The sequence below is a fragment of the Candidatus Saccharimonas sp. genome, assembly GCA_015256915.3.
Classification (GTDB): domain Bacteria; phylum Patescibacteriota; class Saccharimonadia; order Saccharimonadales; family Saccharimonadaceae; genus Nanogingivalis.
Genome location: CP076101.2, coordinates 57,672 through 173,014 on the forward strand (window position 1 = coordinate 57,672; position 115,343 = coordinate 173,014).

Here is a 115,343-nt window from a genome sequence, read left to right on the forward strand (position 1 = left end):
ACGGCGGTTTCAAGCGGTAAAATGCCCGACGCGCTAGCTTTTTTGCGCCCAGAAAAAACTTTCGAAAATTCTGTAGATTCTTTGCGTGATTTTATTATTGCTTTAAATAAAGAAAAAGCCGATCATCTTCGTTATAAGCTTGTTGGTGATCATGTGAAAATTTTTATTACGCCATATCGCTCAATTATTTCTGAAAAAGACCTCGAATTTGAACAGGGTGATTTTAACATTGATTTTGTGCTAGCTTTAAATGTTGAAAGTCAAGATCGACTCGATGGCGCTTTAGCGGCGCACGGGCGAATTTTTCATGATGCTTCAGTTGCAATTTTAACCATTGGTGAAAACCAAACGAATCTTAACGGAATCCACTGGTATGCCGAAAACGCCAGCTCTTTGAGTGAAATTTCTGTTCAAATTATTGAATCCCTTGGAAAGAAAAATCTTACTCAACCAGTCGCAACTGCTCTTTTGACTGGAATTGTTGCTGAAACTGATCGCTTTTCAAATGCAAAAGCTACGGCTGAAGCTATGAGCCTTGCAGCAAAACTTATTTCATCTGGCGCCGACCAGCAACTTGTGGTTTCAAAAATCCGTGAAGCTGAAGAAAAAGCGGGTGAATTTGCTGTGCAAAAAAATGCTAAAATGGAAGAAGCTTTAGAAGAAATTTCGAACGAAAAAGAAAAATCGAGCGAAAAATCTTCTTCAAAGAAAGAGCAAAAGCGTAATGGTGCATTTGTGATTGCACATGAAGAAGCTAAAAATGAAGCAGAAAAAGCTAATCTTGAAAATTCACAAAATCAAGCCGAAGACGAACTTGAAGAATCTTTAAATAAACTAAAAAATATTAATAAACCAGAAAATGCCTTTGCTGAGCTTGAAGAAGTTGAAGCTCCTGAGCAAAATCAAGAACTTGCGCAAGAAAATTCGAACGAAGATATTTTCGAAAATCCAAGCGAAAATCTTGAAAATACACAAGTTCAAAATGAAAATTTAGCTGAAGAAAATTCAGCAAAAAATATATCAGAAAGCCAAGAAACTTTGGCTGAACAAAATATTTCAATCCCAGCTCCCGAAAACACTCAGCCACAAACTTTCGAAACTATTGAACCTCAAACTGCTCAACCAGAAGTTGCGCCAGCTTTCGAACAACGAAATCCAGCTGAAACTTCTGCCTCTTCAGAATTTAATCAGACTGAAAATACGCAAGGCTTGGTTGAGGCGCCAGTTCAAAATTATGCACCAGAAATTCCAGTGCCAAGTGTGCCTTTTGAAAATCCAAATGCATTTATTGCAGAAACTCCAGTTCAGGAGCAAGTTTTTGAGCCAGCTCGCCAAGTTGATATTTCAATCCCAGCTCCTGAAAACACTCAACCACAAACTTTCGAAACTATTGAACCTCAAACTGCTCAACCAGAAGTTGCGCCAGTTTTCGAACAACAAAATTCAGCCGAAACTTCTGCCACTCAAGAGATTCAAACTCAAAATATTCAGCCAGTGAAAAATCAGGGCGATGAATATTATCACCCAACCGAAAATGCTCAAATTGCAAGTGGTTTGATGGGTGCTCAGCCTTATGAGCCAAGTGGAATTTCTCGTGAAGAAAACTCTGTAGCAACTTCAAATCCACAAAATAATGATTATGTTTTAAGCCATGGTAAAGTTCAAAATGCGATTTATGAAGAGCCACAGGCGAATGAGAATTTTATTCCTGAAACTCAGCCTTATGCTCAAGCTACACCAATCCAGCCGCTTTCAAATTTTGAATCAAGTAATCCGATTTCGAATGAACAATATGCGCAGACTTTACCGCAAAATAATTTTGAGAATCAGCAAACTTACTTGACTGAAAATCCTGCGCAAAATTCGAATGATTTTGCAATGCCAATGCCACCAGCTATGCCAGATTTTAGCTCAATGCCAATGCCGCCAGAAGTTCCAGCTTTTGATTTTATTCCAAATCCAGCGGAACAGCCTGCAATGGGCACTGAAAGTAGCAAAAATAAAGTGATGACCGACCAAATTTACCCTAATGATCCTTCACAATTCAGAATTCCAGGAATGTAAAATGGTATTTTTCGAAAATGAAAGTGGGCGAATCTTAATTGATAAGCCCGCTGGAATTACTAGCTTTGGCGTGGTCGCTAGAATCCGCCGCGTTCTTAAAGATGAATTTGGTAAAAAAGTTAAAGTTGGCCATACTGGCACGCTTGATCCTTTTGCAACGGGGCTTTTAGTTTTACTTTACGGCAAGGAAACTAAAAATGCAATGAGCCTTACTAAGCTTGATAAAGTTTATGAGGCGGAATTTACACTTGGGCAAATTTCCAGCACAGGCGATCCTGAAGGTGAGATTTCGAAATGTGAGAATTTTGAAATTCCAACTTTTGAACATATTGAAAAAGAAATTAAAACTAACTTTTTAGGCAAAATTGAACAAACTCCACCAGCTTTTAGTGCAATCAAAATTGATGGTAAGCGTGCTTATGATTTGGCGCGAAAGGGCGAGGATTTTGAAATTCCTAAACGCACGGTTAAAGTTTTTAATTTCGAAATTTTAAGTTATGATTTTCCAAAACTAAAAGTTCGCACACATGTTTCAAGTGGAACTTACATTCGTTCGCTGGCAGAAGATTTAGGTAAGAATTTGGGTTGTGGTGCGTTTTGTTCGCAACTTCGGCGCACAAAAATTGCTGATTTCAACATTTCGAAAGCTAAAAAGCTTGAAGATTTTGGAATTTTAGATTAGTTTTTTGCTTATCCTGCCAAAAAATGATATAATTTAAATAATGAAAAACGCAAAAATTCTTTGGATTGATTTAGAAATGACTGGTCTTGAACCTAAAAAAGACCGAATTTTAGAAGTTGCCGCGATTGCAACAGATTGGGATTTTAATGAAATTGCCACTTTCGAAAGTGCCGTAAAAGTTGAAAATGAAATTCTCGAAAGCCGAATGGTTGGCGATTTTTGGGATACTTTTAGCGAAACGCGCGATGCTTTAAAAATGCAAAATTCTCATGCTACTAAAAATTCACAAGAAGTTGAAGCGGACTTAATTAAATTTGTAGAAGAAAACTTTGCTGAAGAAATTTTGAAAGCCGAGAAAATTCTTTTGGGTGGAAATTCAATTCACCAAGATCGCCGATTTATTCGTGCAGAATGGAAAAGACTTGAAAAAATGTTGCATTATCGAATGCTGGATGTTTCGGCGTGGAAAGTTGTGATGAGTGCTAAATTTAAACGTGTTTTTGCTAAGCCTGAAAATCACCGTGCGTTAGATGATATTCGTGGCTCGATTGAAGAATTGAAATTTTATTTAAAAAAGGTGAAAAAGTAATGGATCAGAGTGAAATTAAAGATTTTTTGCTGAATTTTGATGCGGCAGAAGTTCGGAAAGATGAAGAAAATAAACTTGAAATTTTCGAAGTTAATTTTGATAAATTAGAAAAAATTTGGCAAGAAAAAATGGCTGGCGATCTTGGCGATTTTGAACGTGAAACTGGTGAAAAGATTCTTTCGAAAATTACAGAAGGTGAAGAGCCGAAAGCAATTTTTGCAATCATTCACGATGGTTCAAAACCTTTAAAAGTTGAAATGAAAACAGGCACGCAGCTTGCTAGGATTTTACGTGAAAAAGAAAGTGTAGTACCTTCGAAGTTGATGAGTGAGCGTGAGTGGAATTTGATTATTGGCCAAGGACAAGTTTCGGCTGAAGAATTGCGAGATTTGCTTCGCTTGAGTTATCGCTTGGTTTGCGAGTAAAATGTATTTTGTAGTTTATCTTTTAGATAGGAATAGCCTTGCAAAAAGCGGGGTTTTTCTTTGCGAAAAAAACTTTTTTGTGATATAATCATAAGTAATATGAAACCGAATGAAGATTGGAATCAGGGCGGCCAAAATCAAAATTTTGGTACACCAAATAATTATCCTCAAAATCCTTATCCGCCACAACAAAATTACGGTGGTTTTTCGAATAATTTTGCTCAAAATGGTCAATTCCCAAGCAATCAATTCCCGAATGAACAATTTTCGAATGGACAAAATCCACAGCAACAATTTGGCGGCCAAAATCAAAATTTTGGCGCACAACAGAATTTTCCGCAATATCCAAATAATTACCAAAATCAACAACAATTTCCAGCTCCGCCGAATCAAACTGTTCAAAATCTGCAAGCTGCTCCAAATTTAATGCCAGATCAAAATTATTCGCAAGATACTACAACTGAGAACCCTTACACAGTTGAGTATCTCAATAAGATTGCACCTAAAAAAGCCGCTCCGTTTTGGACTAAGGGCAAAATTTTAGGTACTTCAGTGTTATTGATCTCGTTATTTTTCTCAATTTTTATTATTGTAACTAGCAATAAAGGCGACGATAATACTCAGGCAGTAGTTCGTGCTTATTATAATATTTCGAAATTAAAGGAAACTGCAAAATCTTTTCAAAATAAGATTAAAAGTTCAGACTTAGCGGCCGTGAACGCAGGAATTAACACTTCACTTACTTCGAATGAACAGGATTTGAAAGAATTTATGAAGAGCCGAAAGATCGAAGTTCCTCGTGGAGATTCAAAAAAGAATTCGCAAGCGATAAAACAAACTGATGCGATTTTTGATAAGTTTATTGCGACGCTAGATGACGCTTTCTTGAACGCTACGATTGATGAAGTTTATTCCCGTGAAATGGCATATCAGTTAATTCGTGTAAAAGATTTAATTACACGACGTAAAAAAGCTTCGCCTTCTTCGCAAAGATCAGTGTATGAAAAAATTGAAAAAAATCTTGCAGAATCTTCAAAACAGCTTGAAAATTACCACAAAGCAAAATAATTTCCTGAAACGCAGCCCAATTTTTTAATTGATGAGGGCTGCTTTTTATGTTAAAATATAGACATGAATGATGCCAGAGACGAAATTAAAGCAAGAATAAGCATTGAAGATTTGGCTGGCGAATATCTTGAGCTCAAGCGAACTGGGCGTAATTTTAAAGCACTTAGCCCCTGGACAAATGAACGAACTCCAAGTTTTATAATTAGCCCCGATAAACAAATTTGGCACGATTTTTCATCTGGAAAAGGCGGTGACATCTTTGGTTTTATTATGGAAGTTGAAGGAATGAATTTCCGCGAGGCCTTGGAATTTCTGGCACGAAAAGCTGGCGTTGAAATTGAAACTTTTGATTCGAAGCGTTCAAGAGAAATTTCTGAAAAAAAAGAACGACTTCGAAAAATTTTGCAAATTAGTGCAAATTTTTATCAGCATATGTTGGTTCGTAATAAAGAAGCTTTGAATTATGTTTTTAAAAATCGCAAACTTTCGAAAGAAATTGTGCAAGAGTTCAAAATTGGTTTTGCTCCAAATACTCAAAAAATGCTCACGAATTTTTTGCTAAAAAAAGGTTTTGCGATGAGCGATATTCGTGATGCTGGGTTGTTAAACCGATTTGGCGGCGATATTTTTCGAAATCGAATGGTGATTGCTTTGCAGGATTCTGGTGGGTCGCCAGTTGGTTTTACCGGTCGAATTATTAAAGATGAGCCAAATGCGCCAAAATATTTAAACACGCCTCAAACTTTGCTTTATGATAAATCCTCAAACATTTTTGGCCTTTCGCAAGCAAAAAATGAAATTCGAAAAGCTGGTTTTGTGGTTGTGGTTGAAGGAAATATGGATGTAATTTCGAGCCATCAAGCTGGTGTGAAAAATGTGGTTGCAACAGCTGGTACGGCAATGACAGTTCATCATTTGAAGGCTCTTGGTAGGTTTTCGAATGATGTTCGCCTTTGCTTCGATAGTGATCAGGCTGGAATTAGCGCTACCGAGCGAGCGATTTCATTGGGCCAGCAAGCTGGCGTGGAACTTTCGATTATTACCTTAAACCAATCGGCGGGTGAAGCTAAAGACCCAGATGAATTAATTCAAAAAGATTTGGAACTTTGGAAGGATTCAATTTCGAAACCACAACCAGCGATAGAATGGATTTTTGACCAATATGAAAAACGGCTAAATATTGCAACCGCCGTAGGGAAAAAGGAGTTTTCCACAATAGCACTAAAACTTGTGGAAAACTTAAATGACCCTGTGGAAAAAGATTTTTATATTGAACAAATTTCGAAAAGAATTGGCATTTCGAAAACAACATTACTCGGAAAATTTGACGAAAAGCCCAGGCCGGTTAAGCCGAAAAGGCGAATAAAAATTGAAAAAACTGATGAGAAGTTTGTTGATGAGTACATTTATGAAGATGATTTGCTAGCTCTTGCGATTAAAGAACAGAAGCTCGCCGAAATGTTGAGTGAGTTGCAAGATAATATTTTGCACGATAAACAGCGAAATCAAATTCTGCAAATTTTGAAATCAAATAATCTCGATCTCTTGAAAAACTTCGATGATTATGTTAAAATACTTCTATTAAAGGCTGACGAACGACTCGGAAATATAAAAGGCAGTGCCACCGACGAAATGAAGCGTTTGATTCATAAAATTAAAACCCAAAATTTACAAGAACGAAAAATAAATCTTCAAGAGCAACTCGAAGAGGCTGAAATTCAAGGTGATGAAAATTTGAAAATGAAGATTTTGATAGAAATTATGCAATTAAATAAGGAGCTGAATAGTGGTAAAAGGTAAGAGTAAAAAAGAACTACCAGAAGAAATTCTAAATGAAGACGGCATTGTGGATGCAACTCTTTCGCTTGATGATTTCGAACCAGATTTTGATGACCTTGCGGTTGAAGATGAAGAAGACATCACTGAAGAAGATTTATTGAACGGTGCTTATAACGATGATATAACAGATGATAGCGTTCGAATGTATCTTCGTGAAATTGGTAAGATTCCGCTCCTTTCACTCGAAAAAGAGACCGAGCTTGCTGAAAAAGCAATGCAGGGCGATCAACGTGCAAAAGATAAAATGGCTGAAGCAAATATGCGTTTGGTTGTTTCAATTGCGAAAAGATATTCTGGCCGTGGTTTGGAGCTACTTGACTTAATTCAAGAAGGGAACACGGGGCTTCTTCGTGCGGTCGATAAATTCGACCCAAGTAAAGGTTTTAAATTCTCAACTTATGCAACTTGGTGGATTCGGCAGGCAATTACACGCGCAATTGCCGACCAAGCTCGGACTATTCGAATTCCTGTTCATATGGTTGAAACGATTAATAAACTTATGCGAACTTCTCGCCGATTAACGCAAGAGCTAAATCGTGAGCCAACCAACCAAGAACTCGCTAAAGAAATGGATATGGATGTTGAAAAAATTGAATACATCCAAAAAATTAAGCAAGATATTACTTCTTTAGATGCTGGAATTGGTCGTGATGGCGAGGAAGGCGAAGAATCAACACTTGGTGATTTTATCGAAGATGAAGATACTGCTAGCCCAGAAGAATCCGCAACGGTTCAACTTTTGAAAGAACAAGTTCGTGAAATTCTTTCAACGCTTTCTGATCGTGAGCGGAAAATTCTTGAAATGCGTTTTGGTTTAAATGGTACAAAAAGTCATACGCTTGAAGAAGTTGGTCTTGAATTCGCAGTGACTCGCGAGCGGATTCGCCAGATTGAAGCTAAAGCTTTAATGAAGCTTAAAAAGCATAAAGATTCGAAAAAGCTTCATGAATATTTGGACTAAACATGGTGGGGAAAGGTTAAGATGAAAGAAAAAATTATACGAATTGCACCAATTTTATTGATTATTGCGATTGCAATTCTTTCAATTATTACAGTTGTAACAATTGTTAATGCATTTATGAATGGTGGAAATGGCTCAGATCAAGCCCAACAGGCAAACAATGAAACTTCGAAAGAAGATAATTCGCCTTCAAGTAAAGAATTGTTAAGTGCTGACCAGAATCGCAGCGTTAAAATGGTGGTCCGTGGGCCTATTGTTGCACAAGAGAATTTTCGTTCTTACACGGTTGAGGTTTCACCAAAATTTCGAAAACTCACAACTTACAAAGGTTATCTTGGTGAAGTAATTAAAGAGGTTAAGCTTGATAATAATGCCGAATCTTATACGCAATTCGTAAATGCTTTAAATAAAGCGAATATGATGAAAGGAACTCCTTTTAGCGGTGAGGCAGATGATTTAGCTGGCGTTTGTGCTACTGGCCATCTTTATGATTTCTCGATGCTAAAAGATGATAAAACTGAAAAACACCTCTGGACTTCAACTTGCTCAGGCTCAAAAGGTTCACTTATTGCAAATACAAGACAATTGCAAAATTTGTTCATTGCGCAAGTTCCTGGACATGAGCAAATAGTTCGCGATCTTGGGATAAATGAAATTAAACGCTAAAGTTTTGATTTTTGATTGCTTCGGGGTGCTGGTTTCTCGCCAGCCTTCTTCGGAGCATCTTTTTGAGTATATTTGGCAAAAGGATCAAAATTTGTTGAATTTTATTCGAAAAAATAAAGTTAAAGGTTCAAAAATTGGCGTTTTATCTAATGTCGCACAATATCAATTTAATCAGCTTTTTTCGAAAGAGGAGCAGAAGGAGCTCTTTGATTTCTTGGTGCTCTCAGGTGGGGTTGGTTTTTCGAAGCCTTCAAAAGAGATTTTTGAAATTGCAATTGATAAAAGTGAGGCTTGTTTAAATGAAATTTATTTTTTTGATGATTCTTGGCAAAATGTTGAAGCTGCTAAGAAACTTGGAATAAACGCATTTTTATATCAAAATTGGAATGAATTTTCGAAAGAATTTAAGGAGGAATAATGCCAGAATTACCAGAAGTTGAAACAGTTGTAAGAGGCTTGAATCGACTAATTTTAAAAAAGAAAATTGCGAAAGTTAAACACGATTGGCCTAAAAGTTTTCCGAATGCTGAAAGAGATGTTCAGGATTTTATGATTGGTGCTGAAATTTCGAATGTTCGCCGCAGTGGAAAAGCTATAATTATTGAACTAGAGAATGGTTGGTCGCTTGTAACGCACCTTCGAATGACAGGGCAAATGGTTTATCGTGGCGAAGAAAACTGGGGCGCAGGTCATCCAAATGAGGATTTTTTGAATGATCTTCCAAATAAATCAACAAGAGTTGAGATTGATTTTGAAGATGAAACTAAATTATTTTTTAATGACCAGCGAAAATTTGGCTATATGAAATTATTACCAATACCAGAAATTGAAAATTTGCCATTTTTTCAAAAGCTTGGTCCTGAACCTCTTGAAGATAATTTTACGGTTGAAATTTTAAAAAATCGTCTTTCGAAAAAACAAAATAGTATGATAAAGCCTGCGATTTTGGAGCAGAGTGTTATTGCTGGTGTTGGAAATATTTATGCTGATGAGGCCTTGTGGCGAGCAAAAATTCACCCTGAAACTAGAGTTAAAGATTTTTCGAACGAAGATTTTGTGAATTTGCATGAGTCGATTCGTTTTGTGATGAATGAATCAATTAAAAGAGGTGGCTCAACCGACCGAAATTATGTCAATGCAGATGGCTCGCGCGGAAATTATTTAAATTATGCCGCCGTTTATCATAAAGATGGCGAGCCTTGTAAGCGCTGTGGAACAGAAATCTCAAAAATTCGTGTTGGTGGTAGAGGAACACATTTTTGCACAAATTGCCAAAAAATTAAAGGTAATGAAAACTGATGATTGGTGGAAAAACAACAATTCTATATGGTGATAACTCTTATGAACGCACTGCTCAACTCGCTAAAATGAAGATTGATGCTGAAAAATCTGGTTTTGAAATTCAGAAAAGTAACTCCGATGAGCTTTCGAAGAGTGATTTTGTAAATTTAATTTGTGGCGTTAGCTTGTTATCTGAAAAACGTTTTGTTTATATCCGAAATTTAAGCGAAAATTCAGAAATTTGGCAGAATTTAGCTGAAATTTTACCAAGAATTTCAACCGATGTTCATCTTTGCTTGGTTGAAGATAAAATTGATAAGCGATCGGTTGTTTATAAGGCCATTTCAAAAATTGTTGAATTATATGAATTTAAGAATTTAACCGCAAGAGATTCGAAAAATTTGGCAGAGTTTGCACGACTTTTTGCAAAAAAACAAGGTTTGTCGCTTGATAATAAAACGGCGAATTTTTTGATTTCTTGGGTTGGTATTGATGAATGGCGAATACGTGATGCAATCGAAAAAATAGCGTTAATTGGTGAGGCTAGTGAACAAAATATTCGTGAATTTGTTCCGCAGAATATTGAGAGTAACGCATTTGCAATTATTGAAATGATGTTTTTGGGCGATATTTTGAAGTTGCAAGAAGAGTTTTCGAAATTAAAAATTACAGATAGCGAAGATGGAGCTTTTCGCTTTTTAGGAATGATTTCAACACAAATTTTTAATTTAGTAGCCTTAAAAATCGGTAAAAATATTGGGAAAACTACGGCAGAAATTGCTAAAGAAATCGGTGCGAATACTTGGGCTTTAGGAAAAATGGAGAATTTTGTACAAAATCTGAGCGAAAGCCAACTTGCTGAGATTGTTTCAAAATTTGCGCAGGTAGATGAAATTATTAAAACTGAAAGTGTTGATCCTTGGAATTTAGTTGAGTCAACAATTCTTGAAATTGCTAGCAAATTAAAGAGCCAAAAATAGTTTTCGAAAAAACATTTTTATGATATAATATAAATTGATTATGGCTAAAAAACAAGTAAAATCAACAAAAGGTAAATCTAAAAAAGTTTCAGCTCCAAAACAAAGTGTTTTGCCGGCTGGTTTTTGGGCACAGGTTGGTGCAGTTATTTTGATTGCTTTTTCGCTTTTTCTTGTTTTAAGCTGGTTTGGCGCTGGTGGTTCAGCATTGGTTGCAATTCATAAAGCACTTCTTGGGCTTATGGGCTGGGCAACTTTCTTTTTGCCAGCAGTTCTAATTTTTATTGCTGTTGAAATCTTTCGTGACGAGCAAAATAGATTTCCAATTTTAAACACTTTTGGGTTAATTCTAATTTTAATTTGGCTAAGTGGATTTTTTGGTCTATTTAAAACTTCAGCTGGTGTTCATTATGGAGGTTGGAGCGGAGAAGTTTCGAATAAAATTATGCTAGCAATGGTTAATTCAATGGTGGCAGCAATTATTTATCTTTTGTTAATTTCAATTACGCTTCTTTCGATTTTACGAGTTTCACCAATCGTTGTTATTAAAAAGATTGGCGAAATGCTTAAAACTAGCGATTTTGCAAATGAATCTAAAAATGCCAAAGTTTTTGAAAAAGCTAAAGAATCGATGTTGCTGAAAAAAGTTAATGATTCTGCTGAAGAAAAACCAGAAATTAAGCTAAATGCTGGCGTTGCAGTATTAGATAAAAAATCGCAAGAAAAAGATGAACCAAAAGAGAAAAAAGGTTTGATGCGAATTTCAAAGAAGCTGGAAAAGGTTTCGAAAGGAGAAAATACTGGGCATATTTTTGATGATTCAAAATGGAAAGCACCAGATTTTAGTTTGCTTGAGCAATCACAAGCTCCTGCTGATGCTGGTGATGTTGAGCAAAATGCACGCACAATTAAGAATACTTTGAGTGAATTTAATATTGAAGTTGAAATGGAAGCCGCAAATATTGGTCCAAGAGTAACTCAATATACTTTAGTTCCGCAAAGTGGCGTTAAGTTAAGCAGAATTGAAAATCTTAGTGATAATATCGCTCTAAATTTGGCAGCTGAAGCGATTCGTGTTGAAGCTCCGATTCCAGGAAAGCGTGCAGTTGGTATTGAAATTCCAAATTTGAAGTCGGCCGATGTGCGGCTTTACAGTGTTTTAGATTCGAAGGAGTGGAAAAACTCACACGACCCACTAACTTTCGCAATAGGTAAAGATATATCTGGTCATCCTGTTGTTGGAAATTTGGCAAAAATGCCACATCTTTTGATTGCTGGTCAAACTGGTTCAGGAAAATCTGTAATGATGAATGCACTTTTAACGAGTTTGCTTTATCGCCATTCACCAAGCGAATTGAAGTTAATTATGGTTGATCCAAAAGTTGTAGAAATGACCGCGTATGAAGATATTCCACACCTTTTAACACCAATTATTAATGATTCCGAAAAAGCGCTCTCAGCTCTTCGCTGGGCAGTGAATGAAATGGAGCGGCGCTATCGTGTTTTAGCTGATGAAAAAATTAAAGAAATTAAGAGCTATAATAAGCATGTAATTTCGAAAAACGAAAAAATCAAGAAGAATACACCAGAAGGGGAAGAGCCAAAACTTCTTGAGCCTTTGCCGTATATCGTAATTGTGGTTGATGAGCTTGCTGACTTAATGATGGCGGCTTCAAAAGATGTTGAAGCTATGATTGTGCGAATTGCTCAAAAAGCACGCGCAGTTGGAATTCATCTTGTTCTTGCAACTCAAAAACCAGTTGTTAGCGTTGTGACGGGCTTGATTAAAGGTAATGTTCCGAGTCGAATTGCTTTTAAGGTTGCGGCAAATGGTGATTCTCGAACAATTCTTGATCGTGGTGGTGCTGAAAAACTCCTTGGTTATGGTGATATGCTTTTCTATATGAATGGAGCTTCTAATTTGAAGCGTGTTCAGGGAGCTTGGGTAACCGATGAGGAGGTCTTGCGGGTAACTAATTTTATCCGTTCGCAAGGTCCGCCGCAATATAATGATGAAGTTATTTCGCAACCAGTTCAGACGCCAAGCTCAATGGGTGGTCTTGTGATGAATGGCGGTAGCTCTTCTGTTGATGAAACTTTCGAAACGGCTGTAAAAATTGTAATTGAAGCACGAAAAGCTTCAACTAGCTATTTGCAACGTAGGCTTGGAATTGGTTATAGTCGTGCTGCAAAATTAATCGATGATATGGAAGATAAAGGAATTGTTGGTCCGCCAAACGGTTCAAAGCCTCGCGAGGTTTTAGTTTCGAGCTATGAAGAAATCGGTGAATAATTTGCCGATTTTTTTATTTTCTAATAATATTTTGATAGACTCTTAAAGTTAAATAAATATTGGAGTTTTATTGATTTTTTTCTCTAAAGATGATATAATTTAAAAGAATATTAGCTCAGCTTATTTGAAAGGATAGGCTTTAACCAAAGGAGTAAAAATGAAGGATTACGAACTTACAGTTCTTGTTCATCCAGACTTCGAAAGTGATCTTGAAAAAGTGCTTGATAAGGTTCGAAGTTTGATTACTGCTAACGGCGGTGAAATTGCAAAAGAAGACAACTGGGGTAAGAAAAAACTTGCTTACGCTATTAAAGGTCAGGATTTTGCAATTTATGCTGCAATGGATGTTAAACTTCCAGCTGCTGCACCCCTAAAAATCAGTAATACTTTGAACATTACCGACGAAGTTTTGCGATATTTGCTTGTTAAAGCAGAAGCACGACCAGTTGTAGAATCAGAAGAAAAATAATTTAAGAATAGGATAGAAGATAGTTATGGCTTTTAACAAAGTAATTTTGATGGGAAACTTAACTGCAGACCCAGAACTTCGAACAACTCCAAACGGCCAAAATCTTGCAAGTTTCACTCTTGCTATTAACCGAACTTGGAATAGTACTAACGGTGAGCGCCAAGAAGAAACCAGCTTCATTAACTGTACTGCTTGGGGTAAAACTGGCGAAACGATTTCGAAATATGTATCGAAAGGTCGCCAACTACTTGTGAGCGGTCGTTTGCAGCAACGAACTTGGCAAGATAAAGATACTGGCAAAAATCGAAGTGCGATTGATGTTGTGGTTGAAGAATTTAGCTTTGTGAGTGATGGAAATCGCAGTGGAAGCGCGCCTTCAGTACAAAAAAATGAAGAGCCAACTATCAGCGATGACTTTTCGGACGAGCCAATCGACCTATCCGATATTCCATTCTAATTTAATTAAGGAGTAAAATGGCTAAACGATTTAAACGAGAAATCCCAGCGTATTTTGATTACCGAGATGTTAAAACTTTGCAAAAATTTGTTAACATTTATGGTCAAATTGAGCCAGCTACAAAAACTGGTTTGAGCGCTAAACAACAACGACAATTGACAGTTGCTATCAAACGAGCTCGTCATTTGGCGTTGCTAGCATTCGTAACAAATGCTTAATTGATTTTTGAATCTTCCTTGCTCAAAACCGGGTAGGGAAGATTTATTTTTTAAAATAATTTAAGGAGGAAAATGTATCAGCCAACTGATTTAAAAAAAGGTGTAGTTTTTCAGCTTGATGGTCAGCCATATCGAGTGGTTGAATATAACCAAAAAGTTGTTGGTCGCGGTGGAAGCATTGTAAGTTTAAAAATTAAGAACCTTATTACAGGAGCTTTATTACCAAAAACTTTTAAGGGCCAAGATAAAGTTGAACCGGCAGAGGTTTCGAATAAAAAAGTTCAATATCTCTATAATGACGGTAAAGATTTTCATTTTATGGATCCAGAGACTTTTGAACAATTTCAGCTTTCGAAGGAAATTATTGATGAAGCTGCTGGATATTTAAAAGAAGCAGAAGAATTGAATTTGCAATTTTTTGATGGTAAGGTTATCAATGTTGAGTTACCAAAAAATGTTTGGTTGAAAGTTGTTTATACTGAAAATGTGGTAAAGGGTGATACAACTTCAAGCGTTTTGAAAGATGCTGAACTTGAAACTGGAATTACAGTTAAAGTACCTGCCTTTATTAAGGAAAATGATGTTATTTCTGTCGATACTTCAACTGGTGAATATCGAGAACGCCAAAAATAATTAATGTTATTATTAAGAAATAAGCTGAGATTTTAATAATCAGCTTATTTTTATTGTATAAAAAAATTGAACAATAAGCCTGTATATATTTTTAAGATGAAATGTGGTATAATATACAATGTGAAAACTAGACTAGACATTTTATTAACTCAAAAAAAGATAGTTGATAGCCGTTCTCAGGCTGAGAGCTATATTAAACTGGGTAAAGTTTTTGTTGATGGCATAAAAAGGACTAAGCCTGGATTTTTTACTAATATTGATTCGGAGATAAAGCTTCTTCAAGAGGTTCAATATGTTTCAAGAGCAGGTCTCAAGCTTGAAAGTGTTGCAAAAATAATGAAAATCAATTTTAAAGATAAAGTTGTCTTAGATGTTGGTTCAAGTACTGGTGGATTTACGGATTACTCATTGAGAAATGGTGCAAAAAAAGTTATTGCTATCGATGTTGGTACAAACCAGCTTCATCCAAAGTTAAGATTGAATAAAAAAGTTGAACTTCATGAAAAAACAGATATAAGAGATTTTAACACGAGTCAAAAAATTGATTTAGTTGTTATTGATGTTAGTTTTATATCTATAAAAGAAATTTTGCCAAGTGTTACAAAATTATCTAATAACGATACACTAATAATTGCAATGGTTAAGCCGCAATTTGAAGCAGGTAGAAATGGAACTACTAACGGCATCGTTAAAAATAATTCATATCGAAGAAGAATACTTCAAGAATTCGAAAATTGGTGTCGTATAAATAATTTATACATAAAAGATAAACGAGATAGTGGAGTAAAAGGCTCTAAAGGTAATCAAGAGAGATTTTATATTCTGAAAGTATTGAATAAATAATTTATACAAAATAAAAAACCACAAAACGTTGTATGTGGTTTTTTATTATCTTAAACGTTAAACCTAAATTCAACAACATCATTTGGTGACATAATATATTCTTTGCCTTCAGTTCGAATTTTTCCACGATTCTTTGCTTCAAGCTCACTTCCAGCTTCAATTAAATCGTTAAAGTCGATAACTTGTGCAGCAATAAAACCTCTTTCGAAATCTGTATGAATTACTCCTGCAGCTTGTGGGGCTGTCCATCCTTTCTTGATCGTCCAGGCATGAACTTCTTTTGGCCCTGCTGTCATATAACTTTGTAGCCCAAGTGTGTCATAGGCAGCATGAACCATCTGATTTAAGCCAGTTTCTTGAACTCCGTAGCTTTCGAGTAAATCTTTTGAATCTTCCTCACTTAAACCTTTTAGCTCTTCCTCTAACTTAGCGCATACAAATATTGACTTTGCAGGAAGAACTATTTTTGAAAGTTCTTCTTTTTTAGCTCCATCGGTTAAAGTATTTTCATCAACATTGAATGCATAAATTACGGGTTTTGCGGTTAGTAAATGTAAATCTTGGATTGCTTCGTAATCTAAATCTTCTATTGAAGAGAGAAGAACTCCGGCCTGAAGTTGTTCAACTAATTTGTTCAAGTATTCAGCTTGTTTTCGAAGAGCTGGTTTTGCCTTTGCTTCTTTTTGGAGTTTGGGCAAGCGGTTTTCGATAGTTTGAATATCTGCTAAAATTAACTCAGTATTAATAACCTCAATGTCATTTTTTGGATTGACTTCGTTCGAAACATGAACAATATCATTGTTCACGAAAGCTCGAACAATATGAACAATTGCGTCACATTGGCGAATATTTGCGAGAAATTTATTACCTAAACCTTCACCTTTCGAAGCTCCTGAAACTAGCCCGGCAATATCAACAAAAGTTACTGTTGCTGGAATAATTTTTTGTGATCCGTAAATTTCAGCTAATTTATTTAAGCGTGAATCTGGTACTGGCACAATTCCAGTATTTGGCTCAATTGTTGCAAAAGGGTAATTTGCTGCTAAAATATCATTATTAGTTAGTGCGTTAAATAGTGTTGATTTGCCGACATTTGGTAGTCCAACAATTCCAATTGATAAACTCATAAAATCTCCTTTTAGTATCTTTTTATTTTAACATAAAAGTTTGTAAAATAAAAATAAAAAAGCTTGATTTTTCAATTACGTTTATGTTAAAATATAGGCATGATTAATATTAAAGGTGTGGGCGATTTCTTCTCGTTAGATATTGGAACAAATGCGATTCGTGCTGTCCAGCTTTCGAAAGCTGGAGAGAATTCTTGGAATTTGGTTGGCCTCGGTTATACACCAGTCGACCCTCAATTGGTTTTGAGTAATTCGGATGAAAGCCGTCGTCGTTTGGGGGAAATTATCTCAACAATGATCGGACAGAGCGATATTAAAACAAAAAATGTAGCGATTAGTCTTACGTCCCAGAAGACATTCACGACAATTTTCGAAGTACCAAAACAGGATATGAGAGAATTACAAAAAAACATAAAATATCAAGTTGATCAGTATATTCCAATGGCGGTTGATGACGCTCAAGTCGACTGGGCTCTTCTTGGAGAATCTCCTTCTAACCCTGATTCATTGGAGATTTTACTTGCAAGTACAGCTAAAACTTATAGTGAAGAAAAGATGGAATTTATTGAAGGTCTAGGCTTGAATGTAGTTGCGAGCGAACCTGATTCTTTAGCAATGACTCGTGCTTTATTTATGCCTAACCAATCCGATCAGGCTCAGCTAATTATTGATATGGGTGAGCTTTCTACTGATTTATCTATTGTATATCAAGGTGTTCCAAGGCTTGTTCGTACAATTCCTACTGGAATATCAAGCTTGGTGAAATCTGCTACTCAAAATTTGAATATTAAAGAAGATCAAGCTCGACAATTTATTATGAAATTCGGCTTAGCCCAAGATAAACTAGAGGGTCAGGTTTTTAGAGCTATCGAAATGACTCTTGAGAATTTCGTTCAAGAAATTGCTAAATCAATAAAATTTTTAGGAACAAAATACCAAAATGCTCAAGTTGGGGTAATTTCACTTTCAGGATTTTCTGGAATTATTCCACAAATGCCAGAATATGTTTCTTCGAAAACTGGAATTCAGTCTTATTCCGCAAATCCTTTCCAAAATATTAATGTTCCTGCGAAATATCAGCAGCAGATTGCAGGTGTTGGAAATGAATTTGCGGTCGCTGTCGGTTTAGCTGAAAGGAGTAACAAATAATGATTGAAATTAACCTTTTGCCAGATGTTAAACGCGATCTTATTAAAGCTCAGCAACTTCGAAATATAGTTACTTTCGTATCTATAATTATTGGTGGTGTGATGCTTGCTGGAGTGGTTTTATTGTTCTTAACAACTCAAGGTCAGCAATTTGTTATGGGCTTAAAAACCAATGATATCTCAAACAAATTTGCTGAGATGCAAAAAATTAAAGATGGGGAAACAGCGGCTACTCTTCGAAATCAGCTTAATGCAATTCAAAAAATTAGAAATGCTTCGCCAGATACCTCACGATTGATCGGAACAATTCTACCGGCAATTCAGACTACCGGTGAAAACGCTGTTCAGTTTTCTTCAGTGAATTACGACCCTGAAACTCGAATCGTTTCAATTGAAGGTCAAGCAAGTAATGGTTTTCCAGCCCTTGAAGCTTTTATTAAAACAATTAAATATTCACAAATTATCTATGATGGTGAAGGCTCTCAATGTAAGGCTAGTGAAGTCGAAAAAGATGCTAATATCTGTATGCTTGCTGATGAAGGGTCAGTTGTTCGAAATGAAAGTTCGCTTGGAGCTAATGAACAAGGCCAAAATGTTTTGCGTTTCACTGTTAGCTTTAAATTGAACGAAGCAGCTTTGAAATTTTCTTCGAAAAACTTTGCGGTAAAAGCTCTTGGTCGAAAGAATGTAACAGACTCAACTATTCAGGTTCCTGCTGGAATTTTTACTCAAAATTCAAAAAAAGATTCTGAAAAGGAGAATAAATAATGGGTGAAAATAAAGAAGTAGCTTTTTTGAAGCGAAATGCCATTAATAAGGCTAACCAAACAATGTTTTTGGCGGTTGCGGGCGCTGCTTTAATTGCTGGCGCATCTGTTGTTGGAATGATTTATCTTTTTAGGATTTTTACATTTAATTCTAAAGTTCTTGGTGAACAAGATAAAAGTATTTCAACAATTCAAAAAAATATCCAAAATATTGAAGATTTAAAGAGTAAGTTAAGTTCATTAGAAACCGATCCGAATCTTAATGAGCGAAAATTGAAATCTAATGCCGAAGATGGTGGTTTGCGCGTTATTGCTGATGCCTTGCCTGATAGCGAGAATGCTGCCGCTCTTGCAGCTAGCCTTGAAAAGAATATTTTTTCTGAAGGCGTAACTCTTGATTCTTTTAGTATTGACTCTGCTGATTCTGCAAACAAAAGTCTTTCAGGTTCAAGCTCAGCGTCAAATTCTTCTAGTTCATCAGTAACTAGCGGTGTTCAAGATTCAAATAAAATTCCAGAAGGTGTGAAAGATATTCAATTTTCAGCAACAATTTCTGCAGGTTTTCAGGGTGAAGGCTCAAATTCAGCGCGAGTCGCTAAATCTCAAGATGAAGCACTTAATAATCTAATTAATACTGTTCGAAAGATGGAAAGATCAATTCGATCAATAAATATTACGAGTTTTAAATTCGAGCGTTCACTTAACCGATTTAGTCTTAACTTTTCTGCGAAATCCTACTATTATCCTAAATATACAATGAAGCTTGAAAGTAAGAAAGTTAAAGCAGACGAAACTGCAAAGCCAGCAACTTCTACAACTGGAACTGGTAAAACTCAAAACTCAAGCACTACGGGAGGATCGAAATAATGAAAAAAACTGATATTGCGATGATTGTTTTGATTGCGGGCTTTAGCGTTTTGATTTCATATTTAGTTATTAACTCTTTGGCTCAGGGTGGATTTTCTGAGCAAACTTATGATGTTAAAATTACTGAACCAATTTCGAACGAATATGTAAAACCAAGTAGTGAAATTTTTAATAAGGATGCTATCAATCCAACGGTTCAAGTTAATATTGGACAATAAATATTAAATAATTCAAAAAGGAATGTAATGACATTATTAACCAATGATATTCAGGATAGACTTGCGAAAATCCTTGTTGAAGAGGGTCTTATTCAAGAATCAAAAATTGAGTTGGCTATAAAAGAGGCTGGTTTAAATAATCAGTCTCTAATGTCGTATATGATTGAGCATAAGTTTCTTGATAATGAAATTCTTATTCACGCAACAGCTCATGTTTCGGGGATTCCCTATGTTAATCTTGAAAATACTACCATTCCGCAAGAGACTCTTGATTTAATTTCAGTTGATATTGCTGAACGAAATATGGCGGTTCCAATTGCTGAAGTTCAGGGGCGAATTGCTGTTGCAATGCTTGATGCAACAAACATTCAAGCTGTTGATTATCTTTCTAGTCTAATTCAGCGCCCTCTAAAAGTATTTATGGCGAGCCAAAAATCAATTAGGCATATTTTAGACCAATATAAAACTGATCTTTCCGGTGTTGATGCTCTGGCTGAAAATGTTGATGCGCAAACTCAGGCGGAAGCAGAATCGAAACGGCAGGTTCAAACAATTGTGCAGGACTCACCGATTTCGAAAGCTTTGAATACAATTTTAGAATATGCTGTTCGCGCAAAAGCATCCGATATCCATATTGAACCACTTGAAAAATCTTTGAAAATTCGCTGTCGAATAGATGGTGTTCTTCGAGAAATTATGAATTTGCCAAAGAGTATTGAGCCGGCTTTAATTTCACGTATTAAGATTCTCTCAAGCTTAAAGATCGATGAGCACCGCGTACCGCAAGATGGTCAGTTTGCTGTTGCTGTTGGAGATAAAGAAGTTGACCTTCGTATCGCTATTTCGCCAGTTGTTTGGGGTGAGCAAGTCGTGATTCGTTTGCTTGATAAAACGGGTAATTCTTTTAATCTTGAAGAAATGGGATACGCCGGGCGAGCTCTTCGAACAATTCGAAAGGGAATTGCTGCTCCAAATGGAATGGTTTTAACATCTGGTCCAACTGGTTCTGGTAAATCAACATCGCTTTACGCATTGATTAAAGAGATTAAAGATGATTCGGTGAATATTATTACTCTCGAAGACCCTGTTGAATATAAGATGGATGGCGTAAATCAGATTCAAGTTAATGCTGAGGTTGGATTAACTTTTGCAGCGGGATTGCGTTCTATTTTGCGTCTTGACCCTGATATTGTGATGGTTGGAGAAATTCGTGATGGTGAAACAGCCAACCTCGCCGTTCAGGCCGCATTAACTGGACACTTAGTATTTTCAACACTTCACACCAACTCTGCTGCCGGAATTTTGCCTCGCTTGATTGATATGGGGATTGAACCTTTCTTGATCGCTTCAACAGTGAATACAATTATTGGTCAGCGTCTTGTTCGAAGGGTTGCGGCCAAGCGAAATACTTATCAATCTTCACCACTTGAAACGCAAAGTATTATCGATACTGTAGGTCATTTGCTGCCAAAAACACCAGATGAAGTAGAAAGAGTTTCAGCTGACTTAGGCTATAAAAATCTACCTCTTGCAAACCAGAAGTCTTACACTCTTGTGAAAGGTCGTGATACACCGCAAACGCCAGGAGGATACAAAGGGCGTGCAGGTTTGTATGAAGTTATGGAGGTAACCGAAGAAATTCAACAGCTTATCATTAAGCATGCAACTTCACACGAGGTTCAGAAGGTAGCAATGGCGCAAGGAATGATTACAATGCGTCAAGATGGATATCTTAAAGCTTTAACAGGAATTACAACATTAGAAGAAGTTAATAGGGTTGCGTCTGATAGCGCATAAAACGGGAGGAATATGAATCAAAATCTAAGAATAGAAATTTTACTTGAAGAAATCGTTCGAAAAAATGCAAGCGATCTTCATCTGCAAGTTGGTTTGCCGCCGATGATGCGGCTTGATGGCGTTTTGGCGCCATTCCCAGGATACAATCCATTGAATGCCGAAGAAGTTGAGCATCTTGTTTTTGCAATCCTTGATGATGATCAGCAAAAAATTCTAATTAAAGATAAAGAATTCGACTTCTCATTTGCCTTTGGTGATTTGGGCCGTTTTCGTGTTAATGCTTTTCATGAACGCGGTAATTTAGCAGCTTCACTTCGTTTAATTCCAAATCAAATCAAAACTATTACTGAGCTTGGAATGCCGCCAGTAATTCAGTCTTTTGCCGATTTTCCGCGTGGTTTAGTTTTAGTTACGGGGCCAACTGGTTCAGGAAAATCTACAACTCTTGCCGCTTTGATTGATAAAATTAACAGCGAAAAAGCTCAGCATATCATTACAATTGAAGATCCAATTGAGTTTACGCATAAATCAAAACGCTCAGCGATTGTTCAGCGAGAGGTTCATTATGACACCTACTCATTTTCTGCGGCTCTTCGAAGTTCGCTTCGTCAAGATCCAGATGTTGTTTTAATTGGTGAGATGCGTGATCTTGAAACAATCTCGGCTGCAATTACAATTGCTGAAACTGGGCACTTAGTGTTTGCAACGCTTCACACAAACTCTGCAGCGCAATCAATCGACCGTATGATTGATGTTTTTCCGCCACACCAACAACCTCAAGTTCGTTCGCAACTTGCTAATATTCTGCAAGGAATTTGTGCTCAACGACTTATTCCTGCAATTGGCGGTGGGCGAGTTGTTGCAGCCGAAGTTATGGTTGCCAACCCTGCAATTCGAAATATTATTCGTGAAGGAAAAACTCATCAGCTTGATACTGTTATTCAAACTGGATCCGACCAAGGGATGCAGACAATGGACAGAACGCTTGTTAAATTAGTACAATCTGGTGTGGTAACTTATGACGATGCACGCGAATTTGCGGTTGATTTAGTTGAATTTGAAAGGTTGATGAGAGGCTAATATGAAAAAATTTTCTTATAAAGTAAAAGATCGTGTTACTGGTAAAATCATTAAAGGCGAAATTTCAGCAGATAGTCAGCGTGCGGCTGGAAAAGCTCTTATTGATCAAGGCTATATTTTGCAAGATGATATTTATGAAGTCGGCCAAGAAAACGCTTTGGCGAGGTTTATGAACCGAATCACAACTAAGGATAAAATCGTCTTCACTCGTCAGTTCGCTACTTTGATTGGTGCAGGTTTACCTCTTGCGCAGGCTCTTCGAACAGTTTCTGAGCAAACTGAAAATAAAAAAATGCGTTCAGTTGTTGATGATATTTTAGCTTCAGTTGAAAGTGGCTCAATCTTGAAAGATGCTTTTTCGAAATTTCCAGATGTTTTTGATAAAGTTTATCTTGCTTTGATTGCTGCTGGTGAAATGTCGGGAACACTTGATGAATCGCTTCGCCGTGTTGCAACTCAGCAGGAAAAAGACGCGGCAATGATGAGTAAGATTCGTGGAGCTTTAACTTACCCAGTAATTGTGCTTGTGGTTATTGGTCTCGTGATGACGTTTATGATGGTGCAGGTTGTTCCTCAAGTTAAACAGCTCTATAAAGATATGCACCAAGAATTGCCATTTGCAACACAAATTCTTATTGGAATATCAGACTTTATAATCAACTTTTGGTGGCTTGTTTTGGTCGGAATAGGTGTTGCTGGTTATTTCTTCCGCCAATATCTTAAGACAGGGTCAGGGATTAAATTTGCGGCAAACTTCAAGCTTAACGTGCCACTTTTTAGCCCGCTATTTCGAAAGCTTTATATGGCGCGATTTGCAAGAACTGGTCAGCTTTTGCTTTCAACTGGTGTGGCACTACTTGATATGCTCAATATTTGTGGTGATGCAATGAATAATATTATTGTGAAAAAAAGTATTGATGAAGCCGGAAAACTCGTTCAAAGCGGTAAAAGTCTTTCAGAATCTTTAAAGGGTAAAGATTATATTTTGGATATGGTGCCACAAATGATTAACATTGGTGAGCAATCTGGTAAAATTGATGAAATGCTTGGCAAAACCGCACAGGTTTATGAAGATGAACTTGATGAGCAAATTAAAGCTATTTCAACCTTGATTGAGCCAATCTTGATGGTTGTGATGGCATTGATGGCGGGTGGCTTGATTGGTGCAATTTTATTCCCAATTTACTCGCTAGTTACAAAAGTCTAATTTTTCGAAAGGAAGAGAGAGTGGAGAATTTTCTATTAAGTTTAATTTGTGGTGTAATCGGTGCCGTTTTGGGTAGTTTTTCGGTTGCCCAAGTTTGGCGAGTGCGCGCAAAACAACTTCAAGAAGAGAGAGAGTCTGGTAAAAAAGTTGATTCTACTGAATGGAAAAAACTCCGCTCTTTGGTTTCGGTTAAAACAAAAAAAGACCGCTCGCATTGTTTGAACTGTAATTATCAACTAAAATGGTTTGATTTAATTCCGATTATCTCTTGGCTTTCACTTGGCGGAAAATGTCGTAAATGCTGTTCAAGAATCGGCTCGCTTGAATTTTTCTCTGAAATTTTAATGTTTGCACTTTTTGTAATTATTTTCTTGATTTTTAACCCAATTTCGAATGGCACAGTTTTAGTTTTGCCAGCAATTAGACTTTTCATTTTATTAATTTCTCTGGTTCCGCTTGCAATTATGCTTATTTATGATGCTAAGTGGTCACTTTTACCAACCAAACTTCTATATATTTTCAATATTTTAGCATTTATTTATTGGGCAACTGGATTTTTGACGGTTTCTGGTGGATTTAATTTGAGATCCATTTTTTACTTAGTAATTTCAATGATGTTCTTCCCGTTGATCTATTTTGTACTTGCAAAAATTTCGAAAGAGCAATGGGTTGGTGGTGGTGACTGGATTTTGGCGGTTGGCTTGATTTTTCTTTTACCAAATCACCCAGTCTTTGCGATTTTTCTACTTTTCCTTTCAAATGTTGTGGGCTTGGTTTTTGCAGTTTTTCAATCTATCTTGCATTTTCGAAAAGTTAAACGTGGAACACAAATTCCATTTGGCCCAGCAATGATTTTAGCAGCTTTAATTTTGTTAGCTTTTCAACAGCAAATTTTGGTATTTTTTGTCAATTTAATAATGTAAAAATAAAAAGCTTATGGTATAATAGGAGAAAATATGGAAAACTTTATGATGAAAAAAGCTTTTACAATTATTGAAGTAATACTTGTTTTGGGTATCTCTGGCTTGATGTTGGCGACTATGCTTGTTGGATGGAATGCCAGTATTGAAAAACAGCGCTATAATGATTCGGTGAATACTTTTAAGTCAGATATTCAAGGTGTGTTTTCGGATGTAGAAAATCAAACTAACGATAAGGGTTCTACAAAAATTAAATGTGACACGTCTGGCGCAAATATAAGTATTTTAAAAGATAATAGCGGCAATTTAACGGGGTCAAGCAATTGTGTTATACTTGGAAAGTATATTTCTTTATATAATGGAAATGTTATTCCTGGGAATGAAAATGCAACTCTTGGACAAGAGCGATTTAGGGTTTTTGATGTTATAGGAAAAGATATAGATATATCAAAGGATTGTCGGGCAATAGATGAGAATGGCAAATTTCATGGTGATTTAAGAGAATGTAGAAACAGCATAGAGGCTTTACGTGCAACAAAGTTTGTTCTTGATGGTGGTAAGAATAGTGTAAAAGGCCCAAAGGATATAGAGTTGCAATGGCGCGGAACATATAAAAATGTTACAGATAATAGGATAACTAGTGCTAGTGGGATACGGGCATTCAGCTATAAAAGTGCAGTTACCTCAATAACGAGTGGCGATAGTAAGTGGCATGGTTTAGATACGATCACTGGTGTTTTAATATTAAGGTCTCCTATTGATAATTCAATAATTTCTTTCGGTACTTCAGCAATGATAGAACATGGCTCTCTTGATAATGATGGCCTTATAGCCGCTTTTAGAGATATAAATGTGAATAGTGATTTTGTTATTAAAAATGGAAAAACAGTTAATGTTTGCGTTCGACCTTCTAACGACGGAGTACAGTGGTATGCTGGCGGTTTCAATTTCTTCGGCGATAGAAATAAAGTTGTAAAAATTGGACCTTCGGCTTCTGCCGTTGAAATCGCGCCTCTTGACGGTCCTAAGGGCTCTTCTTGTGGAGGCGATAGAAAGGGTGATGCAAGATTTGGTGATGTAATAATTGATGGAAAGAATTTATAATGAAATTTCGAAAAGGTGATACATTAATTGAAGTGCTTCTTGCTATTGCTGTTTTTGCAACTGTAATGATGATTGGGTTGACCGCAATGAATAATGGAATGTCGCGTGCACTAGCAAGTTTGCAGCTTACTATGGCGCGAAATGCTATGGATACTCAAGCGGAAGCTTTGCGTTTTGCTAATGCGGCGTTTATTTCTGAATATCGTGCAGATAGTTCAGAAGTTTCAAGTCCTGCGGCAGAATTATGGAAAAATAGCTTAACGAAAGACGCTCAAGGCTCAGCAACCCCGCTTGGGGAGTGTAGTCGAGGTTCAAGTGCTTTTGTTATCTCAACAAGAGATATGGTGACGAATCGTGGTTATCATAATGAAAAAATAGTTAATGCAATAACTTATCCACGAATTGCTTATGGTGATGATAAAGATAATAATGCGAACTGGCTACGTGATGATCTTCCTTATAGAAGTGCGCAAGGTATTTGGGTTGAGAAAGTCCATGCTCCAAATACGAAATATTATGATTTTCATATTCGTGCATGTTGGTCTGCGCCAGGAACTAACGTAAAAACAACTCTTGGAACGATTGTGAGGTTATATGACCCAAGGAGCTAAAAAAGGTTTTACGATTATGGAATTAATGCTAGCAATGGGCGTGATTGCATTTTTGCTCGTTGGTGTTGCTGGCTTAATTATTCAAATGACGAATACAATTACTCGTGGTACAACTTATAAAGATTTAAACACTGCTGCTCGTACAATTAATACAGATTTTACTAAGACTTTTAATTCTTCGCCAATGCTTGATGATTGGAATGGCGGTGTTGATGGTAAATTTTATAAATCTACTGGTGCGGCTGGCGCATTTTGTACTGGAACCGTGAGCTACTTGTGGAATATAGGAGATGGAAGACGGATAGTTTTCGATGATATTAGTGCCGTTAAATTAGTAAAAGTTCGCGATACTGCTAGATCTTATTGCGCTGATGGTGCCGAAAATACAATTTGGCGAAGGGTGCCTCGTGACAACAATGTTACAGAAATCCTAACTGGCGGTGAAATTGATCTTCGACTACACGGAATTAATTTTTCAACCTCGCCTAATTTAAAAAATAGTGCATCAAACCAAATGATCGTTAATATTTCTTATATTTTAGGAACACCGAACAACGGTGATATAGATGTAAGCACGTATAATTGTGAAGGGAATATTAAAAGTAATTATTGTGCAGTTAATAGATTCGATTTAACTGTTCGAACTCTTGGCAGATAAAAAGTGGCTTTCGAAAGCCACTTTTATTCTGTTTCGCTGTGAAATTTCTCGTGAATTTCTTTTAAATGTTGGTCAGTGATATGTGTATAGATTTGTGTTGTTGCAATACTGGCGTGGCCAAGCATTCCTTGCACTGAGCGCAAATCCGCACCATTTACGAGTAAATCTGTTGCAAAAGAATGTCGCATTGTGTGGGGTGAAACGTGTTTTGTAATTCCGGCAAGTTTTGCGTATTTTTCAACCATTCTTTGCACCGAACGTGGTGTAATTCGCCGATAATTTCCATCAGTTGAAGGTTTCTTGTATCGCCGCGAATAATTTAAAAATAATGGTTGCAAGTTGTCATTTCGAGCGTCTAAATAATTTTCGATATGCTCTGCGGCTTTTTTCGAAATAAAAATTGGTCGGTCTTTGTTTCCTTTTCCGCGAACGGTAAATTCACGCCGCTTTGTATTAATGCTTCCACGGTTTAAATTTACAAGCTCAGAAACACGCAAACCGCTTGAAAAGAGTAATTCCACAATTGCGCGGTCTCGTAAATCACTTTCGGTTTCATTTGGAATCTCAGCAATTAAACGCTCGATTTCTTCATAATGCAAAAAATTAACTTGTGGCTTTACAATTTTTGGTAGCTCAATTTTTGAAGGTTCCAAGCTTTTAATGTCGCGCCGAGCAAGATAAGTTAAAAATCTTCGAAGGGCAATTAAGTGATAAGCTTGTGTAGCTCGCCCTAAATCTTTGCCGAATTCATTTTCGTAACGATTAAGCCATAAACGATATTTTCGAACTAATTCTGAGGTAATTTCTTTTGCTGGAATATCGCCCGCAAATTCAACAAATCGCTCCAAATAAAGTCGATAATTCTCGGCCGTCTTTTTCGAACGACCGCCTTCAACTTCAAGCGATTCAATAAAATCTTCAATTCCTTCGGAAATATACATAATCTTATTATAGCATTTTTTTATGAAAAATAGTATAATTTATAAAGAAGTCTAATAAGGAGTTTTATGTCGAAAGAATTAGTTCAGCGAACATTAATTTTATTTAAACCAGACGCTGTTCAACGTGGAATTGTGGGAGAAATTTTAACGCGTTTCGAAAGGGTTGGTTTGAAAATAATCGGCACAAAAATGATTTTCCCAAGCAAAGAACATTATCATAAGCACTATGAAGGAATTGGTAAAATGGTCACACGGCGCGGTGAAAAAGCTTTTGACATGGCGTTGGAATTTATGACTCAAGGGCCTGTAATTGCAATGGTTTTTGAAGGCGTGGAGGCGGTTGAATTGGTGCGAAAACTTGTTGGTGGAACTGAACCAAAAACGGCGCTTCCTGGTACGATTCGCGGTGATTATTCGCACATGAGTTTTGGCTATGCAGATGAGCATAATGTTGGGATTCCGAATCTAATTCATGCTTCAGGTAGCATTGAAGAAGCAAAGCAAGAAATTTCACACTGGTTTTCAGATTTTGAAATTTATAACTATACTTCACCTCGCGAAAAATTTACGCGTTAAAATCTCGCTATTTTTTTAAAAATCTGGTAAAATAGAGTAGTGAGCCTCGGTAGCTCAATTGGATAGAGCAGTTCCGTCCTAAGGAAAAGGTTATAGGTTCGATTCCTATCCGGGGTACCACTAAATTTATTTATGAAAGAACAAATTTTTAAAGGTCAAAGAGAAGGCGAAGAATTTCTCTTTATGTTTCGAAAGCATATCATTGCAATGCGAAAGGGTTTTTACCTTTTTTTGGGCGTTTTTGCGATTTCTTGTTTGCCAACATTTTTTATGCTAACATCAGATAGTCTAATGGATGCGCTCTGGATTGCTTTTGGTGGATTTATTGTTGGTTTAATTTTATTTTTTTATCAATTCATGCTTTGGTATTATTCTCTTTATATTGTTTCGAATGAGCGGATTCGCCAGATTACACAAAAAGGCTTTTTTGGGCGAAAAATGATGGACTTACCGCTTTCGAAAATTCAAAGTGTTAATTTTGAAATCCCAGGTTTTTTTGGTGAAATTTTCCATTTTGGAACAATCAATATTTTTACAATTGTGGGTGATTTAGAAATTAAAAATGTTGAACATCCAGAAGAGATTTATAATAAAATTCAAGATGCGATTTCGAAAGTTGAAATGGAGGGAGAAAATGAAGAATATTAGAGAGAAAGCTAAAAAAATTAGAGATAAGGTTTCAAAAAAACCTGAATCTCACGAAAGCCAGATTGCAAAAATTACAAATACGACACTTGAAGAACAGCGTCGTGAGATTTTAAATAAGGGTAAAAAATTTAAATATCCTGTGCAGTATAGCAAAAATCGTTTAGTGATTAACGCCTTAATTATTGCTGGTGTAATACTGATTACGGGTGCGAGCTTGCTTTGGTATCAGCTTTATCAAGCTCAAAATACCAGTGAGTTTGTTTATCGTTTTACGACTATATTTCCATTTCCAGTTGCAAAAGTTGATGGTGAGAAAGCACTTTATAGTGATTATTTAATGGAATATCGGGCAAATATGCAAATTGCAAATGCCAAAAAAGATGAAATTGAAGGAGCGAATAATATAAGCGCACTTTCAACTCTAAATAAATCAAAAGCAATGAAAAATGCAATCGCAAATGCTTATGCCCAAAAGAAGGCTCGTGAACTTGGAATTTCAGTTTCAGATAAAGAAATTAGCGAAGCTTTTGATGCACAGCGAAAAATACAAAATACCGAGCTTACTGAAAGCGCTTTATATAAGATTGCGGCTGATAATTATAGTCTTTCGCCAAGTGAATATCGCCGAATGTTCATTGAGTTGCCACTACTTCGCCGAAAAGTGACTGCACAAATTGACAAAACGGCTGAAAGCCTTAAAAATGATGTTTCAAAATATTTAAGTGAAAATGCAAATAATTTTTCGAAGGCTGTTGAACATTTTGGCGATAAAATTGAATACGCAAAACCCGGAAAAGTTCGAAAAACTAACATTGATGGTGGTCGTTCTAAAATTGCGGCAGGATTAAAAGTTGGTGAAGTTTCGGAACCATTTATTTCAAACTCGGGTGATGGCTATTACATAGTTAAATTGATTGAAAAAACTGATAATGAAGTTAGTTATGAATCGATAAAAATTAAATTTACCGAGTTTAATAAACAACTTGAGCAGCTCGAAAAAGACGGTAAGATTCAAAAATATATTAAAGTTGACTAAATAAATTGCACAGCAAAAGTTGTGCTTTTTATTTTTGTCTTAATAGGTTAAATAAAATAAAAAATCGCCCGAAAGCGATTCTTTAAAGTCTAAATTTGGCGCGCCCGACCGGATTCGAACCGGCGATCTCCTCCGTGACAGGGAGGCGTACTAGGCCAACTATACCACGAGCGCATCAGTAGACTAATACAATTTTATCAGACTCCCAGCAAAAAATCAAGCACTTTTTTGGTTTATTTTTCAAAAAGTTTGTGGTATAATTTAAGTATGTGCCGATGTAGCTCAGTTGGTAGAGCAACGCACTCGTAACGCGTAGGTCAGCAGTTCAATCCTGCTCATCGGCTCCAATTTATTTTTTTATGAAAACAATAGTTAATTTATTTAAACCAATTCTAAAAGACCGTAAAATGTTAATTTTGATGGCTTCTGTATTCATGTCTGGAATTATTTTCTTTATTTTTATGATTTTGAATACAAAATCATATGACTATCTTTTGAACGTGCGTTATACAGTTTTTGGAGCTAGTGAGTTTTATAAAGATTCCTGGACTTATCGTGTTGTTTTGGCTATTTTTGGTCTAATTATTTCATTTATTCATAATATTATTATCGCAAAAATTTATAACATTTCTGGTAGGCGTGCGGCTGCAGTTTTTGCAATTTTTAGTATTATTCTTGTTCTGGTTGGTATAATAATTATAGGCACTTCAATTCGTGAGATTCCAAACTAATGAGCAAGAAAGTTGATATTGAAATTCCACTTGGAAAGCGAACTTTTAAATATCGCTTTTTCGAAATTCTGCCAGCTTTTTTGAGTTTTGGTGCAATTATTTTAATGTTTATACTTTCGGCTTTTTCTCCTTTTTTGGCATCTCTTTATCTTTTAACGATTATCACAACTCTTCTTGTTAAGGCAATTGGAATTGCCTATCGAATGATAACGGGTCATCTTCAGATTGAAAAAGCTCAAAAAGTTGATTGGAATAAACGTCTAAATGAGCTTGAGAATGCTGAAAAATCTTTAGATATTCTCAAAAATCAGAGAAATAATGAATATGAGTTTAAAAACCATCTTCAGAATTTGAATGATATTATAGAAAATCCAGCTAGCTTTCCAAAGTCATCAAAGGTGAAAAATGCGGTAATTATTGCAGCTTATAATGAGCCTTATGAAGTGATTCAGCCAACTATTCAATCTGTTTTGGCTTCAAATTATGATGCAAAAAACTTGCTAATTTTTTTGGCATATGAAGAGCGGGGCGGTGAAGAAATTGAAAAAACTGCAATTAGGCTTAAAAAAGAATTTTCGAAAAGCTTTGGTGTTTTTGAAATTGTGAAACACCCAAAAAATCTACCAAATGAAGTTGTTGGGAAGGGTGGAAATATTACTTTTGCTGGGCGAGCGCTTCAAAAATATTGTGAAAACAATAAAATTCATTTCGAAAATGTACTCGTTACAACGCTTGATAGCGATAATAAGCCGCATAAGGAATATTTTGCTTGCGCAACTTATAGTTTTATTGTTCATGAAGACCGTAAAAGACTTTCGTATCAGCCAGTTTCGTTATTTTTGAATAATATTTGGGATGTTCCAGCTCCAATGCGTGTGGTCGCAACTGGCAACTCATTCTGGAATATCGTTTCAACAATGCGGCCGCATCTTTTACGAAATTTTGCTTCACACTCACAACCTCTTGATGCTTTAGTTGAAATGGATTTTTGGTCAACTCGCACAATCGTTGAAGATGGTCATCAATTTTGGAGAAGTTATTTTCATTTTGGTAGCGACTATTATGTGGTGCCGATTCGTGTACCAATTTACCAAGATGCGGTTCTAAGTGAAACTTTACCAAAAACGCTCAAGGCACAGTTTATTCAGCTTCGTCGCTGGATGTACGGAGCAAGCGATATACCATATGTTGCTAATTTATACTTTTCGAAAACTCGCAATGTGCCAATTGTTGATGGCTTAATGAAACTTATTCGCTTGATCGATGGTCATGTAACAGCTGTTTTTCAATCACCAATGGCTGCCTTTGGCGGTTGGGTACCACTGATTGTTTATGCTGCTTCTTCTCGTAGCGTGATTGTGCATCAATTACCAAATGTGATTAGTACACTTCAGCAAGTTGCAACTGTGGGGATTTTTATCACAATCTTGATTAGCTTAAAAATGCTACCGCCACGCCCAGAACGCTATAGAAAACGCCGTTCTTTATGGATGGTTGCGCAGTGGGTTTATATGCCTGTAACTTCAATATGTTATAACGCAGCAGCAGCAGCATATTCACAAACTCGTTTAGCATTCGGTAAATATCTTGATAAATTTGATGTTACTGAAAAAGGGCGAATTGAAGATGTTGAACGTGCGAAGGCTGAAAGAGCTAAAAGACGAGCTTTAAAGAAGCAAAAAAAATAAGTACTCTGAAAAGGGTATTTTATTTTTTGGCTTAATATTCATGAAATTTAAAAGCGGCCAATTTGACCGCCTGATGTAGGAGCATTTGTAAGATTTTCTTAAACCTTACCAAAAAATCGTTTGTCGTTTGGGTGACAAAAGGGAATGTGCCAATATGAATGTAACAGAGGATTACTAGAAAAACTTTCATTTTTTATAGTTTTTTATTTGCCCAAACCTGATTAGACTTTTTCCGAAGTCTAATCTCGTTTTTTATTTTACAGCGTTTTATTTAAAAAAGCAAGCATAATTACGATATTGAGTGTCTTTTTTTTGAAAGTTAAAAATTTTGTTCGCTTTTTAATAAAATTGAGTTTTTGAAAATAAAACATTTCACACGAAAGTCAAACTCAAAAAAGCGAACAACCCAAAATAAATATCTCACCAAATGAATAAAAATTTTCGAAAGCTAAAAACCAGCTTGTGGAAAAGCTTTGATGGAATGTGTAAAACTAAAAACACCATAACGCTATATGTAGTTAAGAAAAAAAGAACAAAAGTTGTAAAATCTATTGAGTTTTTTGCAAAGAAGTTGGTTTTTTGATATAATGATAGTGTTCTAAAATATTATAAATATAAAGCAGACTTTCGAAAAAGTTATTTTTTGCGTATTTGAGCCTTAGATAGGGCACTCTACGCGAATCATATTTTGTTGGCTCAATTGGGTCTGCTATAAATATTTTAGAACACTTCGCAAGGAGTGTCCTATTTTATTTATAGTAAAAATGAAAATCCTTTTTCGAAAAAGAAAGGATTTTTCGTGGCGAATAAAAATCTCACACGAGCAAAAAAGGTCAAAAATGATGAATTTTATACACAATACGATGATATTGAGAAGGAGTGTGAAAGGTATCGTGACCAATTTTATGGCAAAATAATTTACTGTAATTGCGACGACCCTGAAAATAGTAATTTCTTCTTATATTTTGCGAATAATTTTAAGTTTTTTGGCTTAAAGAAACTTATAACCACTCATTATGATTCTGAAAGGCCAACTTATAAACTGGAACTAACAGAAGAAATGATTGAAGACGGCGCCGTAACTGCTGAATGTGCCAAGAAAACTCTGCTCAAGGGTAACGGAGATTTTCGCAATCAAGAGAGTATTAAATTATTAAAAGAAGCCGATATAATCATAACTAATCCACCGTTTTCACTTTTTAGAGAATATATCGCTCAATTGATTAAGTATGGAAAGCAATTTTTAATTATGGGAAATAATAACTCAATCACCTATAAAGAGATTTTTAAATTAATAAAAGAAAACAAAATTTGGCTTGGTTATGATGTTAATAAAACTATGGAGTTTGCTTTAAGTGATAGTTATGAGAAATGGAGTCGTATAGAAAATGGTGTAAAGTATGGAAAAGTTCCTGCAATATCTTGGTTTACGAATCTTGAAACAGATAAACGCCATCAGGAGTTGATTTTATATAAAAAATATACCGCTGAAGAATTTCCGAAATATGATAATTATGACGCAATTGAAGTTTCGAAAGTTGTTGATATTCCGCAAGATTATGACGGTGTTATGGGTGTACCAATTACTTTTCTTGATAAATTCAATCCAGATCAATTTGAATTAATAGGCTCTAATCGTTGGGTTGGTCAAGACGAAGACGGAGTGTATGGTAGAAGTTCGTATTTGAATGGAAAAGAAACTTTTAAAAGGCTATTTATAAAGAATAAGAAAGTGAGTAAATAATTATGAAAATTGAACTTCATAAGATAAAAATCAAAGATATTTTTGAAGGCTATCGAAACAATAATGAAGAAGGTGTTGTTGGCTTTAGCGGAAAGTTAAATATTCGCCCAAAGTATCAGCGAGAATTTGTTTATGATGATCGCAAACGAAATGCTGTGATTGATACGGTTCGAAAGGGTTTTCCGCTAAATGTGATGTATTGGGTGAAAAATTCTGATGGAACTTTTGAAGTTTTAGATGGGCAACAACGAACAATTTCAATTTGTGAATATTTAAATAATAAATTCTCAATTTTGGATGAAGGAAATCGGAGGAAATTTTTCAATTTGACAGATTTTGAAAAGGAACAGATTAAGAATTATGAATTGATGATTTATTTTTGTGAAGGTAACGATAAAGAGAAGCTTGACTGGTTTAAAGTCATTAATATTGCTGGCGAAAAGTTAACAGATCAGGAACTTCGTAATGCTATTTATACTGGGGAATGGCTGACGCATGCGAAGAGTATTTTTAGTAAAAATAATTGTCCAGCTTGGAATTTAGCAAAAGATTATTTGAACGGTTCGCCAATTCGGCAAGATTATCTTGAAATTGCTCTTGATTGGATATCGAACGGTGAGATTGAAAAATATATGTCTGAAAATCAGAATAAACAAAACGCAAACGAGCTCTGGTTATATTTTCAAAATGTTATTTCTTGGGTGAAAATGACATTTATAAATTATCGCAAAGAAATGAAAGGTGTTAATTGGGGTGAGCTATATAATAGATTTAGCAGAGAAAATTTTGATACTACTGAAATTGAAAATCGAATTGTTGAATTATTGAAAGATGATGAAGTTACTAAGAAGTCTGGAATTTATAGATATATTTTAACAGGCGAAGAACGTTGGTTGAGCTTGCGAACTTTTACAGAAAATCAAAAAAGAGAAGCTTACGAGCAACAAAACGGAATTTGTTCGTTATGTGGAGAATATTTTAAGCTCGAAGAAATGCATGCCGACCATATTGTGCCGTGGAGTAAGGGTGGTAAAACAGTTATCGAAAATTGCCAAATGCTTTGCATGCAAGATAATATTAAAAAGAGTAATAACTAAAATAAAAAACAGCTTTCGAAAATGAAGGCTGTTTTGATTTTAATTTTGGTGGGCGATAGAGGACTCGAACCTCTGACTTTCACAACGTCAATGTGACGCTCTAGCCAACTGAGCTAATCGCCCGTGGTTTTATTTTAGCAAAGCTTGCAAGAAAATTCAAGTGGTGATAAAATAAAAAGAGTTAAAATATTATTTTCGAAAGGATTTTAAGTGGATAATAAAGAAGAAAAACTTTTTAAAATGCGTCACAGCCTTGCGCATATTATGGCGGCAGCAGTTCAGCGAATTTATAAGGACGCAAAGTTCGGTGTGGGGCCAGCAATCAGTGATGGTTTTTATTATGATATTGATTTAGGCGAAAATAAAATTTCAGAAAAAAACTTTGGAAAAATTGAAAAAGCTATGCGCCGAATTATTGCTGAAAAGCAAGATTTTGTGCGAAGCGAAGTTTCAATTGAAGAAGCAATTTCTTGGGCAAAAGAAACTAATCAACCATATAAATTGGAACTCTTGAATGATTTGAAAAATACTGGCACAACAGACGCAAAAATCCTTGCTGAAGGTGATTTTGAGCTTGGCAATGGTGCTGAAACTGTTAGTTTTTATACTAATGGAAACTATAAGGATTTATGCCGAGGTCCACACCTTTCGAATACTAGCGAAGTTGGCGCTTTTAAATTGATGCGTGTGGCGGGTGCTTATTGGCGTGGTGATGAGAGAAAACCACAGATGCAACGACTTTATGGTGTGGCTTTTGAAACGCAAGAAGAACTCGATGAATATCTTGAACGAATGGAAGAAGCCAAAAAACGTGACCATCGTAAACTTGGTAAAGAACTTGATTTGTATACCGTTTCTCCACTTGTTGGCATTGGTTTGCCACTCTTCACGCCGCGTGGAACAATTTTACGCGATGTTTTAGCAAACTATTCAAATCAATTACGCCAAAAATACGGTTTCGAAAAAGTTTGGACTCCGCACATTACTAAAAAAGATTTGTATGAAAAATCTGGACACTGGGCTAAATTTGGCGAAGAGCTTTTCTTGGTGAAATCGCAGGTTACTGGTGGTCAATTTGCACTAAAACCAATGAACTGCCCACATCATACACAGATTTTTGCTTCGAATCCAAGAAGCTACAAAGATTTACCAATCCGTTATCTTGAAACAACAACAGATTATCGTGATGAGCAAACTGGTGAGCTTGGTGGTTTGAACCGTGTTCGTTCTTTAACACAGGATGATTCGCATATTTTTTGTCGAACTGATCAAATTGAAGGTGAAATTCAAAACTTGTTAGCTGCTGCCCATGAGCTTTATTCTGGAATTGGAATGAAACTTCGAGTGCGCCTTAGCTATCGTGATGATTCTGATAGCTATCTTGGTGATTTGGCGGTCTGGGAAAGTGCACAAAATCAGCTTAAGAAAGCGGTTATTTCGAATAATTTAGATTATTTTGAAGAAGAGGGTGAAGCAGCATTTTATGGACCAAAAATCGACTTTATGGCAACAGATGCAATTGGTCGTGAACACCAAGTTGCAACGGTTCAGCTTGATTTTGTTCAGCCTGAGCGATTCGAACTTTCATATAAAAATTCTGAAGGCCAAGATGAACGGCCTGTGATGATTCACTGTGCTTTACTCGGTTCAATTGAGCGGTTTATGAGTGTTTATATTGAGCATAAAGCTGGCTGGTTTGATTTTTGGGCAGCTCCTGAGCAAGTTCGAATTTTAACAATCAACGATACTTTAAATGATTACGTTGAAGAAGTTTCGAAGATTCTTTCAGCTACTGTTCTTGATTCCCCAGTTAGACTCAATGAGATTCGCTATTCGGTAGATGGACGCAATGAATCATTAGGAAAGAAGATTCGTGAGGCAACTGCAATGAAAATCCCGGTTCAGCTAATTATTGGCCCTAAAGATAAAGAAAATAATGAAGTTAGTGTTCGTTTTCGAAAAAATAGTGAATTCGTTGAAGAAAAAGTTACTCTTCAAGATTTAGTGGAATTTATTCGAAAAATATAAAGTATGAGAAATAACACTTTAGTTATAATCACTGGCCCGACTGCAAGCGGTAAGACGAGCTTGGCTATAAAATTAGCCAAGCTTTTTGGCGGTGAGATTATTTCTGCTGATTCACGTGCGATTTATAAAGATATTAATATTGCTTCTGCAAAACCAACGATTAAGGAGCAAGAAGGTGTTATGCATTGGGGCTTTGATTTAGTTGAGCCCGGAGAGCGTTTTACTGCAGCAGATTTTAAGGAATATACCTATGCTAAGATTGATGATATTTTAGATCGTGGTAAAATTCCATTTTTAGTTGGTGGAACTGGATTATATATTGATGCGGTTTTATATGATTATAACTTTGGTGGTGAAGTTGATGATGATTTTCGAAAAGGCCTGAACCAGAGAACTGTCGAAGATCTACAAAAGTATATTTTTGAAAATAAAATTGAAATGCCAGAAAATAATAAGAATAAGCGATATCTAATTCGATCAATAGAAAAAAGCATAAGCGAAAAGGGTAAAAGTTGTAAAAAACACAATAAGTATAATAATATTGTTGTAGGAATAACAACTAATCGCGAAGAACTACGAGAAAAAATCTTTAAAAGAAATGAGCATTTTTTTATCTCTGGAATAATTGAAGAATACAAAAAAGTTGAACAGAAATATGGCCCAAATTCTGAAGCAATGACAGCAAATGCTTATCCGTTAATTCGAAATTTTTTGAATGGAGAATTGGATGAAAAGGAACTTATTGATAAGATGTCTGTGCGGGATTGGAGATTGGCTAAAAGACAGATAACTTTTATGAAGAGAAATAAAGATATAGTGTGGCTTGATTTAAAAGATGCTGAACAATTTATTATTTCGAAAATTAATAAATGTATAAAAAAGTTGTAAAAGGTCTAGTTGATTTTTGAAAAATATGGTAAAATAGATTTATGGAACAGAGTATAAATGCACTATTTGGCTCAAAAACGAGGGTTAAACTTTTAAACCTATTTTTCAATAGTCCAGAAGAGAAGTTTTATGTTCGTGAAATATCGCGAATTATTGATGAACAAGTTAACTCTGTTCGGAGAGAACTAACCAATCTTGAAAGTGTTGGCATCGTAAAAAACTCAACAGAAGATAGGAAGATTTTCTATCAAGCGAACCAGAGGTTTAAATACTACCTTCCGCTAAGGGCGATTTTTGCTGGAGTTAAAATGAACGAGAGTGTTTCTGTTGATAAAAAAATATCTTCTATAGATAGATGGCAGTCTGAAGTTGAAAATATTCAAAAGCAAATAGATATTCTTGTATTATTTGGAGTTTTCGTTGATGATGTGGATTCGGATATTGATATGTTGATAGTTGGAAATAACCAGGATAAAAAGCTTTCGAATTGGGCTTCAGATATTGAGAAGAAAGAAGGCCGTGAGCTAAACTATATGATTTTATCTATGGAAGATTTTTATTATCGATACACTACGCAAGATACCTTTATGAAAGGGTTATTTAAAAATAATTACAAAATAGTCTTTGATAAAGAGAATATACTTGAAAAATTATAATGGGAGTAAAAAATGTTTGATATTGAATATAAGGGTGCAAACAGTATCGTAATTTCTACAAAAAAGATTTCATTAATAACTGATCCTAAACATTCTATTTTTGGTGACAAAGATTTAGTTATTAAAGAAGGGGTTGAGCTTGCCACTGAGGAGAGGTTTAAAACTAGTAATGAAGATTTTAAGCTTTCAATATCCTATCCTGGAAGTTATGAAGTGTCAGATTTTACTATAAATGGTTATCAAGAAAAACGGCATATTGATGAAGACAAGGATGGTGAAAAATCTGTAATTTATAGTGTTGAAGTTTGTGGTGTTAGAATTGGTATTTTGGGAAATATTGACCCAAATTTATCTGATGACCAGCTTGAGAACCTTGGTGTTTTGGATATTTTAGTTTTACCGATTGGTGGTGGCGGATATACTCTAGATGTAACAGCTGCGGCAAATATTGCTAGAAGATCTGATGCGAAAATAATTATTCCTGTTCATTATGCTGATGATGGGATTAACTACGAAGTTCCTCAATCTGATTTTGCGCTTTTCGAAAAAGAACTAGGTGTTGATGTTGAAAAAACTACAAAGTATAAAGTGAAATCAGCTACAAGTTTACCTGAGAAAATGACAATAGTTAAAATTGAACGGACAAAATAATATTTTTTAAAGAGCTAATCTTTCGAAGATAGGCTCTTTTTTATATAAGAAAAAACCCACAAAATTGTGGGAATTTTCTTTTGAGATAAAAATATTATAGAATACCTTTTTTCTTCAAAGTTCGGATAGCTGCGGTGCTCAAATTTAGTCGAACTTTTTTACCATCAATAATAATAGTTTTCTTTTGGATGTTTGGCTTAAAAGTTCGTTTTGTGCGTCGCAATGAAAAGCTAACGTTGTTTCCGTGTTGCTTTCCTTTTCCTGTTAAATCACATACTGCCATTTTAACTCTCTTTACTTTAATATTTACAATCTGTTCCATTATAACGTATTTTTTAAAAAAGGTCAAGTGGTGTATAATAGATATATGGTTTTTATAATATTTATATCTATAATTTCAATATTAGTAGCAATGATCGTTCATGAATTTTCTCACGGATTTGTCGCCTATTTATTGGGTGATGAAACAGCAAAAAGGGAGGGAAGATTAACTTTAAATCCAATTGCGCATTTAGACCCTTATATTAGTATTATTTTACCGATATTGTGCGTATTTTCAAATCTTCCTGTAATTGGTGGTGCAAAACCTGTCCCAGTTGATTCTAGGGAGCTTAAATGGGGCAAATGGGGTATGGCCCTCGTTGCTCTTGCTGGGCCTTTGTCTAATTTTATAATGGCGTTCATATCTTTTACGATAATGCACGCTTTAAACTTATCACATGGTGATATCGCGGCTATTTTTGGTAGATTTACACTAATTAATTTGAGTTTGGCGATTTTTAACTTAATTCCGATTCCGCCGCTAGATGGTTCAAAAATTCTTCAACCATTTGCACCAGAATTTATTCAAGATTTTTTTGACAGGCTGGAATCTTACGGTTCAATTTTTATTTTAGCTTTAATGTTTTTGTTTTCTACCGTAATTTCTAATTATGTTAATTTCTCAATGAGTCTCATTCTTGAAGGGTTCTCAGCTTTTTTACGGATTTTTGGTTTGTAGAATTTAAAACACTGGATTTTTATTTTAAAAATTGGTATAATTAAAGTAAGCCCTGCTGGCGAATGATTTTTCCTGAATAATCATTTATAAAGGAACTCCAAACGATGATCTACTATCGTGGTAGTAGGTTGAGGAGGTATCCACCGTATAATTTTATGCGGGGAAAATATCAAAGTTGGCGGGGCTTTTTATATTTGTTGAAATTTGATATAATAGAAGATAGCTTGTTAGATGGTCGCTAATTTAAAATTAGAGGAAAGTCCGGGCAGCATAGAGCAAGGCAGTTGTTAACGACAACCGAGGGAAACCTTAGGGAAAGTGCCACAGAAACGATACCGCCTGAAAAGGTAAGGGTGAAAGGAGTGAGGTAAGAGCTCACAGTTGCTCGCGGTGACGCGAAGTAAGAGGTAAACCCTGTCTGCTGCAAGGAGAATTATAAAAATGGTTGCTCGCCATAATTCGATAACCGCTTGATTTAAGGAGTAATTCTTAAACTAGATAGATGACTATCCACGACAGAACCCGGCTTATAGACAAGCTTTTAATTTTAAACTAAAAATCACACCTCTTTCGAAAGTGTGATTTTTAGTTTTTATTGAAGAATTACTTTACTGATTCAACAATTTTCGCAAAAGCTTTTGGTTCGCTAACTGCTAATTCTGCAAGAACTTTTCGGTCAAGTTCAATATTTTTAGCTTTCAAGCCAGCGATAAGCTTTCCGTAAGTGATTCCGTTTTCGCGCGCTGCAATATTGATTCGAGTAATCCATAGGGCTCGAAGATCTCGTTTGCGATTTCGGCGGTCACGATATGCGTATTGCAATGAGCGGATTACGCCTTGTTTAGCTAATCGATATGAGCGTGTTCGCGCATGTTGCATACCCTTAGCTGCTTTTAGGATTTTCTTATGCTTTGCTCGTGCTGTTACACCTCGTTTTACTCGCATATTATTTTACTCCCAATGCTCGTTTAATATTTTTAGCCATTGCTCCTTCTACAGTTGCAGTGGTGTTAATTCGTCGTTTTCGACTTTTGCTTTTCTTGGAAAGCATGTGGTTCTTAAAGGCCCGACGGCGTACTACTTTGCCGCTTCCAGTAAGCTTCATTCGCTTTGCTGTGCCCTTATGTGTTTTTAATTTAGGCATTATTATTTACTCCTTACTACCAAACTCAGATTGCGGCCAGCCATCTGAGGTTTTTGCTCGACTATAGCTTCTTCTTCGAGAAGGGAAACAATTTTATCAGCCATTTCAAATCCAATTTCTTTATGAGCCATTTCTCGACCCTTGAAAACGATTTGAATTTTAACTTTATTTCCTGCAGACAAGAATTTTTTAACTTTTCGAAGTTTTATATCCAGGTCTCCAGAACCAATTTTTAGCCCAAAGCGCATTTGTTTAAGTTCAACTTGTTTGGCTTTACGCTTATTCTTCTGCTGTTCTTTCATTTTTTGATATTGGAATTTACCCCAATCAATAATTTTAACAACAGGCGGTTCAGCGTTTGGTGAGATTTCTACAAGATCTAGTCCTGCTTCTTGAGCAAGATTAAAAGCCTCTTTCGAACTCATAATTCCAAGTTGTTCGCCACTTTGACCGATAACGCGAACTTCGCGAGCGCGAATTTCTTCGTTTATTCGAATTTTTTTGCTAATAATTTTCCTTCCTTTCGAATTGCTATTTTTCAGCAATTTACTCGCATATTATTTTATCAAATTTTTTAAAATAAATCAAGTATTTTACTTAATTTTCATTTTTATGACGATATTGTAAAGCTTCGCTAATGTGATTTACTTTAATATCTTTTGATGAATTAAGGTCTGCGATTGTGCGCGAAACTTTAAGTATCTTTAGAAATGCTCGAGCGGATAGGTCAAGCCTTGATGTTGCTAAATTTAATAGATCTTCAGCTTCTTTCGAAATATTAAATCTATTTTTTACATCATTAGTTTTAACCATACTGTTGTATAAATTACTGCAATCATAACGCTTATGCTGTAATTCTAACGACATCTCTATCTGTTTTTTAGCATTAGCATGTTCAGAATTTTGATTGTTATTCTTTGAAAGAAGATTTTTGTTATGTATTCTATCAACATTAACAACCATATCAATTCTATCCATTAACGGTCCAGAAAGCTTTCTTTGGTAATTAAGAATTTGTGTGGATGAACAAGTGCATTCTTTTGTTGTGTCTCCATAAAAACCACAAGGGCAGGGGTTCATTGTTGCAATAAGCATAAAATTTGCAGGATAAGAGCTTTTTCGATTTGTGCGAGTTATGGTTATTTTTCTATCTTCTAACGGCTGCCGTAAGCTTTCGAGTATAGATTTGGGGAATTCTGGCATTTCGTCTAAAAATAGAACACCATTGTGTGCTAGACTAATCTCGCCAGGTAAAGCTTTCGAACCGCCTCCAATTATGGAAACTTTACTTGCGGTATGATGTGGCGTGCGAAAAGGCCTCAAAATATTTGAGTTAATTTCATCAACTAAACCGTGAATTTTTAAAACTTCTAATAACTCACTTTTCGAAAGCGGTGGCAGTAGATTTAAGGCGGCTTGGGCAAGCATTGTTTTTCCTGTTCCTGGAGGGCCAGTTAGTAGTATATTGTGCCTTCCAGCTATCGCGATAGTTAGAGCTCTTTTTGCTTGTTCTTGACTGATAATATCATCGAGAATAATGCCATCGTTATTATCTTTAAAAGTGTTAATATTTTCTTCATTTTTTATTATTTTTTCATTTTTAAGATGAAGAAAAATATCTTTAAGATTTCTTGCGCCAATTAATTTTACACCGTCTATTATTGAGCTTGTTCCTAAATTTTCAATAGGTAAGAAAATTTCTTTAATTCCGTGGCTTCGAAGTTTTTCGACAATATTGATAATACCTTTAATTGGTCTAAGATCTCCATTTAGTGATAACTCGCCAACAAATACGCGGGATTTTAATTCGTGCTGCTTTAGTTGGTTTGAGAGCGTTAAAATCGAAATTGCAATAGGTAGGTCGAAAAAAGTTCCGTCTTTTGGAATTTCTGCAGGTGCTAAATTGATGATAATTTTCTTAGCAGGGAAATCTAACATTGAGTTTTTAATTGCGCTTCGAACTCGCTCTTTTGCTTCATCGATTGCTTTATTTCCCATTCCAACAATTTGTAGGCTTGGTAATCCTTTCGAAGAATCTCCTTCCACCTCAATAATCTCTGCTTCATAGCCAATTGGTGCGGCTGATATAACTTTACTCACCATAATGTAATAATTTTATCATAAGCATTTAAAAATCTCAATTTTATGATATAATGTAAATATGTTGGGGCTGAATTAGCTTTAGACAAGAGGAATTTAACAGTTTGGCTTGCAAGTCGTTTACTGCGTAAAGTATTAAATAAATGCAAAAAACTTTGCAGCTAAAGTTGCAGCATTCTTTGCTCCAGCTTCAGCACCAGTTGCTGCTTAATTTTATTGGCAACCATTTTTCGAAATGGGGCAGTGTGTATTTCGAAAAGTGTCATATTTTTTTCACTGATAGCTTAAAATTTTCGCGATAAATTTTAAGTGAGATTTTTTTCGCAACTTTTAATATATTTTTGTTGATTTTTTAAGTATTAAATTTTAACCAAAATTGACTAAACTTGTAGAAGGCTAAAATGTTACCTTTTGGACCCGAGGGCAGTTCTCGGCAGCTCCACCAAAAATATTCTTAAGAGCATCTTTCATATAAGATGTTTTTTATTTTTTGAAAAATAAAAATGAGCGACTGCGAGGAACGCTCATTTTATAAATAGTAATGTGGAGTTTTTGATTTTTAATTTTAGAGTTTTATGTGAACTGCGGGATTCACTTGAAATAATTTTTATTTTTGGCTCATGTATAAACTTTTTATTCATAAGCTACCTCTATAATAATCTAAAATAAGCATAAAGTCAATACTTTTTTGTATAATTTTTTTGTTCATTAAAATTAACAGATTTAAACATGTTAAAAGTACAACAAAACTAATTTTATTGCGCTTATGGTATTGACTTTTCGAAAAGCTTGTGATAGAATAAGAATAGCTTTGAAAGAAATAAAAAGCAAAAATAAAAAACAGTATTGTACATTTCACCAAGCACATTAGAAATTTTAAAATTTAATAATTTTGAGTTGTCCGTTAGACTTTTTACGGAGTTTGAACGGCGATTTGAAATTAAGGTTTATAAAATCGTCATTGGATTTTTAACTTATTTTCGAAACGCCAAAAAGCTCCGCAAATAGTATAGATGCGTAGAGCGCTGAGGCACTAAAATAAGTACTTGTATCTTCAAAAGAAGATATTTAAGGAACCCTCAATGAAATATGCTTCTCCTTGCGAGAAGCGGTCAACTAGCTCAAAAGAGTAGGCATCAAAAGAGTAGGCCGTAGACCACATATTTTAGTAAGGTATTTTGTTATGATGGAAATCTACTTGTTTGCTCTTTGTACTTGCTTACTCTTTGGGCTGAATCTAACAAAATGGTATTATATTATGATTTCAAAAATTATTTTTAGTCTGTCTGGGTTGTCGGGTGTTGGTATTTTTTTAATGCTCACTCAAACTTCTCCTAATAAAGTTGGTCCGGTTGGGATCCTTGCATTATTTGCGATGATATATTTGGTCTTTCTTGGTATTATTGCGATATTTTTATATTCTTCACATCGGGTTTTTTCGCTTGCATATTCTTTAGTCAGAAAGGGCCAGCCTTCACTAAAAAAACAAGAAAAAAATCCAGCTTTCTTTTTGAAATATTCTGCTGCGCTCGCTTTTGCTCCAATTGGAATTATAGCAAAACAATCCACCGGCGGAGTCGGAGTATTCGAAATATTATTATTGATAATTATTGAAGCAATCGCAATAATTTACATTTCAAAACGCTAACGTTTGTGATATAATAGTTATATATGGAACCGCAAAAAAATCTTGAAATTCCACGAGTTTTTGAAGCTCAATCGCAACCAACAAATAATCCTCACGAAGTGGGGAATTTTGGCTTTGAGCAAAATATAAACAGAATTGATAGTGATAAGGCTAGAGCCGAAGCTATGCAAGCTTTTTCGAATCAAGATTCTCAGCAGCCAATTTCACAAGCTATTTTGCCAGCAGTTCAGGAATCATCGGCAAACAGCCCAGTAGCTGTAGTTCCAGCTACTGCAAGAGATATCGACCTTATGGAAGATGAATGGGTGAAAGATTTGAAGAAGATGATAGTTGAAACTAAGGGCGATCCATATGCTCGTGAGGTTCGATTTAAAGAAATGCAGATAGACTATTTGAAAAAAAGATATAACAGAATTATAAATGGTGGGAAGTAATGGGGATTTGGATAATATTATTTATTAGCTTTGTAATTATTTGCGTGGCTTCTTATTTTGCTTTTGACCAATATAAAAGAATGGTCCAAGAGGCAAAAAATTATGAGCGTGGTTTAAAAATGGTGCCAATTCGAATTCACCTTCCGCCACCAAGCGATGACCTTGAGGTTGGTGGTCGTGATGAACGGGATGTTGTAGACGAAGTTCTTTCTGAAGCTCAAACAATGTATAATATTATCGCAAGCACTGCAACAAAAGGGTTTAAAACTAAACTTTATGGTCAAAGACATATTTCTTTCGAAATTGTTGCAAGCGACGGTCTTGTTCGTTATTATGCGGTCGTTCCTGCGGTTTTAACCGAAACTATCAAGCAAGCAATCTCTGCTGCATACCCAGCGGCTCGTCTTGAAGAAGTTGAAATGGAAAATATTTTTTCTCAACAAGGAAAGATGCAAGGTGTGATTGGGGGTGAATTTGAACTTAAAAAAGACTACTTTTATCCAATTGCAACGTATCAAGAAAGTCGTCGTGATGCTGCCCGTGCATTATTGGATGCCTTGAGTGGTGTTGAACGTGGAGATGGAGCAGCTATTCAAATTATGTTCAGGCCTGCACCTGAGAGCTGGACTCTTAAATCTAATGAAAAGGTTGAGTCAATTCGAAAGGGCAAAGGTAAGAAAAATAATAATACTACAGCCGTACTTGATATTATGGAGGCTTTGTGGAAACCACCTACATACGGTTTAAATACTTCAAATACCGAATATCCACAACTTACGGCTTTAGAAAATGAAGAAATCCAAGCAATTGAAGATAAAACTAAATATCCAGGTTATGAAGTTTTAACTCGGGTGGTAACTTCTTCTTCAACGGCTTCGAAAAGTCAAGCAATTTTACAATCTATTGTTTCAGCATTTTCTTTATTTGATTCACCGCGATATAATGGATTCAAATTTAATATGACTAATAATATTGACGAATTAGTTACTGCTTATATTTTTCGATTTTTCCCTCAAAGTACGAATCAAAATATCTTGAATAGTGTTGAACTTTCAACAATTTTTCACTTGCCAAATCAAAATTCAATTCCAACGGGCAAAATTGAGCGTCAAAGAATTCGACAAGTTGATGGTCCAACTGAGCTAATGAAAGAAGGTCTATTGATTGGAGTAAATGAGTTCCGCGGTGTTGAAAAGCAAATTCGTCTTGGAGTTAACGATCGCCGCCGCCATACATATATCATTGGTCAGACTGGTATGGGTAAATCTAAGCTCCTTGAAAATTTGGCTTATCAAGATATAATGGACGGACGAGGTTTCTGTTTTATTGATCCGCATGGAGATTCTGTTGAAGAATTACTTGGGATGATTCCTCAATCTCGAATGGACGATGTGATTTATTTCGATCCGAGTGATACCGAGAATCCACTTGGTTTTAATATTTTTGAGGCCTCAAGTCCTGAAGAGATGGATTTTGTGATTTCCGAGACTAATTCAATGCTGAAATCTCTCTATGATCCAGGAAATACTGGTGTTGTCGGCCCTCGAATGGAAAATATTGTTCGAAATGCGGCATTACTACTAATGAGCGACCCAGATGGAGGAACTTTTATGGATATTCCAAAAGTCCTTGTTGACCCAGAGTTCGCAAAGCAAAAAATTAAGTACCTTCGAAATCAACGCGCAATCGACTTTTGGACTAAAGAGTGGCCAGCTTCGCAAAAATCTAATGATGCAGGAGAACTTGTTTCTTGGGTTGTTTCTAAGTGGGCGCCCTTCGAAAGTGGCTTGGTTAATAATATTATTGGCCAAAAAAAGAGTGCATTTAGTATTCGCGAAGTTATGGATAATAATAAGATTTTGCTCGTAAATCTTTCGAAAGGTAAACTTGGAGAGGCAGCAGCAAAACTCCTTGGTATGGTTTTTGTGATGAAGTTTCAAGCGGCAGCAATGAGTCGCGCAGATATACCTGAAGACCAGCGAAAAGATTTTTGTCTATTTGTTGATGAGTTTCAAAACTTTGCAACCGATTCTTTTGAATCTATTTTGTCTGAAGCTCGAAAATATCGCCTGAATTTAATTTTGGCAAACCAGTTTACAACTCAGTTGAAAGATTCGATCAAGGGTGCTATTTTTGGTAACGTTCCTAACAAGATTGTTGGTAGGATTGGTATTGATGATGCGGAAGTTCTTCAAAAGGCCTTTACACCAACATTTACCGCTGAAGATTTAACCAAAACGCCTAATTATAATTCAATTACGACTGTTTTAGTTAATGGATTTCCGTCAGCTCCATTCACAATGAAACTTTTGCCTCCTTTTGGTAAATCCAATCCGGAGATTCGTGAAGGACTTCGAAAATATTCAGCTTCAAAATATGGTCGTCCTCGAGCTATTGTTGAAGATGAAATTCGAAGGCGTTTAAGTGTTAATCCTGGAGCTAATTTGTCTCAGCCGCAGTTACGCCAAACTCAGACGCAACAAAAAAATCAAGTTAGTTGGCAGGAAAGGGCGTTCTCAGGCAGCGCTAATAATGCTAATCTAAATGATTCTGGTGATAGTATTAAAAAAGATTCATTTTTGGATGATTGGCTAAAAAAGAGGGATGAAATAAGGGGCAGTAATTCAAATTCTAATACCCAACAAAATGGACCAGATATTCCTTTAAAGAGTAATTTAGCGAGAAATTTTCAGAAAAACATTATGCAGAACCAAAGTGTAAGTTTTTATAATGCAAATAATTCAAATAATCTAAATAATCCACAAGTTCAGCAAAACATTAAGCCGCAACAAATTCAAAATGATTCTGTAATTCAGGATATAAGAACTACGAGAATCTCTAATAACTTAAGTAATAACTCTTCTAATGCTGCTAAGAATAACTATAAAAAAGTTGATGATGGCGAGGTTATATTTAAAATCAGGTAGTTATTAACTACCTGATTTTATTTTTGATTAATCTTATAAGAGATAAAAAGATGAATAATGTTGATATTAAATATATCAAAATCTCTGATCTTACAGAGAATCCGTTAAGCATTGAAATATAAAGAACGGGGTAATAAATAATTAACGATAATATTATTGATATAAAAAGTACTTTTGGTTTTATTATCTTTTCGACAATATTTAGTAAAAAATCTAAAACGCTAGAGTGAAAAATACTTCGAAAAAGATTATTTTTAAAATTTGAATCTTTATGTATGAAATCTAATATTTTTTGGTAAGTTTGATTATTTTTCATTATTTCATTTCTCCTGAATATTGACTAAAATAGCGTATTTCTTTGTATAATAAATTTGTACGAAGTGCCATAACTATTGATATAGAAAATAGAACAATTAAAAATAGTAAAATTGTATATTGCTCAAGAGTTGGGATTGAATTTAAGAAGTAATCGATTTTTTTTATAAAAGGACATTTTATTGGGGTTTTCGAAACTTCACCAAAATTTAATTTAATAAAGCAATCAAATGACTCTCCCTGTTGTTTAAGAGTTGGGATCCTATCTTTAATTTCTATTGCAAAAAATTTGCTTTTTGATTCTCCGGGCTCGATACTAGAATTATTCCAATATATTATGCCATCTTTGATTTTATAATCTCCTCCATCAAGAAGGTTGGCATATTCTAGTATGTCTGATATATTGACTTCGAAATTTGAATCCTGAACTTTTTTTGAATTATTAGTTACGGTCAGTGTATAAGAAATGATATCTTTAGGTTGGAGTGGGTGTTTTGCTGTTGATTTTACAGTATAAGTTAGGTTAGGATTAAATGATGTTTTTTTTACTATATTATTAGATATAGTTTTCGAAGGTAAGATATTAGTTAAAAATATTGTGAAAAATACAAAAATAATAGCAAAAATATTAAAAATCCACCATTTTAAATCATTTTTTAGTTTTCTTTTATAATCTTGTATTTTTTTACCCATAGAAGGGCTGCGGTAATAACCTAAAATAATATCTTTAAACATATCCCACCTTTTAACTTAATGCTTATATTTTAGCATATTTTTTATAAAAAAATAAGCTTTATTTGAATTTTTTTATAAAATAAGGTATAATACAGATATAAATTTTATTTATGGAAGTTCTGAATGAGAGGTAAGAATGTCTAAACAAAAAGAAAATAATTACGACGGTTCTCAGATCCAAGTTCTTGAGGGTCTTGAGCCTGTTCGAAAGCGCCCCGGAATGTATATCGGTTCAACCGGATATGAGGGTGTTCATCACTTAATTAAAGAGATTGCTGATAACTCTATAGATGAAGCTATTGCTGGATATGGCACAAAAGTTATTGTGCGAATTTTGGAAGATGGTGGAATAAATATTGCTGATGATGGTCGAGGTATTCCTGTTGATATTCATCTAAAAACTGGAAAAAGTACACTTGAAACTGTCTTGACTGTTCTTCACGCTGGTGGAAAATTTGGTGGAGGTGGATATAAAGTCTCATCTGGTTTACATGGCGTAGGATCGAGTGTTGTGAATGCTCTTTCAACAAAAATGATTGCTGAAGTTGTTAAGAAAGGCCAACTTTATCGGATTGAATTTGAGCGAGGTGTTCCAACTACTGAACTTAAGAAACTTGGCAAAACTAACCGCGAAGATGGAACGAGCATAACTTTTTACCCAGACCCAACAATTTTTAAAGAAACTGTGACCTTTGATTATAAATGGGTTGTTAATTATCTCCGTCATCAATCATATCTAACAAAAGGAATTTATACTCAAGTTGATGATGAACGAACTGGTGAGCGACAAGCTTTCTATTTCGAAGGAGGGATTCAGAGCTACGTTAAAAGTTTAAATGTCGGTAAAGAAGTTCTTTCCGACCAGCCATTCTATGTTGAGAAACAAGTTGAGGATTCGATGGTTGAAGTGGCGATTCAATACAACGATAGCTATAATGAGAACGTTCGCGCTTTTGCGAACAATGTAATTAACCCAGATGGTGGAACTCATGTTGTTGGTTTTCGAAGTTCTTTAACTCAAACGATTAACGAGTACGCTCGTAAGAATAATCTTCTTAAAGAAAAAGAAGATAACCTTTCAGGTGACGATATTCGCGAAGGTTTGACTGCAATTATTTTGGTGAAATTACCAGACCCGCAATTTGAAGGGCAAACTAAAAACAAGCTTGGTAATCCAGAGGTTCGCCGGTATGTTCAGCAAGTAATGAATGAGTATTTTGGCTACTATCTTGATGAAAATCCAGCTGTAGCTAAAAAAATTGTGAATAAAGCTCTCCTTGCAGCTCGAGCACGAAAAGCTGCACGTGCTGCACGTGAAAATGTGATTCGAAAAGGTGTTTTGGATGGTTTGAATCTACCTGGAAAACTTGCAGACTGTTCTTCAAAGAAACCAGAAGAGTGTGAACTTTATATTGTTGAGGGAGATTCAGCTGGTGGTTCTGCGAAGAACGGACGTGATGCTCGAACGCAAGCAATTTTGCCTCTTCGTGGTAAAGTTTTAAATACGGAACGTGCTCGACTTGACAAGATGCTGGCTAATAATGAAATTGTTTCACTTATTAAAGGGATGGGCGTTGGAATTGGAGAACAATTTGATATTTCTGGCTTGCGATATCACCGAATTATTATTATGACCGATGCCGATGTTGACGGAAGTCATATTGCAACACTTTTAATGACTTTCTTTTTCCGATATATGCGTGAAGTTGTTGAAGGTGGACATATCTATCTTGCGAAGCCTCCACTTTTCTTATTAAAGGGCTCAGGAAATAAACACTATTATGTTTATAGTGATGAAGAACGTGATGCAAAAATTAAAGAATTAATTGAAGAGAGAAAAGCTCGCGGAACACAAATTAATCCAGAAGATAATGAGATCAAGCAGGCTGGTCTAACGGGAATTCAGCGATATAAGGGTCTTGGTGAAATGGATGCAACACAACTCTGGGAAACAACAATGAATCCAGAAAACCGTGTCTTAATTCAATTAAGGCTTGAAGATGCTGAGCGTGCAGATGCAATTTTCACGAAGTTGATGGGAAGTGAAGTCTCAATGCGAAAGAGTTTCATTCAGACAAATGCGAAATATGTTAACCTTGAAGAATTGGATGTTTAATTATGGAAGATGAAAATAAAAAACCTCTTGAAGGTGAAATTATCGAACAACAAAATCATTCGAAAGTTTTAGAATATCGCACGGTTGAAGATGTGATGGAGGATTCATTTCTTCGTTATTCAATGTCTGTTATTATTGACCGTGCATTGCCTGATGTTCGAGATGGAATGAAGCCAGTTCATCGCCGTGTTCTTTATACAATGGGCGAAATGGGTGTTCGACCAGGCTCTTCATTTAAGAAGTCTGCGCGTATCGTTGGTGACGTAATGGGTAAATACCACCCACACGGCGATAGCTCCATTTATGATTCGATGGTTCGTTTGGCACAGGACTGGGTGATGCGATATCCTCTTGTTGAAGGTCAAGGAAACTTCGGCTCAATGGATGGCGATCCTGCAGCCGCTATGCGTTATACTGAAGCAAGGCTTGGTCGAATTGGTGATATTTTGCTAAACGATCTTGATAAAGATACGGTTGATTTTCGACCAAACTATGATGGATCTGAAAGCGAGCCTTCAGTTCTCCCGGCTAAATTACCAAATCTTCTCTTAAATGGTCAAATGGGTATTGCAGTTGGTATGGCAACAAGTATTCCGACTCATAATTTGAGCGAAATTGTTGATGCAACTGTTGAGCTAATTAGTAATCCAGAAGCCAAGCTTGAAGATTTAATGAAATATGTCAAAGGCCCAGACTTCCCAACAGGTGCGGTAGTTTATGGTGGAGCTCCGATGATCCAGGCTTATCGAACTGGTCGTGGAAGTGTTACTATGCGAGCCGTTGCTGAAATCATTGAAACTAAACGCGGTCGTCATCAGATTGTAGTTTCGGAAATACCTTATAACGTTAATAAAGCTTCTTTGATCGAGAAGATTGCTGATCTCGTAAAAGAAAAGAAAATTACAACTATAGCTGACCTTCGTGATGAATCTGCGCGCGGAACGGTTAAGATTGTAATCGATCTTAAGAAGGATGCATACCCAAAGAAAGTTCTCAACCAGCTCTACAAATTAACTCCACTTCAATCAAACTTTCATTACAATATGCTTGCTTTGGTTGATGGTGTTCAGCCGCGAGTGCTTGGCTTAAAAGAAATGCTTGATGAATTCGTAAAGCATCGCCGAAATGTTGTGCGTCGCCGAACAGAATTCGAACTTAAAAAAGCAAAAGCTCGTGCACATATTTTAGAAGGTTTGAAAATTGCGCTTGATCATATCGATGAAGTTATTGGAACGATTCGAGCTTCGAAAACTACAGATATTGCCGAAAAAGCTTTGCGTGAAAAATTCGGATTGACTGAAATTCAAGCAAAAGCAATTCTTGCGATGCAACTTCGCCGATTGACTGGATTGGAGCGCGAAGCAATCGAAGCTGAGCTTGCTGCTCTCTTGAAACTTATTGGTGAGCTTGAGTCAATTCTTGCTGATGAGAATGAAATTCTTCGAATTATTAAAGAAGAACTTCTCGAAATGAAAGAAAAATATGGTGATGAGCGTAAAACTAAGGTCATTAATCATGAGCTTGGCAAATTCTCAGATGAAGAGCTTATTCCTGAGGAAGAAAGTGTTATTCTTCTAACTGGTGAAAACTATATTAAGCGAACTCTACTTGCAGATTATCGCCGCCAAAATCGTGGCGGAAAAGGTAAGCGTGGGATGACAACAAAAGATCAAGATATTATTGATCAATTGATTCCAGCAAGTACGCATGATTGGTTGTTGTTCTTTACGAATAAAGGTCGAGTATTTAGACTTAAAGCTTACGAGGTTCCTGCTGCAAGCCTTCAAGCTAAAGGTGTTGCTGCGGTAAATCTACTACAACTCCAACCTGAAGAAAAAATTACATCAATCATCAAGCTTGAACAAAATAGTAGTACAGAAGATTACCTCTTTATGGCTACCGTAAAGGGGACTGTAAAAAAGACAGCACTTAAAGACTTTGCGAATATTCGAACGAATGGTTTGAACGCAATTAATCTTGATGAAGGCGATGAGCTCCGTTGGATTCAGAAAACTGATGGTCAGAGCGATATTATTGTTTCAACATCAGCTGGTCAGGCTGTTCGATTTAATGAGAATGATGTTCGAGCAATGGGTCGTGCGGCTCGTGGTGTTCGTGGCGTTCGACTTCGACCAAATGATAGCGTTGTTGGGATGGATGTTGCTAAAGATGGAACACAAAAACTTCTTGTGATTTCAGCAAATGGTTACGGAAAAGCAACAAAAGTCTCGAACTTTGAAGTTAAACATCGTGGTGGAATTGGTGTTAAAGCCGCAATTGTAACCGCAAAAACTGGTCCAATCGTTTCAGTTCAAACTTTGCCAGAGGCTGTTTCTGATGCGTTAATGATTTCAAGCGGTGGTCAAACAATTCGAGTTGCTGTTAAAGATATTCCAACTTTAGGTCGAACTACGCAGGGCGTTCGAATTATGAAACTTTCTGATAATGATACTGTGGCAAGTGTTGGTTTAATGGAAGAAAGTCGAGAGGAGGAATGATGCCAAGATATTTAGTGATTTTTGTGTTAGCATGGATAATTGCGCAAGGTGCTAAATATATTCTAGAAATTCGAAAAGATAAAAGTGCAAAATTTAAGCAAATCATCACTGAAAGTGGTGGGATGCCAAGTTCTCATAGTTCAGTGGTGATTGCGCTCGCAACACTTGTTGGTTTGCATGAAGGTGTTTATTCTTCAATTTTTGGTTTAGCTTTTGTATTTGCGATGATAGTGATATATGATTCAATGAAAGTGCGATTTTCGAACGGTATTCAAGCACAAAGAATTAATGAAATCATTGAAAAGCAGAATTTAAAAATTAAAAAAGTCCGAGTTGTTAAAGGCCACACTCCGCTAGAAGTTGCTGTTGGTTCAGTTATTGGAATTTTTATTGGATATACAGCATTTTTGCTTGGGTTATAGGCTAAATTAGATGGGCTTTCAAGGCCTATTTAATTTTTTCTAAATTTTCTTTTAAAAAAGTGTTGACTTTTAAAAATCTATTGAGTATAATGGTTAATAGTTCAGCGCGCGGAGTAAAAAGCGAGGTTGGATAAAACTGAACTTTAACAATTTAATTGTGCAAATTTATCGTCAGTCTATTTTATAGATTATCAATTTGATAATTCTTTTTATGGAGAGTTTGATCCTGGCTCAGGATTAACGCTGGCGGCGTGCCTAACACATGCAAGTCGAGCGGCAGCGAGTTTTACACTGAATTCTGGAAGCTTCTAGTTGAAAGAGAAGATTTATTCAAGAATTTTGTGTAAAATGTCGGCGAGCGGCGGACGGCTGAGTAACGCGTGGGAACGTACCCCAAAGTGAGGGATAACGCATCGAAAGGTGTGCTAATACCGCATATGGTCTTCGGATTAAAGCCTTCGGGCGCTTTGGGAACGGCCTGCGTAAGATTAGATAGTTGGTGGGGTAATGGCCTACCAAGTCGACGATCTTTAACTGGTTTGAGAGGATGATCAGTCAGACTGGAACTGAGACACGGTCCAGACTCCTACGGGAGGCAGCAGTGAGGAATCTTCCACAATGGGCGAAAGCCTGATGGAGCAACGCCGCGTGCAGGATGAAGGCCTTCGGGTTGTAAACTGCTTTATAAGTGAGGATTATGACAGTAACTTATGAATAAGGATCGGCTAACTACGTGCCAGCAGCCGCGGTCATACGTAGGATCCGAGCGTTATCCGGAGTGACTGGGCGTAAAGAGTTGCGTAGGTGGTTCAATAAGCGAATAGTGAAAGCTGGTGGCTCAACCATTCAGATTATTATTCGAACTGTTGAACTCGAGAGCAGAAGAGGTAGCTGGAATTTCTAGTGTAGGAGTGAAATCCGTAGATATTAGAAGGAACACCGATGGCGTAGGCAGGCTACTGGGCTGTTTCTGACACTGAGGCACGAAAGCGTGGGGAGCGAACCGGATTAGATACCCGGGTAGTCCACGCCGTAAACGATGGATACTAGCTGTTTGGGGTATCGACCCCCTGAGTAGCGAAGCTAACGCGTTAAGTATCCCGCCTGTGGAGTACGATCGCAAGATTAAAACATAAAGGAATTGACGGGGACCCGCACAAGCGGTGGATCATGTTCTTTAATTCGATGATAACCGATAAACCTTACCAGGTCTTGACATCCTTGGAATCTTTCAGAAATGAGAGAGTGCTTTTTAAGAGCCAAGTGACAGGTGATGCATGGCCGTCGTCAGCTCGTGTCGTGAGATGTTTGGTTAAGTCCATCAACGAGCGCAACCCTTGTCAGTAGTTGTATTTTTCTACTGAGACTGCCCCGGTAACGGGGAGGAAGGAGGGGATGACGTCAGGTCAGTATTTCCTTACGTCCTGGGCTAGAAACGTGATACAATGGCTAGTACAATGCGCAGCGAAGCCGCGAGGTGAAGCAAATCGCATCAAAGCTAGTCCCAGTTCGGATTGTAGGCTGAAACTCGCCTGCATGAAGTCGGAATCGCTAGTAATCGCAGATCAGCATGCTGCGGTGAATACGTTCCCGGGTCTTGTACACACCGCCCGTCAAACCATGAAAGTCACTAACACCCGAAGTCCGATTCGTCGGGCCTAAGGTGGGAGGGATGATTGGGGTTAAGTCGTAACAAGGTATCCGTACCGGAAGGTGCGGATGGATTACCTCCTTTCTAGGGAGAGTTATGCCAAAGGTTTGAGAAATCAACCTTTGAAGCTAGGTCGGTCTTTTCGAAAGTTTCTGTAAATTTTACTTTCGAATTTAGCCTTCTAAAGGTAAGACTAAAATTTACCACAGATTGAGATAGATTGCACAATTAAATTGTTAAAACTAAATAGCCTTTCGAAAGATTGGCTATTTTTATTAATAAGAAAAAAACTCTTGCATTTTATTAATAAATAATATATACTATTATAGTATTCGTTAAAATCTGGGGATATAGCTCAGTTGGCTAGAGCACCTGTTTGTAAGCAGGGGTCCAGGGTTCGAGTCCCTGTATCTCCACCAAAGAAAGCTTTTGAATATTTTTCGAAAGTTCTCTTTGGCAAAAAGCCGAATATGGGCGATTAGCTCAGCTGGTTAGAGCGCGTCACTGATAATGACGAGGTCGGAGGTTCAAGTCCCTCATCGCCCACCATAGAACTCCCAAGAGGGAGTGTTTTTATTTTGTAAAACTTTTAAAAACTCTTGCATTCAAATGTAAAATAATATATAATAGTATTTACTTAGCGAACGTTCATCCTGAACCTCTCAGGAGAGAATATTTATTAAATCAGTAGAAAATGCATTTTAATAGAAAATAAATAAAATTGCAAAAAACTATTGACAAAAAATATTCAAAAATATATAATAGTAAAGCGTTTAAGATCAGGATAGTGAGTTCGAATCTTTCGAAAGTTGAACTTATGGTTTTGCTCTTAAAATGGGAGCGAGAAATTTAACAATTTGGTGATGTAAAAGAAGATAAGAATTTAAGATTGACGGCAAGTATTGGTTGTTACCAATTACTAGTTAAGTCAATGCATAAAAGGTACTCAAGGGCACACAATGGATGCCTAGACGTATATTACCGATGAAGGACGTGGAAGACTGCGATAAGCTTCGGGTAGCTGTCAACAAGCTTTGATCCGGAGATTTCCGAATGGGGAAACCCAGCACGAGTCATGTCGTGTTGCTCTCAACTGAATACATAGGTTGTGTAGTGGGAACCACCTGAACTGAAACATCTTAGTAGGGTGAGGAAGAGAAAAATAAATAATGATTCTGGGAGTAGTGGCGAGCGAAACTGGAAGAGCCCAAACCTTTTAAGTTTCTACTTTGTAGATAAGCTGATAGGCGAATACTTAATAAGGGGTTGTGAAATTACATAAGACCAAGTCAGAATGCTTAACTTTGTTGAGTAGTCTGACTTGCGATAAAAGGCTATCAACTTTTAGTAAGGTAAGAAATTTGCGTGGTTAGCAGAATAATTTGAATGACTAGCCAAAGAACGTGAAAGCCGTGTACGCGAAAACGACGCAGACCTTATATATGTTTTTTCGAGTAGGACGGGGCACGAGAAACCCTGTTTGAATCCGGCTGGACCACCAGCCAAGGCTAAATATAATATACGATCGATAGTGAACTAGTACAGCGATGGAAAGGTGAAAAGAACCCCGGGGGGAGTGAAATAGAACCTGAAATTAGGTGCCTACAAGGAGTCGGAGCAGTATTTATACTGTGACGGCGTGCTTTTGTAGAACGATCCAGCGAGTTAATTTCATGCGCCAGGTTAAGTCAAGTGACGGAGCCACAGTGAAAGCGAGCCTGAATAGGGCGATAAGTGCATGGGATTAGACCCGAAACCGGGTGACCTAACCATGAGCAGGTTGAAGCTGCGGTAACACGCAGTGAAGGACCGAACCATTGCGCAGTAAAGCATTTGGATGACTTGTGGTTAGCGGTGAATGCCAATCGAACTCGGAGATAGCTGGTTCTCCTCGAAATAGCTTTAGGGCTAGCGTCATGTAATATAGCCAACGGGGGTAGAGCTCTGTAAACGACTGGGGGCAACTGTACCCACCGTTAACAAACTACGAATACCGTTGGTGGTACCATGGCAGTTAGAACATCGGGGCTAAGCTCGGTGCTCAAAAGGGAAACAGCCCAGACCATCATCTAAGGTCCCTAAATTAACACTAAGTGGGAAACAAGGTGAAATTTCTAAACAGGTGAGGATGTTAGCTTAGAAGCAGCCATTCATTTAAAGAGTGCGTAACAGCTCACTCGTCAAGAGATTTTGCGGGAAAATGTAACGGGGCTAAAGTGTTATACCGAAGATATGGATTTCGTTATTCCTACGGGTTTAACGGAGTGGTAGAGGAGCGTTCCTATCGGCAGTGAAGCTCAATCGTAAGGTTGGGTGGAGCGTTAGGAAGTGAGAATGCTGGAATGAGTAACCATAAGAAAGGTGAGAACTTTTCGGCCGTAAGAGCGAGGTTTCCAGGGCTACTGTAATAATCCCTCAAGAAGTCGGCCTAGCCGAGGCGTAGCAGCGTAGGCGATGGACATCAGGTTAATATTCCTGAACCGGTTATAATTTGTATACTGTGTACGGTAAATTAGTCGAAGCGGATTATTGGTATATATCCGTCCAACTTAGCGGGAACGCAAAAGGAGTGAAAGTTAATCTACGGATTAACGATTTTGATGAAAGTACTGGCTAGAAAAGCAGATATACGCGTGGTTATAGCCGCCCGTACCGCAAACCAACACAGGTGCTCGAGTCGAGTAGACTCAGGCTTACGAGAGACCCTTCGCTAAGGAACTCGGCAAAACAGCGACCGTAACTTGATAATTGCCTCCGCATCATTCGATGCGAGTCGTGTTTCAAGCAATTAGGTTAAGATTAATGGTATATATGAGTATCTTAAACTCTTTACCGAGATAGAACAAGTCAAATGGCTTAGCTTGGAACGTGGCAAACTCGTATCAAACGATGCGGAGGCCGCAGCAAAAGAGCCCACGGAACTGTTTACCAAAAACACAGGTCCCTGCGAACACGAAAGTGGATGTATAGGGGCTGACTCCTGCCCAGTGCTGGAAGGTTAAGGGGAGTGCTTTACGGTGCGAACTGAAGCCCCAGTGAACGGCGGCGGTAACTATAACCGTCCTAAGGTAGCGAAATTCCTTGTCAGGTAAGTTCTGACCCGCACGAATGGAGTAATCATGTGGGCACTGTCTCGGCGAAGGACTCGGTGAAAGTGCATTGGCGGTAAAGATGCTGTCCGTCCATGCCAGGACGAGAAGACCCCATGGAGCTTTACTACAGCTTTACATTGACACGGGTTACATCATGTGTAGCATAGGTGGGAGGCTTTGAAGCAGATACGCCAGTATTTGTGGAGCCACAGGTGAAATACCACCCTTGATGTAGTCTTTGTCTTACCATTGCCGTTATCCGGTAATGGGACCGTAGAGGTGGGTAGTTTAACTGAAGCGGTTGCCTCCTAAAGAGTAGCGGAGGCGTTCAAAGTTACAGCTTCGGATGGAAATCGAAGTGATAGTGCATGCGCAAAAGCCAGCTTGACTGCGAGAATTACAATTCGACCAGAGTGGAAACACGGAGCAAGTGACCCGCTGTAAGAACATTGTTCATTGAATGTGGGATCGACAGCGCACACGGATAAAAGCTACCCTGGGGATAACAGGCTTATCGCGCCCAATAGTTCACATAGACGGCGCGGTCGGCACCTCGATGTCGGCTCATCACATCCTGAGGAGCACCTTCCAAGGGGTTCGGCTGTTCGCCGATTAAAGTGGTACGCGAGCTGGGTTCAGAACGTCGTGAGACAGTTCGGTTTATATCCGGCATGGACGTAAGGATTCTTGAGGAGATTTGTCTCTAGTACGAGAGGACCGAGATGAACGAACCTCTGTGTATCGATTGTGGCCACCTGCCGCAGCGTCGAGTAGCTATGTTCGGTTAAGATAAGCGCTGAAAGCATATTAAGCGCGAAACTGACTCCAAGATTAGGAATCCCATGAGGACACACGAAAGATGATCTGTTTTGATAGGCGCAAGGTGTAAACCTGGTAACAGGCTAGCCGAAGCGTACTAATAGTCCAATCGCCTTTTTATGTCCATATTCATTAAAATAATCTTGTATTATTGGCGTGAATATGGTAGACTTAACTAGTGTTTGGTGATTATCAAAGATAATCGCTAGTCAATCTAAAATCTTGGCATTACCAAATGATACCAAGGACATCGAAATGAGGTTTTGGCTCACCGCTTAGGAATTTGTGGCGAGTTGAAGCGCAAAACCTTTTTTCGGTGCCCATGGCGCTGGGGAAACACCTGTTCTCATTCCGAACACAGAAGTTAAGCCCAGTAGCGGCGAGCATACTACGAAAGTGGGAAAATAGCACGGTGCCGAATTATAAGAAACTCCTCCTAACCGGTGGAGTTTTTTCGTATTTTTTTTAAAGAATGTCCTTGACTTTATAAGAAAAAAATGATACAATATGTTTTATGGAAAGATTTAATAGTAAAATAGAAAAAGAAAATAATAATGAATATTCAAAAGAAGCCTTTGATGAGGCTGTGAAAGTACTTGGGTCAAGATTTCATGAAGACTGGCGTAAAACTCGTTTAAATGATGATGGTACTTTTGAGCCACGGTTAAAAACTACTAAAGATCAAGAATGGATTTCTGCTCACGGAACTAATGAAGTAGATATTGCTAATTCAACCTATGATGAACTTCCTGAGGACTGGAAGGGTGAGAATAAAGCCGCTGCAGAGGTTATTGCTAATATTTTCAATGAATATAGCGGCGATATTGAGCTAGAAAATCCAATTATTCGATCGCAAGTTGGTAATAAAGTGCACGATGCCTGGCTCGAGAGAAATGGTGAATGGGCACCAGAAGAGCAGAAGTTACCATTTGATGATCTTTCTATTGAAGAACAAGAAAAAGACCTTGAACAAATTCGAATAGCGAAGGAAGTTTTTGAAGTTTAATTATTAACCATAAACTATAAAATGCTAAAAATAGCCTTTCGGGGCTATTTTTTAATGATTTAAAGAAATCTTAGTAAATAACTTAATATCGAAAAGCTTCTTACACCTCTCAATAAGAGTTTTAAACAGCGTTAAGTGCTTCAGAATAACCCAGAAATTATAAAACTTATAATAAAATAAAAAAGCTCTTATGTAAATATTGACAAAAAGCATAAGTTGTGCTATAATTAAAACATAATCAAAAATAGATTAGATTTTAATAAAACAAAGGAGATTAAATGGCCGGAACAAAGGCGGGCGGCGCAAAGGCAGCTGCAACTAATAAAGCAAAATATGGAAAAGATTTTTATTCACGAATTGGGCAAAAAGGCGGTAAAAATGGAACAACTGGTGGATTTGCTGCAAACCGTGAACTTGCAAAAATTGCGGGGCAAAAGGGCGGTCGAATTAGCCGCCGTGGTCCAGCTACAACAAAGATTCCAATGACTGAAGAGTCTGAAGAATCAAAAATTGAAGTTCGTGTAGCTTAAAAAGTATACAAATAAAATCACGCTTTCGAAATATTGCGTGATTTTATTTTATTTTATTTTTCGCCGCAAACTTTTAAAACGAGAATCATTATTTTGCCAGATAGTTCCGCAAGCGGGGCATTTATATGTTAAATCTTTTTGTTGAAAACCATTTAGTTTGCATTTTGGGCAGAGGCTTCTTTTATGTAGCCAATCTCGGTAAGTGTCAAGCTTGCTTTCAGCTAAATTTGAACTAAAACAAAATCCATATTGACTTACAAGGTTATTTTGAACGAACTCCCAAGCTTCAGACTCCATCTTAAGTAGTTCAATATCAAGCCAAAAATCTTCGTGGCCAAGCAGTGCGTGAGCTAATTCATGCAAAATTAACAGATGAAAATTTGAAGATTCTGGTTCGAAAAAAATTGTATTTTCTTTCTTTGACCAATAGAAATCATCACTTTCTTCGAAATTGAATTGAGGAAAGTCTTTGCGCAATTTTTCGACAAATTCTAAATTCATTAAAAATTCAATGCCTCTTTTGCAAATTCAAAACAGCCATAAATAACTGCTTCGCGCGGTTTTTGAGCTTTAACGATTTTTGGGCAAGAAATCCCTTCGGGCAGATTTTCGCGAACAATTTGTTCTAGAAAAAGATCGAATTTTTTAAAATTTTCACCAAGGCTACCACCAATAATAATTAACTCTGGCTGAATTATTGGAATTATCACTAAAAATCCGCGTGAAATTCTATCTGCAATATTTTGCCATTGTCGTGGTTTTGAAATCTCGCTCGCATATTTACCATAAACATTAAAAATTGCTCGTGCACTTGCAAATTCTTCCCACTCTCGCACTCGGCCATCAAATTCAATTGGAATTCTCCCAATTTCGCTATTTTTTAGGCCTTGGTTGATTTTTCCATCTGTTATTATGCCTGAACCAACTCCCGTTGAAAGTGTAATATAAAGAATATTTTGAGCTTTATTTTTGAATTTTTTACTTTCAAAAAGCCCAGCAAGATTGGCGTCATTTTCAACTAAAATTTTAATATTTGGAAATATTTTTGAAAGTTCAGCTTTTACATTAAAATTCTGCCAACGTAAATTTTTTGCCCACAAAATTACACCGTTTTCAATAATTCCAGGTTCGGCACAAGAAATTGCTTGGATTTCACCCGATTTCAGTTGTTCCGAAAATTCTTTTTTAATAACTTTTTCAATAATTTCAAGATATTTTTGCTGAGATTTTGGCGTTTGAAATTCGAAAGATTTTAAAAGTTTACCTTCTTTCGAAAATCCTGCTAATAAAGTTTTTGTTCCACCCGTATCAATTGCAATAATCATAACTCTATTTTACGATGAAAAAAATAAAAATTCAACCTTTTAAAACGCTTGATTTTTTTAGCTCAAAATGTTAAAATGGTAACAATCTATTGGGCAGGTTAATTTTAGCTATGTTCAAAGAAATACAATTAAGGAAGGAGTCTTAAAGACTAATGGCAACAGCCAAAAAAATAACAATGGACGAATTGTTGGCGTCTGCTCCAGAGAGCGTAAACCAACTAAATCAAGGCGAAACTGTTGAGGGAACAATTCTTTCAGTTCGCAAACACGAGATTTTAATTGACCTAGGAGCGAAAGGTGTTGGATTTGTCCCTCGCCGAGAAGCTGGTCATTCAAAGAACCTTGTTGAAGGTGAAACAGTAACAGCAAGCGTTGTTGACACTGAAATGGACAACGGAATGTCGTTGCTTTCTCTTCGAAAAGCTGCAAAAGATCGCGGTTGGGAAGAAGTTATCGAAAAGATGGAAAAAGGCGAAATTATCGAAATTATTCCATTTGATGCTAACCGAGGTGGTTTGCTAGTTGAATATGAAGGAATTCGCGGATTCTTGCCTGTTTCTCAACTTTCAGCAGAACACTACCCACGCGTTGGTGCAAGTGATAAAGATGAGATTTTGAGCCGATTGAATGCGCTTATTGATAAGCCAATTAGTGTTCGAATTCTTGATGCGGATCGTAAAACTAATAAACTTATCTTCAGCGAAAAAGAAGCTATCAAAGATGGTTTAAACGAACGATTTGACAGCTTGAAGATTGGAGATGAAGTTGAAGGTGTTGCGACTGGCGTTGTAGATTTTGGCGTTTTTGTAAATATTGAAGGAATTGAAGGTTTGGTCCACATTTCTGAAATTTCTTGGGAACGCGTAAATAATCCAAAAGATTATGTAAAAATCGGTGACACAATTAAGGCAAAAATTATCGCAATTGATAAAGATCGCCTAAGCCTTTCAATGAAACAACTAACTGAAGACCCTTGGCTTTCAGAAGTTGAGCAATTTAAAAAAGGTTCAAGTGTTGAAGGAACTGTAACGCGAATTACGCCATTTGGTGCTTTCGTAAAAATCAGCCCAGCAATTGAAGCTCTTGTTCATGTTTCAGAACTTGGTAAAGGAAACGATATTAACCCAGAAAATATCTTTACTCTAAATGAGCGTAAAGAATTTGTAGTTATTGATATCGATAAAGAGAATCGAAAAATTTCTCTTAGCCTTGCAAAATAATTCAAAATTATTCTTGCGCTGAATAGTCGGAAATCGGTTTTAAAATCGGTTTCCGAACTTCAGCTTAAGAAAAATAAAAAACCAGAGGAGGTTGTATGAGTCAGAAGAAAATCGTAAATATCACAGATTCAATTACTGTTGATGAGCTAGCTGGAGCTTTAAATCTCCCTGTTACAACTTTGATTGGTGAGCTTTTTAAGAATGGAATTGTTGCAACTATTAATCAACGAATTGATTTCGAAACTGCTGTGATTGTGGTTGAAGAACTTGGCTTAAAAGATGTTGAACTTAAGAAAAAAGCAAAAGCTGATGTTGTGACTTCTCGATTGCAAAAAATGCATGAAGTTTCTGAAAATGCAAAACCTCGGCCACCAATTGTGGCGGTAATGGGGCATGTTGACCATGGAAAAACTACACTTCTTGATACGATTCTCGGTACAAAAACTGTTTCTGGCGAGGCTGGCGGAATTACTCAGCATATTTCAGCATATCAAACTGAAAGAAAAGGCCGAAAAATTACACTTCTTGATACGCCAGGGCATGAGGCTTTTGCGGCACTTCGCCAACACGGAGCCACTTTGACTGACGTTGTGATTATTGTCGTTGCGGCAGATGATGGTGTTAAGCCTCAAACCGTTGAAGCAATTAGATTTGCTCAAAATGCCAACGCAAAAATTGTTGTTGCAATCAATAAGATGGATAAAGACACTGCAAATAAAGATCGCGTAATGGCAGAGCTTTCTGAGCGTGGTTTAATGCCAGAGGAGTGGGGTGGTGATGTTACTATGGTACCAATCTCGGCGAAAAATGGTGACGGGATCGATGATCTTCTTGATATGGTTATTTTAACTGCTGATCTAGAGGAGTTGCGCGCCGATGTTGATATTCCTGCTGAAGGCTTGGTGATTGAATCACATATGGAGGTTGGGAAAGGTTCAGTTGTTTCTCTTCTTGTTGAACATGGAGAATTAAAACAAGGTGGATTTTTAGTTGCTGGAACAACTTACGCAAAAGTTCGAACCCTTCAAGATTATAAGGGGGGAGCTCTTAAGTCTGCGGGCCCTTCAACTCCCGTAACTGTAACTGGCTTCAAAGAGCTACCACAATTTGGCGATGTTTTTAAGGTGGTAAAGAATGAGAAAGAGGCTCGAAATCTTGCTCAAAAAGCTAAAATTGAGGCTGCTCAAAATGCTGCAACCGCCAACGTTACTGGTGCAGATTTATTAAAAATGATGAATCAGAAACACGATGCAGAAGATTTCAATATCGTAATTAAAGCTGATGTTCAAGGTTCGCTTACGTCTGTCTCAGATAGTTTGCGTTTGATTGAAACTGGTGGTGAAGTTAATCTAAATGTTGTAAGTAGTGGAATCGGAAATATTACTGAGAATGACATTCATCTAGCTGCTGCTGGCGAAAAAACAATTATTTATGGATTTAATGTTGAGCTTCCTCCCGCAATCAAGAAAATTGCTACTCGTGACCGTGTCGAAGTTCGAATTTATAAAGTTATCTATGAGCTTCTTGACGACGCTCGTGCTGAAATGGAAAAACTTCTTGCGCCAGAAGTTGTTGAAACTGAGATTGGATCGCTGGAGGTTAAAGGTGTTTTCCGTACAATGAAAGAAGAAATTATTGCTGGTGGTGAAGTTAAATCAGGCCGTGTTTACGCTGGATTACTTGCTCGTGTAATTCGAAAGAAAGAGCAAATTGCTGAAGTAGAAGTTTCACACGTTCAACGCCAGCAGCAAGAAGCGAAAGATGTTATTGAGGGTGAAATGTGTGGTCTTTCGTTGAAAACTAAAAAGAAAATCCAGCTTGAAGTTGGTGACAAGCTTGAATTCTTTACTCGTGAAGTTGTTGCTCGTAAACTTAAAGACTAAATAATATAATAAATAATTTGAAAAAACATTTTGCTTGTGCTAAAATAGAAATAACTAAACAAGGAAAAGAGAATGTTTCAATTAGACGACAAATTTTTTGAAGGAATTGGCATTGAACGAATGTCTCCACAAGAAGCAGCAGTTTTTAAACAACACGTTCAGGAAGAACTTGAAACTCGCGTTGGCGAGCGCATAACAGATGGATTTTCGAATGAGAAGCTTGAAGAGTTTGAAAGAATTATCGACGACGCTCCAGGATTTGTAGATAATTGGCTAATGATTAATGTGCCAGATTTTCGAAACGATCGTGCATTTATAGCACTCACTCAACAAAATGGTGGGCAAGAAAATCGCCAAACGATTTCGGAATTTGCTTCAATGAAATGGCTTGAAATCAATCGTCCAGATTTTAATCAAATTACAACAATCGTAATGAGGGAAATGCAAGACGAACTTAAAGCTAATATTGATAAAATTTTTAGCTAGAATTTGAAAAACCGTGTAACTAAACACGGTTTTTTCTTTGTAAAATTATTTCAAATAGCCGTTTATAAAGCTCTGCGTAGTTGTTTCTTTGCCGTTTGGCGTAAGAAGCGTTTTTATTTCTAGAAAATTGCCATCTGCAAATTTGAGCGTTAAAGGTGAATTTTTTAGGTTAGAGTTTACCACTTTCGCAGTTTTAACAACTACTAAATAGTCATCAATTTGAATCTTACTTTTTGGAAAGATTTCAAAAGCTCGAATTTGTTGTTCTGCTTGTTTTGCTGTTTGATTTTCTTGATTTAGAATTGAATCACTTTTTTTAAGGAGTTGGCAATATTCGGCTTGTGAATTATCTTGTTTTTCACCTTTTAACTCACCAGAAAGAATCTTTGGCAAATCTCGCACCAACATTTCAGCACCAATCTTACCGCAAATTTCATAAAGCTCACTGGCAGTTTCTGTTTTTGAAAGTTTAATTTCTTCTTGTGAATAAACATCGCCAGCGTCCATTTCTTTTGAGAGTTTCATTAGCGAAACGCCAGTTTTTGTATCGCCATTTAAAATTGCGCTCTCAATTGGGCTTGGCCCGCGGTATTTTGGTAAAAGTGAAGGGTGAACGTTTACTATTGCGGGTGTGAACAAATCAATGATTTCTTGCGGAATAATTCGCCCAAACGAAACTAAAATACCTACTGGATTTTCGAAATTCTGCACAAATTCGATAATTTCATTCATTTTTTGTGGTTGAAGAACGGGGATTTTAAAATTTTCGCCAATTTTCTTAACTTTTGGCGATTGAAGTTTTTGGCCACGACCTTTTTTGGAATCTGGTTTAGTGATAATTCCAGCAATTTCAAAATTTTCGTCAATAAGTTTTTGGAGCGAAACGGCCGAAAAATCTTCCGTACCAAAGAAAATTATAGGATTTTTCATCTATAAATCTTCCCAAAGGTCTGAGTTGTTTTCAATATCTTTTTCGTAGTCTAATGGCTGTAATTCGCCATCTTTGTCTAAGCGATAAAATGCATCTTTTTTGTCGCGAATATGGTCGATGAAGAGAACGCCGTTTGTGTGGTCAATTTCATGCTGAAGAACGCGGGCAAGAAAATCTTCAGCCTTAATTCGAACTTCATTTCCATGAATATCAAGCGCTTTAACACGAATTTTTGAAGCTCGCGGAACTTTGCCGTAAATTCCTTTGATTGAAAGGCAACCTTCAAAATCTTCGACGGTTTTTCCTTCAAATTTTGTAATTTCTGGGTTGATTAAAGCGGTAAATTCCTTGTTATTTTTGTCATCTAGATCACTTCGAACGATAATGATTTTATAAAGTTTGTTGATCTGTGGTGCAGCAATTGCAGCTGAAATTTCGTGCGGGTGGGCATTTTCCCAATCAAGGCTGGCATTAATCATATCTTGCACAATTTGGCGAACTTCATCTGTGATAACATGCACACGTTCGCATTTTTTGCGCAGATTTTGGTTGGGTAAGGTTATTATATCTTCTTTTTTCATTAAGCTCTATTATAACATTTTCGGGGTAAAAAAGCTACAAAATCATTGATTTTTAGGTTTGATTATGATAGGATTAAAACCAGATATTTAAAATGGCAAATATTTCTAACAAGCTAAGAATACTCCGCACTTTATATAGAGGAGGTTATTATGCCTTGGGGAAATAATGATAATGCTAACACTCCTGATAATTTTGGGAACGGTGAAAGCTATAGTGGTGCTACACACGGAACAGACTCTAATGGTAAACCTGTAACTTTTGCATTTGATGGCAATGGTGGAACTTATGTTTCATCTGGCCACATTGAATCTCCAAATGATTTTTTTTGGGGGGGTATCGTGCTGATGGTGTAAAAGGACATGACCATTTTCAGGCTGATGGTTCTTCGGATTTTGGCAATAATCATGATGGAGACCGTGGACGCTATACGTTAGTAGTTTTTTTGGCGAGTGTATATCTCGCCTTTTTAATTTATATAAAGGATATAGTATGAAAGAGAATATTAATAATTTATTAAAATTAGTAAAACCAAAAAATGACAGGGAATTATTTATCACGCTAACCTATCTTGCGTTGATATTCTTCGAAACGGATAATTATGAAGGTATAGAATATCTTGCGAAATATTATTACGGACAAATGATTTCTGAAGGGCGAGGATTTTCTAGCTCTGATAATAAATTTTCGCCAAGCGTGGTGGAATTTGGCGAGCTAACTGGATTTATGCTTGAAGATATTGAAAAGATGAAATCTGGCAAAATAACGAAAGATGAAGCAAGAAAAGATAATTTACACTATCTAAATAATTATGTTTTTAACATTTCGAAAAAAAGATAATTAAATCAATCCTGGCGGGTCTAAATCAACTCGCCACTGTGGCTTGCCTTGAAATTCGCGTGCAATTGTGAGAAGCGGTGCGCGTTTTTTACTTTTTATAACAATTTGCCAGCGATAAGTTTCGCCGATTCGTTCATAAAAAGCTGGCGTTGGGCCAAAAATTTGAATATCTTTCGAAAACTTTTTACGAATTTCACGTGCTTCTTTTTGTGAATTTCGTACGGCTGAAATTTCAGTTTTATAAACGCAAGTTAATTTTAGTAGATAAACAAATGGCGGATAATTCTGTTTTTGGCGATTTTTAATTTCTAAATCATAAAAGCTGGCGTAATCTTGTTTTAAACCAAATTGAATCGACGGAGCTTCAGGTTGATAAGTTTGAATAATCACATTTGATTCATTCGAATGTCGCCCAACTCGCCCAACAACTTGTGAAATAAGCTGGAAATTTCGCTCGCTTGAAGTGAAATCTGGCAAAGCTAAACCGGCGTCTGCCTGAACTACACAGACAGTTTTTAAATTTGGCAAATCCAAACCCTTAGCAATAACTTGTGTACCGATAATAATATCGATTTCACTGTTTCGAATTTGATAATAAAGCTTCTCGACAGTTTCATTTTTATCGCTGTCAGCATCAAACCGTGCAATTTTTTTGTTTGGAAAAAGCTTGCGAATCTCTTCTTCGATTGCTTTTGTGCCAATACCTTTATGAATGATTTCTGGTTCTCCACAATCTGGGCAAGAAGTTGGCGGCCTTTCTTTGTGCCCACAAATATGGCAAACTAGTTGAAATTTATCTGTATGCAAAGTGAGCGGGATGAGGCAATTCGGGCAAAGTGCCGTCCATCCGCAGTTTTGACAAAGTGTTATACTCGCTGAACCACGGCGGTTGTGATAAATTAAAACTTGTTTATTTTCATTTAAAGTTTGTTCCATTTCGGCAAGCATTTTTTTTGAAAATAATCGGTGTGATTTTGAATCTTTTTTAGTTAAATCTATTAGTTCAATTTTTGGCGGTTTGGCTTCTTTTTTGGCAAGTTCAGTTAGTTTTATGATTTCATTTCCGCCGTTTTTTGCTGAAATTTCTGCCAGAAAATAATCTTCAACAAGCGGAGTTGCTGAGCCGAAAATCGCTTTAAAATTAAATTTCGAAGCTAAAAAACTGCTCGCTCGTAATGCGGAATATTTTGGTGTTTGATCTTGTTTAAAACTTGGCTCATGGCATTCATCAATTACAATTAAACCTAAATTTCGAACTGGTGCAAAAAGTGCAGAGCGAGCCCCAATAATAATTTGCGGGTTTTCGTCGTGCAAAATTTTTAACCAAGTTTTGTGGCGTTCTGATTCAGTTTGGTGTGAATGAATGATCTTAATATTTTCAAAATGCTTTTCAAAATTAGAAACTAATTGTGAAGTTAATGCGATTTCCGGAACTAAAATTATTACCGATTTTTGATTTTGTAAAGTTTTTTTTGCTTGGTCAATATAAATTGAAGTTTTTCCAGAACCTGTAATTCCATGCAAAAGGATTGTTCCTGAATTTATTTTGTCAAGTTTATTGATAGCTTTTTCTTGTTGAGCTGTGTATAAAAAATTTGAACAACTAGTTTGTTTTTTATCTGTTATTTTATTTTTTTCAGTTTTCGAAAAACGCCGATTTTTATTAACACCATTTGGTAAAATTCCACTCAAAACTTGTGAGAGCGGAGTGCCATAATATTCTTTCATCCATTTTGAAAGCCGAATTAAGTGCTTAGGGATTGCTATTTTTTCTATAATTTTTGTAATTTCACGAGTCTCAAAATCCGGCTTTTGAACTTCACGCCAAACTATGCCAGTCATATTTTTTTTACCAACGGGAATTTCAACAATCTGGCCAATTTTAAGTTTCTCTTTTGAAGCATAAGTAAAAACTTCGCTATTTGAGCGAACAATTTTTGTTGGGGCAACTTCAAAATAGAATTCCATATATTTTATTTTACATCAAAAATAGCGAAAAATAAAATATTTTTATGCTAAAATAAGCCTTGCGAAAATATCGAAAATTTTGTAAAATAGAAATAAGAAAAGGCGAGTATATGGTAGATTTAGATATTTTTATTACATCACGAGTAAAGCGAAAAATTGTTGTGTTTTTTGTGACGTATCCTGTAATTAAAATGCATTCTCGTGGTCTTGCGAAACTTTTAAAAGAAGACCCGGGGAATATTCAGCGTGAGCTCGCTAAGCTTGAAAAAGTTGGTTTTTTGTATAGAGAAAAGAAAAAGAACACATATACTTATTTTGCAAATACGAATTTTTTATTTTTTTCTGAGCTTCAATCAATTGTAATAAAAGTTCGCGAGCAAAATAGTGTTTCGCGTTCTAGAAACTATATTGAAAAATCTGTAAAAAGGTAGGTTTTTTAAAAAAGTGGTGGAGCGAATTTTTGAACAAATTTTAGAGAATCGTGGAATTTCGAAAGAGAATCGTGAGGCTTTTCTGAACCCAGATTATGATAATCAGCACGATCCTTTTTTATTGCCCGATATGGAAAAAGCAGTCGAGCGATTGCTTGTTGCTCATAAAAATCAAGAAAAAGTCACTGTTTATGGCGACTATGATGTTGACGGTGTGTCAGCTTCAACTGTGATTTTAACTGCTTTCGAAAGTTTTGGCTTTAAGAATGTAGATTATTTTTTGCCAGATCGTTTTAAAGATGGCTATGGAATGAACGAACGTGGCGTTAAAATTTTAGCAGAACGCGGAACAAATCTAATTTTAACAGTTGACTGTGGAAGTTTAAACCATACTGAAATTGATTTTGCAAAAGGCTTTGGAATTGATACAATTGTGACCGATCATCATAATATTGCCGAAGTTCAGCCGAATGCAGTGGCGGTTGTAAATCCTCGCCGAAAAGAAAATAAATATCCGCAGGCTGAGAAATTTGCAGGTGTTGGTGTGGCTTTTAAATTGGTTCAAGCCTTGCAAACCAAACTTAATGGTTTGCCTCTTGGCCAAGAAAAATGGTTTCTTGATATGGTGGCGCTTGGCACGGTTTGTGATATTATGGAGCAAACTATCGAAAATCGCCAAAATATTTTTTGGGGGCTAAAAGTCCTTTCGAAAACTCGCCGAGCTGGTTTGAAGTCGATGCTTGCATTAGCCGGCGTAAAAGAGCCAAAAAGTTCAACGCTTGGTTTTATTATTGGCCCGCGAATCAATTCAGCTGGCCGGCTCGAAACGGCTGAAAAGGCTCTGGATTTAATGCTTGAAAACGACGCTTTCGTGGCTTTCGAAAAAGCTAAAAATCTTGATGATTTGAATAAAAAACGCCGTAAAATTCAACACGAAGCGCTCGAAATTGCAATTCAAAAAGCTAAGGATTTCGAAAATGATAAAGTTTTAGTTTTAGCGGATGAAAGTTTTAATGACGGGATTATTGGAATTGTGGCGAGTGGTTTGCTTGAACGCTTTAAAAAACCAGTTTTTGTAATTTCAATTGAGGGTGAAATTGCAAAAGGTTCGGCGCGAAGTTTTGGCGGATTTTCGGCAAGTCAAGCCGTTGATAAAGCGCGCAAAATCATTATTAAGGGCGGTGGTCATGATGCCGCAGCCGGTGTGACTCTGCCGACCTCGAAAATTAATGAATTTCGAAAAATCGTTAATAAATTTTATGATTCGCTTAATCTCAAAAATCAGCTTGAATATCTTTTGCCGAAAGTGGATATTCAACTTGAAGACTTTTCACCAATTTCGTTAGATCTTTTCGAAAAGATTACAGCACTTGAGCCTTTTGGAAAGGGAAATGAAGAACCAACTTTCGAAATTAAAAAGGTGCGAGTTGTAGCTCGGCAAGAAATGGGCGATAAAAAACAGCATTTAAAGCTAACTTTAACAGATGGTGAGAATGAAATTAAAATGTTAAAATTTAATGCGCCAGAAGAATTTTTTGCTGAAATTGGTGAAGAAATTGACGTGGTTTTTTCGCTTGGCCTGAACGAATGGCAAGGGCAAAAAAATGTTGAAGGGCAGATTTTACATTTAGAGAGAAAGCGTGTATAATCGTCCTATGAATAAAATCCATGTGAATATGATGAGCTCTGCAGATAAGGTTGCTGGCCAAGGTGTTGGCGGCGCTTATGCTGAGCTAATGAATCTTCTTGAGAATCGAGCAAAGAGCGAGTTAAAAATTACCAAAACACTTCGTGCGAAAAATCCAGATATTACGCATTTTCACACTATTGATCCACATTTCTATCTAGCTGCACAGTTTAAAAAATATACTGGCCGCAGAATTGGCTACGTTCACTTAATTCCCGACACTCTTGATGGTAGCTTAGATATGCCAGCAATTGCTGAAAAAATTGTAAAAAAATATCTGATTAAATTTTATGATAAAATGGATCATTTAGTGGTTGTGAATCCAGATTTTAAAGAGGAATTAGTTAAAATTGGTATCGACCGAGAAAAAATAACTTATATTCCGAATTTCGTTGCAAAAGATAAATGGTCGCCTTTAAGTAAAGAAAAACGAGAGGAGTTTCGAAAAATACAAGGCTGGAAAAAAAATGATATTGTGGTTTTTGGAGTTGGTCAAGTTCAACAGCGTAAAGGCATTGATGATTTTGTAAAATTAGCAGAAAATAATCCCAATGTTAAATTTGTTTGGGCTGGCGGTTTTTCGTTTGGAAAAATTACCAGCGGCTATGAGCGATACAAAAAAATAGTTGAAAATCCACCAAAAAATTTGAAATTTTTAGGAATTGTTCCACGCGAAGAAATTCGAAAGTTTTATGCAAGTTGTGATTTGTTTCTTCTACCAAGTTATGCGGAGCTTTTCCCAATGTCTATTTTAGAAGCGGCTAGTTGCGGTGCGCCAATAATGTTGCGAGATTTAGATTTATATAAAAATATTCTTGAAGGAAAATATTTGGCAGGTAAAGATTTCGAAGAGATGAATGAAGTAATTAAAGATATTTCGAAAAATCCAGAAAAATTAAAAGAATTTAAAGCGAAGTCGAAAGAAATTTCAGAGTATTATTCAGAAGACAGGCTGTTAAAAATTTGGATTGATTTTTATAAAGAACAGGCAAAATTAAAGTGAAAAAATCTTGAATATAATTTGGAGTTGGGGTATAATTTAGGCATAATCTTAAAAAAGAAAGGAAAATATGGACGAAGGTTCAAAGGGTTTAAATAATAACATTAACATTAATATTAATCAGCCAGCTCTCGTGGCTAATACTAAAACTCTTAATGGAATTGCCTATTTCTTAGTGACTTGGTTTGTTGGTTTATTTGGCGTTCACCGATTCATGCGTGGTCAAGCTGGAATGGGGGTCTTGTATATTTTAACTTTTGGCTTATTTGGAATTGGCTGGATGATCGACTGGATTTTATCTATTGTGTATCTTTTCGAAATGGATCAAAATAACGAAATCCATTTTGTTAATGGAAAGTATGCAAAAGTTCAAAAATAGTTTTGAAAATTATAAAATCGTTCAAAATCGGGCGATTTTATTTTTTTCTTGCTTTTTTAAAAAAACTTTGGTAAAATAGTAATCAGTATGAGTATTAGTGTAACAAGGAAAGACCAGAAAGAAGCTAACGAAAATATTATTCGTCGCTTTAATCGAAAAGTTTTACAAAGTGGAGTTTTGAGCGAAGCTAAAGCATCGATGCGATTTTCAAAGCCTCTAAGTAAGGTTGAACGACGCAAAAAAGCAATCGTTCGAAATCAACGCCGTGCTGAAAAAGCACAAAAAATGCGACTTGGTATTCGCTAAAAAAACATAAATTCCAGTCGAAAGGCTGGATTTATTTTTAAAGGAGGAAAATGTTAAAAGAACAAATTAGTGCTGATTTAAAAACTGCAATGCTTGCCCGAAATGCTTTCGAAACTACAGTTTTGCGAGGCTTGAAGGCTTCGATTTTGGACGAAGAAGTAAAGCTTGGTAAGCGTGAAGAAGGCTTAAATGATACTGAAATTGAAACTTTGGTTGCACGAGAAGTAAAAAAGCGCAAAGAAGCAGCAAGTTTATTAGATGAAGAGCGTGCTGAAAATGAATTAAAAGAAGCTGAAATTCTTTCAAAATATTTGCCGGAAATGGCGAGTGAGGAAGAAATTCGTGCAGCCGTGAAAGACGAAATTTCAATAATGGGTGAAGTTTCGATTAAACAAATGGGCGCAATTATCAGTAAAATGAAAGCAAAATTTGGTAATTCTGCTGATGGTGCGGTTCTGGCAAAAATCGTAAAAGAGGAACTTTCGTAAGTAGTAAGTAATTATTGTGATCACAACGTGGTTTCATTTTATAATAGTGTTATAAAATATAGGTTTAACTTCTTAAAATACCAGCTCTATAACAAAATAATTGAAATATTACTTAATTTAGCTAAGATTTCTAACTTTTAAATTTTTATGCTATAATGTAAAAGTATATAATTTTAAAAACAAAAGGAATTTAATGATTGTATTTTTTGGTCCAGCAGGCGCTGGTAAAAGTGTTCAAGGTAATCTGTTGGCAGCACGAAACGATTGGCGCTGGCTTGGCGCTGGTCAGCTTTTGCGTGATAGTAAAGATCCCGAACTTCTTGCGCGAATGAGTACGGGAAAGCTAGTCGACCCAGAAATTGTTAATCGCGTTATGGGTGAGGCTCTTGATCGTGCAAACAGTAAAAATGTGAAACAGGTTATTCTTGATGGTTACCCACGCCAGCTTGCTCAGGCTAAATGGCTAATTGAAAATAAGCAAAATCATGGCCGAAATGTTGATTTGGTAATTGTTCTAGAGGTGCCACGAAGTGAATTGATGCGTCGGCTTGAAATTCGTGGTCGACTTGATGACACACCAGAAGTTATTGATGAACGACTTCGAATTTATCGCCAAGAAATGTACCCAGTTTTAAATTATTTTAATGAAAATGGTGTGAGAATTGCTCATATTGATGGAACCGGTACGGTTGGTCAAGTTCATGATCGTATTATGGAGGAAATTGAATCGTGCGGAATTTAATTACTGGTAATAAAACTGAAGCGCAGATTCAGGCGATGCGTGAGGGCGGAAAAATCCTCGCGCGAATTTTGCGTGAGCTTACGGAATTTTCAAAAGTTGGCACGACTGGCCTTGAAGTTGATGCTTTTGCGCGCAAGAAAATTAAAGAATATGGAGCAAAATCTGCTTATCTCACGCCAGAGGTAAATTTTCCTGGTGTAGTTTGTATTTCAGTGAATGATTGTGTTGTCCACGGCGCGCCAAATGATATCCCTTTCGAAAAAGGTGATGTGGTAAAATTTGACATGGTAATTGAGTTTAAAGGAATGATGACTGATTCTGCCACAACAACCGTGATTGGTGAAGAGCCAAAAGGAGCAGTTAAGCATCTCTTGAACGATACTAAAAAAGCGCTTTCAGCTGGAATTGCTGTTGTTAAGCCTGGCGTGAAAACTGGCGATATTGGTGCGGCAGTTGAAAAATCGCTAAAAAAATCAAAACTTGGTAATGTTCGGGAATTGGTTGGTCATGGTGTTGGCTTAAAAATGCATATGGCACCAGAAGTTCCAAATTATGGTAAAGCTGGTATGGGTGTAGCTTTTCAAGAGGGTGACACTTTTTGTATCGAGCCAATGACTTCACTGGGTAAGGGTGATGTAATTTTCAATGGAACAGATAGTAAATGGGATGTTTTAATGAGAGATGGTTCACTTTCGGCACATTTTGAGCACACCATTTTAGTCACAAAAGATGGAGCAGAAATTCTTACGCTAGAATAAAATTTCGAAAAATGGGAGGGAAAGGCAAATTTTCGAAAGAGAAAAAAGCTTGCAAACAAATGCATGCTCATTTTGGAATGGTACATGATCATAAAAAATCGAGTAATCTTCCATTAGCGATTGGTTTAAATTTGGGTTTTTCGATTGCGGAGTTTTTCTTTGGCACACTTTTTAGTTCGGCGGCGATTTCGGCTGATGCTGTTCACGATTTAGGTGATGCAATTTTGCTTACGATTACATTGATTTTAAATAAACTAAGCAAGAAAAAACCAACTTCCGCAATGAGCTATGGTTATAAACGTTTTGCAGCGCTTGGGGCTCTTTTAAATACTGGTGTGATTTTATGGCTTTCATACACAATGGTGATTTCTGTATATTATGAATTTACTTTTCCGCATGCTCACCCATATGTAAATGTTCCAGGGTTAATGATTGTTTCAATTGTGGGGATTTTAGTAAATTTATTCGCTGCAGCACGCTTATATGGTTCGAAAAATATTCTTGACCGAACAGTTTCGCTCCACTTAATTGAAGATCTGCTTGGTTGGATTTTAACATTTATTACCTCTGTTTTAATTTCATTTTCAGGACTTCATATACTCGATCGCGTGGCGAGTTTATGTATTTTATTATTTATTTCTTGGGGGGCAATTTCGAATGCTTGGGGAGTTTTAAAAATCTTAACTCAACGTGCACCAAGTATAAAAAATTTGAACAAAATTAAAAAGCAAATTTTAGCGATTGAAGGTGTTTTGAAAATTGAAAATATTCATTTTTGGAGCCTTGACGGAGCGGAACATATTTTTACGGCAAGAATTTTTGTGAGCGATATTTCAAGAGCTACTGAGATTCGCAAAAAAATCTCCCATTTTTTACCAGATTTTCAAATTGTAGATTCAACAATTGAGTTTTTAGAAAAATAATCAAAAAAGTGCTTGCAATTTTGAAAAGGCTCGTGTATAATTATTAATGTACTTGGTTGTGCCACCTTAGCTCAGCTGGTTAGAGCAGCTGTTTTGTAAACAGCAGGCCTTCGGTTCGAATCCGAAAGGTGGCTCCAAGTATTTTTTAATACAAGAGTTGAATGCTGGGATAGTGAAGCGGTCAAACACAACAGACTGTAAATCTGTCGGCAGATGCCTTCGAAAGTTCGAATCTTTCTCCCAGCACCAGAAATTATTTTTAAAAAAACACCCACCTACTGCGAGGGTGTTTTTTTATTTTTTATATTCTACCTTGAAATAAAAATATAAATTTTGTTGGTTTTATTATTTTTACTCTTGCTAAAAATTAGCATTAACGGTATAATATAACTATGAATGAGAATTCTCGATATGTGGTAGGAATAGATATTGGAACAAGCAAGGTTCGTGTGCTTATTGCGAACTTTGATAGAGATGGCTCGCCAAATATTTTGGGGCTTGGATCGGCTGAAAATTCTGGACTTAAAAAAGGTGTTGTTACGCATCCAGAAAATGTTTATCGTGCGATTGATAAAGCTCTTGCTGAAGCTGAACGCATGAGTGGCTATAAAACGGAAATAGCAGCCGTGAGTGTTAATGGCACGCAAATTTTGAGTACAAAAGTAGACGGAATGGTTGCAGTGAACTCAGAAAAAGGCTTGGTTAGTGATGAAGATATTTACCGAGTTGAAGATGTTGCATTGATTGGCAAAATCCCAGAAAATCGAGAAATCTTGAAGTTTATACCTTATTATTATAATGTTGATAATCAAGAAGGGATTGCTGATCCTTTCGAAATGGTTGGAACGCGACTTGAGGTTTATGGAAACGCAATTTTTGCACCAAGAATACAAGTTGAAAATGTTGAAAATATTTTGGAGCGGCTTGATATTTCTTCGAATTTATACATTCCAAGTGCGGTAGCTTCAGCTCGGGCTGTACTAACTGAAAACCAAAAAGAAAATGGCGTTGTTGTTATTGATTTGGGGGCTTCAACGACTGGTATTGTGATTTTCGAAGATGGCAATCTGCAATTCATTGAAAATATTCCGCTCGGAGGGATAAATATTACTAACGATCTTGCGATTGGGCTAAAAGTTTCTCCAGAAGTTGCTGAAGAAATTAAAATTAAGCACGGTTTTGCTTTCGAAAGAGAAGATAATAGCGATATTGTTGTGAAACATGGTCGCGAGCATTACAGCTTTAATACGCAAGAAATTGATGAAATTATTGAGGCAAGGGTTGAAGAAATTTTTGAGGAAGTTCGAAAGGTTCTTCGAAAGTCTGGCTTTGAAAATCAATTACCAGGCGGTATTGTACTAACTGGAGGTGGAGCAGCTCTTAAAGGAATTGACACATTTGCGAAAAAATACCTTCAGCTTGCAGTACAGATTAGTAAAAATGGAATTGATAATACGGTTTCTGAAAAGGTTAAAACACTCGAATATTCTGCTGCAGTCGGTTTGTTAATCGAAATGCGCGATAATACTTCGAGATATAATAGTTATAGAGATGAAGAGCCAGCGAAAATCGGATTTTTTGCAAAATTATTTAAGAAAAAACAATAAAGTGATATAATGGGAGTAGATTAAGGAGAAGAAATGCCAGAAATTATACCAAATGAAGTTCAAACTTTTGCTAAAATTAAAGTTGTAGGTATCGGTGGTGCCGGTGGAAGCGCCGTTAATCGAATGAAAGATGTTGGTTTGAGTAACATCGAGTTTATTGCGATGAATACTGATGCACAAGCTTTATATAAATCAAAGGCTGACAAGAAAATCCACCTCGGTCGTGAAACTACAAATGGTTTAGGCGCTGGTGCTGATCCTATTGTCGGTGAGAGTGCCGCTCTTGAATCTCGAGAAGAAATTCGCGAGGCTCTTGATGGGGCCGATATGGTATTTATCGCCATTGGTGCTGGTGGTGGAACTGGTTCTGGAGCTGGTCACGTTGTGGCTGAAATTGCTCGTGAAATGGGAATTTTAGTTATTGGCGTTGCAACACGTCCATTTACTTTCGAGGGTGCAAAACGCAAAACTAATGCTGATTGGGCAATTGAAAAGCTTGCCGCTGCGGTTGATACTCTAATAACAATCCCAAATGATCGTCTTCTTCAAACTGTTGATAGGAATTTGCCGCTTCTTGAAACTTTTAAAATTGCTGACGATGTTCTTCGGCAAGGTGTTCAGGGCGTTTCCGAACTTATTACCGAGCATGGCTTAATCAACCTTGACTTCGCAGATGTTAAATCAATTATGAGCAATGCCGGTTCTGCTTTAATGGGAATTGGCCGTGCCAGTGGCGATAATCGTGCTCAAAAAGCTGCCGAACAGGCTATCGAAAGCCCAATGATTGAGGTTTCTATTGATGGCGCACGTGGTGTTCTATTTAATGTTGCTGGTGGCTATGATATGAGTATGAGCGAGATTCAGGAGGCGGCTGAAATTATTACTGGTGCCGTTGCTCCGGATGCGAATATTATTTTTGGTGCAACACTTAAACCTGAGCTTGAAGATGAATTGATTATCACAGTTGTTGCAACTGGTTTTGATCGTGATTACAATGAGCCTGTAATAAATTCGCTCGAAAGTGCTGTTTCGAAAACTTTTAATCTTGAAGATGAACATACTGAAGCGCAAGAAATCAACCATACAATTTCGAACGCAATTGATATGGAATTAAATAATGAAGAAAAAACTTCAGCCGAAGATTTTGCTAGTGATATCGAAACTAAAAATATTTGGGCTCAAGACGAAGAAGAAAAGGACGAAAGCGATATTCCTGCATTTTTGCGACGCCGAAAACGTAATAAAAAGGAAGATTAATGGAATTTAATCTTGACGAAACAAAAGTTTTGGAAAGTAGAATGTCAGTTGACGGTCAATCTGTGCGCCGCCGCCGAGTTGCGCCAGACGGTACTCGTTTTACCACCTATGAGCGGATCGAAAAACCACGAATTGTTGTGATGAAGTCGCACGGTGGTCGCGAGGATTTTAGCCGTGAAAAGCTTAAAAGTTCAATTATTCGTTCAATTGGTAAGTTCATTTCTGACCTTCAAGTTGAAGAAATTATTAATCGTGTCGAGAATGAACTTCTTCAAAAATCAAGTAAAGTTTCTTCGCACCAGATTGGCGAGACGGTTCTTTCGGTATTGTTTGAGATGAACAAGGTTGCGTATATTCGTTTTGCGAGTGTTTTTAATGGCTTTGAAACGGTTGAAGATTTCGAAGACATTTTAGTAAAAGTTAGAGGTGAAAATGAGAATTGTAGTAGTTTATAAAGATGCTAGCGATCATGGCCGTGAAGTTCGAGAATATGTTGACGATTTCGAAAAGCAAACTGGGCTCGAAATTGAGCAAAAGAACCCAGATGATGGTAGAAATCAATTCTTCTTGCGAGCTTATGATATAGTTGAATATCCAACAATCTTAGCAATTGCTGATGATGGCCGACTTTTGCAGATGTGGCACGGGCAACCTTTGCCATTAATTGATGAAGTCGCATACTATGCACGCTAAGCTAAAAAAATAGCGTGTTTTTTTGTATTGATAATAATTTTATTTGGATATATACTCTATTTTAGCATTATATATTATTAAAAATAATTATATCAATATTCTAAATTGTTAAGGAACTATAACATTTATTGAAATAAGCTTATTCTTGATATATAATTAAAATATGGATAGAAAAACAATAGAGCCACTAAATAGTAATATTGAAATTGAAGAAAATAAAAGTTTTGCTTCAAGAGAAATTCAACAAAAAGCTTCAGATGTATATCAAGAAAACACTCAAAAAGAAGCTTTAGCGATCGAGACAAGAAATCTTTTAAGACAACGGCTTAAGCACGATATACGCCAAGAAGTTGCTAAAATGCGAAAACACGTTTTGTGGCTATCTTTCTTTTTTATGCTTATGTTTTTTATATCTAATTCACAAAAAAACAGCTCTTCTTTTGCTTGGCTTTTCTTCGTTGCTCTACAAGTTCCCTATTATTATTTCAGAAAATCACGCATAATTAAATCTTATACTGATGATTCAGAAATATAAAAATTTAATGGAGTTGTTTATGCAAGAAAAAAATGAATTTACCGAAAAGGACTATTTAGAAGCTCAATACAAAATTCAACGAAGTATTCAAGCTAATGTTAATGTTATAACTTTTATTGTTGCCACTCAATTTTTATTAAATATTATAGGAGCTGCTATTACTTATTTTTATTTATCTTCTCTCCCATCTCTTATTACTCAAAATTTAAAATAGTGTAAATATTACACTATTTTTATTATATCCATCTGTAATTATGTCATATTCTAAATTATTAAGGGGATATGGCAACTAATTAAGCTTTAAAGATGAGATACTTGGATGGTTTACAGGTGGCAATTACAATCTAATGAGCGATATGGAGCTTAATGTATTCAAACCAGCGAGGAAGTAACTTGCGTACAACTAATGATAGACTAGATATTTATTTAGCAAACTAAGGTACTAAAAAGTTGCAGATGAAATGTTGGAAATTTCTAAAAGTGGTAAATAATAGTGTCGTGTCGGCTTTACTTAGCTGTCCGAAGGATAGTAATAAATAAAACGCTTAAAAGCTTGAAAATATCTTTAAATTTTGATAAAATAAAATCATAAAAGCATTTTATTTTGATAAATGAGTGGCTATCAACCGCGAAGCTCCCAGAAGAAAGGTTTTGAAAACTGATTAGAACTGGGCGGGAAGGCTCCGTAAAAGCTAAAATTAAGGGCTAAAAGAATCACTTCTTTTGGAATCGAGATGGTATCGCCGAGCTTGCTGGGTTCTCGAATTCGAAAGAAGTGATTTTTAATTTAGGAGAGGGTAGGAATTATGCTTTATAGGTTGAATGATAAAAAATTAACAGCTATCAAACAGGAGAATGTTTCTCAAAAATATCTTGAGAAGGACATTCAAAAAATGACTGAAGATAACCTTGAAGAAGTTTTTGGTCTAAGATTTATAGAAACAGAATTTGCTGTTGATAGCCTACGGATAGATACTTTGGCATTTGATAATGAGAGTAATAGCTTTGTGATCATTGAATATAAAAAGATCAAAAGTGATTCTGTTGCGGATCAGGGTTTGGCTTATTTATCATTAATGCTGAAAAATAAAGAAGCTTTTATTTTAAAATTTATTGAGAAAAATGGAGGAGGAATACCAGAAATTGATTGGTCTCAATCTCGTGTAATTCTTATCTCTCCGAAATTTACTGAATATCAGCTTAGGGCAAGCGAATATACTACCGAAAATTTCCCGGTCGAGTTATATGAGTTTAGAAAATATGGTGATATAGTAGAATACTTGCAAAAGGGTATGAAAAAGGGAAGAGATCAAAAAAGTCGAGTAAGTATAACGAATAATAGTAAAGATGAAAAAGCCGTACTTAAGGAAATTATTCACTATAGTGAAGATGAGTTGGTGTCAAAAGGTTCAGATTTCATTCAGGAGTTTTATTGGGAATTAAAAGATTTTGCTGAGAATATTAGTCCAGAAATTAAATTTGAAGTTAAAAAATTATATTTAGTATTTAAAGTAAATAAGAAGAATATTTTTAGTATTATTATCCAAAGAAACTCTCTGTATTTAAATCTTAATATTAATTATTCTGATTTTGATTCAAAATTATATCCTAATGTTGAAGATGTTTCAAAAAAAGGACATTGGGCTACTGGCGATTTTCAGTTAAAAATAGATAATATTGATCAATTGGAGGCCGCAAAAGAAATGATGAGACTAAGTTATAAAGTGAATTCGTAGGAGGAAAAATGAAATTTCAAGCAAATTCAAGAAGACAAGCAAAAGAATATGAAGCTGATGTTTTGGCGCGATGGAAAGCAGAAAAAACTTTCGAGCAATCAGTTGAAAACCGTAGCGAAGACAACGCTTTCGTGTTTTATGACGGCCCTCCTTTTATCACTGGCGTGCCGCACCACGGAACACTTCTTAGTTCAATCGTAAAAGACGTCGTTCCGCGCTACCAAACGATGCTTGGCAAAAGAGTTGAACGCCGTTGGGGTTGGGATACGCACGGTTTGCCAGCCGAAAACTTTGTTGAAAAAAAGCTCGGTATCACTTCTCGGCACGAAGTTGGTGAAAAAATTTCGCTCGCCGAATATATCACAACTGCGCGTGAAAGTATGGTCTCAAATGCGGCGCTTTGGGAGAATACGATTGATCGCATTGGTCGTTGGGTTGAATTTAAAAATGCCTACAAAACGATGGACAAAGATTTCATGGAAAGTGTTTGGTGGGCGTTTAAAACTCTTTACGAAAAAGGTAAAATTTATGAAGGTGAACGTGTTTTGATGTATGATACGGCGTGGGCAACTCCACTTTCGAAAAGTGAAGTCACAATGGATAACGACGCCTATAAAACCGTAACCGACCCAAGCGTTTTTGTGAAGTTTTGGTTGAAAGATTTTGAAGATACAGAAGGCTCAAAAGATAAAACTGCAATGCTCGCTTGGACAACAACTCCTTGGACTTTACCGGCAAATATGGGACTATTTGTTAATCCTGAAATTACCTACGCGAAAGTAAAAGTTGGCGATGAATTCTTCATTTTGGCAAAAGATTTGCTCGAAAAAGTTTTTATTGATGAGAAAAAGCAGCCGATTCATTTTGAAATTGTTAATTTAATTGATGGTTCAGAATTGGTTGGTTTGAGCTACGAACCACTTTTCGAAGATTCGAAATATTCGGGCGAAGGTGAAGAGAACGCTTATAAAGTTTGGGGTGCAGATTATGTTTCTCTTGAAAGCGGAACGGGAATTGTTCACTCCGCACCAGCTTATGGTGAAGAAGACTTCAACTTTGGTAAAAAATATGGAATTCCAGTTTTTCACGTTCTTGATGAATATGGAAAATACCTTCACGGCGAATTTGCGGGCGAAGATGTTTGGGAATTTAATAAGCTACTTGCCAAAATTTTGAAAGAGCGTGGCGTTGTTTGGAGAATCGATTACATTCGTCACGAGTATCCACACAATCCGCGTACTGGCCATCGATTGATGTATCGCGCGCACCCGAGCTGGTTCTTTGATATTCAAGGACAAAAAGAATTAATGCTTGAGCAAAATGAAAACATCAACTGGTTCCCAGCGCACTTGAAGCACGGTCGTTTTGAAAAAAATCTTGAAGCTGCACCAGATTGGAATTTGTCGCGCGATCGTTTTTGGGCGACAGCAATGCCAGTTTGGAAGTCTGAAAGCGGTAAGATTCGTGTTATTGGATCTTATGCAGAACTTAAAGAATTGAGTGGCGTGGAGCTTGAAGATTATCACCGACCTTGGGTTGATGAAATTACTTTCGAAATTGATGGTGAAAAATACACTCGAATTGACAAAGTGCTTGACTGCTGGTTCGAAAGTGGCTCAATGCCATTTGCACAATTCCATTATCCTTTCGAAAATAAAGAGAAGTTCGAAAAGAATTTCCCAGGTGATTTTATTGTTGAATACATTGGCCAGGTTCGTGCGTGGTTCTATTATGTTCACGCTGTAAATACTGCTTTGTTTGGTAAGAATGCCTTCAAAAACGTTATTACAACTGGTGTTGTTGCTGGAAATGATGGCCGAAAAATGAGTAAATCTCTTGGAAACTACACCGATCCGAACGAACTAATGGATCAATATTCAGCTGATAGTTTGCGATTTTTGTTACTAACGAGTCCACTTTTGAATGGCGAAGATTTTGCGCTTCACGATAAGGATGTCTCAGATGTTGCGCGCAAGCTTTCAATGATTTGGAATATGTATGATTTCTTCACAATGTATGCGAGTGTTGATGGTTGGGAATTTAATGGCGAGCTTAAAGATCCTTCAAAAGATCTTAAAAACCCGCTTGATAAATGGATTGTGAGTCGTGTTCATGAGCTTCGAAACGAAATCACTGAAAATATGAATGTTTATAATATTCCACGTGCTCTTGAAGGCGTTTTGCCATTCCTCGATGACGCTTCGAACTGGTTTGTCCGCCGTTCGCGCCGTCGTTTCTGGAAGAGCGAAAATGGTACCGATAAACTTCAGGCCTATCAAACACTCCACTATGTTTTGAGCTATCTTGCGTTGATTCTTGCGCCATTTGTGCCTTTCTTAGCAGAAGAACTTTGGGGTAAAATGGTTGGTGATGGCTCAGTTCATTTGAAAGATTGGCCAGAGGCTGGCGAGATTGATGAGAGCTTACTTTCTGAAATGGCTGAAGTTCGCGGTTACGTGAATGAAGCTCTTGCGCTTCGAGCAAAAAATGGCGTAAAAATTCGCCAACCGTTAGCTAGCGTAAAAGTTCCGCAAAATGCAAAATCTTTTGATTTTACGCCAATTCTAATGGAAGAATTAAACGTTAAAAATGTTGAGTTTGGCGTTGAGGGTGTTGAATTTGACTTTGAGCTAACTCCTGAGCTTCATGCAGAAGGCTTAATGCGTGAGATTATTCGCCACATTCAGGCAGCACGCAAAAAAGCTGGCCTAAACGTTGATGATAGAATTGAGCTTAACTTTGTATCTGAAAATACTGAAGTTCTTGATTCGTTCAAAAAATTTGAACAAGAAATTTCGAAAGAAGTTTTGGCTACAAAGGCTGAAATTTCAGAAAATGAACTTGATTTTGTTCAGGTTGTAAAAGTTGAAGGTTCAGAAGTAAAAATTTCACTCAAAAAAGCTTAACCAAAATATTGACAATCAAAATAACTTATGCTATAATACAAGCATAAGTTATTTTTTAAATAAAAAACATGAAAAATCAAAAGGCAAAAATGGAAAATTTTAAGATAAACGATTATAACACGAACGAGCAAGATAAAAAATCTCTTGAGCGAGAGAATAGCTTTGAAGAATTTCAAGATTTTAAATTTGACTCTTTCGAAAGTTTAAGTTCAGAACAGCAAAAAGAAATTGAAGAATCTCAAGAGAGTTCAAAAAAAGAAGCTCTTGAAAACTTGAACAATATTTATGCGCTAGCTGAACGATATGCTAACCGCGAAAGCAATAGTTTTTTCTTGCATGAAGATGAAATTCGAAATATGCATATTACGCATTTCGAAGATTATGGTGCAAATTTTGAAACTTATGAGGGTCGTGAAGATAAATTTATCTTGCGTGAAAATCAGTTTAAAACACAAGAACAACTCGTTCAAGAAATTAGTACAATAAAATCTATTCCTCGAGAAATCTCAGCAGGGAAACGTTTTTCGAACATTATTCGAGCAATTTCTGGAAAAATCGCAGCTTAATATCTAGAAAAAATAAAATCGGTAGAAATATCGATTTTATTTTTAAAAAAGTATTGACTTTTTAATGCGCTTGTGGTAAAATACGGGAGTAAAATAAATTAAAAATAAACAAGGACAGAAATGAAAAACGGGGAAAATTTTAATTCTGCGGCAGACGCAAGCAAGTCTTTCGAAGACGCTTATGGTTCTTGGGATACTCTTCGTGAAGAATTGAACCAAAAACAAGAAGCAAAAGCCGAGGCCGATGCTTTTAAGAAGCGCGAAGAAGAATTGAAGAAAGGTGCAAAAAAATTCGATAAATCTGTTCGCGATGCAATTCATAAAGGTGATAAAGTTGCTTTTGATGAAATGATGGAGCGCGACGAACACTACCGCCAAATGGAAAATAGTGAAAATCGAGTTGAAAGCGAACAACCTTATGAAATTTCTACTCTTTCAAAAGAAGAAATGGATCAAGCTGTAGGAGCGAGTTCAGAAATTCAAAGAATGAATTCGTTGGCTAAAATGATTCAAAATGCGGAAAGTGAAGAAGCTAAAAATAAATATCGTCAGCAATTGATTGAGGCTTCTAATGATTTTTCAAAAAATGGTGTAAATTTTGACGGTTTAAAAAATAAGCTTGAAGATAGATTTATCTGGGAATATTCGAAAAAACCAGAATATCGACAAAAGGTTCTTGATACAATTTGGGAAAATGCAATGGCAGAGCCTGATGCTAAAAAATCGAATCCAGATGATGGCGCAAAAAACGAAGCATTAAATAATGGTGATGATGCGGAAAAGCAAAAACCGGAAGTGATTGAACTTTCAGATGCTGAGAAGAAATTCGATGAATTGTTTTCGAAAGATGTAAGCGCCGAAGAGCTAGCGCGATTTCGCCGACAAGTTCGTTCAGAGTTGATTCAAAAAAATGAATTAACTCCTGAGAATGAAGCAATGCTTGAACGAATGCTAGAAGTTAGCCTTGCAGTTGGCAACCAAGAGCGAGCGCTCAATAAAGCTAATTCTTCAATTGATACTGATTCGAATATTGAAAAAAAAGTAAGTATATTCCGGAAAATTGGACACAGAATTATGAAATTTGGTGCATTGGGAATACTTGCTGTGACGATTTTTGGAGTTGGAAGACAGTCTTCTGAAGGTCCTAAGTCAAACGATAATTCTCCTCAAACTGAACAAACTTTTTCCGGCACTGTTCATGCAAATAGCCTAAATGGAGCTGCAAACTTCAATAGTGATGGTTCTGTGATTGAGAGTGAAAAGAACTTTAATAATGGTAAATATGACTCTGAGAATGATGATTATAATAAGATCGATCAAAAAGAGAATAAATATTCCATTGGAACGGACACCTCAAAACTTTCAAACGAAGAGTATCAAAAGAAAATGATCGAATCTCACAACGAAGACGATATTGAATATATGGGACAATTCTTCATTAACGATGCCGAATCTGCTCAAAATCTACTTGGAATTTCGAATAATGAGGTTGATGCTTTGGTTGATGCTGCTCGAGATGGCGATCAGACAGCTTTCAAGAAATTGAATGATGCATATTCGAAATATATGGAAGGTGCTAAAGTTGTTGGAAATCAAACTTTGGATGGTGATTATTACTCGCTATTTATAAATACTAATAAAGATTATGCTCATGCCGAAGGTGCATTTGGCGGAACAGCTCGTGTGGTTGAATTGAAGAATGGGCAACAAATTTTGATTCGTGATCAGTGTAGGCAAATGGTTATGAAGAAAATTGCGGAAGTTCCAAACACTTGGACAACTCCAAAAATTCCATTCGAAGAAACTTATACTCCACCAACTCCAGATACTGAAAAACCACCAGCACCTACTCCAGAAACTCCACCTGAGACACCTCCAGAAACTCCACCTGAGACACCTCCAGAAACTCCACCTGAAAAACATGATGATACTAAATTTAAGACTGATCAGTCTATCTATAATATAGATAATGCGGTTACTAGAATGGATAAAGGTGAATTAATAGGTGAAGCTTCTCAAGAGGAAAGAAACAATAATATAAATCCTGAAGTTACTCCTGGAACAACAACCAGCAAAATAAAAGCTGAAGGTATTGATGAATCTATAGATGTCTCAAAAATAGGTGAGCAACCAGGTGAATATACTGGCGAAACTACTGCAGAAGCTCAAGCGCAAGCTGCGGAACAAGCTAGACAAGCACAGGCTGAAGCTGAAGCTAAGGCTCGCGAGGCTGAACAAGCACAGAACAAAACTGTAAATATTGGTGGTGAAACTGTGAATTATAACGATGTTTGGGCAGCTCAACAAAATTATAACCAAACATATGGCTCTTCAGCTGCTACAAATCAAAATAATACACAACAATAAAATAAAAAAGGTAAGAAATGTTAGTAAAAAATAAATTACAAATTTTGGGGGTTGCGGCATTCGCAGCCCTCATCGGGGCGGTAGCTTTAGGCGGAAGTGCTTTCGCTTATGGTCCAGAAAGGAAAACCTTCACTGCCGAAAACCCTGCCGACTATGTAACATTTAACTCTATTACAAATAATCCAACCGTTGGGGATGAACGAAATTTTGTTCGAGTTCGTCAAGCTGGCGTGGGAAATTTTGTTGATAGTATTGATATTGTACCTGGTCGAGAATACGAAGTTTATATCTATTATCACAATAATGCAAAAAGCTCTTTAAATTCAAAAGAGAATAGCTATCGTGGAATTGCTTTAGGTGCAAAACTTAATACAATTGTTCCTTCAGCTATTGTGAAAGGTAAAGAGGGTCTTGTGCGGGCAGAAATTACCGCTCGAAACGCCCGACCACAGAAAGTTTGGGACCAAGCTGTTTTGCGTTCTCCTTCGCGAGATGTTGCTTTGAGATATATTCAAGGCTCAGCTAAAATTACAACAAAAGGTGCAGCAAATGGTCAAATCTTGAATGGAGGAAATCTATTCGGTTCTGGCACAAACCTTGGTTATGATAGCTTAAATGGAATACTCCCTGGATGTGACCAATATTCAGGTGTTATAACTTATCGATTCAAAGCAGATTATGCAGATTTCGAAACAACTAAAACAGTTTCGAAAGCTGGTGCAAATAATTTTGCAAAAAATCAAAATATTGGTTTAAATGATGAAGTTGAATTTAAAATCACTTATAAGAACACTGGAACAATTTCACAAAATAATGTAAATATTAAAGATTTACTTCCTGCTGGATTAGTTCTTATTCCTGGAACAACTCGAATTACAACTCCATCAGATGCTGCTGGTAAAATCTTGAGTGATAATATTGTGAAATCTGGAGTTAATATCGGAAATTACTCGTTTGGTGGTTCTGCAACGATAACCTTCCGTGCAAAAATTGATGCTTCGAAATTAATTTGTGGAAACAATACAATCACAAATACGGCTCAAGTTTTAACTGAAAACGGCGGAAAGTCTGATAAAGCAACTATAACTGTGCAAAAAAATTGTACACCGCAAGAACGCAAAGAATTTTGTGAAATTCCTGGAAAAGGAAACTTAAAGAAGAATGACCCAAATTGTAACGATAAATGTAAAATTACGGGTCTTGAAAATCTTGCAGCTAATGATCCGAAATGTGCTGAAGTTCCAAGTGAACTACCACATACTGGTCCTGCTGAGGCTGCAATGATGGTGATTGCGATTATGGCGATTACTGGTGCCGTAGCCTACTGGTACCGAAGTCGTGAAGAAATGAAAAAAGCAACTGCTGAATTTACGAAAAAAGCAAATGATGTTGTTAAATCTGAAGCGACAAAAACTCATGAAGCTAAAAAATCTGAAAAAGTAGAGAAAAAATAGTTTCGAAAACTGAATAAACCTCGTATAAGCGGGGTTTATTTTTTTCGGCTTTACTGGACTTACTTTAAAAAGTTAGTAAAATGATTATGTCGCACAATTTAAATATTAAGCTTTTTGTCGAATATGCCAACCCTAAAATATATATAGTTAAATCTATGAATGAAAAATAAAAAACTAGCCCTTGAGTAGAGAGCTAGTTTTTTGAATGGCTGGCCGCCTTTTAATTATTTAATTGAAGCAATTTCAATTTTAGTGTATTTTTGACGATGTCCGTTTTCTTTGTGAACTCGTTTTTTAGCCTTGTAACGGATCACACGGATTTTTTCGCCCTTAACAAGTTCGTCAACAACTTTAGCGGAAACTTTCACGCCTTTCACAACAGGAGTTCCAACTTCCACTTTGTCGCCATTAATAAGCATCAAAGCATCAAGTTCGAGCTCTTTTGTTCCTTGCGGGAGGAGGTCCACCAGAAGGGTCTCTTTTTCGCCAACGATAAATTGTTTACCGCCAACTTTTATGACTGCTTTTTTCATAAAATCCTCATTAAATTTAATATCTTTATTATTTTATCATAGTTTTAAGTTTAAATCAAGGGTAAAATAAGTTGAAAAAGGTAGTGCTTTGTGCTAAAATGGTTGTAATTAATATTGTAGGAATAAATTAAAGAGAGGGACTTTATGGAGAGAGATAAATATGCTTCTAAACGGGCGTTAAGGGTTACAAACGTTGCTTTGATTATTTTATTGATCATTGTGTTGCTATTTTGGTGGCGCGGATCTTCGAATTTTCAATTTAAAGGTGTAAATCCTGGACAAATTAGTATTCGCCAGCAAGATGGAAAAATTCAATATCAGTTCTTGGACGGCGAATGGCAAGATATTACATCTGTTGCTAGTCTTAAAGGCGAAAAAGGAGCTGATGGAAAAAATGGACAAGATGGCAAGAACGGTGTCGATGGAAAAAATGGCGTTAATGGCTTAAACGGTTCGAATGGTACTAACGGAGTTAATGGTATTGACGGGAAAAACGGGCTAAACGGCGCACAAGGAATCCAAGGCCAAAAAGGTGACCGAGGTGAAAAAGGTGAGCAAGGCGCACAAGGAATCCAAGGCCAAAAAGGTGACCGAGGTGAAAAAGGTGACACCGGAGCTAAGGGCGAACAAGGAATTCAAGGTATTCAGGGCATTGCTGGAGTTGGTATACCTCAAACTCTAAGCTTAAATAATGGCATTCTTTCGCTTTCTCATGGGGGTGGAAGTATAGCGTTGCCAAATAATAATCTTGGTGCTTACTCTGTATTTCGAATGACTTCTGCTGATACTTCAAATGTTTTCGCTTCCGGAAGACTTGCACGAGAATTTGACGCTAATCGAAACTACATGATAATCAATAACGCAACAGGTCAAGGCTTTATTCACGTTGATTTCTGGGCGAGTTCGGTTTCTGATAGTAAGCAAATTCTAAGCCTACCAGCCAATGCTCCTACACCAAAAGAACTTTCTGAAGTCCAGTTGTTCGATGGTGGTAGTGTTTGGATTGTGCCGGGTGCTAAAAATGTACAGATTCAAGGTCTTTCACCAAATAGGCGATATGTTAATAACATTCCAGTAATGGTTGAGCCTATCAAATAATATAAAAAAGAGCGTCTAAAAAGGCGTTCTTTTTAAAGGTTATGGTTTTTTTAAAAAAAATATGATATAATATAATTATTATGAAGGTAATTTCGATAACCAATCAAAAGGGAGGAGTCGGCAAAACAACCAGCGCTATTAATATTGCTTATTTTATCGCAAAAAAGGGTTTTCGAACGCTTCTTGTAGATTTTGACCCACAAGGAAATGCAACTAGCGGTCTTGGTATTGACAAGAATAATCTTGATTTTACTATGGCAGATGTAGTTTCTGGTGAAAAGCAGTTAGGTGAAATCATTATTGAAACAGAATTTTCGAAATTAAAAATTGCACCAAGTACACCGATTTTAGCTAATGCTGAAGTTGAGCTCGCGTCAGCAAAAGGTCGATTTACTCGATTGAAAGATGCTTTAAAATCTGTCGAAGCCGATTTTGACTATGTTATTTTAGATTCTCCACCAAGTTTGAGTCTATTGACTGTGAATGGTTTTATTGCTAGCGATTATTTAATACTACCAGTTCAGGCTGAATTTTATGCGATGGAAGGCCTTGGCCAGCTTCTTGAAAGCATGAAGCTTGTGAAAAAGGGGATGAATCCAAACCTTGAGCTTCTTGGGGTTCTTCCAACAATGGTGGATTCTCGCACAACTTTGGGTGGGCAAGTCCTTGAAGAAATTAAAAAATTCTTTCCAGATAAGATTTTTTCGAATGCAATTCCGCGGAATATTCGTCTTGCAGAAGCTCCAAGTCATGGTGTTCCTATTGGTGTTTATGATAGGTTTAGTAAGGGGGCTCGTGCTTATAAAGCAGTTTCGAAAGAGATTATTCAGCGTATAGAAGGGAGCAAATAATGGCAAAAAAAGGACTTGGTCGTGGATTCTCTTCTTTGATTCCAACCGAGATGATTATTGATGAAAAAATCGATTCAGAATTGGGTTTAGAATATGATAAAAGCCAACTAAAAGAACTAAAAATTAGTGATATTTCGCCTGATCCAGAGCAACCTCGCCGACACTTCAATAAGGAAAAGCTTGAAGAACTCGTGAACTCAATTAGAATTCATGGTGTTTTACAACCGATTGTAGTCGTTCGAAAAAACTCTAAGTTTTTAATTGTTGCTGGTGAGAGGCGTTATCGCGCCTCAAAGCTCGCGGGGCTAGAAAGGGTTCCTGCAGTTGTTCGTGAGCTTTCTGACCAGAACCGCCTCGAATTAAGTTTGATTGAAAATATTCAGCGCGATAATTTAAATGTTCTTGAAATGGCTGAAGCCTATTTAAAACTTCGTGAACAATTTAATTTAACGGCAAAGGAAATTGGTGAACGCGTTGGTGGAAGGAGCGAAAGTGCAGTTTTAAATACCTTGCGCTTATTAAAACTTCCACAAATTGTTAAAGACTATATCATTTCTGGCAAACTAAAAGAAGGCCAAGCGCGCCCACTTTTAAAGATTGATGAGGAAACTATCAAAAAAATTCTACCAAAAATTATTGAAGAAAATTGGAGCTCACGTAAAATTGAACAATTCTTGGTGAATTATAAAAAGCAGATTGAAGAGTCTAAAAAAGTTGAACCTAAAAAAGTGAACAATCCTTTCGAAAAAACAGTTAAGCATATTTCGAAAAAGCTGAGTGCAGATGTAGATATTAAAACTTCTGCAAGAGGTTCAGGAAAGATCGTTATAAAATTTAAAAGTGAAGAAGAATTAAAGCGACTTGAGAAAATTCTTTCAAAATAAAATAACCCCCGTTAAAAGGGTTATTTTTTATATTTTAATAGTTCTGAGAATATTCAAAATTTCGAATTTTGTTAAAAGGAAAGATTCGGAAGGCAACAGGACCAACAATTTTATATAGCGGAACGGTACCAAGACCACTTCGGGAGTCATACGAATTATTTCCCTCGCGATTATCACCTGAAACGAATATTTCATTTTCTGGAACAGTCCATTCTCCATCATGACTTGTATACTTTTTTGGTTCATTGTTAAAATTATCATCTGGGCTAAAACCGTCAGGATGCTTATCGTTGTAAACTGTTAATTTTCCTTTTTCAACTTTTACTTTTTCACCAGCAAAGGCGATCACGCGTTTAATGATATATTGATCTTTCATCCCGTCGATAAACTGTGGGTTTTCGAAAACAATAATCTCACCACGTTTTGGTATAAATTTTGTGTTCGTAAAATTTGCCCAAGTTAAGGGTAAGCGATTTATAATGGCTTTATCGCCGTCTTTAAAAGTTGGTTCCATGCTCGAGCCGACGATTGTGAAGCTTTGAAAAATAAAAGTATTAATAAAGATTGTTCCTAAAGTTACACAAAAAAAGAAAACAAAAATCCCGAAAGTGTCGGCTATTCGAGGATGCCGTTGCCAAAAATTACTCTTCATTTTTATATTTTAGCATGATTTTTAAAGATTTTCAATTATGGTTATTTTTAAAATTGTGTGATATAATGGAGGAAGTATGGATTTTATTAGAATTTCGAAAAAATATTCTTTTTGGGGAAATATTGCGCATATTTTTTTAAATATTATTTTGGCGGTTATAGTTTGGCTCTCCATTTATATTACTAAAACCCCTTGGATTGCAATTCTCTTGGTTTTTGTGAGTAAATGGCGAACTTTTGCTGTTAGGCCAAGATTTTGGCTTGCAAACGTAAAATCAAATCTTGTTGATTTAATTTTTTCGTTAAGTATAGTTATTTTAATGTTCTCAACAGGTATAGACTATATTTTTTCGCAAGGGCTACTCTTGGCTTTATATATATTTTGGTTAACAATCATCAAGCCAAGCTCAAAAGAATTATTCGTGCAAGTTCAAGCTCTTTTCACCGTATTCTTTGGGTTTTCGGCTTTATATTCGATTGCCTATGGTTGGAACGAAGCTTTAATTTTTATCTTGGCATTTTTGCTCGGATATTCAACAATTCGGCATATTATTTCATCTTATGCAGATTTAAATATTGAGATTTTCAGTCTTTTTTGGGGTCTAATTGTTGCTGAATTTGCTTGGATATTTAACTTTTTGGTGATTGGCTATCGCATTAACTTTGCGCCATATTTTAATTTTGTAATTCCTCAGGCTGCAATTATTTTAACAGTTTTAAGTTTTATTGGTTTTAATGTGATTGTTTCAGATAAAGATAAAGAAAGGGAACGAAAAGAATTTCTACCAGAGGTGATTTTTGCAACAATTCTCATCTTGACTTTATTGTTATTCTTTTCTTCAATCCCAGTTGCGAAAGGTTAAGGTATGAATTTTCAAAAATATTTTAAAAAGCCAAAAAGTCAATTTTTAATAGCCATAATTATGGTGGTGGTTGTATTTTGTATAATTATTTTAGCTCAAATTATATCAAAAAGTAATTTTAATAAGAATAAAACTGGGTCTGCAAACTTTAACTTTTCGGCAAGCGATAAAGCTTCGAATTTTGCGAATCAAATGGATTCTAATTCGATTGAGTCGGTTGCGAATAGGGTTTCGCAAAGTGTTGTTTCTATTGTTAGCAAAAATCAAAAAAGTTCAAGATTCTTTTATTCAACAGAAGATTCTGCAAGCGCAGGAACGGGAATTATTATTAGTGAAAATGGCTATATCTTAACGAACAAGCACGTTATTGAAAAATCTTCTGAAATCTTAGTTGTTACTAATAATGGCGATTCTTATGAAAACGTTAGAGTGGTTATGGTCGACCCAATGAGTGATATTGCGATTTTAAAGATTTCGAACGCAAAAGGATTGAAAGCTGCCGAGCTTGGAGATTCGAAGAAAATAAATATCGGACAGCAAGTGATTGCGATCGGAAATGCTTTGGGCGAATATGACGGTACTGTCACAAGTGGCATTATTTCTGGAATTGGTCGTACAGTTGAGGCTTCTAGCGAAGACGGTTCTTCGAGAGAAGTTTTGACCGATATGATTCAAACAGACGCGGCAATCAATAGTGGAAATTCTGGTGGTCCTTTAGTGAATGCACAAGGACAGGTAATTGGAATTAATACTGCAGTAGCCTCTAAAGCTCAAAGCATTGGTTTTGCAATACCGATATCTTCAGTAAAGGGTATCTTAAAATCTATTAGTAAAGGCAAGGAACCGAAACGAGCTTATCTTGGAGCGAGTTATATATCAATTAATCAGCAAATTAGAAAAAAATATAATCTTGATGTTTCGAAAGGCGCTTTAGTTAAGTCGAGAAAAGGCAATGCTATTGTCTATGGTAGCCCTGCGCAAAAAGCTGGTTTAAAAGACGGAGACATAATCACAAAAATTGATGGTGTTGAGGTTTCTAAAAATTCCAGCATTAGTTCTTTAATCGGTGAAAAGTCCGTTGGTGATATTATTGAAATTTCTTATATTCGAGACGGTAGAGAAAAATCTACTCGCGCAACTCTTGAAGAATATCATAAATAAAAATAACCCCTTGTTGGGTTATTTTTTTTCGAAAACAATTGTGTAATTTTCTGAATAAGTTTTTGAGAAACCACATTTTTTGGCGTAATTCTCAATTTCCTCAAATTGAGATGGGTCGGCTTCAAGAATAATTTTTTGTAATTTTGGTAAATCTTGAGCTTGAAAAATTAAATTAAAGATTGCCTCTAATCCGTTTTTCTGAGCATAAAGTGCAATTTGTGGTTCATAATGTAGCTCATTATTCTTTTCGAAATTTACCCAATCTTTATTAACATAAGGCAGATTTGCTGTAATTATTGTTATTTTTGAAAGAATTTCTGACGGTATTTGGCTTAAAAGGTCACTTTCGAAAAGCTCAATTTTACTTTCAAGGATTTTTATAGCGTTTAGATTCGCCACAGAAAGCGCTTGAAGTGAAATGTCGCTCGCAAAAAAATCAATATTTTCGCCAAGCTCAGCTTTTAGAGTGATTGGAATTATTCCAGAACCTGTACCAACATCTAAAATTTTATCACCTTTTTTGGCAATTTTTTTAGTAATTTCAATTAAGGTTTCAGTTTCTGGGCGAGGAACTAGTACATTTTCGTTCACGAAAAAAGTTCTTCCAAAAAACTCCTTTTCTCGAAAAATATAAGCGAGCGGAATCCTCTTCAGGCGCTTATTTAAAAAATTATTTGCGTGAAAAACCAGAGTTTTCGAAAGCTTTTTTTGCGGATTTGCATGTAAAAAAGTTCGTTCAACTTTTAAAACGTTTGCTAAAATTAGCTCAGCATCAAGTTGTGAACTCTCAATTTTAGCATTTCTAAGTTTTTGAGCTGATTTTTTCAGCCAAGATTCAATAGTCTCTCGCATAAATTAGTTATTTTCTGAAGCGTTAGCGGCCAAGAATTCAAGTTCGGCAGCTTGCAAGTGCTCAACAATATCTGAAATTTGCCCATTCATTGCGGCTGGAATATTGCTTCTTGAAAAGCCAATCCGGTGGTCGGTGATGCGATCTTGCGGGAAGTTGTAAGTTCGAATCTTTTCGGAGCGGTCACCAGAGCCAATTAGGCTGCGGCGTTCGGCTGTAAGTTTGGCGTTTTCTTCATCAATTTTAGCTTGAAGTAGGCGCGCACGCAAAATTCCAAGGGCTTTTTCCTTGTTCTTAATTTGTGATTTTTCATCTTGGTTTGTAACCACCATGCCAGTTGGAATGTGGGTGATTCGCACAGCAGAATCGGTCGTGTTCACACTCTGACCGCCATGACCACCCGAACGATAGACATCAATTCGTAAATCATTCGGATTGATCTCAATATCAGCCTCTTCGGCCTCAGGCAAAACTGCTACTGTTACAGTTGAAGTGTGGATTCGCCCTTGCGATTCAGTAGCCGGAATGCGTTGAACTCGATGAACGCCACTTTCGAATTTTAATTTTGAGTAAGGAGCATCGCCTTTTACCCCAAAAACAACTTCTTTATAGCCGCCAGCATCGTTTGCAGATTCGCTCAAAAGTTCGGTCTTTAAGCCATTTTGTTCGCAATATCGCAGATACATGCGGTAAAGTTCGCTCGCAAAAAGGGAAGCTTCGTCGCCACCGGCTCCTGCACGGATTTCAACAATCACGTTCTTCTCATCATTCGGATCTTTAGGGAGAAGCATTTCGAAAAGCTCCTGTTCGAGATTAGCAAGCTTTTCTTCGCTTTCAGCGATTTCAATTTTGGCAAGTTCTGCAAGTTCACCAGTCTCAAGACTAGCAAGTTCACGCGCTTCTTCGATATTTTTTTCAAGATTTTCGCGCAATTCACCACGCTCGATAATTTTTTCGAGTTCAGTAAATCGCTTATTTTTGGTAGAAAAATCAGGCGAAGAATAAGCGTTTGGTTCGCTCAAAAAAGCCTGAATTTCTTCGCGCTCAGTTTTAAGTTTCTCAAGATTTAAATCAATTTTTGGCATATAAAATATTATACCAGAAAATCGCATAAATTTGAAGTATTGAAATTTGATTGTGGTTATGATAAGATTTTGATATGAAAATAACTTCTTGGCGAGAATTTATCGAAAATGAAGCCGAAAAGCCATATTTTAAAAAGTTGTGGCAAAAAGTTGAACGTGAACGCATTTCGAAAGATATTTTTCCTGCAAGAGAAGATATTTTTTCTTGTTTTAAAGAATGCCCACTTAAAAAAACTAAGGTTGTGATTATTGGTCAAGATCCTTATCATGGAGAAGGGCAGGCACATGGAATGAGTTTTTCGGTCAAAAAAGGTGTTAGAATTCCGCCAAGTTTGCAAAATATTTATAAAGAACTTCAAAGTGATCTAGGAATTGAGCCGGCCAGCGATGGTTTTTTAGAGTCTTGGGCCGAGCAAGGTGTTTTACTGCTGAATACTTCTTTTAGTGTTGAAAAAGGCAAGCCAGCAAGTCATGCAAATTTTGGCTGGATGGAGTTTTCTGAACATGTTTTAGATTTTTTAAATGATTTCGAAAAGCCGTTAGTTTTTATTTTGTGGGGAGCACATGCACAAAAAGTTGGTGCCCGAATAACTAATTCAAAACACCTTAAAATTGAGAGTGCACACCCTTCGCCATTTTCAGCGCGGCGTGGATTTTTTGGCTCAAAGCCTTTTTCTAAAGTGAATAAATTTTTAGAACAAAATGGTGAAACTCCAATTGATTGGCGTGTAAAATAAAAATCTCGCAATTAAATGCGAGATTTTTCGATTAAACGAATTATCGTTCAGCTTTTTTAGCTTTTTCAGCAGCTTGTTTTTTGGCTTTATTTGCCAAAGCAGCTTTGCGAGCTTCTGCCATTTCTTGGGCTCGTTTGAAGCGATCAACACGACCTTCGGTGTCGATGATTTTTTCTTCACCAGTAAAGAATGGGTGAGAAGCACTTGAGATGTGCATTTTTACAAGTGGGTATTCGTTGCCGTCTTCCCATTTGATTGTTTCTTTTGAATCTGCTGTTGAGCGAGTCAAGAAAGCAAATCCAGCCACCTCGTCGCTAAATACGACAGGGCGATATTCGGTTGGATGTAAATTCTTTTTCATAACTTTTCCATTTTAGCAGATTATTTCGAAAAAAGCAAATTTAATTTTCTTAAAAAGATATTTATGAAACATTATGCTCGTGCTTGCAAATAATTTTGAAATAGTGTATTTTGGTGCCATAAATAGTTAATTTAAGGAGTTACAAATGAAAAAACTAACCATTCTAATGGTTGTGGGAATTCTTACTTTCTCTGGTTTTGTGAGTTTATTGACTGGCAAAAATGTATCCGCCGTTAAATCTGGCGACATGCAAAGTTTGGAAGAAGAAATCGCAAGTAATAAAGCTAAACTTGAAAACCAAATAGCTTTTCTTAAGAATTTAGAAATTAAGGCAGATAAATATATTAAAAATGAAAGTTCAATTTCGCCATCAAATCAAGCTCAAAGATATTTAGAAAAATTGAATAAAGACGATTTTTATGTTCTTGAATATCGAGAAGCTGTTATGAAAGAGATTGAGCATATTAACGAATTGGCTGAGAAAAAATATCAAGGCGTTTATGAGCAACTTCCGGAATTAAAAGAATTGCAAGAACGAATTGCAAATGCAATTTTGGCGCTAACAGATGAAGGAAATTTTATCGCACATATCGAAAATCGTCAAAAAGAACTTTTGGGTGAAAAAGATTTGAACAAAGCTGAGCAAAATGCAAAAATGCTTAAAGCTATCATTAATAGATATTTTAATAAATTGCGAGCTCAATATGGAAACGAGTTTCTTCTTGCTGATCGTTTCAAATCTAGCTTGATTGCTGGAATCGACAACGTTACAAATCAAATTAATAAAAAAATTGAAGAACAAAAGATGAAGGCTGCTGAGGAAGAGCTCAAAAAGGCCGCACAAGAAGAAGCTGATCGTTTGAAGAAAGACGAAGAAAATAATTCTGACGCTTGGGAGAAAATCGCAAACGAAGAAAATAAGAAAAATGAGAATAAAAAGCAAGACGAAAAGCTTGATGAAAAACAGGGGCAGAATTTGAGCGAAGTAAAAGCTTCCGAATTACTTGAAAATCAAATTTCAAAAAAAGATAATAAACAGATTCAAAAACTTCAAGCTCCGAATACTGGTGAAAACCGAAAGCAGAGCTTCGAAATTGCTTTGATCAGTGTTATTTCAATAATTCTTGCGGTAATTTCTGGGGTTGTTATCAAACGACAATAAAATTATAGAAGAGAGGTAATTTGCCTCTTTTCTTTTTATGCAAAGTGTGGTAGAATTGAAAAGTATATAAATTTAATGAAACAATTTTTGGGAGAATTCCTTTCGAAAGCTTTTCGAAATTATCCCCAAAAATGAAGACAAAGGAGTTAAAATGTCTGTAAAAGTTGATATCAAGCAATTGCTTGAAGCTGGCGTTCATTTTGGTCACAAAACTTCACGCTGGCACCCAAAAATGGCGCCATATATTCACAGTAAGCGTCAAGATAGCCACATTATTGATCTAACTAAAACTGTTGAAGGTCTTGAAAAAGCTCTTCCAGCTATTACTAAAGCGGTTGAATCTGGCCGAAAAGTTCTTTTTGTTGGAACTAAAAAACAAGTTAAAGAAGCTGTTCGTGAAGCTGCTGAAAGCGTAAAACAGCCATATGTTGTTGAACGATGGGTTGGCGGAATGCTTACAAACTCAGCAACTGTAAACCAACAAATCAAGAAATTAAAAACTCTTGAAAAACGAATGGATAGCGGTGAGCTTTCAAAACGATATTCAAAACTTGAAGTTCAACGATACGCTGAAGAAATCGAAGCTTTAAACACAAAATACGGTGGAATCAAAGATTTGATGGGTCGCCCAGGAATTTTGTTTGTAACTGATTCAATTGCTGACGCAAACGCAATTCGTGAAGCTAAAACTTTGAATATTCCAGTGGTTGCAATTGTTGATACAAATGTAAACCCAGATGGAATTGATTATGTAATTCCAGCAAATGATGACGCTATTAAAGGTGTTAAATTGCTTTTGGACTATGTGATCGAAGCTATCAAAGAAGCTAAAACTGATAAATAATTCTTAAATTCGAAAGGATAAAAATGGCTGTTTCTATTGAAGAAATTAAGAAACTTAAAGAATTGACAGGTCTTGGCTTGACCGATGCCAAAAAAGCCCTTATTGAAGCTGAAGGTGATTTTGATAAAGCGCTTGAAGCTCTTCGTAAAAAAGGTCTAACAAAAGCTGAGAAAAAAGGTGACCGCGAAGCTCGTGAAGGTTTGGTTGAAGCTTACGTTCACGGTGGTCGAATTGGTGTAATTGTTGAAGTTAACTGTGAAACTGATTTCGTTGCACGAACTGAAGATTTCAAAAACTTTGCACACCAAATTGCTATGCAAATTGCTGCTATGGCGCCAGTTTATGCTACTGAAGCTGATATTCCGGCTGAAGAAATTGCTCGTGTTAAAGCTGAAGCTGAAGAGCGAGTTTCGAAAGAAGGAAAGCCAGCTGAAATTGCTGCTAAAATTGTTGATGGCCAAGTAAAAAAATACTTTGCTGAAAAAGTTCTTCTTTCACAAGCTTACATTATGGATGACAGCAAAACTGTTGAACAATTCTTAAAAGAAACTGTTGCAAAACTTGGTGAAAATATCGTTGTGCGACAATTCTCACGAATTGAACTCGGTGTTAACGAATAATAAATAGTGCATTTGTAATAAAGCTCCACTAATAACGGTGGAGTTTTATTTTTGTGATTATTTAAGCCTTGACTTTTTATGCATAACCAGTTATAATTTTATGAACATAAGTAATAGAAAATAAAGGGAGAGAAATGTTTAAGAACAAAATAGCAGTTTATGCTTTTATGGGTGCTGTTTGTGCTATGTTTTTAGCTCAGCCCGCGTTTGCTGACACAGCAAAGAGAATTGATGTTGTCGCAACGGGTGAGATTAAAGAACTTACCATAGGGTCTGCATCTAATCGTACCAATACTAAAATTAATATAAATGTCAAAAATGGTCAGGTCATTAATGCCGGTGACTATGTTGATATTAGCTTGAATAATCTTTTTGATTATGGACTATTGAATAGGGATATTCGCTATAAAGATACAATTATTGGTAAAATTAAGTCTATTAAGGCTGAAGATAACTTAGACGGTTTCAAGCGAAGAGCTATAAAAGGTCATCCTGAAGCTGAGGATATTATACCAGAGAAAACTGTGGGTAGAAATTCAGAGTATAGGTTAATTTTTAATGAGCAAGCTAAGAAATTTACGAATATGGACCTTTCTATTGAACTTGTTGATTATAATTATGCCGGCTGGGTTAATCATAAATATAATGTTGAGCAATCCGTAAAGGTTAATGATAAAGATATTGCGCGTAAAACCGGCACAATTAATGGGGTTGATAAAACATCGCCAGTAGTCGATTTTAGTTTTAGAATTTTTCATGCTTCTAGCCAAGATGGCGAAAATTTAAATGGCGCTTTCTTTGATTTTGGATTGATGCAGTCCGATAAAAATAATCCTAAACATATTAAATCAGGTGATATTGTTAAGATGAAATTACCACAATCTTCTGGTATTGCATTTGACATAAAATTGAATCCAAAAGAGGGAGCGGTCGGCACTATAAATACTCAAGAGCTATATGCTAATTTTGGTGATAATGCTACTTCAAAAGGAGTCTTGCTTAAAACTGGTATAAACTTAAAATATAAAGTTATAAAAAACTCAAGCCACGAGCTTGTGTACCAGATTGTCGAGATTTCTAATGATAAAGCCTCGTATCAATTCTTACCAAGATTAACTATTTTAGACACTAGCGAAAAAACAGTTAACTATAATGAAGGTAAATTAAATCCAATTTCTGCAACCACAGAAATTTACCGAGGTGATGATAAATATTTTTCTCTAGATAAACCAGCTGCAGGTGTTATAAGTGGTACGAAAATGAAATCTTACGCAGATATTAAAAAGCGTGGATCTGTGATTGTGCGATATCAAGATGAGAACGGTGTGAGCCTTGCTCCTGAAGTTTTATTAGCGAATAAAGTTCAAGTGGGTACAGATTATTCTGCCGAAGAAAAGCAATTCGAAGGATTCGAAAAAGCTGAACTATTTAAAAACTCATCGCCTAAAACTGGAAAAGTTGAAGAAGGTGTAAAGATTGTAACATTTGTTTATAAAAAGAAAAGCATTCCTGCGCCTGAAAAACCTTTGAATCTAGTAAAAGAAGAGAAGAAGCCAAAAGAAAATATTAGTGCACCAAACACAGGTTTTGAAAATAATTTTATTAAAAATTTACTTTTCATGGGCGGTGCTGCACTTTCTATAATTTCTATAATTGTTATTAGAAAAAACTATTAAATAGAATAAATAAGATAAAAGACCTCTTTCGCTAAAATTTAAGAGGTCTTTTATTGTTGTTGCTATGATTATATTAAGCTAAACTCTTTTCGATAAAGGCGATTATTCGCACGTCGCGAGATTCTAACTCGCTTTCTTCATTAATTTCATTCACACCGAATATTTCTTCTGCGCCTTCACCAAATTTTGCATGCAAAGTTTTGATCCAGTTGCCATTTGCGAGCTTTTTTAGGCTAACATTTTCGCTAAAGCTCACACCACGAAAGAAGTTTTTTTCGTTGGGTAGTTCAATTTTTATTTCTTTGTTATTTTTTTCAATCTTCAATTTAAAATTTTTCTTAAAAATTGGGTCAAAGTATTCAATTACTTTTTTAATCTTTTTTTGTTTCATTTGATTCCTTTTTTGTTTTTGCTTTAAAACATAACTATAATAACATAAAAAAATAAAAAAGTCAATAGAAAACCCCGCCATTTTGGCGAGGCGTGTTGACCGCTTAGGGTTTATAATACTTGTGGCCCTTAGGAAGGAACTTCCTAATGTCGCCACGGAGCCAAACCCTAATATGCTTTTCACCATTTTTATCAAAGAATGCCACTCTTTTCACTGTTTGGAATAGGGGACTCATTCGAATGGTGTTATTGATATAATAGAGATATTTCTCTTCAAAAATATCGCTAGCCGGAATTTCAATAATATAACATTTTCCTGCAGAACAAGAACTGATCGCATTTTTAATCTCTTGATCGCTTAATCCTGCAAAAACTTCACGAATCTTCAATGAAAGTTTATCGTGATAATCTTTCGCATCAATTGTGCGAGCTTTTTCGGTCAATTCTGCATTTGATCTAGTTGTAACAGCTGTACCCATAGTAGTCCTCCTTAAAGTGCATCCCCGAAGGGAATAGTGATATACCAATTATACCACTTTTAAAAATAAAAGTCAATTAAAAAGCCCCAAATTTAAATTGGAGCTTAAGGATTAAAAATCCAGTCCGTGTATTTGAACATACAGATTGTATCCCTTTTTTCGGGATTCACTATCAATGTGCGGTCGCCTGAAACCAGTAATATTTTTAAATACTGTCTTCTGTCTCTTTAGGTATCTATATAAGGATGACGGATGAATATTCTCTGGTAAAACAATTGGAATTTCAATCATTTTGTTAATGCGAATTTGCTCACAAAGATCGTCGTATTCATCTTTCGAAAGTTTTCGAAGGTGTTTCTTAACTTCTTCCGATATTGCTTCATAATAAATATTAACTTTACCGTTTTGACTTGGCTTATCAGATTCCAAAATCAATTTTGGCTCTATTAGAAATATGATTTGTTCTACACCGTCTTTTTCAGCTTCATATTCTTCAAAAATATGAAACTTCCTATTGACGGTTCCGCGAACCTCAATAAATTTATCATTGCCATATCCTATTTCGATCGCTTCTTTCTTTGGAATACTAATCCTTGTGGAATACTTCCTCCAATGATCATAGTAATTGAATGGAATTGTTTGCCGTTCGGCAGATTGGCCGAGCTCTTTTATGATATGCCTAATAATCTTATATAAGATTATTGTATATTCTTCTTCAAGCTTTTTCAGCTTTTCTTCGCTTTGTAGAGGCCCAACGAGTTTACTTCTTTCCATGAAAACTTCCTCCTGGATTTTTTTCTGCACAGTTTTTGAAAGAACTAATACTTACATATTATATAATTTTATATTAATAAAGTCAAGTTAAAAAGGGGTTATTTTTTTGCCGAAACTGTAGTATAATTATTATATGTTAGATATTAGATTTATTCGTGAAAATGCTGAGCGTGTGCAAAAAGATGCGTTGAATAAAGGTTATAAAAATGCTGATGTCCAAGCTGTCATTTCGCTCGACGACGAAAGAAAAGCTCTTACGGCTCAAATTGACGAACTTCGAACTCGCCGTAACCAAATTGCGGCCTCAATGAAAAACTCTGGTGGAAAGCCGAGTGATGAACAAATTGCAGAAGGCAAGAAAATCAAAGAAGAGCTTGCCGAGCTTGAAAAAACTTATCGCGAACTTGACGAAAAACTTTCGAATGCTTTAAACGGTATTCCAAATATTCTTCAAGCTGATGTGCCGATTGGTGAGGAAGGCGAAGATGATTTGGTAAAAGCTTGGGGCGAAGAACTTTTCGAAAGTCGTAAAGGTGCTGAAGACCACTTAGATTTTGCAAACAAAAAAGGTTGGGTTGATTTTGAGCGTGGCTCGAAGGTTGCTGGAACGAAATTCTATTTCTTGAAAGGCGATTTGGCGCTTCTTGAAAATGCTATTTATCAGTTCGCTCTGAATAAATTGATTTCGAAAGGCTTTAATTTTATGACCGTTCCGCATATGGTTAATGGTGAAGTTGCCACGGGAACTGGATTTGCACCTCGTTCAAGCGAACAAAGTGATGAATATTTCATTGAAGGTGAGGATTTAAGTTTGATTGCAACTGCTGAAATGTCATTAACTGGTTATCATGCTGGTGAAATTTTGAACGAGAAAGATTTGCCAATTTTTTACGCTGGATATTCTCCTTGCTATCGAAAAGAGGCGGGAACTTACGGTAAGCACACGCGCGGGCTTTTCCGTGTTCATCAGTTCAACAAGCTTGAAATGTATGCCTATGCCTTACCGGAGCAAAGTGTTGATGTCCACGAGAAAATTTTGGTGGTGGAAGAAGAGATTTATCAAGAGCTTGGTATTCCTTATCGCGTGATTAATATCGCGAGTGGCGACTTGGGCGCACCAGCTTCAAAGAAATATGATATTGAATATTGGAGCCCAGTCGATGGTAGTTATCGCGAGATTACGAGCTGCTCAAACTGCACCGACTATCAAGCACGAAATTTGAATATTCGCGTGCGTCGTGAAAATGGTGAATTGCAAGTTGTTCACACTTTGAATGGTACAGCTGTTTCACTTGCGCGATGTTTGGTGGCGGCAATTGAAAATTTTCAAGATGGGGAAGATCTTGTTTTACCAAAAGTTCTTCGACCATATATGAATAATCGCGAACGAATCTAAAAAATAAAATAAGCACTAAATATAGAGTTTTGTAAATTTTACAACACTATATATAGTGCTTTTTTGATTTGTTTATGCTATAATCTAAATATAAATTAAGAAAGAAGGTGTCTAATATGCCAGTACTTTTCGTAGCTAAAAATTGTATGGCTTGCACTATGACAAAAAAACAACTAGAAAGAGAAGGTGTTTTAGATTGTTTTACTATTTATGATGCAAGCAATGACCCTGATGGTTCTATAGCGATAATGACTGACGAGTTGAAGCGGGACTACGGTCTATCGGGCGCTCCGTTCGTAGACCCAAGAGATTTGGGCCTCGAACCTTTTGTTGGGTTTAATCCCGATAAAATCAATGAAGTTATAGACAAGCTTAAGTAGCTAGTGTAGAGCTCGCATTCGCGGGCTTTTTTCTTGACAAAATAAAATGTTTATGCTAATATAGAGATATAAACTAACAAAAAAGGATTATATATGATCTCACAGATTGAAATTACAGGAAATAAATACGAAATTGACGAAACGACCAAAAAATACGCAGAAAAACACATCGGTAAATTAGATAAATATTTGCCACGACATGCTAAAAAATCAGCTTCAGCTCGCGTGGTGATTTCGCAAATCAATGGCACTCACGATAATAAATATGAAGTTGAGGCGGTTATTAACGTACCAGACAAAACTCTTGTTGCAAAAGACCAAAGTTCAAATGTTTTAGCGGCAATCGATATTGTTGAAGCGAAGCTTGATGGGCAAATTCGCCGTTATAAAACTGAGAAAAATCCACGCCTTGGCAAAGCTGGTATTATGGCGAAATTCAAGCGTTCTCTAAAACGTGGCTAAAAACTTTCGAAAACTTAAAAAATCTCTGCAATCTGGCAGAGATTTTGCTTTTTAAATAAAATATGATATAATTAAGCTATTGCTATTTTAAAATTTTTGTGGGGGTGAAAATATGAATAAACACACAAATGAGCAGCAAGAACTTTTACGTGAGATGTTACATCGCAAGTCGAGTGAAATACTAGCTTGCCTTCATCGTAAACAGGAAAGTGAGTCTTCTATAACGTATAGGATTGTGTTTTTTCGAAAAGATGGGAAGAATATAATTCCAGAAATTGGTGTTCGAGTTCAATTTTTGAAAGAGATTGAAGACCTCAAAGGTGATTCGGTTTTTACTGTTTTAGATTGGTTTTTCGAGCAAGATCAAGGTTTGGAATATCGACCATGTAAGGTTGAAATAATTGGTCGTGGTATGCTCAAAGAATTAAGCATTGAAGAATGCCTTGAGAATTATAGGCATTTTGTTTGGTATAATTCCTTAAGTTGGACTGATCGGCTTTTCGAAATTCAAGATATCGCAGAAGTTATTAAGCGCGAATTTATGAGTGGAGAAAGCAAAGAAGTGGTTGGTCAAGATTTAACATATCTTGGCGAAAGAGTCCAGGATATTATACCTTATTTTTGCATGCATATTAATGAAGGAGATTTTAGCTATGAATGGTGAATTAACAATTAAAGACTTATTCAGAAAATATGGTCGGCGATTCGTAACTATCTTTAAGAATGCTGATGGTATTAATACTGTTGGCTTCTATGAAATCATTACAGTTAAAGGTGAACCGCCAATAATTAAGCTGAAAGTAGTTGAATTTGATGAAAATAATCAAGAGCTTTTTATTTCAAGTGATGACGAAGGAGAAAACTGGTTTGAAGCTTATGAATTGAAAACTCTTGTTGAAAATGGATTTTTCTTTCCACTTTCCAGCCCGCCAACTAAAGCTAGTAGAAGATACCTAAAATTACTTGATAAATATCGAAAATTAGCTTTGAAAGTTTTTGAATATGAAAAGTTGCTTGATGATCTTGAGCTCTTTTCTCAGAAGTATGAACAGCTTAGAGTTGAGATAATTAATTCTTTGAATGATGTTATCAACACGGTTTTTGAATAAAGTCCTGAAAGGGGCTTTTTTTAATATTCAAATTATGGTAAAATATAAGATAGATTTTATACTGTTTTTAATGGAGAGGGAAATGTCTAAAAAAACTGCGAAGAAAAAAAATGTAATGGTGGAAGAAAACAAAGTTGATAAACTTTTGACTACTGTTTTTGGTGACCCGCAAAAGAAAGTTTTGCGCCGATTGCAACGAAAAGTTGATGAAATTAATAATCTAAGCGAAAAATACAAAAAAATGAGTGATGAAAAGCTCAAAGAAGCTTTTAAAAAACTCAAAAAAAGCCTTTCGAAAAAAGATTTAGATGATATTTTGCCAGATGTTTTTGCGCTTGTGCGTGAAGCTTCAACTCGTGTGCTTGGAATGCGACATTTTGATGTTCAATTGATTGGTGGAATGGTTTTACATGAAGGAAAAGTTGCAGAAATGAAAACTGGTGAAGGTAAAACTTTGGTGGCAACTTTACCGGTTTCTCTTAACGCGATGGAAGGAAAAGGCGTTCATGTTGTAACCGTGAACGATTATCTTGCTCAGCGCGATGCATCTTGGATGGGTAATCTATATGATTTTCTTGGCCTTTCGGTTGGTGTAATTATTAATGAAACAAGCTTTATTTTTGATCCAGAATATGACAACGAAGAACACGAAGATGAAAATATGCGAAAGCTTCGCCCAGCAACTCGAAAAGAGGCTTATGCGGCAGATATTACCTATGGAACAAATAATGAATTTGGCTTTGATTATTTGCGTGATAACATGGTGAATGAAGTTGAACTTTTACGCCAGCGTGAGCTTAATTTTGCAATTGTCGATGAGGTTGATTCTATCTTAATCGATGAGGCTCGAACTCCATTAATTATTTCTGCTCCTGCGGCTGAAAACCCAGAAAGCTATATTCAATTTGCGCAAGTTATTTCGCAGCTTTCGAAAGATGATTATGAAGTTGATGAAAAACGCCGAAGTGTAGCATTGACTGAATCTGGAATTGATAAAATCGAAAAACTTCTCAATATGAAGAATCTTTACACGCCAGAACATTCTCGTGCAGTTTACCATGTTGAGCAAGCTTTGCGTGCTGAAACCCTCTTCAAACGTGACAAAGATTATGTTGTGACAAATGATGGTGAGGTGATTATTGTTGATGAACACACTGGTCGTTTAATGAACGGTCGTCGATACAATGAAGGCCTACACCAAGCTATTGAGGCGAAAGAAAAAGTGCCGGTTCTTCAAGAATCAATGACACTTGCTACAATTTCGTTCCAGAATTTCTTCCGCCTTTATAATAAACTTTCTGGTATGACTGGAACTGCTTTTACTGAGGCCGAAGAATTTCAACAAATTTATTCTTTAGAGGTTGTGCAAATTCCTTCGAATAAACCAGTTATCCGTGACGATAAAGAAGACTTAATCTTTAAAACTGAAAAGGCAAAACTTAAAGCCGTTGCAGAAGCAATTAAAGAATATCATGCACAAGGTCGCCCAGTTTTGGTTGGTTCAGGTTCAATTGAAAAGAATGAACAAATTGCGAAATATCTTGATCAAGAAGGAATCAAGTATAACCTTTTGAATGCTAAAAATAACGAACATGAAGCCGCAATTGTAGCGCGTGCTGGAGAAAAAGGCGCAATTACGCTCGCAACGAATATTGCTGGTCGTGGAACCGATATTAAGCTTGGTAAAGGCGTGAAAGAATTGGGTGGACTAGTTGTTATTGGTTCAGAACGTCATGAATCTCGCCGAATCGATAATCAGTTCCGTGGTCGTGGTGGACGTCAGGGTGACCCTGGTGAAACGCAATTTTATGTTTCAACTGAAGATGATTTGATGCGAATTTTCCAGGGTGAACGAATTGCAATGTTGATGGATAGACTCGGTGTGCCAGAAGATATGCCAATCCAGCATAAATCTGTTTCGAAAACTCTTGAGAACGCTCAAAAACGTGTTGAAGGCTTTAATTTTGATACGCGTAAAAATGTTGTTCAATACGATAATGTGATTAATCGTCACCGAAAAGTTGTCTACACGATGCGCCGAAAAATTCTTGAAGGCGAAGATATTACAGATGAAATTAAGGCTTTGTTTATTTCTAAAGCAGAAGAACTTGCTGAACTTCCTTCAAAAAATAACGAAAAGTTTGTTTCGAATTTTACTGAAATCTTCCCAATCGAAGAAGAGAAAATTGAAGCACTTGGTCGAATTTCGAACGATAAAAAACGTATGAAATTAGCAAAACATATTGCCGAAGAACTTTACCAAGATAAAGAAAATGAGATCGGTAAAGAAGCGTTCCAAAAAGTTGAACGTGAAGTTTATATGCAAATTCTTGATACGCTTTGGATGAACCATCTTGAAAATATGAATTTCTTGCGTGAAGGAATTCATTGGCGAAGTGTTGGCCAGCGTGATCCGTTAGTTGAATATCGTGCTGAATCACAAAAATTGTTTGATGGTTTGCAAAATACTTTGCGTGATGAGACTATTCGAATTTTAACTAGAATTACACCTAATGATGCTGCTGTTCGTCAAGAAGAAGATCATGATACCGAGCTCACTCGCCTTGCTGAAAATTCGGTTGAGAAAGGTGTTAATGAAATTCAATCTGGTGAAAAAAACCGAGATGAAGACTTTTCGAAAGCTAAAAAAGTGTCTTCAAAAAATAGTGAAAATGCCAAGAAAAATAACGCACGGAAAGCTAAAAAAGCTCAACGTCAGAACAAGAGGAAGGGTCGTAAATAAATGCGGCACACCGTTGAAGAAGTACGCCTAAAAAATGGCGTACGCGGCCTTCTTGTAAATGTTCCAGATGCAACGGTGATGAGTTTTCAATTTCAGTTTCGGGCTGGTTCGCGTTATACGAAAAGTCCAAAAATTTATGAAACCGCTCATATTATGGAACATATGGCTTTTGGCGCAAACGCAAAATTTGTCAGCGAGCATGAATTTGAAGCTGAATTCACTAAAAATGGTGCTTATCACAACGCTTCAACTTCAGATATGAGTATGAACTATGTGGCGGATTGTGCCGATTTTGAGTGGGATAGGATTTTTGAACTTCAACTCCTATCAATTAGTCAGCCTAAATTTAATGAATTTGAGTTTAAAGCTGAAAAGGGGAACGTTCGAAATGAGCTTACAGGCTATTTGAATAATAATGCGCGTCTTCTTTGGCCAAAAATTCAGCAGGAATTTGGTGAGAAAGTTCTAACTTATGAAGAGCGACTTAAAACGATTGACAATATCACTCTTGAAGATATTTGCGAGCATCATAAACGTACGCACACAACCGATAATCTGCGTTTTGTGATTGCCGGAAAAATCACACCAACTCGCAAAAATAAAATTCTTGAAGGCTTTGAAAATTTACCGCTTGAAAGAGGTGAGCGTTTCGAAATCATTACTGATGAAATGAAAAAACCGAAAGAGCCAATTTTTATTTATCGCCCAGATTTGAAAAACATAAGTTTTGGTATTTCGCTTTTGCTTCCACGAAAACTTACAACATCTGAAATGGATGCAATGCACGCTTTGAACCATATTTTAACTGGTACAATGCACGCTCGAATCCTTGGCCAAGCTCGCAAACGCGGTTTAACTTATGGTATTTATTCTGGTGCTTCACGTGGCCCAAAAGATTCTTCTTGGGATTTTGAAGGGCAAACTAATTATGGAACCGCTAAAGAGCTTTTTGAATTAATTGTTTCAGAGCTCAAAAAGGTTCTAAACGAAGAAATTACCGAAGAAGAGCTTGACGCTATGAAGAGCTATTCTCTTGGTTCGTTTCAAATGGGCGGGCAAACGGTAGCTTCAACGGCAGGATTTTATGCTTCTAGATATTTTTGGGATGGGCATCTTCGAGATTATAAATCTCAGCCAAAATTTATTAAGCAGATTTCTCGCGAGCAAATTTTTAAAGTTGCGAAAGAATTTATAGACGCAAATACTTGGATTTTGGGTGCAGTTTCTGGCGGTGAAAAATCACAAATTCAAGAGTTGAACCGGGAATTTTCTAAAATATTCGAAAAATAATCGCTTCGCGGCGGTTATTTTTTATGCTTAAAATATGTTATAATAGTTTTATATGGATTTTGATGAATTCGAAGAGTTGTTAAATTTTGAAATAAAAAAACCTCAACCGAACGAGGTAATTTATAGCGTCTCAGATTTTATTGCAACTAGCAATGATATTTTTGAAAAGAGTTTTCCGAGTATTCTGATTGAAGGTGAAATTTCAAGCTTTAAGGTGAACCACAATAAGTTTGTTTTTTTTGATTTGAAAGATGAAGATTCGGTTCTTGGTTGCTTTATGACGGTTTGGCAAATGCGATTTCCGCTCGAAGATGGAATGAAGGTTATCGTACAAGCAAAGCCAAAACTCACAAATTGGGGAAAATTTAGCCTAACAATTGAGAAAATCATACCAAAAGGTGAAGGAAGTCTCAAAAAATCTTTCGAAATTTTAAAGGAAAAGTTAATAAAAGAGGGCTTATTTGATGAAAGCCGCAAACGTGAAATTCCACGAAATCCTCAAAAAATTGCTGTTATTTCGAGCGTTCAGGCAGCGGGCTATGCTGACTTTATTAAGATTATTAACGAGCGTTGGGGTGGGTTAGAAATTACTGTTGCACATACGCAGGTGCAGGGAATTTCTGCGAGCGACCAGATTATTCGAGCAATTGATTTTTTCAATTCGCAAAGTGAATTGCCAGATGTGATTACTATTATTCGTGGTGGTGGAAGTACTGATGATTTAGCGGTTTTTAATGACGAAAAATTAGTTCGTGCGATCTCTGCTTCTCGGGTGCCAGTTATTACAGGAATTGGCCACGAAATTGATGAAAGTTTGTGTGATTTAGCGGCAGATTTTGCGGCTTCAACACCAAGTAACGTTGCGCAATTTTTAACACCGAATAAATTTGACGAAATGAGATTTTTATGTTCAAAAATTTTGCACACAAACGATTTTATTATTTCGAAGATTGATGAATTGAAAATTGAAAACCATCAAAAGATTTATAAAATGAAAGATTTAATTTTGAATAATATTTTTGAACAGCAAAGAGAAATTCAAGCTAAAAAGCGAATTTTAGAAAGCTACAATCCACAAAACATACTTTCGAAAGGCTATGCTTTAGTAAGCGGAAAATTAGCGGCTGGTGAAGAAATTATGATTCAAACAATTGATAAAAAAATAACGGCGGAGGTAAAAAATGTCGAACAAAATTAGTAAAAAAATGGCTGAAATTGATGATATTTTAATAAAAATTGAAAGTGGTGAGATTCCTCTTGAAGAGGTTTTTGAAAAATATAAAGAAGCAATTTCGAAAGCCGAAAAACTCGAGGGGGAACTTGATTCACTTAAAAATGAAATTCAAATTTTGAGTAAAAATTTTGCACAAGAAGAATAAAATCTCGCCGTAGCGAGATTGAAGCTAAACCGAAAAAATGAAAACTTGTGTTTTATATCTACCACGAGAATCTCCTTCTGCAATATGAAGGAGAAGGTCTATCTTGTGTCGTTTACAAAAGTCAATCAAAATTTTACGCTGATAGTTTGAGTCTTTAGACTCACTGTAGCACTCAATATCACGGAGGTATTCTTTGAGTCAAAATTTATTTTGTGCATTTTCTTTGAAAGAATCTCAGCATCTTTGACTTTCGAAAAGCGAGAATTTTTATCAAAAATATGAATAAATTCTTGATTCCTTCGACCGCGGTCAGAAAGTTTAATTTGCAATACTCCAAATCTATCAATTAAATCAGTTTTGCTTAGGTAAAAGTTCTTGGCTCATTTGCCACCTCCATTTTTAGTTTTA

At 36.3% G+C, this 115,343-nt stretch carries 113 protein-coding genes, 8 tRNA genes, 3 rRNA genes and 2 other RNA genes (1 of these 126 only partly in view); 103 read left to right on the forward strand and 23 right to left on the reverse strand.

Annotation, left to right across the window (positions count from 1 at the left end):
• The 17 genes from HXL38_000275 to HXL38_000355 all read left to right on the forward strand — a co-directional run.
• Window positions 1-2,064 carry the 3' portion of a hypothetical protein gene (locus HXL38_000275; GenBank protein QWB91015.2) on the forward strand. The gene continues 150 nt to the left of window position 1, outside the view, so the window shows 2,064 of its 2,214 coding nt (coding positions 151-2,214); its start codon lies off the left edge, out of view; the stop codon is at window positions 2,062-2,064.
• A 1-nt stretch (window position 2,065) separates the two neighbouring features.
• On the forward strand, window positions 2,066-2,746 hold the full coding sequence (gene truB / locus HXL38_000280) for a tRNA pseudouridine(55) synthase TruB (GenBank protein QWB91016.1): 681 nt from the start codon (window positions 2,066-2,068) through the stop codon (window positions 2,744-2,746).
• A gap of 40 nt (window positions 2,747-2,786) precedes the next feature.
• Window positions 2,787-3,335: an oligoribonuclease gene (gene orn / locus HXL38_000285; GenBank protein QWB91017.1), complete on the forward strand. Its 549-nt coding sequence runs from the start codon at window positions 2,787-2,789 to the stop codon at window positions 3,333-3,335.
• A complete protein-coding gene (locus tag HXL38_000290) occupies window positions 3,335-3,760 on the forward strand; it encodes a hypothetical protein (protein QWB91018.1) in 426 nt (141 codons plus the stop codon). The genes orn and HXL38_000290 overlap by 1 nt, the downstream gene beginning before the upstream one ends.
• Window positions 3,761-3,859: 99 nt before the next feature.
• On the forward strand, window positions 3,860-4,828 hold the full coding sequence (locus HXL38_000295) for a hypothetical protein (protein QWB91019.1): 969 nt from the start codon (window positions 3,860-3,862) through the stop codon (window positions 4,826-4,828).
• 63 nt (window positions 4,829-4,891) lie between these two features.
• The gene (gene dnaG, locus HXL38_000300) at window positions 4,892-6,628 is read left to right on the forward strand and encodes a DNA primase (protein QWB91020.1); all 1,737 of its coding nucleotides are present in this window, start codon (window positions 4,892-4,894) and stop codon (window positions 6,626-6,628) included.
• Window positions 6,612-7,628 (forward strand): RNA polymerase sigma factor RpoD, encoded by a 1,017-nt coding sequence (gene rpoD, locus HXL38_000305; GenBank protein QWB91263.2) that lies wholly within the window; start codon window positions 6,612-6,614, stop codon window positions 7,626-7,628. The genes dnaG and rpoD overlap by 17 nt, the downstream gene beginning before the upstream one ends.
• A gap of 21 nt (window positions 7,629-7,649) precedes the next feature.
• Window positions 7,650-8,294: a hypothetical protein gene (locus HXL38_000310; GenBank protein QWB91021.1), complete on the forward strand. Its 645-nt coding sequence runs from the start codon at window positions 7,650-7,652 to the stop codon at window positions 8,292-8,294.
• Window positions 8,278-8,712, forward strand: coding sequence for an HAD-IA family hydrolase (locus tag HXL38_000315; GenBank protein ID QWB91022.1), 435 nt, complete (start codon window positions 8,278-8,280; stop codon window positions 8,710-8,712). The genes HXL38_000310 and HXL38_000315 overlap by 17 nt, the downstream gene beginning before the upstream one ends.
• Window positions 8,712-9,593, forward strand: a complete 882-nt coding sequence (gene mutM / locus HXL38_000320; protein QWB91023.1) for a bifunctional DNA-formamidopyrimidine glycosylase/DNA-(apurinic or apyrimidinic site) lyase — start codon at window positions 8,712-8,714, stop codon at window positions 9,591-9,593. The genes HXL38_000315 and mutM overlap by 1 nt, the downstream gene beginning before the upstream one ends.
• Window positions 9,593-10,555 (forward strand): DNA polymerase III subunit delta, encoded by a 963-nt coding sequence (gene holA / locus HXL38_000325; GenBank protein QWB91024.1) that lies wholly within the window; start codon window positions 9,593-9,595, stop codon window positions 10,553-10,555. Before mutM ends, holA begins: the two co-directional genes overlap by 1 nt.
• A 40-nt stretch (window positions 10,556-10,595) precedes the next feature.
• Complete coding sequence (locus tag HXL38_000330) at window positions 10,596-12,845, forward strand: DNA translocase FtsK 4TM domain-containing protein (GenBank protein ID QWB91025.1); 2,250 nt, start codon at window positions 10,596-10,598, stop codon at window positions 12,843-12,845.
• 157 nt (window positions 12,846-13,002) lie between these two features.
• Window positions 13,003-13,314, forward strand: coding sequence for a 30S ribosomal protein S6 (gene rpsF / locus HXL38_000335; GenBank protein ID QWB91026.1), 312 nt, complete (start codon window positions 13,003-13,005; stop codon window positions 13,312-13,314).
• Window positions 13,315-13,339: 25 nt separating this feature from the next.
• Complete coding sequence (gene ssb / locus HXL38_000340; protein ID QWB91027.1) at window positions 13,340-13,771, forward strand: single-stranded DNA-binding protein; 432 nt, start codon at window positions 13,340-13,342, stop codon at window positions 13,769-13,771.
• A 17-nt stretch (window positions 13,772-13,788) separates the two neighbouring features.
• A complete protein-coding gene (rpsR, locus tag HXL38_000345; GenBank protein ID QWB91028.1) occupies window positions 13,789-13,989 on the forward strand; it encodes a 30S ribosomal protein S18 in 201 nt (66 codons plus the stop codon).
• A 72-nt stretch (window positions 13,990-14,061) separates the two neighbouring features.
• Window positions 14,062-14,622: an elongation factor P gene (gene efp, locus HXL38_000350; protein ID QWB91029.2), complete on the forward strand. Its 561-nt coding sequence runs from the start codon at window positions 14,062-14,064 to the stop codon at window positions 14,620-14,622.
• A gap of 120 nt (window positions 14,623-14,742) precedes the next feature.
• Window positions 14,743-15,465 carry a TlyA family RNA methyltransferase gene (locus HXL38_000355; GenBank protein QWB91030.1) on the forward strand — a complete coding sequence of 241 codons (723 nt, stop codon included), beginning with the start codon at window positions 14,743-14,745 and terminating at the stop codon, window positions 15,463-15,465.
• A 50-nt stretch (window positions 15,466-15,515) separates the two neighbouring features.
• Here HXL38_000355 and ychF read toward each other — a convergent pair whose 3' ends face one another.
• Window positions 15,516-16,592 (reverse strand): redox-regulated ATPase YchF, encoded by a 1,077-nt coding sequence (gene ychF, locus HXL38_000360; GenBank protein QWB91031.1) that lies wholly within the window; start codon window positions 16,590-16,592, stop codon window positions 15,516-15,518.
• A 99-nt stretch (window positions 16,593-16,691) separates the two neighbouring features.
• Between ychF and pilM the strand changes: the two genes are divergently transcribed.
• Genes pilM through HXL38_000415 form a run of 11 tightly spaced genes read left to right on the forward strand, consistent with a single transcriptional unit; the run spans window position 16,692 to window position 26,969 of the window.
• On the forward strand, window positions 16,692-17,741 hold the full coding sequence (gene pilM / locus HXL38_000365) for a type IV pilus assembly protein PilM (GenBank protein QWB91032.1): 1,050 nt from the start codon (window positions 16,692-16,694) through the stop codon (window positions 17,739-17,741).
• On the forward strand, window positions 17,741-18,508 hold the full coding sequence (locus HXL38_000370) for a hypothetical protein (protein QWB91033.1): 768 nt from the start codon (window positions 17,741-17,743) through the stop codon (window positions 18,506-18,508). Before pilM ends, HXL38_000370 begins: the two co-directional genes overlap by 1 nt.
• Complete coding sequence (locus HXL38_000375; GenBank protein ID QWB91034.1) at window positions 18,508-19,374, forward strand: hypothetical protein; 867 nt, start codon at window positions 18,508-18,510, stop codon at window positions 19,372-19,374. Before HXL38_000370 ends, HXL38_000375 begins: the two co-directional genes overlap by 1 nt.
• On the forward strand, window positions 19,374-19,592 hold the full coding sequence (locus tag HXL38_000380) for a hypothetical protein (protein QWB91035.1): 219 nt from the start codon (window positions 19,374-19,376) through the stop codon (window positions 19,590-19,592). Before HXL38_000375 ends, HXL38_000380 begins: the two co-directional genes overlap by 1 nt.
• A gap of 27 nt (window positions 19,593-19,619) precedes the next feature.
• The gene (locus tag HXL38_000385) at window positions 19,620-21,389 is read left to right on the forward strand and encodes a GspE/PulE family protein (protein ID QWB91036.2); all 1,770 of its coding nucleotides are present in this window, start codon (window positions 19,620-19,622) and stop codon (window positions 21,387-21,389) included.
• Window positions 21,390-21,401: 12 nt separating this feature from the next.
• Window positions 21,402-22,469 (forward strand): type IV pilus twitching motility protein PilT, encoded by a 1,068-nt coding sequence (locus tag HXL38_000390; protein ID QWB91037.2) that lies wholly within the window; start codon window positions 21,402-21,404, stop codon window positions 22,467-22,469.
• A 1-nt stretch (window position 22,470) separates the two neighbouring features.
• Window positions 22,471-23,676: a type II secretion system F family protein gene (locus HXL38_000395; GenBank protein ID QWB91038.1), complete on the forward strand. Its 1,206-nt coding sequence runs from the start codon at window positions 22,471-22,473 to the stop codon at window positions 23,674-23,676.
• 20 nt (window positions 23,677-23,696) lie between these two features.
• Window positions 23,697-24,599 (forward strand): prepilin peptidase, encoded by a 903-nt coding sequence (locus tag HXL38_000400; GenBank protein QWB91039.1) that lies wholly within the window; start codon window positions 23,697-23,699, stop codon window positions 24,597-24,599.
• 33 nt (window positions 24,600-24,632) lie between these two features.
• On the forward strand, window positions 24,633-25,700 hold the full coding sequence (locus HXL38_000405; GenBank protein QWB91040.1) for a hypothetical protein: 1,068 nt from the start codon (window positions 24,633-24,635) through the stop codon (window positions 25,698-25,700).
• Window positions 25,700-26,311, forward strand: coding sequence for a prepilin-type N-terminal cleavage/methylation domain-containing protein (locus tag HXL38_000410; GenBank protein QWB91041.1), 612 nt, complete (start codon window positions 25,700-25,702; stop codon window positions 26,309-26,311). The genes HXL38_000405 and HXL38_000410 overlap by 1 nt, the downstream gene beginning before the upstream one ends.
• Window positions 26,295-26,969 carry a prepilin-type N-terminal cleavage/methylation domain-containing protein gene (locus HXL38_000415; protein ID QWB91042.1) on the forward strand — a complete coding sequence of 225 codons (675 nt, stop codon included), beginning with the start codon at window positions 26,295-26,297 and terminating at the stop codon, window positions 26,967-26,969. The genes HXL38_000410 and HXL38_000415 overlap by 17 nt, the downstream gene beginning before the upstream one ends.
• A gap of 23 nt (window positions 26,970-26,992) precedes the next feature.
• Here the strand turns inward: HXL38_000415 and HXL38_000420 are convergent, their stop codons facing one another.
• On the reverse strand, window positions 26,993-27,910 hold the full coding sequence (locus HXL38_000420) for a tyrosine-type recombinase/integrase (GenBank protein ID QWB91043.1): 918 nt from the start codon (window positions 27,908-27,910) through the stop codon (window positions 26,993-26,995).
• A 66-nt stretch (window positions 27,911-27,976) separates the two neighbouring features.
• Between HXL38_000420 and HXL38_000425 the strand changes: the two genes are divergently transcribed.
• The 4 genes from HXL38_000425 (at window position 27,977) to HXL38_000440 (ending at window position 30,170) form a co-directional block, all read left to right on the forward strand.
• Entirely contained in the window at window positions 27,977-28,486 is a 510-nt protein-coding gene (locus HXL38_000425) for a nucleoside-diphosphate kinase (GenBank protein ID QWB91044.1), read from the forward strand.
• A gap of 43 nt (window positions 28,487-28,529) precedes the next feature.
• A tRNA-Arg gene (locus HXL38_000430) sits at window positions 28,530-28,606 on the forward strand.
• A gap of 12 nt (window positions 28,607-28,618) precedes the next feature.
• On the forward strand, window positions 28,619-29,134 hold the full coding sequence (locus tag HXL38_000435; GenBank protein QWB91045.2) for a PH domain-containing protein: 516 nt from the start codon (window positions 28,619-28,621) through the stop codon (window positions 29,132-29,134).
• Entirely contained in the window at window positions 29,121-30,170 is a 1,050-nt protein-coding gene (locus HXL38_000440; protein QWB91046.1) for a SurA N-terminal domain-containing protein, read from the forward strand. The genes HXL38_000435 and HXL38_000440 overlap by 14 nt, the downstream gene beginning before the upstream one ends.
• Before the next feature lie 96 nt (window positions 30,171-30,266).
• Here HXL38_000440 and HXL38_000445 read toward each other — a convergent pair.
• A tRNA-Asp gene (locus HXL38_000445) sits at window positions 30,267-30,344 on the reverse strand.
• Between the two features lie 97 nt (window positions 30,345-30,441).
• Between HXL38_000445 and HXL38_000450 the strand changes: the two genes are divergently transcribed.
• From HXL38_000450 to HXL38_000470, 5 genes are all read left to right on the forward strand, one after another.
• Window positions 30,442-30,517: transfer RNA gene (locus tag HXL38_000450), tRNA-Thr, on the forward strand.
• A gap of 12 nt (window positions 30,518-30,529) precedes the next feature.
• The gene (locus HXL38_000455; GenBank protein QWB91047.1) at window positions 30,530-30,901 is read left to right on the forward strand and encodes a hypothetical protein; all 372 of its coding nucleotides are present in this window, start codon (window positions 30,530-30,532) and stop codon (window positions 30,899-30,901) included.
• Window positions 30,901-32,589: a glycosyltransferase family 2 protein gene (locus tag HXL38_000460; GenBank protein ID QWB91048.1), complete on the forward strand. Its 1,689-nt coding sequence runs from the start codon at window positions 30,901-30,903 to the stop codon at window positions 32,587-32,589. The genes HXL38_000455 and HXL38_000460 overlap by 1 nt, the downstream gene beginning before the upstream one ends.
• Before the next feature lie 799 nt (window positions 32,590-33,388).
• Window positions 33,389-34,333 (forward strand): adenine-specific methyltransferase EcoRI family protein, encoded by a 945-nt coding sequence (locus HXL38_000465; protein QWB91264.1) that lies wholly within the window; start codon window positions 33,389-33,391, stop codon window positions 34,331-34,333.
• A 2-nt stretch (window positions 34,334-34,335) separates the two neighbouring features.
• A complete protein-coding gene (locus HXL38_000470; GenBank protein QWB91049.1) occupies window positions 34,336-35,430 on the forward strand; it encodes a DUF262 domain-containing protein in 1,095 nt (364 codons plus the stop codon).
• A gap of 46 nt (window positions 35,431-35,476) precedes the next feature.
• On the opposite strand, the gene HXL38_000475 is transcribed toward HXL38_000470, so the two are convergent.
• A tRNA-Val gene (locus HXL38_000475) sits at window positions 35,477-35,553 on the reverse strand.
• Window positions 35,554-35,670: 117 nt separating this feature from the next.
• On the opposite strand from HXL38_000475, the gene thrS reads away from it, so the two are divergent.
• From thrS to HXL38_000495, 4 genes are read left to right on the forward strand one after another with little or no spacing between them, the layout of a single operon-like run.
• Window positions 35,671-37,458 carry a threonine--tRNA ligase gene (gene thrS / locus HXL38_000480; GenBank protein QWB91265.1) on the forward strand — a complete coding sequence of 596 codons (1,788 nt, stop codon included), beginning with the start codon at window positions 35,671-35,673 and terminating at the stop codon, window positions 37,456-37,458.
• Between the two features lie 3 nt (window positions 37,459-37,461).
• The gene (gene miaA / locus HXL38_000485) at window positions 37,462-38,346 is read left to right on the forward strand and encodes a tRNA (adenosine(37)-N6)-dimethylallyltransferase MiaA (GenBank protein ID QWB91050.1); all 885 of its coding nucleotides are present in this window, start codon (window positions 37,462-37,464) and stop codon (window positions 38,344-38,346) included.
• Between the two features lie 41 nt (window positions 38,347-38,387).
• The gene (locus HXL38_000490) at window positions 38,388-39,002 is read left to right on the forward strand and encodes a transcriptional regulator (protein QWB91051.1); all 615 of its coding nucleotides are present in this window, start codon (window positions 38,388-38,390) and stop codon (window positions 39,000-39,002) included.
• A gap of 12 nt (window positions 39,003-39,014) precedes the next feature.
• Complete coding sequence (locus HXL38_000495; GenBank protein QWB91052.1) at window positions 39,015-39,653, forward strand: MBL fold metallo-hydrolase; 639 nt, start codon at window positions 39,015-39,017, stop codon at window positions 39,651-39,653.
• 94 nt (window positions 39,654-39,747) lie between these two features.
• On the opposite strand, the gene rpmB is transcribed toward HXL38_000495, so the two are convergent.
• Window positions 39,748-39,936: a 50S ribosomal protein L28 gene (gene rpmB / locus HXL38_000500; protein QWB91266.1), complete on the reverse strand. Its 189-nt coding sequence runs from the start codon at window positions 39,934-39,936 to the stop codon at window positions 39,748-39,750.
• Between the two features lie 84 nt (window positions 39,937-40,020).
• Between rpmB and HXL38_000505 the strand changes: the two genes are divergently transcribed.
• The gene (locus tag HXL38_000505) at window positions 40,021-40,653 is read left to right on the forward strand and encodes a site-2 protease family protein (protein QWB91053.1); all 633 of its coding nucleotides are present in this window, start codon (window positions 40,021-40,023) and stop codon (window positions 40,651-40,653) included.
• A gap of 219 nt (window positions 40,654-40,872) precedes the next feature.
• Window positions 40,873-41,199, forward strand: an RNA gene (gene rnpB, locus HXL38_000510) — RNase P RNA component class A.
• A gap of 57 nt (window positions 41,200-41,256) precedes the next feature.
• Here the strand turns inward: rnpB and rplT are convergent.
• The 4 genes from rplT to HXL38_000530 all read right to left on the reverse strand — a co-directional run bounded on the left by rplT (window position 41,257) and on the right by HXL38_000530 (window position 43,900).
• Window positions 41,257-41,598: a 50S ribosomal protein L20 gene (gene rplT / locus HXL38_000515; GenBank protein ID QWB91054.1), complete on the reverse strand. Its 342-nt coding sequence runs from the start codon at window positions 41,596-41,598 to the stop codon at window positions 41,257-41,259.
• Between the two features lies 1 nt (window position 41,599).
• Window positions 41,600-41,797 (reverse strand): 50S ribosomal protein L35, encoded by a 198-nt coding sequence (gene rpmI / locus HXL38_000520; protein QWB91055.1) that lies wholly within the window; start codon window positions 41,795-41,797, stop codon window positions 41,600-41,602.
• Window positions 41,798-41,799: 2 nt separating this feature from the next.
• Entirely contained in the window at window positions 41,800-42,306 is a 507-nt protein-coding gene (gene infC, locus HXL38_000525) for a translation initiation factor IF-3 (GenBank protein ID QWB91267.2), read from the reverse strand.
• Between the two features lie 88 nt (window positions 42,307-42,394).
• Entirely contained in the window at window positions 42,395-43,900 is a 1,506-nt protein-coding gene (locus HXL38_000530; protein QWB91056.1) for a YifB family Mg chelatase-like AAA ATPase, read from the reverse strand.
• Window positions 43,901-43,963: 63 nt separating this feature from the next.
• On the opposite strand from HXL38_000530, the gene ssrA reads away from it, so the two are divergent.
• The 4 genes from ssrA to HXL38_000550 all read left to right on the forward strand — a co-directional run bounded on the left by ssrA (window position 43,964) and on the right by HXL38_000550 (window position 48,906).
• Window positions 43,964-44,342: a transfer-messenger RNA gene (gene ssrA / locus HXL38_000535) on the forward strand.
• Between the two features lie 813 nt (window positions 44,343-45,155).
• Window positions 45,156-45,545 (forward strand): hypothetical protein, encoded by a 390-nt coding sequence (locus HXL38_000540; GenBank protein ID QWB91057.1) that lies wholly within the window; start codon window positions 45,156-45,158, stop codon window positions 45,543-45,545.
• Between the two features lie 23 nt (window positions 45,546-45,568).
• Window positions 45,569-45,979, forward strand: a complete 411-nt coding sequence (locus tag HXL38_000545; GenBank protein ID QWB91058.1) for a hypothetical protein — start codon at window positions 45,569-45,571, stop codon at window positions 45,977-45,979.
• Entirely contained in the window at window positions 45,979-48,906 is a 2,928-nt protein-coding gene (locus HXL38_000550; GenBank protein QWB91059.1) for a TraM recognition domain-containing protein, read from the forward strand. The genes HXL38_000545 and HXL38_000550 overlap by 1 nt, the downstream gene beginning before the upstream one ends.
• Window positions 48,907-49,221: 315 nt before the next feature.
• Here the strand turns inward: HXL38_000550 and HXL38_000555 are convergent, their stop codons facing one another.
• Window positions 49,222-49,956 (reverse strand): hypothetical protein, encoded by a 735-nt coding sequence (locus HXL38_000555; protein QWB91060.1) that lies wholly within the window; start codon window positions 49,954-49,956, stop codon window positions 49,222-49,224.
• Window positions 49,957-50,092: 136 nt separating this feature from the next.
• On the opposite strand from HXL38_000555, the gene gyrB reads away from it, so the two are divergent.
• From gyrB to HXL38_000615, 10 genes are all read left to right on the forward strand, one after another.
• Window positions 50,093-52,072, forward strand: a complete 1,980-nt coding sequence (gene gyrB, locus HXL38_000560) for a DNA topoisomerase (ATP-hydrolyzing) subunit B (protein QWB91061.2) — start codon at window positions 50,093-50,095, stop codon at window positions 52,070-52,072.
• Between the two features lie 2 nt (window positions 52,073-52,074).
• On the forward strand, window positions 52,075-54,570 hold the full coding sequence (gyrA, locus tag HXL38_000565) for a DNA gyrase subunit A (GenBank protein ID QWB91062.1): 2,496 nt from the start codon (window positions 52,075-52,077) through the stop codon (window positions 54,568-54,570).
• A complete protein-coding gene (locus HXL38_000570) occupies window positions 54,570-54,992 on the forward strand; it encodes a divergent PAP2 family protein (protein ID QWB91063.1) in 423 nt (140 codons plus the stop codon). Before gyrA ends, HXL38_000570 begins: the two co-directional genes overlap by 1 nt.
• A gap of 208 nt (window positions 54,993-55,200) precedes the next feature.
• A 16S ribosomal RNA gene (locus HXL38_000575) occupies window positions 55,201-56,727 on the forward strand.
• A gap of 260 nt (window positions 56,728-56,987) precedes the next feature.
• A tRNA-OTHER gene (locus tag HXL38_000585) sits at window positions 56,988-57,062 on the forward strand.
• Between the two features lie 53 nt (window positions 57,063-57,115).
• Window positions 57,116-57,192, forward strand: a tRNA-Ile gene (locus HXL38_000590).
• A 387-nt stretch (window positions 57,193-57,579) separates the two neighbouring features.
• Window positions 57,580-60,676: ribosomal RNA gene (locus HXL38_000600) — 23S ribosomal RNA — on the forward strand.
• A gap of 190 nt (window positions 60,677-60,866) precedes the next feature.
• A 5S ribosomal RNA gene (gene rrf, locus HXL38_000605) occupies window positions 60,867-60,975 on the forward strand.
• The 16S, 23S and 5S rRNA genes sit together here with 2 tRNA genes alongside, the layout of an rRNA operon.
• A 93-nt stretch (window positions 60,976-61,068) precedes the next feature.
• Complete coding sequence (locus tag HXL38_000610) at window positions 61,069-61,560, forward strand: hypothetical protein (GenBank protein QWB91066.1); 492 nt, start codon at window positions 61,069-61,071, stop codon at window positions 61,558-61,560.
• A 278-nt stretch (window positions 61,561-61,838) separates the two neighbouring features.
• A complete protein-coding gene (locus HXL38_000615; GenBank protein ID QWB91067.1) occupies window positions 61,839-62,090 on the forward strand; it encodes a hypothetical protein in 252 nt (83 codons plus the stop codon).
• A 48-nt stretch (window positions 62,091-62,138) separates the two neighbouring features.
• On the opposite strand, the gene HXL38_000620 is transcribed toward HXL38_000615, so the two are convergent.
• Together HXL38_000620 and HXL38_000625 are read right to left on the reverse strand one after the other, a co-directional pair.
• Window positions 62,139-62,591, reverse strand: a complete 453-nt coding sequence (locus HXL38_000620; protein QWB91068.1) for a hypothetical protein — start codon at window positions 62,589-62,591, stop codon at window positions 62,139-62,141.
• Window positions 62,591-63,415: an ROK family protein gene (locus HXL38_000625; GenBank protein ID QWB91069.1), complete on the reverse strand. Its 825-nt coding sequence runs from the start codon at window positions 63,413-63,415 to the stop codon at window positions 62,591-62,593. Before HXL38_000625 ends, HXL38_000620 begins: the two co-directional genes overlap by 1 nt.
• 152 nt (window positions 63,416-63,567) lie before the next feature.
• Between HXL38_000625 and HXL38_000630 the strand changes: the two genes are divergently transcribed.
• The 3 genes from HXL38_000630 (at window position 63,568) to HXL38_000640 (ending at window position 67,004) form a co-directional block, all read left to right on the forward strand.
• Window positions 63,568-64,635: a S1 RNA-binding domain-containing protein gene (locus HXL38_000630; GenBank protein ID QWB91070.1), complete on the forward strand. Its 1,068-nt coding sequence runs from the start codon at window positions 63,568-63,570 to the stop codon at window positions 64,633-64,635.
• Between the two features lie 95 nt (window positions 64,636-64,730).
• The gene (gene infB / locus HXL38_000635) at window positions 64,731-66,518 is read left to right on the forward strand and encodes a translation initiation factor IF-2 (GenBank protein ID QWB91071.2); all 1,788 of its coding nucleotides are present in this window, start codon (window positions 64,731-64,733) and stop codon (window positions 66,516-66,518) included.
• Window positions 66,519-66,590: 72 nt separating this feature from the next.
• Window positions 66,591-67,004 (forward strand): hypothetical protein, encoded by a 414-nt coding sequence (locus tag HXL38_000640; GenBank protein ID QWB91072.1) that lies wholly within the window; start codon window positions 66,591-66,593, stop codon window positions 67,002-67,004.
• Window positions 67,005-67,049: 45 nt separating this feature from the next.
• Here the strand turns inward: HXL38_000640 and fmt are convergent, their stop codons facing one another.
• Window positions 67,050-67,934 carry a methionyl-tRNA formyltransferase gene (gene fmt, locus HXL38_000645; GenBank protein ID QWB91073.1) on the reverse strand — a complete coding sequence of 295 codons (885 nt, stop codon included), beginning with the start codon at window positions 67,932-67,934 and terminating at the stop codon, window positions 67,050-67,052.
• Window positions 67,935-68,516 carry a peptide deformylase gene (def, locus tag HXL38_000650; protein QWB91074.1) on the reverse strand — a complete coding sequence of 194 codons (582 nt, stop codon included), beginning with the start codon at window positions 68,514-68,516 and terminating at the stop codon, window positions 67,935-67,937. It lies immediately after the preceding gene.
• Between the two features lie 150 nt (window positions 68,517-68,666).
• On the opposite strand from def, the gene HXL38_000655 reads away from it, so the two are divergent.
• Together HXL38_000655 and HXL38_000660 are read left to right on the forward strand one after the other, a co-directional pair.
• Window positions 68,667-68,870 carry a hypothetical protein gene (locus HXL38_000655; protein ID QWB91075.1) on the forward strand — a complete coding sequence of 68 codons (204 nt, stop codon included), beginning with the start codon at window positions 68,667-68,669 and terminating at the stop codon, window positions 68,868-68,870.
• A gap of 136 nt (window positions 68,871-69,006) precedes the next feature.
• A complete protein-coding gene (locus HXL38_000660) occupies window positions 69,007-69,354 on the forward strand; it encodes a hypothetical protein (protein QWB91076.1) in 348 nt (115 codons plus the stop codon).
• Here the strand turns inward: HXL38_000660 and priA are convergent, their stop codons facing one another.
• Window positions 69,355-71,322 (reverse strand): primosomal protein N', encoded by a 1,968-nt coding sequence (gene priA / locus HXL38_000665; GenBank protein ID QWB91077.1) that lies wholly within the window; start codon window positions 71,320-71,322, stop codon window positions 69,355-69,357.
• 110 nt (window positions 71,323-71,432) lie between these two features.
• Between priA and HXL38_000670 the strand changes: the two genes are divergently transcribed.
• The 22 genes from HXL38_000670 to HXL38_000775 all read left to right on the forward strand — a co-directional run bounded on the left by HXL38_000670 (window position 71,433) and on the right by HXL38_000775 (window position 91,157).
• Complete coding sequence (locus tag HXL38_000670; GenBank protein ID QWB91078.1) at window positions 71,433-71,753, forward strand: ArsR family transcriptional regulator; 321 nt, start codon at window positions 71,433-71,435, stop codon at window positions 71,751-71,753.
• 25 nt (window positions 71,754-71,778) lie between these two features.
• Window positions 71,779-73,401 carry a single-stranded-DNA-specific exonuclease RecJ gene (gene recJ, locus HXL38_000675; GenBank protein QWB91268.1) on the forward strand — a complete coding sequence of 541 codons (1,623 nt, stop codon included), beginning with the start codon at window positions 71,779-71,781 and terminating at the stop codon, window positions 73,399-73,401.
• Between the two features lie 7 nt (window positions 73,402-73,408).
• Window positions 73,409-74,443 carry a glycosyltransferase family 4 protein gene (locus tag HXL38_000680; GenBank protein QWB91079.1) on the forward strand — a complete coding sequence of 345 codons (1,035 nt, stop codon included), beginning with the start codon at window positions 73,409-73,411 and terminating at the stop codon, window positions 74,441-74,443.
• Between the two features lie 67 nt (window positions 74,444-74,510).
• Entirely contained in the window at window positions 74,511-74,819 is a 309-nt protein-coding gene (locus HXL38_000685) for a TM2 domain-containing protein (GenBank protein QWB91080.1), read from the forward strand.
• 87 nt (window positions 74,820-74,906) lie between these two features.
• Complete coding sequence (locus HXL38_000690; protein QWB91081.1) at window positions 74,907-75,125, forward strand: 30S ribosomal protein S21; 219 nt, start codon at window positions 74,907-74,909, stop codon at window positions 75,123-75,125.
• A 50-nt stretch (window positions 75,126-75,175) separates the two neighbouring features.
• Window positions 75,176-75,613 (forward strand): GatB/YqeY domain-containing protein, encoded by a 438-nt coding sequence (locus HXL38_000695; protein QWB91082.1) that lies wholly within the window; start codon window positions 75,176-75,178, stop codon window positions 75,611-75,613.
• A 193-nt stretch (window positions 75,614-75,806) separates the two neighbouring features.
• The gene (locus HXL38_000700) at window positions 75,807-76,355 is read left to right on the forward strand and encodes a nucleoside monophosphate kinase (protein ID QWB91083.1); all 549 of its coding nucleotides are present in this window, start codon (window positions 75,807-75,809) and stop codon (window positions 76,353-76,355) included.
• On the forward strand, window positions 76,343-77,113 hold the full coding sequence (map, locus tag HXL38_000705) for a type I methionyl aminopeptidase (protein ID QWB91084.1): 771 nt from the start codon (window positions 76,343-76,345) through the stop codon (window positions 77,111-77,113). Before HXL38_000700 ends, map begins: the two co-directional genes overlap by 13 nt.
• Window positions 77,114-77,124: 11 nt before the next feature.
• A complete protein-coding gene (locus HXL38_000710; GenBank protein ID QWB91085.1) occupies window positions 77,125-78,036 on the forward strand; it encodes a cation diffusion facilitator family transporter in 912 nt (303 codons plus the stop codon).
• A gap of 60 nt (window positions 78,037-78,096) precedes the next feature.
• Window positions 78,097-78,173 (forward strand) — tRNA-Thr (locus HXL38_000715).
• Between the two features lie 26 nt (window positions 78,174-78,199).
• Window positions 78,200-78,285: transfer RNA gene (locus HXL38_000720), tRNA-Tyr, on the forward strand.
• 143 nt (window positions 78,286-78,428) lie between these two features.
• Window positions 78,429-79,643, forward strand: a complete 1,215-nt coding sequence (gene ftsA / locus HXL38_000725) for a cell division protein FtsA (GenBank protein ID QWB91086.1) — start codon at window positions 78,429-78,431, stop codon at window positions 79,641-79,643.
• A 33-nt stretch (window positions 79,644-79,676) separates the two neighbouring features.
• Window positions 79,677-80,900, forward strand: coding sequence for a cell division protein FtsZ (gene ftsZ, locus HXL38_000730; GenBank protein ID QWB91087.1), 1,224 nt, complete (start codon window positions 79,677-79,679; stop codon window positions 80,898-80,900).
• On the forward strand, window positions 80,900-81,355 hold the full coding sequence (locus HXL38_000735; GenBank protein QWB91088.1) for a transcriptional repressor NrdR: 456 nt from the start codon (window positions 80,900-80,902) through the stop codon (window positions 81,353-81,355). Before ftsZ ends, HXL38_000735 begins: the two co-directional genes overlap by 1 nt.
• Window positions 81,333-81,593, forward strand: a complete 261-nt coding sequence (locus tag HXL38_000740) for a hypothetical protein (protein ID QWB91089.1) — start codon at window positions 81,333-81,335, stop codon at window positions 81,591-81,593. Before HXL38_000735 ends, HXL38_000740 begins: the two co-directional genes overlap by 23 nt.
• Window positions 81,594-81,756: 163 nt before the next feature.
• Window positions 81,757-82,128 (forward strand): hypothetical protein, encoded by a 372-nt coding sequence (locus HXL38_000745; GenBank protein QWB91090.1) that lies wholly within the window; start codon window positions 81,757-81,759, stop codon window positions 82,126-82,128.
• A gap of 19 nt (window positions 82,129-82,147) precedes the next feature.
• Entirely contained in the window at window positions 82,148-82,342 is a 195-nt protein-coding gene (locus HXL38_000750) for a hypothetical protein (protein ID QWB91091.1), read from the forward strand.
• Window positions 82,343-82,946: 604 nt separating this feature from the next.
• Window positions 82,947-83,864, forward strand: coding sequence for a hypothetical protein (locus tag HXL38_000755; GenBank protein ID QWB91092.1), 918 nt, complete (start codon window positions 82,947-82,949; stop codon window positions 83,862-83,864).
• Window positions 83,865-83,872: 8 nt separating this feature from the next.
• A complete protein-coding gene (ileS, locus tag HXL38_000760; GenBank protein ID QWB91093.2) occupies window positions 83,873-86,770 on the forward strand; it encodes an isoleucine--tRNA ligase in 2,898 nt (965 codons plus the stop codon).
• 89 nt (window positions 86,771-86,859) lie between these two features.
• Window positions 86,860-87,336: a hypothetical protein gene (locus HXL38_000765; GenBank protein QWB91094.2), complete on the forward strand. Its 477-nt coding sequence runs from the start codon at window positions 86,860-86,862 to the stop codon at window positions 87,334-87,336.
• 120 nt (window positions 87,337-87,456) lie between these two features.
• Window positions 87,457-89,703, forward strand: coding sequence for a hypothetical protein (locus tag HXL38_000770; GenBank protein QWB91095.1), 2,247 nt, complete (start codon window positions 87,457-87,459; stop codon window positions 89,701-89,703).
• Between the two features lie 17 nt (window positions 89,704-89,720).
• Window positions 89,721-91,157, forward strand: coding sequence for a DUF11 domain-containing protein (locus HXL38_000775; protein QWB91096.1), 1,437 nt, complete (start codon window positions 89,721-89,723; stop codon window positions 91,155-91,157).
• Between the two features lie 224 nt (window positions 91,158-91,381).
• Here HXL38_000775 and rplU read toward each other — a convergent pair whose 3' ends face one another.
• Window positions 91,382-91,690, reverse strand: coding sequence for a 50S ribosomal protein L21 (gene rplU / locus HXL38_000780; GenBank protein QWB91097.1), 309 nt, complete (start codon window positions 91,688-91,690; stop codon window positions 91,382-91,384).
• A 144-nt stretch (window positions 91,691-91,834) separates the two neighbouring features.
• On the opposite strand from rplU, the gene HXL38_000785 reads away from it, so the two are divergent.
• The 3 genes from HXL38_000785 to HXL38_000795 all read left to right on the forward strand — a co-directional run bounded on the left by HXL38_000785 (window position 91,835) and on the right by HXL38_000795 (window position 94,523).
• Window positions 91,835-92,788: a hypothetical protein gene (locus HXL38_000785; protein QWB91098.1), complete on the forward strand. Its 954-nt coding sequence runs from the start codon at window positions 91,835-91,837 to the stop codon at window positions 92,786-92,788.
• Window positions 92,789-92,865: 77 nt separating this feature from the next.
• Window positions 92,866-93,639 (forward strand): AAA family ATPase, encoded by a 774-nt coding sequence (locus tag HXL38_000790; protein QWB91269.1) that lies wholly within the window; start codon window positions 92,866-92,868, stop codon window positions 93,637-93,639.
• A complete protein-coding gene (locus HXL38_000795) occupies window positions 93,639-94,523 on the forward strand; it encodes a ParB/RepB/Spo0J family partition protein (protein QWB91099.1) in 885 nt (294 codons plus the stop codon). The genes HXL38_000790 and HXL38_000795 overlap by 1 nt, the downstream gene beginning before the upstream one ends.
• Before the next feature lie 34 nt (window positions 94,524-94,557).
• On the opposite strand, the gene lepB is transcribed toward HXL38_000795, so the two are convergent.
• Window positions 94,558-95,175 carry a signal peptidase I gene (gene lepB, locus HXL38_000800; GenBank protein QWB91100.1) on the reverse strand — a complete coding sequence of 206 codons (618 nt, stop codon included), beginning with the start codon at window positions 95,173-95,175 and terminating at the stop codon, window positions 94,558-94,560.
• A gap of 76 nt (window positions 95,176-95,251) precedes the next feature.
• On the opposite strand from lepB, the gene HXL38_000805 reads away from it, so the two are divergent.
• Complete coding sequence (locus tag HXL38_000805; GenBank protein QWB91101.1) at window positions 95,252-96,037, forward strand: hypothetical protein; 786 nt, start codon at window positions 95,252-95,254, stop codon at window positions 96,035-96,037.
• Window positions 96,038-96,040: 3 nt separating this feature from the next.
• Window positions 96,041-97,198 (forward strand): trypsin-like peptidase domain-containing protein, encoded by a 1,158-nt coding sequence (locus tag HXL38_000810; GenBank protein QWB91102.1) that lies wholly within the window; start codon window positions 96,041-96,043, stop codon window positions 97,196-97,198.
• An 18-nt stretch (window positions 97,199-97,216) separates the two neighbouring features.
• Here HXL38_000810 and HXL38_000815 read toward each other — a convergent pair whose 3' ends face one another.
• Both HXL38_000815 and prfA read right to left on the reverse strand, forming a co-directional pair.
• The gene (locus tag HXL38_000815; protein QWB91103.1) at window positions 97,217-98,050 is read right to left on the reverse strand and encodes a peptide chain release factor N(5)-glutamine methyltransferase; all 834 of its coding nucleotides are present in this window, start codon (window positions 98,048-98,050) and stop codon (window positions 97,217-97,219) included.
• A gap of 3 nt (window positions 98,051-98,053) precedes the next feature.
• Entirely contained in the window at window positions 98,054-99,133 is a 1,080-nt protein-coding gene (prfA, locus tag HXL38_000820) for a peptide chain release factor 1 (protein ID QWB91104.2), read from the reverse strand.
• A gap of 74 nt (window positions 99,134-99,207) precedes the next feature.
• Between prfA and HXL38_000825 the strand changes: the two genes are divergently transcribed.
• Window positions 99,208-99,870 (forward strand): uracil-DNA glycosylase, encoded by a 663-nt coding sequence (locus HXL38_000825; GenBank protein QWB91105.1) that lies wholly within the window; start codon window positions 99,208-99,210, stop codon window positions 99,868-99,870.
• Between the two features lie 40 nt (window positions 99,871-99,910).
• Here HXL38_000825 and HXL38_000830 read toward each other — a convergent pair whose 3' ends face one another.
• Window positions 99,911-100,231, reverse strand: coding sequence for a type B 50S ribosomal protein L31 (locus HXL38_000830; GenBank protein QWB91106.2), 321 nt, complete (start codon window positions 100,229-100,231; stop codon window positions 99,911-99,913).
• A gap of 145 nt (window positions 100,232-100,376) precedes the next feature.
• On the opposite strand from HXL38_000830, the gene HXL38_000835 reads away from it, so the two are divergent.
• The 4 genes from HXL38_000835 (at window position 100,377) to HXL38_000850 (ending at window position 104,533) form a co-directional block, all read left to right on the forward strand.
• The gene (locus HXL38_000835; GenBank protein ID QWB91107.1) at window positions 100,377-101,393 is read left to right on the forward strand and encodes a hypothetical protein; all 1,017 of its coding nucleotides are present in this window, start codon (window positions 100,377-100,379) and stop codon (window positions 101,391-101,393) included.
• 151 nt (window positions 101,394-101,544) lie between these two features.
• A complete protein-coding gene (rpsB, locus tag HXL38_000840) occupies window positions 101,545-102,237 on the forward strand; it encodes a 30S ribosomal protein S2 (GenBank protein QXT26509.1) in 693 nt (230 codons plus the stop codon).
• Between the two features lie 23 nt (window positions 102,238-102,260).
• Complete coding sequence (gene tsf, locus HXL38_000845) at window positions 102,261-102,857, forward strand: translation elongation factor Ts (protein ID QWB91108.1); 597 nt, start codon at window positions 102,261-102,263, stop codon at window positions 102,855-102,857.
• Window positions 102,858-102,991: 134 nt separating this feature from the next.
• The gene (locus tag HXL38_000850) at window positions 102,992-104,533 is read left to right on the forward strand and encodes a MucBP domain-containing protein (protein ID QWB91109.1); all 1,542 of its coding nucleotides are present in this window, start codon (window positions 102,992-102,994) and stop codon (window positions 104,531-104,533) included.
• A gap of 73 nt (window positions 104,534-104,606) precedes the next feature.
• Here HXL38_000850 and HXL38_000855 read toward each other — a convergent pair whose 3' ends face one another.
• The 3 genes from HXL38_000855 to HXL38_000865 form a co-directional block, all read right to left on the reverse strand.
• A complete protein-coding gene (locus tag HXL38_000855) occupies window positions 104,607-104,924 on the reverse strand; it encodes a hypothetical protein (protein QWB91110.1) in 318 nt (105 codons plus the stop codon).
• Between the two features lie 103 nt (window positions 104,925-105,027).
• Window positions 105,028-105,402 carry a hypothetical protein gene (locus HXL38_000860; protein ID QWB91111.1) on the reverse strand — a complete coding sequence of 125 codons (375 nt, stop codon included), beginning with the start codon at window positions 105,400-105,402 and terminating at the stop codon, window positions 105,028-105,030.
• Window positions 105,403-105,513: 111 nt separating this feature from the next.
• The gene (locus tag HXL38_000865) at window positions 105,514-106,176 is read right to left on the reverse strand and encodes a hypothetical protein (protein ID QWB91112.1); all 663 of its coding nucleotides are present in this window, start codon (window positions 106,174-106,176) and stop codon (window positions 105,514-105,516) included.
• A 133-nt stretch (window positions 106,177-106,309) separates the two neighbouring features.
• Between HXL38_000865 and serS the strand changes: the two genes are divergently transcribed.
• The 9 genes from serS (at window position 106,310) to xseB (ending at window position 114,935) form a co-directional block, all read left to right on the forward strand.
• Window positions 106,310-107,572, forward strand: a complete 1,263-nt coding sequence (gene serS, locus HXL38_000870; protein ID QWB91113.2) for a serine--tRNA ligase — start codon at window positions 106,310-106,312, stop codon at window positions 107,570-107,572.
• A gap of 146 nt (window positions 107,573-107,718) precedes the next feature.
• The gene (locus HXL38_000875) at window positions 107,719-107,952 is read left to right on the forward strand and encodes a hypothetical protein (protein ID QWB91114.2); all 234 of its coding nucleotides are present in this window, start codon (window positions 107,719-107,721) and stop codon (window positions 107,950-107,952) included.
• A gap of 93 nt (window positions 107,953-108,045) precedes the next feature.
• Window positions 108,046-108,414, forward strand: coding sequence for a ribosome-associated translation inhibitor RaiA (gene raiA / locus HXL38_000880; GenBank protein ID QWB91115.1), 369 nt, complete (start codon window positions 108,046-108,048; stop codon window positions 108,412-108,414).
• A 112-nt stretch (window positions 108,415-108,526) separates the two neighbouring features.
• A complete protein-coding gene (locus tag HXL38_000885) occupies window positions 108,527-109,078 on the forward strand; it encodes a hypothetical protein (GenBank protein QWB91116.1) in 552 nt (183 codons plus the stop codon).
• Window positions 109,068-109,523 (forward strand): hypothetical protein, encoded by a 456-nt coding sequence (locus HXL38_000890; protein ID QWB91117.2) that lies wholly within the window; start codon window positions 109,068-109,070, stop codon window positions 109,521-109,523. The genes HXL38_000885 and HXL38_000890 overlap by 11 nt, the downstream gene beginning before the upstream one ends.
• 115 nt (window positions 109,524-109,638) lie before the next feature.
• Entirely contained in the window at window positions 109,639-112,266 is a 2,628-nt protein-coding gene (secA, locus tag HXL38_000895; GenBank protein QWB91270.2) for a preprotein translocase subunit SecA, read from the forward strand.
• Complete coding sequence (locus tag HXL38_000900; GenBank protein QWB91118.2) at window positions 112,267-113,556, forward strand: insulinase family protein; 1,290 nt, start codon at window positions 112,267-112,269, stop codon at window positions 113,554-113,556.
• A 52-nt stretch (window positions 113,557-113,608) separates the two neighbouring features.
• A complete protein-coding gene (gene xseA / locus HXL38_000905) occupies window positions 113,609-114,754 on the forward strand; it encodes an exodeoxyribonuclease VII large subunit (protein ID QWB91119.1) in 1,146 nt (381 codons plus the stop codon).
• Complete coding sequence (gene xseB / locus HXL38_000910; GenBank protein ID QWB91120.1) at window positions 114,738-114,935, forward strand: exodeoxyribonuclease VII small subunit; 198 nt, start codon at window positions 114,738-114,740, stop codon at window positions 114,933-114,935. The genes xseA and xseB overlap by 17 nt, the downstream gene beginning before the upstream one ends.
• Window positions 114,936-115,343 lie beyond the last annotated feature (408 nt).

Bases quoted from the DNA above. Each gene is read 5' to 3' on its own strand.
- truB (QWB91016.1), top strand. From the start codon at position 2,066: ATGGTATTTTTCGAAAATGAAAGTGGGCGAATCTTAATTGATAAGCCC.
- orn (QWB91017.1), top strand. From the start codon at position 2,787: ATGAAAAACGCAAAAATTCTTTGGATTGATTTAGAAATGACTGGTCTT.
- HXL38_000290 (QWB91018.1), top strand. From the start codon at position 3,335: ATGGATCAGAGTGAAATTAAAGATTTTTTGCTGAATTTTGATGCGGCA.
- HXL38_000295 (QWB91019.1), top strand. From the start codon at position 3,860: ATGAAACCGAATGAAGATTGGAATCAGGGCGGCCAAAATCAAAATTTT.
- dnaG (QWB91020.1), top strand. From the start codon at position 4,892: ATGAATGATGCCAGAGACGAAATTAAAGCAAGAATAAGCATTGAAGAT.
- HXL38_000310 (QWB91021.1), top strand. From the start codon at position 7,650: ATGAAAGAAAAAATTATACGAATTGCACCAATTTTATTGATTATTGCG.
- HXL38_000315 (QWB91022.1), top strand. From the start codon at position 8,278: ATGAAATTAAACGCTAAAGTTTTGATTTTTGATTGCTTCGGGGTGCTG.
- mutM (QWB91023.1), top strand. From the start codon at position 8,712: ATGCCAGAATTACCAGAAGTTGAAACAGTTGTAAGAGGCTTGAATCGA.
- holA (QWB91024.1), top strand. From the start codon at position 9,593: ATGATTGGTGGAAAAACAACAATTCTATATGGTGATAACTCTTATGAA.
- HXL38_000330 (QWB91025.1), top strand. From the start codon at position 10,596: ATGGCTAAAAAACAAGTAAAATCAACAAAAGGTAAATCTAAAAAAGTT.
- rpsF (QWB91026.1), top strand. From the start codon at position 13,003: ATGAAGGATTACGAACTTACAGTTCTTGTTCATCCAGACTTCGAAAGT.
- ssb (QWB91027.1), top strand. From the start codon at position 13,340: ATGGCTTTTAACAAAGTAATTTTGATGGGAAACTTAACTGCAGACCCA.
- rpsR (QWB91028.1), top strand. From the start codon at position 13,789: ATGGCTAAACGATTTAAACGAGAAATCCCAGCGTATTTTGATTACCGA.
- efp (QWB91029.2), top strand. From the start codon at position 14,062: ATGTATCAGCCAACTGATTTAAAAAAAGGTGTAGTTTTTCAGCTTGAT.
- ychF (QWB91031.1), bottom strand. From the start codon at position 16,592: ATGAGTTTATCAATTGGAATTGTTGGACTACCAAATGTCGGCAAATCA.
- pilM (QWB91032.1), top strand. From the start codon at position 16,692: ATGATTAATATTAAAGGTGTGGGCGATTTCTTCTCGTTAGATATTGGA.
- HXL38_000370 (QWB91033.1), top strand. From the start codon at position 17,741: ATGATTGAAATTAACCTTTTGCCAGATGTTAAACGCGATCTTATTAAA.
- HXL38_000375 (QWB91034.1), top strand. From the start codon at position 18,508: ATGGGTGAAAATAAAGAAGTAGCTTTTTTGAAGCGAAATGCCATTAAT.
- HXL38_000380 (QWB91035.1), top strand. From the start codon at position 19,374: ATGAAAAAAACTGATATTGCGATGATTGTTTTGATTGCGGGCTTTAGC.
- HXL38_000385 (QWB91036.2), top strand. From the start codon at position 19,620: ATGACATTATTAACCAATGATATTCAGGATAGACTTGCGAAAATCCTT.
- HXL38_000390 (QWB91037.2), top strand. From the start codon at position 21,402: ATGAATCAAAATCTAAGAATAGAAATTTTACTTGAAGAAATCGTTCGA.
- HXL38_000395 (QWB91038.1), top strand. From the start codon at position 22,471: ATGAAAAAATTTTCTTATAAAGTAAAAGATCGTGTTACTGGTAAAATC.
- HXL38_000405 (QWB91040.1), top strand. From the start codon at position 24,633: ATGGAAAACTTTATGATGAAAAAAGCTTTTACAATTATTGAAGTAATA.
- HXL38_000410 (QWB91041.1), top strand. From the start codon at position 25,700: ATGAAATTTCGAAAAGGTGATACATTAATTGAAGTGCTTCTTGCTATT.
- HXL38_000415 (QWB91042.1), top strand. From the start codon at position 26,295: ATGACCCAAGGAGCTAAAAAAGGTTTTACGATTATGGAATTAATGCTA.
- HXL38_000420 (QWB91043.1), bottom strand. From the start codon at position 27,910: ATGTATATTTCCGAAGGAATTGAAGATTTTATTGAATCGCTTGAAGTT.
- HXL38_000425 (QWB91044.1), top strand. From the start codon at position 27,977: ATGTCGAAAGAATTAGTTCAGCGAACATTAATTTTATTTAAACCAGAC.
- HXL38_000435 (QWB91045.2), top strand. From the start codon at position 28,619: ATGAAAGAACAAATTTTTAAAGGTCAAAGAGAAGGCGAAGAATTTCTC.
- HXL38_000440 (QWB91046.1), top strand. From the start codon at position 29,121: ATGAAGAATATTAGAGAGAAAGCTAAAAAAATTAGAGATAAGGTTTCA.
- HXL38_000455 (QWB91047.1), top strand. From the start codon at position 30,530: ATGAAAACAATAGTTAATTTATTTAAACCAATTCTAAAAGACCGTAAA.
- HXL38_000460 (QWB91048.1), top strand. From the start codon at position 30,901: ATGAGCAAGAAAGTTGATATTGAAATTCCACTTGGAAAGCGAACTTTT.
- HXL38_000470 (QWB91049.1), top strand. From the start codon at position 34,336: ATGAAAATTGAACTTCATAAGATAAAAATCAAAGATATTTTTGAAGGC.
- thrS (QWB91265.1), top strand. From the start codon at position 35,671: ATGCGTCACAGCCTTGCGCATATTATGGCGGCAGCAGTTCAGCGAATT.
- miaA (QWB91050.1), top strand. From the start codon at position 37,462: ATGAGAAATAACACTTTAGTTATAATCACTGGCCCGACTGCAAGCGGT.
- HXL38_000490 (QWB91051.1), top strand. From the start codon at position 38,388: ATGGAACAGAGTATAAATGCACTATTTGGCTCAAAAACGAGGGTTAAA.
- HXL38_000495 (QWB91052.1), top strand. From the start codon at position 39,015: ATGTTTGATATTGAATATAAGGGTGCAAACAGTATCGTAATTTCTACA.
- rpmB (QWB91266.1), bottom strand. From the start codon at position 39,936: ATGGCAGTATGTGATTTAACAGGAAAAGGAAAGCAACACGGAAACAAC.
- HXL38_000505 (QWB91053.1), top strand. From the start codon at position 40,021: ATGGTTTTTATAATATTTATATCTATAATTTCAATATTAGTAGCAATG.
- rplT (QWB91054.1), bottom strand. From the start codon at position 41,598: ATGCGAGTAAAACGAGGTGTAACAGCACGAGCAAAGCATAAGAAAATC.
- rpmI (QWB91055.1), bottom strand. From the start codon at position 41,797: ATGCCTAAATTAAAAACACATAAGGGCACAGCAAAGCGAATGAAGCTT.
- HXL38_000530 (QWB91056.1), bottom strand. From the start codon at position 43,900: ATGGTGAGTAAAGTTATATCAGCCGCACCAATTGGCTATGAAGCAGAG.
- HXL38_000540 (QWB91057.1), top strand. From the start codon at position 45,156: ATGATTTCAAAAATTATTTTTAGTCTGTCTGGGTTGTCGGGTGTTGGT.
- HXL38_000545 (QWB91058.1), top strand. From the start codon at position 45,569: ATGGAACCGCAAAAAAATCTTGAAATTCCACGAGTTTTTGAAGCTCAA.
- HXL38_000550 (QWB91059.1), top strand. From the start codon at position 45,979: ATGGGGATTTGGATAATATTATTTATTAGCTTTGTAATTATTTGCGTG.
- HXL38_000555 (QWB91060.1), bottom strand. From the start codon at position 49,956: ATGTTTAAAGATATTATTTTAGGTTATTACCGCAGCCCTTCTATGGGT.
- gyrB (QWB91061.2), top strand. From the start codon at position 50,093: ATGTCTAAACAAAAAGAAAATAATTACGACGGTTCTCAGATCCAAGTT.
- gyrA (QWB91062.1), top strand. From the start codon at position 52,075: ATGGAAGATGAAAATAAAAAACCTCTTGAAGGTGAAATTATCGAACAA.
- HXL38_000570 (QWB91063.1), top strand. From the start codon at position 54,570: ATGCCAAGATATTTAGTGATTTTTGTGTTAGCATGGATAATTGCGCAA.
- HXL38_000610 (QWB91066.1), top strand. From the start codon at position 61,069: ATGGAAAGATTTAATAGTAAAATAGAAAAAGAAAATAATAATGAATAT.
- HXL38_000615 (QWB91067.1), top strand. From the start codon at position 61,839: ATGGCCGGAACAAAGGCGGGCGGCGCAAAGGCAGCTGCAACTAATAAA.
- HXL38_000620 (QWB91068.1), bottom strand. From the start codon at position 62,591: ATGAATTTAGAATTTGTCGAAAAATTGCGCAAAGACTTTCCTCAATTC.
- HXL38_000625 (QWB91069.1), bottom strand. From the start codon at position 63,415: ATGATTATTGCAATTGATACGGGTGGAACAAAAACTTTATTAGCAGGA.
- HXL38_000630 (QWB91070.1), top strand. From the start codon at position 63,568: ATGGCAACAGCCAAAAAAATAACAATGGACGAATTGTTGGCGTCTGCT.
- infB (QWB91071.2), top strand. From the start codon at position 64,731: ATGAGTCAGAAGAAAATCGTAAATATCACAGATTCAATTACTGTTGAT.
- HXL38_000640 (QWB91072.1), top strand. From the start codon at position 66,591: ATGTTTCAATTAGACGACAAATTTTTTGAAGGAATTGGCATTGAACGA.
- fmt (QWB91073.1), bottom strand. From the start codon at position 67,934: ATGAAAAATCCTATAATTTTCTTTGGTACGGAAGATTTTTCGGCCGTT.
- def (QWB91074.1), bottom strand. From the start codon at position 68,516: ATGAAAAAAGAAGATATAATAACCTTACCCAACCAAAATCTGCGCAAA.
- HXL38_000655 (QWB91075.1), top strand. From the start codon at position 68,667: ATGCCTTGGGGAAATAATGATAATGCTAACACTCCTGATAATTTTGGG.
- HXL38_000660 (QWB91076.1), top strand. From the start codon at position 69,007: ATGAAAGAGAATATTAATAATTTATTAAAATTAGTAAAACCAAAAAAT.
- priA (QWB91077.1), bottom strand. From the start codon at position 71,322: ATGGAATTCTATTTTGAAGTTGCCCCAACAAAAATTGTTCGCTCAAAT.
- HXL38_000670 (QWB91078.1), top strand. From the start codon at position 71,433: ATGGTAGATTTAGATATTTTTATTACATCACGAGTAAAGCGAAAAATT.
- HXL38_000680 (QWB91079.1), top strand. From the start codon at position 73,409: ATGAATAAAATCCATGTGAATATGATGAGCTCTGCAGATAAGGTTGCT.
- HXL38_000685 (QWB91080.1), top strand. From the start codon at position 74,511: ATGGACGAAGGTTCAAAGGGTTTAAATAATAACATTAACATTAATATT.
- HXL38_000690 (QWB91081.1), top strand. From the start codon at position 74,907: ATGAGTATTAGTGTAACAAGGAAAGACCAGAAAGAAGCTAACGAAAAT.
- HXL38_000695 (QWB91082.1), top strand. From the start codon at position 75,176: ATGTTAAAAGAACAAATTAGTGCTGATTTAAAAACTGCAATGCTTGCC.
- HXL38_000700 (QWB91083.1), top strand. From the start codon at position 75,807: ATGATTGTATTTTTTGGTCCAGCAGGCGCTGGTAAAAGTGTTCAAGGT.
- HXL38_000710 (QWB91085.1), top strand. From the start codon at position 77,125: ATGGGAGGGAAAGGCAAATTTTCGAAAGAGAAAAAAGCTTGCAAACAA.
- ftsA (QWB91086.1), top strand. From the start codon at position 78,429: ATGAATGAGAATTCTCGATATGTGGTAGGAATAGATATTGGAACAAGC.
- ftsZ (QWB91087.1), top strand. From the start codon at position 79,677: ATGCCAGAAATTATACCAAATGAAGTTCAAACTTTTGCTAAAATTAAA.
- HXL38_000735 (QWB91088.1), top strand. From the start codon at position 80,900: ATGGAATTTAATCTTGACGAAACAAAAGTTTTGGAAAGTAGAATGTCA.
- HXL38_000740 (QWB91089.1), top strand. From the start codon at position 81,333: ATGAGAATTGTAGTAGTTTATAAAGATGCTAGCGATCATGGCCGTGAA.
- HXL38_000745 (QWB91090.1), top strand. From the start codon at position 81,757: ATGGATAGAAAAACAATAGAGCCACTAAATAGTAATATTGAAATTGAA.
- HXL38_000750 (QWB91091.1), top strand. From the start codon at position 82,148: ATGCAAGAAAAAAATGAATTTACCGAAAAGGACTATTTAGAAGCTCAA.
- ileS (QWB91093.2), top strand. From the start codon at position 83,873: ATGAAATTTCAAGCAAATTCAAGAAGACAAGCAAAAGAATATGAAGCT.
- HXL38_000765 (QWB91094.2), top strand. From the start codon at position 86,860: ATGGAAAATTTTAAGATAAACGATTATAACACGAACGAGCAAGATAAA.
- HXL38_000770 (QWB91095.1), top strand. From the start codon at position 87,457: ATGAAAAACGGGGAAAATTTTAATTCTGCGGCAGACGCAAGCAAGTCT.
- HXL38_000775 (QWB91096.1), top strand. From the start codon at position 89,721: ATGTTAGTAAAAAATAAATTACAAATTTTGGGGGTTGCGGCATTCGCA.
- rplU (QWB91097.1), bottom strand. From the start codon at position 91,690: ATGAAAAAAGCAGTCATAAAAGTTGGCGGTAAACAATTTATCGTTGGC.
- HXL38_000785 (QWB91098.1), top strand. From the start codon at position 91,835: ATGGAGAGAGATAAATATGCTTCTAAACGGGCGTTAAGGGTTACAAAC.
- HXL38_000795 (QWB91099.1), top strand. From the start codon at position 93,639: ATGGCAAAAAAAGGACTTGGTCGTGGATTCTCTTCTTTGATTCCAACC.
- lepB (QWB91100.1), bottom strand. From the start codon at position 95,175: ATGAAGAGTAATTTTTGGCAACGGCATCCTCGAATAGCCGACACTTTC.
- HXL38_000805 (QWB91101.1), top strand. From the start codon at position 95,252: ATGGATTTTATTAGAATTTCGAAAAAATATTCTTTTTGGGGAAATATT.
- HXL38_000810 (QWB91102.1), top strand. From the start codon at position 96,041: ATGAATTTTCAAAAATATTTTAAAAAGCCAAAAAGTCAATTTTTAATA.
- HXL38_000815 (QWB91103.1), bottom strand. From the start codon at position 98,050: ATGCGAGAGACTATTGAATCTTGGCTGAAAAAATCAGCTCAAAAACTT.
- prfA (QWB91104.2), bottom strand. From the start codon at position 99,133: ATGCCAAAAATTGATTTAAATCTTGAGAAACTTAAAACTGAGCGCGAA.
- HXL38_000825 (QWB91105.1), top strand. From the start codon at position 99,208: ATGAAAATAACTTCTTGGCGAGAATTTATCGAAAATGAAGCCGAAAAG.
- HXL38_000830 (QWB91106.2), bottom strand. From the start codon at position 100,231: ATGAAAAAGAATTTACATCCAACCGAATATCGCCCTGTCGTATTTAGC.
- HXL38_000835 (QWB91107.1), top strand. From the start codon at position 100,377: ATGAAAAAACTAACCATTCTAATGGTTGTGGGAATTCTTACTTTCTCT.
- rpsB (QXT26509.1), top strand. From the start codon at position 101,545: ATGTCTGTAAAAGTTGATATCAAGCAATTGCTTGAAGCTGGCGTTCAT.
- tsf (QWB91108.1), top strand. From the start codon at position 102,261: ATGGCTGTTTCTATTGAAGAAATTAAGAAACTTAAAGAATTGACAGGT.
- HXL38_000850 (QWB91109.1), top strand. From the start codon at position 102,992: ATGTTTAAGAACAAAATAGCAGTTTATGCTTTTATGGGTGCTGTTTGT.
- HXL38_000855 (QWB91110.1), bottom strand. From the start codon at position 104,924: ATGAAACAAAAAAAGATTAAAAAAGTAATTGAATACTTTGACCCAATT.
- HXL38_000860 (QWB91111.1), bottom strand. From the start codon at position 105,402: ATGGGTACAGCTGTTACAACTAGATCAAATGCAGAATTGACCGAAAAA.
- HXL38_000865 (QWB91112.1), bottom strand. From the start codon at position 106,176: ATGGAAAGAAGTAAACTCGTTGGGCCTCTACAAAGCGAAGAAAAGCTG.
- serS (QWB91113.2), top strand. From the start codon at position 106,310: ATGTTAGATATTAGATTTATTCGTGAAAATGCTGAGCGTGTGCAAAAA.
- HXL38_000875 (QWB91114.2), top strand. From the start codon at position 107,719: ATGGCTTGCACTATGACAAAAAAACAACTAGAAAGAGAAGGTGTTTTA.
- raiA (QWB91115.1), top strand. From the start codon at position 108,046: ATGATCTCACAGATTGAAATTACAGGAAATAAATACGAAATTGACGAA.
- HXL38_000885 (QWB91116.1), top strand. From the start codon at position 108,527: ATGAATAAACACACAAATGAGCAGCAAGAACTTTTACGTGAGATGTTA.
- HXL38_000890 (QWB91117.2), top strand. From the start codon at position 109,068: ATGAATGGTGAATTAACAATTAAAGACTTATTCAGAAAATATGGTCGG.
- secA (QWB91270.2), top strand. From the start codon at position 109,639: ATGGTGGAAGAAAACAAAGTTGATAAACTTTTGACTACTGTTTTTGGT.
- HXL38_000900 (QWB91118.2), top strand. From the start codon at position 112,267: ATGCGGCACACCGTTGAAGAAGTACGCCTAAAAAATGGCGTACGCGGC.
- xseA (QWB91119.1), top strand. From the start codon at position 113,609: ATGGATTTTGATGAATTCGAAGAGTTGTTAAATTTTGAAATAAAAAAA.
- xseB (QWB91120.1), top strand. From the start codon at position 114,738: ATGTCGAACAAAATTAGTAAAAAAATGGCTGAAATTGATGATATTTTA.